Here is a 115,343-nt window from a genome sequence, read left to right on the forward strand (position 1 = left end):
TGGCTGGCTATCGTATTCGCGTTCGTCGGCTCGATGCTGCTCGGCGCGCTCAACGGCTATCTGGTGATGCGCACGCGCCTGCCGTCGTTCATCGTCACGCTCGCGTTCCTGTTCATACTGCGCGGTCTCACGCTCGCGCTATCGGTGATGTTCGCCGATCGCACCATCATCTCCGGCGTCGGCGACGTCGCGCGTCAGGACTGGTTCGCGCACACGTTCTTCCAGGGCGTCGCGTTCAGAGGCCTGTTCGTATGGCTCGGCCACCTCGGCCTCGTGAAGATGCTCGACAACGGCACGCCGCTCGTGCCGGGCATTCCCAAGGTGCTGCTGTGGTGGCTCGTGCTCGCCGTGGTCTGCGCGTTCACGCTCGCCAAGACGCGCTTCGGCAACTGGATTTTCGCGGTCGGCGGCGATGCCAACGCGGCCAAGAACGTCGGCGTGCCGGTGCGTCGCGTGAAGATTTCGCTGTTCGTGCTGACCGCGTTCTGTTCGGCCCTGTATGCGGTACTTCAGGTGTGCGACATCGGTTCGGCCGCGGCCGACCGCGGTTTGCAGGCGGAGTTCGAAGCGATCATCGCCGCGGTGATCGGCGGCACGCTGCTGACAGGCGGCTACGGCTCGGTGATCGGCGCATGCTTCGGTGCGCTGATCTTCGGCGTCGTGCAGATCGGCATCACGTACACCAACGTCGATTCCGACTGGTTCCGCGTGTTCCTCGGCGTGATGCTGCTGTTCGCCGTGCTGTTCAACCACTACGTGCGCGGCCGCGTCGCGGCATCGCGCTAGACGGAGGTTCATGATGAGCACCCCCGAACAGAACACCGACGACATCATTTTGTCGCTGGAAAACGTCAGCCGTTATTTCGGCAACATCATCGCGCTGAACGACATCACGCTGCGCCTCATACGCGGCGAAGTGCATTGCCTGCTCGGCGACAACGGCGCCGGCAAGTCGACGCTGATCAAGACGCTCGCAGGCGTGTATCAGCCGAGCAAAGGCACCTACCGGGTGGACGGCAAACCGGTGCACTTCACGTCGCCGAAAGACGCGCTCGATCTCGGTATCGCAACCGTCTACCAGGATCTCGCGCTGGTGCCGCTGCTATCGGTCGCGCGCAATTTTTTCATGGGCCGCGAGCCGCAGAAAAAGCTGTTCGGCCTTCTGAACGTGATGGACCTCGAAACCTGCGCAACCACCGCGCGCGACAAGCTCGCCGAAATGGGCATCAACGTGCGCGACCCGCATCAGCCGATCGGCACGATGTCGGGCGGCGAGCGTCAATGTCTGGCGATTGCGCGTGCGATCCACTTCGGCGCGCGCGTGCTGATTCTCGACGAACCGACCGCCGCGCTCGGCGTCAAGCAGAGCTTCAACGTGCTGAAGCTGATCCACAAGGCGCGCGCCAAAGGCATCTCCGTGATCTTCATCACGCACAACGTCCACCACGCGTATCCGATCGGCGATTCGTTCACGCTGCTCAATCGCGGCCGCTCGCTCGGCACGTTCACCAAACAGACGATCAGCAAGGACGAAGTGCTCGACATGATGGCCGGCGGTGCCGAGATGCAGAAGATGATCGGCGAACTCGAAGGCGCGACGATCTGACCGATTCGCGCGACACGTCCAGCCTCGGCGCGTTTCGCCCGGCTGGCCGACGCGCACCCACCGCGCACTGTTACTCAGGACTATTCATGGCTCACTCCAGCACCTCCAGCGGTAACGCAGCGGGCAGCCGGTTCGCACCGGGGCGCGCCCGCGACATCGTGTGCCTCGGCCGGCTGGCCGTCGATCTGTACGCGCAGCAGATCGGCGCACGGCTCGAAGACGTGTCGAGCTTCGCGAAGTATCTCGGCGGCTCGTCGGCGAACATCGCGTTCGGCTGCGCCCGGCTCGGGCTTGCCGCAGCCATGCTGGCGCGCGTCGGCAACGATCACATGGGGCGCTTCCTGACGGAGACGCTCACGAAGGAAGGCTGCGACGTCAGTCACGTGCGCATCGATCACGATCGGCTGACCGCGCTCGTGCTGCTCGGCCTGAAGGACCGTGACACCTTTCCGCTGATCTTCTACCGCGAGAACTGCGCGGACATGGCGGTCGACGAGGCCGACTTCGACGAGGCCTTCATCGCGTCGTCGAAAGCGCTGCTGATCACCGGCACGCATTTCTCGACCGAGCAGGTCAATCGCACGAGCCGTCGCGCGCTCGACTACGCGCGTCGCAACGACGTGCGCACCGTGCTCGACATCGACTACCGCCCGGTGCTGTGGGGACTCACGGGCAAGGCCGACGGCGAGACGCGTTTCGTGGCGAGCGAAGGCGTCAGCGCGCATTTGCAGCGGATTCTGCCGCTGTTCGATCTGGTGATCGGCACCGAGGAAGAGTTTCGCATCGCCGGCGGCAAGACCGACCTCGCCGACGCGCTCGCGATGGTGCGCGCGGTGACGCCGGCCACGCTCGTGCTGAAACGCGGGCCGCTCGGCTGTCAGATCATCGACGGCGAGGTGCCTGCATCGCTCGACGATGCGCCGGTTCATGGCGGCGTCGAAGTCGAAGTGCTGAACGTGCTCGGCGCGGGCGACGCGTTCGCTTCCGGCTTCCTGTCCGGCTGGCTGCGCGATCAGCCGCTCGACGCCTGCGCGCACGCCGCGAATGCGAGCGGCGCGCTGGTCGTGTCCCGGCACGGCTGCGCCCCGGCGATGCCGACACCGGCCGAACTCGACTACTTCCTGCGCGAAGCGCAGGCCGATCCGCAACGCATGCGCCGCCCGGATCGCGATGCGAAGCTCGCAAGACTGCATCGCGTGTCGCCGGCGCGCAAAGCGTGGCACGAGGTGCTCGGCTTCGCTTTCGATCATCGCAACTCGTTCTTCGAACTCGCGCAACAGACCGGTGCCGACGAAGCGCGCATTGCCCGGTTGAAGGGCCTGTTCGTCGAAGCGGTCGCGCAAACCGAACGTGCATTGAACTTGCAGGGACGCATCGGCGTACTGATCGACGACCGCTATGGTCAGGACGCGCTGAATGCCGCGACCGGTCGCGGCTGGTGGATCGGCCGCCCGGTCGAACTGCCCGGCTCCGTGCCGCTCGTGTTCGATCATGGTCGTTCGATCGGCACCACGTTGATCGCGTGGCCGCAGGAACACGTCGTGAAATGCCTCGTGCAGTTTCATCCCGACGAGCCGATCGAGCAGCGGCTCGAACAGGAGGCGCAACTGCGCGCGCTGTATGACGCGACCCAGGCAAGCGGCCACGAACTGCTGCTCGAAGTGATTCCTCCGAAGCATGCGTCGCTGCCGCAGGGACCGGACATCGTGTATCGCGCGTTGAAGCGCCTGTACAACCTCGGCATCTACCCCGAGTGGTGGAAGCTCGAACCGATGGACGCCGCGCAATGGCAGGCCATCGACGCGCTGATCGCCGAGCGCGATCCGTATTGCCGTGGCGTCGTGCTGCTCGGTTTATCGGCGGCGGTCGAGCAATTGAGCGAGGGCTTTCGCGCGGCCGCGCAAGCGGCGACGTGCCGCGGCTTCACGGTCGGCCGCACGATCTTTCACGAACCGAGCCATGCGTGGCTCGCCGGTGAAATTGGCGACGACGAACTGATCGCGCGTGTGCGCCTCACGTTCGAAACGCTGATCGCCGCGTGGCGCGGTGCGCGCGGCGAACCGGCGGCGCACGGCACACTTCATCACGCTCATCAGGAGCAGGCCGCATGAACGAGCGCATCATGCATGACGACACCCCATCCGCCAGCGACGCGACGCAAGCGCACGCGCCTGCGCGCACCGGCGGCACGATTCGCCTGACGATGGCGCAGGCGCTCGTGCGCTATCTGGCCGCGCAACGCGTCGCCAGCGAAGACGGCACCAACGTCGAACCGCTGTTCGGCGGCGTGTTCGCGATTTTCGGTCACGGCAACGTCGCGGGCATCGGCGAGGCGCTGTATCAGCATCGCGACGCGCTGCCGACCTTTCGCGCGCACAACGAGCAGGCGATGGCACACAGTGCGATCGCCTACGCGAAGGCGCACTTTCGCCGCCGCATGATGGCCGTGACGACGTCGATCGGCCCAGGTGCCACCAATCTGCTGACCGCGGCCGCGCTCGCGCACGTGAACCGTTTGCCGGTGCTGCTGTTGCCCGGCGACATCTTCGTGTCGCGCGCGCCCGATCCGGTCTTGCAGCAGGTCGAGGATTTCAACGATGGCGGCGTGTCCGCGAATGACGCGTTCAAGCCGCTGTCGCGCTACTTCGACCGCATCGTGCACCCTGCGCAATTGCTGAGCGCGCTGCCGCGCGCGATCCGCGTGCTCACCGATGCCGCGTTGTGCGGCCCCGTCACGCTGGCGCTGCCACAGGACGTGCAGGCGCAGGCGTGGGACTTCCCGGAGGACTTTTTCACGCCGCGTGTCGTGCGCTTTCATGCACCCGCGCCGCGTAGCGACGATATCGACGCCGCGTGCGCGCGCTTGCGGCACGCGAAGCGTCCGTTGATCGTCGCGGGCGGCGGCGTGCTGTACAGCCGCGCGGCAGATGCGCTGAACCGCCTCGCGAGCGCGCATGGCGTGCCGGTCGCGGAAACGCAGGCCGGCAAAAGCTCGCTCGCGTGGAACGATCCGCTGAATGCCGGCGCGCTCGGGGTGACCGGCTCAGCGGCTGCCAACGCGCTTGCGCATGACGCCGACTGCGTGCTCGCGCTCGGCACGCGGCTGCAAGACTTCACGACCGGCTCGAACACGCTGTTCACGCAAGCCGACGTGATCGCGATCAACGCGAACGGATTCGACGCGCTCAAGCATCGCGGTTTCGTCGTCGAAGCCGATGTGAAACTCGCGCTCGATGCGCTAACGGGGCCGCTGCAAGGCTGGCACGCCGAGCGCAGCTGGACCGCGCGCGCACACAAGCTCGCTGCGAGCTGGCGCGACACCGTGCAAACGCTCACCCATGCGCCGCAACGCGACGCGGTACTGCCCTACGAGGGCGACGTGATCGGCGCGGTGCAGCGTTCGAGCGCGCACTCGCCGACCGACGACATCGTCGTCTGCGCGGCCGGCACGCTGCCCGCCGATCTGCACAAGCTATGGCGCGCGGGCCGGCCCGGCGCGTATCACGTCGAATACGGCTATTCGTGCATGGGCTACGAGATCGCGGGCGGCCTCGGCGTCAAGCTCGCGCGGCCCGAGCGCGAGGTGATCGTGATTCTCGGCGACGGCAGCTATCTGATGATGAACAGCGAGATCGCGAGCTCGGTGATGCTCGGCGCGAAGCTGATCGTCGTCGTGCTCGACAATCGCGGCTTCGGCTGCATCAATCGACTGCAACAGGCTTGCGGTGGCGCACCGTTCAATAATCTGCTCGACGATTGCGTGCACGCACCGGAAGGCGCGCCGCGCATCGACTTCGCCGCGCATGCGCGCGCGCTCGGCGCGCAAGCCGAGCATGCGCGCAATCTCGCCGAGCTCGAAGCGGCACTGCAACGCGCGCGCGCGGCGCGAGGCACGTACGTGATCAGCATCGACACCGACCCGGCTCGCACCACCGAAGACGGTGGCTGGTGGTGGGAAGTCGCGGTGCCCGAAGTATCGACGCGCACCGAGGTGCGCGACGCCCGCGCGAAGTACGACACGCAGCTCGCCGCGCGCGCGGCGCCGCCCGCGACGCCTGCGCCGTCACAGGGCGCCGATCACGACTGAGAACCATGAGGACTCCGGCATGACTGCTTTCGACGTACGCATCGGCATCAACCCGCTGTCGTGGATGAACGACGACCTGCCGTCGCTCGGCGGCGAGACGCCGCTCGAAGTCGCGCTGACCGAGGGTCGCCAGATCGGCTATCAGGGCTTCGAACTCGGCAACAAGTTTCCTCGCGAGCCGCAAGCGCTGAAAACGCTGCTCGCGCAATACGACCTCGCGCTCGTGTCCGGCTGGTACTCGGGACAACTGGCCAGGCGCAGCGTCGCCGAAGAAATCGACGCGGTCGGCCCGCATCTGGAGTTGCTCGCGCAGAACGGCGCGACCGTGATGGTGTATGGTGAAGTCGCCGATTCGATCCAGGGCGCGCCGCGCCCGCTGTATCAACGGCCGCGCTTTTTCAGCGACGCGCAATGGGCCGGCTACGCGGCACGCGTCGATGAATTCGCGCGTTATACGCTGAGTCGCGGCGTGCGGCTCGCCTATCATCATCATATGGGCGCGTACGTCGAAACGCCGGCCGACGTCGATCGGTTGATGGCGCGCACAAGCGACGCGGTCGGCCTGCTGTTCGACGCCGGGCACATCACGTTCGCGGGCGGCGATCCGTTGGCCGTGCTCGACCAACACATCGCGCGCGTTTGCCACGTGCACTGCAAGGACGTGCGCCCCGCCGTGATGAAGCTCGCACGCAATCGCAACTGGAGTTTTCTCGATGCGGTGATCGCCGGTGCGTTCACGGTGCCCGGCGACGGCGCGGTCGATTTTCCGGCGCTGATCGACCGGTTGAAGCGGCACGGTTATTGCGGCTGGCTCGTCGTCGAGGCGGAGCAGGACCCGGTGGTCGCGCCGCCGTTCGACTATGCGCAGAAGGGATACGGAACTTTGCGGGCGCTCGTCGATGCGCCCCTCGGCAAGGAGGCAGCATGAGCTTATTGGTGAAGGCAGAGCGCGAAGGCCAGACGATCGCGCGCGTGACGCCGCAGTCGGCCTGCTGGCGCTATGTGGGATTCGCCGCGTACCGGCTCGGCGCGAACGAACTCGTCTACGTGTTCGAGCCGGCGCGCGAAGCGTGCATCGTCGTGCTGAGCGGCGCGGTCGATATCGAAACGCCGGGCACGACGTGGAGCTCGCTCGGTTCACGCGACAGCGTGTTCGAAGACGCGGCGCCGTACGCGGTGTATGTGCCGCCGAATGTGCGCGCGACGGTGCGCGCGTGCCGCGACGCGGAGATCGGTGTCGCGAGCGCACCGGCCAAGGGCGAGTATCCGGCGCGGCTGATCGAGCCGGCGTCGATGAAGCGCTCGACGCGCGGTAAGTCGCTGAATACGCGTTACGTGTGCGACATTCTTCCGCACACCGAGCCGGCGGAATCGCTGCTGGTGGTAGAAGTGAGGACGCCGGGCGGTCACGCGTCGAGCTACCCGCCACACAAGCACGACACCGACAATATCCCTCTCGAAAGCTCGCTCGAAGAAACCTATTACCACCGGCTCGATCCGCCGCAAGGCTTCGCCTTCCAGCGCGTGTACACCGACTCGCGCGATATCGACGAATCGATGGCCGTCGAGGATCACGACGTCGTGATGGTGCCGCGCGGCTATCACCCGGTCATCGTGCCGTACGGCTACGACTCGTATTATCTGAACGTGATGGCGGGCAGCCAGCGAGTCTGGCATTTCCATAACGATCCGGCGCACGAATGGATCATCAACAAGGATGCTTGACTAACTTGTCCATAGTCGCGCGTCAGCCAACTCCGAGCCATTCGCGCATCACGTCGTCGCGCGACATAAACGACGCCAGCGCGCCGTCGAACACGATCTCGCCGTGCCCCATCACCGCGACGCGGCACGCGATGTCCCGCGCGATCACGAGCCGCTGCTCGATCAGCAACATCGCGACGCCACGCTCGCGCAGCGCCTGCAGGCAGGCGGCGACCTGCTGCATCACGAGACTCGCGAGCCCTTCGCCGGGCTCGTCGATCAACAGCAGATCGGGATCTCCGAGCAGCGCCCGCGCGAGCGCGAGCATCTGTTGCTCGCCGCCCGACAGCGCGCCGGCGCGCGTGCGCTTGCGCTCGGCGAGCACCGGGAACAGCGCGTACGCGTCGTCGAGCGTGAAGCGCGGCGCGCGGCCGCGCGCACGCGATGCGGCAGCCGGCGCAATGCCGAGCAGCAGGTTTTCATGCACGCTCAGCGCGGCGAACACATCGCGATGCTCGGCCACATAGCCGAGCCCGAGCCGCGCGATCTCGAACGTGCGCCGACCGGCGAGCGAACGCCCCGCGAAACGCAGTTCGCCCTCGCAGCGCACGAGGCCCATGATCGCGCGTGCGAGCGTCGAGCGGCCCGAGCCGTTGCGGCCGACCAGCGCGACCACTTCGCCGGGCTCGATGCTCAGCGTGACGCCGTGCAGCGCCTGGCTCGCGCCGTACCACGCATTCAGGTCGCAAATGTCGAGCAGCGCGCTCACCGGCCTGCTCCGTGGTCCGGTTCATCACCCGCTCGCGCGCCTGAGCCGACGTCGAAGTGTTCGCCCAGATACGCGGCCCGTACCGCCGCGTCCGCACGAATCGCGGCCGGCGATCCACTTGCGATGATGCGCCCCTGCACCAGCACCGAAATACGATCGGCGATCGCGAACACCGCATCCATGTCGTGCTCGACCATCAGCAGCGTGCGGCCGGCGGTGGTGTCGCGGATCAGCTCGATGGCGCGTGCCGCTTCCGCGCGGTTCATGCCCGCCGTCGGTTCGTCGAGCAGCAGCGTGTGCGCGCCGCCCGCGAGCGCGATGCCGAGGTCGAGCGCGCGCTGCTCCGCGTAGCTGAGCGTGCCGGCCGCGACGTCGCGGCGCGCGCCGAGGCCGACCGCGTCGAGCACGTCGGCGGCGCGCGCATCGACCGCGGCCGTGCCGGTCAGACGCTGCCACCAGCGCGTGCGATCGCGCTCGGCAAGCTGCGCCGCGCAGCGCAGGTTGTCGAACACGGACAGCCGCGCGAACACGCTGGTGCTCTGAAAGCTGCGCGCGAGGCCACGGCGCGCGATCGCGGCCGGCGCGAGCCGCGTGATGTCCGCGCCGAACAGGTGGATACGCCCCGCGCTCGGCCGCGCGCCGCCCCCGATCAGGTTGAACAGCGTGGACTTGCCCGCGCCGTTCGGGCCGATCAGCGCGTGCCGCTCGCCTGGCTCGATCGCGAGATCGACGCCGCGCAGGATTTGCGTCGAGCCGAAACGCTTTTCGATGCCGTAGAGCGCGAGTGCGGGGATCATCGTGCGGCTCCGGGGAATCGTGCCGCGCGTGCATGGGCCGTGACGCGCGCATGCGCGCGCAGCGCGTGGCGCGTGGTCAGCGCAGCCAGAGCGGCGAGCGCAACGAGCGCCAGCGCGAGAAGAAGCGGCGAGGCGGCAAGCGGCGACAGCGCCGGCGGCGCGATGGTGGCATCGGCACCCGCGCCGGCGCCCGCACCTGCACCGGCGCCGAACAATGCGCCGAACAACACACCTGAAGCCGCACCCTCGTCCGCGCCGAACTGCGCCGCATAAGCCCACTGCACCGCGAACACGATGGCCGCGAGCCACAGCAACCCCGCCGCCGCGCTCCACCAATACGCGGCGCGGCAACGTCGCCAGCCGTTGGCGGCAATCCGCGCCGTCTGCCGCGAGGCAAAGCCGGCGAGCCCATCCGGCGCGACCAGCACGACGACGACGAAGAACAGCCCGAGGTAGAACAGCCACGCCCGCGTGACACTGGCGACCACCACGCTGAAAAACGTCAACACGATCGCCCCCGCGACCGGCCCGAAGAACGCCGCCGTGCCGCCGATCACGGTCGCGATCAGCACCGCGCCCGAGCGCATCATGCCGACGCTCTCAGTCGATACGAGCTCGATATTGATCAGCCCGAGCGTGCCCGCGACGCCCGCGAAAAACGCCGACAGCACAACCACGCCATAGCGAACCCGCCGCGGATAGCAGCCGATCGCCGCCGCGCGCGCCGGGTTATCGCGCACGGCGTTCGCGAGCCGCATGAACGGTGTGCGCGACAGCGCGAACATCGCGACACTGGCGACGACGCACCACAGCGCGATCAGCGCATAGGCCTCGCGCGCCGGACCGAAGCTCCAGACGCCGAAGAGTGGCCCGCTCGCGCGATCGATCGCGACGCCCGCCTCGCCGCCGAACCAGTCCGGCAGCGTCCACGCGGACGCGACGACGAGCTCGCCGAGACCGAGCGTGATCATCGCGAATGCGGTGCCGGCACGGCGCGTCGCGATGAAGCCGAACAGCACGCCGCACAGCGCGCCGCCGATGCCGCCGAGCAACGGCAGCAGCACGAGCGGCATGCCGCCCGCGTTGAACACCCGCGCGGCGATCAACGCGCCGAGCCCCGCATAAGCGGCGTGCCCGAACGACAGCAGCCCGGTCCCGCCGAGCAGCAGGTTGTACGACAGCGCGAACACGATCATCGTCGCGCTTTGCGCGAGATACGCGAGCAGCCAGCTGTGCGGCCAGATGAAAGGCGGTACGGCCAGAAAGGCGACGAGCGCGAGCCACGGCGCGAGCGCACGGCCGCCCCCGCGAGGCGGCACCTCGCTTTCCAGCGCGTCTGACGACCCGCCCCGCTTACGCATGATCGTCACGCCCTCCGAACAGCCCGCGCGGCCTCGTCACCAGCACCGCGACGAGCAGCAGGTACGGCAGCAGCGGCGCCAGTTGCGCGAGCGTCAGCGCGTCCCATTCGGGCGGCAGCACCGCGCCGGCGAGCGACACCACGTCGCCCAACGACAGATCGCTCGCGACCGCCAGCGTTTGCAGGCACCCCACCAGCAGCGACGCGACGAGCGCCCCGCTCAGCGACCCGAGCCCGCCGATCACGACCACGACGAACACGATCGAGCCGAGCGACTCGGCCATCGCCGGCTCGATGACGAACAGCGGCGCGCCGATCACGCCGGCCAGCGCGGCGAGCGCGGTGCCGGCCGCGAACACGCCGGTGAACACGCGCGGCACGTCGTGCCCGAGCGCTTCGACGGCCTGCGCATGCGTGAGCGCGGCGCGCACGATCAAGCCCGTCTTCGACACGCGCAGCATCGCGACGAGCGCCGCGAGCATCGCGAGCGACACCGCCATCATGAACGCGCGGTAGCGCGTGAAGACCGCGCCGTACAGCGAGAACAGCGGACCGTCGAGCACCGCCGGAATCTTCGCCGACAGCGAACCGAGCCCCCAGCCGAGCTTGACGAGTTCGCCGAGCAGATAGGCGGCGCCGAACGTCAGCAGCAGTTCGGGCAGATGCCCGTGCCCGCGCACGCGCCGCAGCAGCCAGCGTTCGAGCGCCGCGCCGAGCAGACCGACGAGGAGCGGCGCGACCACCAGCGCGCTCCAGAAGCCGGCGCGCGCCGCCACCGAAAAGCCGACGTACGCGCCGAGCATATAGAAGCTCGCATGCGCGAAGTTGAGCACGCCGAGCATGCTGAAGATCAGCGTCAGCCCGGCCGACAGCATGAACAGCAACAGCCCGTAGCTCAGGCCGTTGAGCAGAGTGATGATGAACGACTGCACGCGTCTAGTCCGCCGGCCCGACGACGCGCAACGGTTCGAGCGCCGCGCGCAGCTCGGCGGGCAGGTTCACGGGACGGCGCGTCGCGCGGTCCACGTAGACGTGCACGAAATGCCCTTGCGCGGCGGGTTCGGCGTCGCCGTCGCGAAATAGCCCCACCTCGTAGCGCACGCTCGACGTGCCGAGCCGCGCGACACGCAAGCCCGCGTCGATGCGATCGGGAAACACGAGCGGCGCGAAGTAGTTGCACTGCGTCTCGACGACCAGCCCGATCGTCGTGCCGTGCTCGAAATCGAGTACGCGCGCGCGGACCAGATACTCGTTCACGACGGTGTCGAAATAGCTGTAGTAGACGACGTTGTTCACGTGGCCGTAGACGTCGTTGTCCATCCAGCGCGTGGTGATCGGCAGGAAGTGCGGATACGCGGCGCGGCCGGCGGGGGCGGGTTTGTTCATCGGACGTGGCGGTTGGTGGATGCGAGGATCACAGCGACTCGGTCAGCATGCGGCGATAGTCGTCGGCGCTCGCCTCGCGCGGATTCGTGCGATGACAATGGTCGACCAGCGCGCCCTGCACGACCTTGTCGAACATGCTTTCGTCGACGCCCATTTGCCTGAGGCCGGTCGGCAGTCCAAGCCGCGCCGTCATGTCGAACAGCGCCTGCGCGAGATCGGCATGCTCGGGCACCCCCATCACGCGACGCATGCGCGCATAGCGACGCTCGGCCACCACGCTCGGCGCGCGCTCGTTGAAGCGCAGCACCGCGGGCAGCACGACCGCGTTCAGCGTGCCGTGATGCAGCGACGTGCGGCCGTTCACCTTCAGGCCGCCCAGCGGATGCGACAGCGAGTGCACACAGCCGAGGCCCTTCTGGAACGCCATCCCGCCCTGCATCGACGCGCTCATCATGTTCAGGCGCGCCTCGCGATCGCGGCCGTCCGCGCACGCGCGCTCGATGCTGTGCCACGCGCGTTCGAGGCCGTCGAGCGCGATACCGTCGGCGGGCGGATTGAAGGCCGGCGCGAGGAAGGTCTCGATGCAATGCGCGATCGCGTCCATGCCGGTAGCGGCGGTCAGCCCCGGCGGCAGGCCGAGCGTGAGACCGGGATCGCACAGCGCCGATTTCGGCAGCAGATTCCACGAGTGAAAGCCGAGCTTGCGGCCGTCGTTCAGGATCACGATCGCGCCGCGCGCGACTTCGCTGCCAGTGCCGGCCGTGGTCGGAATCGCGATCAGCGGCGCGACGGCGTCGGTGATCTTCGCGCTGCCGCCTTCGATCGTCGCGTACTGCGTGAGCAGCCCCGGATGCGTGGCCGCGATCGCGACGCCCTTCGCGAGATCGATCGACGAACCGCCGCCCACCGCGATCAGCCCGTCGCAGCGCTCGTCGCGATACACCTGGGCGGCCGCGAGCACCATTTCCTCGGTCGGGTTCGACGGCGTGTCGTCGAACAGCGGCACGTCGCCGAGCTTCAGCGCGTCGAGTGCCTGCCGCGCGATGCCGGCCGCGACGACGCCCTTGTCGCTGATCACCAGAGGCCGCTCGATGCCGATGCGCGCGCACTCGGGCGACAGTTGCGACAGTGCGTCGTAGCCCAGATGAATATGGGTCAGGTAGTAGATGTAGGCCATGCCGTTTCTCCCTGAGCGTGCGCTCATTGACCGCCGATTGACGTGGATGATCGGTTCGGTGATGCGTCGATGGATGTGCCGGGTCGTGTGGTGTCGCGTGCGTTGTGGGCTGTCTCCATGTTGTCTGTGATTTCTGCGTCGTCTGTGTGCTGGCTAATGTTGCGGCTCGGTGGGCCGAACGCCTCACTGCCCCGGCCGCTCGACGAATTCGAACGGCAACCCGCGTCGCCGCATCCATTCGCCGAGCGCCTGGCCGGTGCCCGCGCGCCACGGCCGCAGCTTCGCGGGCTCGACGAGCCGGTATTCGAGCAGCTCGGGCGACAGCGCGATCGTCCCATGCGCCTTCACGTGATACGCGATGATCAGCTCGTTCTTGCGAATGAATTCGTACACGCCGATCAGCTCGACCGACTCGGCGTGCAGCGACGTCTCCTCCATCACTTCGCGCGCGATGCCCTGCTCCGGCGTCTCGCCGTTTTCGAGGAAGCCGGTGATCAGCGCGAACATGCCCTCGGGCCACGCCGCATTGCGCGCGAGCAGGATCTTGCCCTCGTACTCGACGATCGCCGCGACGACCGGCAGCGGGTTATTCCAATGGACGTAGCCGCACCCGGTATCGGGACAGCTCTGACGGACGCGGCCGCCCTCGTGGTCGGGGTCGGCGCGTTCGGTCAGGGGTTTCGCGCAGCGGGGACAGAATCGGTACTCGGTCATGGCGGGGGACGTCTCTTTGTTTCGTGTTTTCTGGCGGGTCGTAGTTGGGCGGCTTTGCTTGTGTGCCGATGGGTACGTCGAGGCGCCGGGGGCAACTCAGGTTCCAGCGACCTCGCGCGTCTTCCATCACTCGACGCACAGCTCACGCACGTCGGCGGCGAAACGCTCGACCGTGTCGGGCTGCGTGTCCCACGCGCACATCAGCCGGCAACCGCCCGCGCCGATGAACTCGTAGAACTTCCAGCCGCGCGCGCGCATCGCCTTCGCGGCATGCGGCGGCAACTGCGCGAACACCGCGTTCGATTCGCTCGCAAACATGATGCTCACGCCGGGGATTTCCTGCAACCGCGTCTCCAGCAGACGCGCCATCGCGTTCGCGTGACGCGCATTGCGCAGCCAGACGTCGTTGTCGAGCAGGCCGAGCCACGGCGCGGAGATGAAGCGCATCTTCGATGCGAGCTGTCCCGCCTGCTTCAACCGATAGGCGAAATCGTCGGCGAGCGCGCGGTCGAAGAACACCACCGCCTCGCCGACCGGCAAGCCGTTCTTGGTGCCGCCGAAACACAGCACGTCGACGCCCGCGCGCCACGTGATTTCAGATGGATGCACGTCGAGTGCGGCGACCGCGTTCGCGAAGCGCGCGCCGTCCATGTGCACCTTCATATGACGACGCTTCGCGATCGCCGCGATGGCGCGCACTTCCTCGACGCTGTAGACGGTGCCGACCTCGGTCGACTGCGTCAGCGTGACGACCTTGGGCTTCGGATAGTGGATATCGGCGCGCCGCGTGACGATGGACTCGATCGCATCGGGCGTGAGCTTGCCGGCGATGCCCGGCGCCGTGAGCAGTTTAGAGCCACCTGAAAAGAACTCGGGACCGCCGCATTCGTCGGTCTCGATGTGCGCGAGTTCGTGGCAGATCACCGAGTGGTACGACTGGCACAGCGACGCGAGCGCGAGCGAATTGGCCGCCGTGCCGTTGAACACGAAGAACACTTCGCAATCGGTCTGAAACAGGCCGCGCAGACGGTCGCAGACCTGGTTGGTCCAGGAGTCGTCGCCATAGGCCGGCTCGTGGCCGCTGTCGTTGGCGGCGATCAGCGCGTCGAGCGCTTCGGGACAGATGCCGGCGTAGTTGTCGGACGCGAAATGTTGCATGGTCGAGCGACGCGCCCGGCGACAGGCGCGAGGGAATGACGGAAAGCGGTCATTTTAGTGCGATCGTGCGAGATTTGTTTTCGAGTCCTAGCTGCAACCGCAATCCGGCACGCGGCCTCCGCGTGGGCCACGCGGCATGCGCGTCACTGCTATCAGTCCCGCCGCCCCCGCCAGCAGCGCGCCCGCGGCGAGCCACAGCGCTAGCGAAAACGACCCCGTGTGCGCGGCAATCGGCGCGGCCACCAGGGGACCTGCGATCTGACCGATGCCATAGGCGGCCGTCGCATAACCCATCAGCCCGGCCGCGTCGTCGCCGCGCAGACGCCGCGCCTCGCGCATCGCGAATAGCGTGATCGCGGTGAACGGCAGGCCGATCAGGATGCTGCCGAGCGAGAACCCGCCCGCCGTCGGCCATACGATGCCCAGCGCAATGCCGAGCGCCTGCAGCACATACGAGCCCGCGAGCAGCGCGCGGTTGTCCCAATGCACGGGCAAACGCGCGGCGAGCAACGCGCCGACGATCAGCGCCGCACCGAGCATCGGCCAGAACAGGTCCGGCCACGCCGAGCCCGGCAACGCGTGGCGCGCGATGACCGGCAAAAAGGTCGCGGTGATGATGTAGCCGAAGCCCGGGATACCGTAGAGCAGGACCAGCCAGAACGCGTCGGCGCGGTGGACGGCATGGCTCGTCTCAATGCCGGCAGTACGAGGCGGCTGGTTTGCGCTGGCGCGCGATCCGGTGGCGGGCTTTGCGGTTGCGGAGCTTGCAGCGCCAGGCTTCGCTGTTCGCGCACGCCGCGCTTCGCCAAACACCGGCCACACCAGCGCCGACAGCACCGCGCCGATCACTGCGAAGCCGATCCATCCGACCACCGCGCCATAGCCACCCGCGACGCTGACCAGCAAGCCGGTGCCGACGATGCCCACGCCCGGTCCCGCATAGATGACGCCGCTCCACGCCTGCGCGCCGAGTTCGGCGAGCCGCCGCAAGCCCCACTGCGACGCGAACACGAAGGTCCATGCGCTGACCGCGCCGGCGACGAAGCGCACCAGCGCCCACGCCCAGAACTGGCCAGTGACGCCCATCGCGAGCGTCAGCAGCACGGTCGCAGCGAGTCCGACGCGCACCATGCGCGCGGGCTCGATCCGCAGCGCCGCGCACGTCATCGCGCCGGCGAAATAGCCGGCGTAATTGAACGACGCGAGCCAGCTGCCATGCTGGATATCGATCTGCGGCTGGCCGAGCGCGGCGCCGTGCAGCATCAGCGGCAGCAGCGGCGTGAATGCGAAGCGCCCGATACCGAGCGCGACGGCCAGCGTGACCATGCAGGCGAGCGCCGCGCGCCGGGCGGCGTGCGGCTCGTGGAAGCGCGGGTACGCGTGGGAAGCGAGATCGTTCATGATCGGACAGTCAAACGGCGATGGTATGAATCCATACTAGCTTGACCTTTGAATCACAAAAAATGAATAATTAGGATGTTATTCATCGCCAGGAGAGAATCATGGATCTGGCCGCTTTGACCATTTTTCGCGCGGTCGTGCGCGAAAACGGCGTGACGCGCGCCGCGGCGAAGCTCAATCGCGTGCAATCGAACGTGACCACGCGCATCAAGCAGCTCGAGGAGCAGCTCGGCACCGAGCTGTTCATCCGCGACGGCCGCCGCCTCGTGCTGACGCCGGCCGGCGAGACGCTGCTGCCCTACGCGGAACGGCTGCTCGCGCTCGCCGACGAGGCGCGGCACGCGGTGCGCGAGGATCGTCCGAGCGGGCGTCTGCGTCTCGGCACGATGGAAAGCGTCGCGGCGACGCGTCTGCCGGGCCTGCTCGCGCAATATCACCAGCAATGGCCGGCCGTCGAACTGGAACTGGAGACCGGCACGACCGCCAGGCTGATCGAGCGGGTACGCGAGTTCGAGGTCGATGCGGCGCTGGTCGCGACGCCGCTCGATCCGGCCACGCTCGGCGATCTGTTCGAGACCGTGCCGATCTTCCGCGAGGAACTCGTGATGCTGACGCCGCGCGGTCATCGGCCGATCCGCGAAGTGCGCGACATCGCGCTATCGACGCTGATCGCGTTCGAGCGGGGCTGCGCGTATCGCGCGTATATCGAGAAGTGGTATCTGGAGCACGGCACGCGACCGCAACGGGTACTGGAACTCGGCTCGTATCACGCGATCGTCGCGTGCGTGGCGGCCGGCGCTGGCGTCGCGGTCGCTCCGCGCTCGGTGCTCGATCTGGCGACCGACAGGAGCAATATCGCGGTGCACGAATTGCCCGATATCGGCATGATCGACACGCTCTTGGTGTGGCGACGCGGGCATTTTTCGTCGGCGCTCAATGCGTTGCGACGCACGCTGGTGGCACCGCAGGAAGGGGCGGCCGAGGTGGATACGGTGGCGTCCGCGGATGCGAACGTGGTCTGATCATTGAATCCGCCCCGCCGACCAGGTTCGACGCAACCCGGTCGGCTTCAGCAAAAGCGAAGGGGCCACGCAACGCGCCGATCCTGCTGGCGCACCGCGTGGCCCCTTCGTCGAACCCGGCTCGACTTCGGGTCGAGCCGGACTCAACCGACCATCAGAATCAAAGCTGTCCTTCGACCCAGCCCTTGACGCCCGCGAGCGCCGCCGGCAGGTTGGCCGGCTCGGTACCGCCGGCCTGCGCCATGTCCGGACGGCCGCCGCCCTTGCCGCCCACCTGCTGGGCCACGAAGTTGACCAGTTCGCCCGCCTTGACCTTCTTGCTGGCGTCCGCGGTCACACCCGCGATCAGGCTGACCTTGCCGCCTTCCACCGACGCGAGCACGATCGCCGCGCTCTTCAGCTTGTCCTTGAGCTTGTCGACGGTTTCGCGCAGCGTCTTCACGTCCGCGCCTTCGAGCGTCGCCGCGAGCACATGCACGCCGCCGACTTCGATCGCCTGGCCCGCGAGTTCGTCACCCTGGCTCGACGCCATCTTCGACTTCAGCGCGCCCAGTTCCTTCTCGAGCGCCTTCACCTGGTCTTGCACCTGGCCGATGCGCTGCGTGAGTTCCGCCGGTTGTGCCTTCAGCACGGCCGCGGCTGCGTTGACGCGCGCTTCGAGCTCCTGCACGTAGCGCACCGCGTTGTCGCCGGTGATCGCTTCGACGCGACGGATACCGGCCGCGACGCCGCCTTCCATCACGATCTTGAAGAAACCGATGTCGCCCGAGCGATTCACGTGCGTACCGCCGCACAGCTCACGCGAGAAGCCGAGGTCGAGCACGCGCACTTCGTCGCCGTACTTTTCGCCGAACAGCGCCATTGCGCCGCCCTTCACCGCCTCGTCGTACGACATCACACGCACGATGCCGGGCGCGTTCGCCAGCACTTCGGCGTTGACGATTTCCTCGACGCGGCGGATCTGCGTGTCCGTCATCGGCGCGTTGTGCGCGAAGTCGAAGCGGGTCTTGTCGGCGTCGACGAGCGAGCCCTTCTGCTGCACGTGCGAACCGAGCACTTCGCGCAACGCCTTGTGCATCAGGTGCGTGGCCGAGTGGTTGCGCGCCGTGCGGGCGCGGCGCACCGCGTCGATTTCGGCCTTGACGATGTCGCCGAGCTTCAGCGTGCCCTGCTCGAGCGTGCCGTGGTGGCCGACCACGTCGGCCTGAACCTTCAGCGTATCGACGACCGCAAAGCGCGTGCTGGCGTTCGCGAGCACGCCCTGGTCGCCGACCTGGCCGCCCGACTCCGCGTAGAACGGCGTGTGATCGAGCACGACGACCGCCTGCTGGCCGGCCTGCGCCTGCTGCACCGACGCGCCGTCCACATACAGGGCGACGACCTTCGCGTCGTCGAAGACGATTTCTTCGTAGCCGTGGAAGGTGGTCTTCGCACCCGAGTATTCGAGGCCCTGCGCCATCTTGAACTTGCCCGCCGCGCGAGCCTGCTCGCGCTGACGCGCCATCGCGTCGTCGAACGCGGATTCGTCGACCGTCACTTCGCGCTCGCGGCAGACGTCCGCGGTCAGGTCGAGCGGGAAGCCGTAGGTGTCGTGCAGCTTGAACGCGAGTTCGCCGTCGAGCGTCTTGCCGCCCTTCGTGTCGAGATCGGCCAGAGCGGTTTCGAGAATCGACATGCCGTGTTCGATCGTCTCGAAGAAGCGCTCCTCCTCCTGACGCAGCACGTCAGTCACGCGCTGCTCGGCCTGCTTCAGTTCAGGGTAAGCGTCGCCCATCTGCGCCACGAGGTCGGCCACGAGGCGATGGAAGAACGAACCCTTCTTGCCGAGCTTGTAGCCGTGGCGGATCGCGCGGCGCACGATACGGCGCAGCACGTAGCCGCGGCCTTCGTTGCCCGGAATCACGCCGTCGACGATCAGGAACGAGCACGCGCGGATGTGATCGGCGATCACCTTCAGCGAGTTGTTGCCCAGATCGGTCACGCCCGTTTCGCGGCCAGCGGCTTGAATGAGCGCCTGGAACAGGTCGATCTCGTAGTTGCTGTGCACGTGCTGCAGCACCGCGGCGATGCGCTCGAGGCCCATGCCGGTGTCCACGCATTGCTTCGGCAGCGGCGTCATGTTGCCCTGCGCGTCGCGGTTGAACTGCATGAACACGAGGTTCCAGATTTCGATGTAGCGGTCGCCGTCTTCCTCGGGCGATCCCGGCGGGCCGCCCCACACGTCCGGGCCGTGGTCGTAGAAGATTTCCGAGCACGGGCCGCACGGGCCGGTGTCGGCCATCTGCCAGAAGTTGTCCGATGCGTAGCGCGCGCCCTTGTTGTCGCCGATGCGGATGATGCGCTCGACCGGCACGCCCACTTCCTTCGCCCAGATGTCGTGCGCTTCGTCATCTTCCTGGTAGACGGTGACCCACAGCTTGTCTTTGGGCAGCTGGTAGACGCCGGTCAGCAGTTCCCACGCGTAGTGGATCGCGTCGCGCTTGAAGTAGTCGCCGAACGAGAAGTTGCCGAGCATCTCGAAGAACGTGTGGTGACGCGCGGTGTAGCCGACGTTCTCGAGGTCGTTGTGCTTGCCGCCGGCACGCACGCTGCGCTGCGCGGTCGTGGCGCGCGAATACGGACGCGATTCCGCGCCGAGGAACACATCTTTGAACTGCACCATCCCCGAATTGGTGAAGAGCAGTGTCGGGTCGTTGCCGGGCACGAGGCTCGACGAACGGACGATCGTATGGCCCTTCGATTCGAAGAACTTGAGGAATTTCTCGCGGATTTCAGCGGCTTTCATAGCGGGCGGGGGACGGTCCTGACGGTTCCTGACGGAGACTGGCGGTCGGTGGGATGCGCCAACTGTCGGTTTCTTTAAACGACTGATTATACGGGATCGGCAAGCGCGCGCGGCACTGCGCGCCGCCTGGTTGGCGCTCGCGTGTCCGATCTTCCGATCCGCGCTATGACGTTCGGCTGACTGCGCCCGCGAGCGCGAATCGCTTAAGATGACTTCCGCGAAACTACGCGCGAAATAACGCACGGCAACTCGCCGCGCGGCCTGCAACCATCAGGAGACATTCAAGAACATGGGCGCTCTCAGTCACATCCGCGTGCTGGATCTCACCCGCGTGCTCGCCGGTCCGTGGTGCGCGCAGACGCTCGCCGATTTCGGCGCCGACGTCATCAAGATCGAACGCCCCGAGATCGGCGACGACACGCGCCACTGGGGGCCTCCCTATCTGAAAACGCCGGACGGCGCGGACACGCGCGAGGCCGCCTACTATCTCGCGGCGAACCGCAACAAGCGCTCGGTCACGCTCGACATCGCGTCGCCCGAGGGTCAGCGGATCGTGCGCGAACTGGCCGCGCAAAGCGACGTCGTGCTCGAGAACTACAAGGTCGGCCAGTTGAAGAAGTACGGCCTCGACTATGAATCGCTCAAAGAGGTCAAGCCCGACCTGATCTACTGCTCGGTCACGGGCTTCGGGCAGACCGGCCCGTATGCGCAGCGCGCCGGTTACGACTTCATCGTGCAGGGCATCGGCGGCTTCATGAGCATCACCGGCGAGCGCGACGCTCAGCCGGGCGGCGGCCCGCAGAAGGCCGGCGTCGCGATCGCCGACCTGATGACCGGCATGTACTCGACGATCGCGGTGCTAACCGCGCTCACGCACCGCGACCGCACCGGCGTTGGCCAATACATCGACATGGCGCTGCTCGACGTGCAGGTCGCGATGCTCGCCAACATGAACGCGAACTACCTCGCGAGCGGCCAGCCGCCGGTGCGCTGGGGCAATGCGCATCCGAACATCGTGCCCTACCAGACCTTCCAGACCAGCGATGGCTGGATCATCGTCGCGGTCGGCAATGACGGACAGTTCCGCAAGTTCGTCGAAGTGGGCGGCCACCCGGAACTCGCCGACGACGAGCGTTTCGCAACCAACCCCGCGCGCGTGCGCAACCGCGAACTGCTCGTGCCGATGCTCGCGGACATGGTCCGCCTGCAGGGCAAGCAGCAATGGATCGCGGCGCTCGAAGCGGCCGGCGTGCCGTGCGGGCCGATCAACAACCTCGACGAAGTGTTCGACAACGAGCAGGTGGTCGCGCGCGGTCTGCAGGTCGATCTGCCGCATCCGTCGGGCGGCACCGTCAAGCTCGTGCGCAATCCGATCACCATGACCGGCACGCCGCCGCAGGCGCTGAGCCATCCGCCGCTGCTCGGCGAGCATACCGAGCGGGTGCTGAGCGACGTGCTCGGATACGACGCGCAGACGATTGCCGAGTTGAAGCGCAAAGCGGTGATCTGATCGAGAAGGCGGCGAGACTCAGCGCATCACCGTTAGAGAAGCCAGCCAGCCCCGCCCCTCGTCCCAATCGTCGAGACCGCTGTCGGCGTTGATGTGGCCGCGCGCGCCGATCCCGATCCAGCGGCTGCCCCACGCGTTCGCGCAGGTTTGTGAAAACGGCACGTTGCCATAAGGATCGTCGCTGCTCGCCACCACGATCGTCGCAAACGGCAGGCGGGTGAGCGGCACCGGCGCGAAGCCGCCCGCGTCCCTCGGGAAGTGCGCTGCGTCCGGATCGGGCACGGCGACCAGCAGCGCGCCGGCCACCTTCGCGAGCTGCGGCGCGCTTGCGTACTGCGAGGCCCAGAACGCCGTGGTCAGACAGCCGAGGCTGTGAGCGGCGAACACGACCGGCGCGTCCACGGCGTCAAGCGCGGCGGCCAGCGTACGGCACCAGGCGTCGCGCGAAGGGTGGTCCCAGTCCGGCATCTGCACGCGGACGAACGCGGGATCGAGCGCTTCCCAGCGCGTTTGCCAGTGGCTTGGGCCGGAGTCCAGATAGCCCGGCAGTACGAGTGTGGTTGGTTGTTGTTCGCTCATCGTGCTTCCCCGTGTTCGGCTTACCGCCCGCTCGCGGGATAGCGCGGCGGGCCGTCTACCGTATCACGCGTACCACGCCGCCACCACGGGGATCGCTTGCGGGCTCGGGGGTCGTGCCGTACACGCGGATCATCTGCACGTCGCCGTTGAACGACTGCTGCTCGACCGTATAGCCGAACGCCTTCAATTGCGTGGCGAGCTCATCCGGCGCGGGACGGTACGGCTCGAAGTAGATCGTCTTTTGCGGCAGCAGCTGATGATGGAAACGCATCGCGGCGAGCGCGTCCGTCGGTGACATGTCGAAGTCGTACAGATTCGTCATCACCTGGAAGATCGTCGTCAGGATGCGAGAGCCGCCGGGCGTGCCGATCGCTAGCGCGATCTTGCCGTCCTTCAGCAGCAGCGTGGGCGTCATCGACGAAATCGGGCGGCGGCCCGGCGCGATCGCATCCGGCTCGGCATCGGCGGCGCCGGGTGTCGACGCCGCGCCCGTCGCGCCAGCGCCGGCTGGCTTGATCACGAAATCGTCCATCGCATCGTTCAGCAGGAACCCGCCGCCGTCCACCACGACGCCCGAGCCGAAATCGCCGTTCAGCGTGTAGGTGTTCGACACCGCGTTGCCCCATTTGTCGACCACCGAGAAATGCGTGGTTTGCGCCTTCTCTGTCGCCGCGCCGCCGTCGACACCGGGTTTCGCCGTCGCGGCGCCCGGCGCTTCGTCGGTTTTGACTTCGGCCGCGCGCTGCGCGAGGTAGGCGTCGTCGATCAGCTTCGCGACCGGCACCGGCGATGCGTCCGGGTCGCCGATATGGCGCTGCCGGTCCGCGAACACGCGATCCTCGATCTGCGCGATCAGATGGATGTACGGCGCTGAATTCAACGCAAGGCCGTCGAACGCCGGCTGCAGATCGGCCCGCATCTTCAGCATCTGGATCAGCCCGAGGCCGCCCGAGCTCGGCGGCGGCGCGGTGATCACGCGGTAGCCGTGCCAGTCGGCCGCGAGCGGCTCGCGCCACAGAGCCTTGTACTGGCTCAGATCCTGGCTCGTGATCAGGCCGTGGCCGTACATCTGCGCGGCGATCATTTGAGCGGTGCGGCCCTCGTAAAACTCGCGGCCGCCGTCGCTCGCGATCCGCCCCAGCGTCTGCGCGAGTTCCGGTTGGCGCAGCATCGCGCCCGCCTTCAGGTTCGCGAAGTAGGCGTCGAAATTGGTCTTGCCGGCGAAACTCTTCGCGGCCGCGTCGTGTCGCTGCTGCAGCCGCGGGTCGACCTGGAAGCCGTCGGTCGCGTAATGGATCGCGGGCGCGAGCACCTGCTTCCATTTGAGCTTGCCGAAGCGCCGCTGCGCTTCCCACATGCCATCGACAGTGCCCGGCACGGCCGCCGCGCGATGCCCGACCGTGCTCACGCCCGGCGCCACGTTACCCTTGTCGTCGAGGTACATGTCGCGGGTCGCTTGCTGCGGCGCGCGCTCGCGATAGTCGAGAAAATACGGCTTGCCGTCGACCAGCAGCGTCATGAAACCGCCGCCGCCGAGGTTGCCCGCATCGGGCCGCGTGACGGCGAGCGTAAAGGCCATCGCGACCGCGGCATCGACCGCGTTGCCGCCTTCGGCGAAGATCTGCTGCGCGGTGTCAGCGCTGTAGCTATCCGGCGCGGCGACTGCCGACGCATCGAGCGCCGGCTTCGGCGCCGGTGTTTTCGCGGCGGCGGACAGCGGCGCGGCCACGTTCACGGCAAGCGCGGCAAACCAGGCCGAAGCGAGCACACGACGGTTACGGCAAGAAAATCGGGCGCTAGCCAAAGCGCGGGCAAAAGGCGCGCGAAACGCGCCGTGCGTCGGGACAGACATCCGAGAAAACTCCGGCAACGAGGCGAGCATGGCGCACGAGCAGCGGAGCCTCGTGCAGGAAGATGAAGGACAGCGTGGACGGCTCGGGCAAGCCCGCCCGCGCGAAGGCCCGCCACAGGCGAGCGGGCCGCGCGCAGCAGCGCATCCTAAGTCGGCGCGTCGCGCGTCGCCAACCCGTTTTACCTCCTGTTACAGCCCCGCGCGCCGGCGTCCCTGACTCCGGCAGCCGCGCCAAACCCGCCCCGCCGTTGGCTGCGCGCCGCAACCATCTGCCGCGAACGGGCTCGTCAGGTAGAATTGACGGCTAAACGGGCGCATTGCGCGCCCCCACGGACTCTCATCTTCTCGCATGAATACCGAACGCAACGACGCGCCCGCGGCATCCAATTTCATCCGCAACATCATCGACGACGACAACCGCACCGGCAAATGGAGCCAGCGCGTCGAAACGCGCTTCCCGCCGGAGCCGAACGGCTATCTGCACATCGGTCACGCGAAGAGCATCTGCCTGAACTTCGGCGTCGCGCGCAGCTACGGCGGCGTGTGCCATCTGCGCTTCGACGACACCAATCCGGAGAAGGAAAGCGTCGAGTACGTCGAGTCGATCATCGACTCGGTGCGCTGGCTCGGCTTCGAATGGGAAAAGGACCGCACCGAGCATCTGTACTTCGCGAGCGACTACTACGACAAGCTGTACGAGTTCGCGGAGCTGCTGATCCAGCGCGGCCGCGCGTACGTGGATAGCCAGTCGGCCGAGGAAATCCGCGCGAACCGCGGCTCGGCCACCGAAGTCGGCACGCCGTCGCGCTTCCGCGAGCGTCCGGTCGCGGAAAACCTCGACCTGTTCCGCCGCATGAAGGCGGGGGAGTTCAAGGAAGGCGAGCACGTGCTGCGTGCGAAGATCGACATGTCGTCGCCGAACTTCAACATGCGCGACCCGGTCATCTACCGCATCCGCTTCGCGCATCACTACCGTACCGGCGACGCCTGGTGCGTGTACCCGATGTACGACTACACGCACTGCATCTCGGACGCGCTCGAAAACATCACGCATTCGCTGTGCACGCTCGAGTTCGAAGATCACCGCCCACTGTACGACTGGATCCTGAACGAACTCGCCGAGGCCGGCGTCTTCAGGCGTCCGCTGCCGCAGCAAATCGAGTTTTCGCGCCTGAACCTGACCTATGCGATCACCAGCAAGCGCAAGCTGCTGCAACTCGTCAACGAAGGCCATGTGGAAGGCTGGGACGACCCACGCATGCCGACCATCGTCGGCCTGCGCCGGCGTGGCTTCACGCCCGAGTCGATCCAGCTGTTCTGCGAGCGCATCGGCGTGACCAAGGTCGACTCGTGGATCGACATGAGCGTGTTCGAAGGCGCGCTGCGCGACGATCTCGACGAGAAGGCGCCGCGCATCGCCGCCGTGCTCGATCCGCTCAAGCTGATTATCGACAACTTCCCCGAACGCCTCACCGAGCCGTGCCACGCACCGGTGCACCCGCATCATCCTGAACAGGGCCTGCGCGAGTTTCCGATTTCGCGCGAGCTGTGGATCGAGCGCGAGGACTTCACGGAAACGCCGCCGAAGGGCTACTTCCGCCTGTTCCCGGGCAACAAGGTGCGCCTGCGCTACGGCTACGTGATCGAATGCACGCACGCGGACAAGGACGAGAACGGCAATATCGTCGCGGTGCACTGCAACTACTTCCCGGACAGCAAATCGGGCACCGAAGGCGCGAACAATTACAAGGTCAAGGGCAATATCCACTGGGTCAGCGCGGCGGCAGCGTGCCCGGCCGAAGTGCGCATCTACGACCGGCTGTTCAAGGAACCGCAACCGGACGCCGGCGGCCGCGACTTCCTCGAAGCGCTGAATCCGGACTCGAAGCGTGTAGTCCAGGCCTACCTCGAAACCGGCGCGCGCCATGCAATGCCGGAGCAGCGCTACCAGTTCGAGCGCCACGGCTACTTCGTCGCCGACCGCGTCGATTCGAAGCCGGGTAAGCCCGTGTTCAATCGCATCGTCAGTCTGCGCGACAGTTGGGGCAAGCCGGCCTGAGCCGCCGCCAGCGAGGGCCCGGCGTTACGGGCCCGTCCGGGTTGCCGGATGTTTCGATCGACACTCACTGCGCGCTCGCCTGAGCGCGCCGGTCCGGGAGGTCCGATGAAGGTTGCAGACCGCCACGGGGAAGGGTCTGAAGGTAGGGTTCGCGTCGCACGGAGCGCGTGCGGCTCACGCTTCCCGCATCTGCTGCGCGGCATGCACAGCGTGCTGCTTACGCTGGCCGTCTGCGGCGTGGTCGCGTTCGCCGGCCCCGCCCGCGCGGATGAACTGACCGGCACGCTGAGAAAGATCCACGACGACGGCGTCGTCGTGCTCGGCGTGCGAGAGGCGTCGATCCCGTTCTCGTACTTCGACGGCAAGCGCACGGTCGGCTACTCGCAGGCGATCGCGATGCAGATCGTCGATGAAATCAGGAAAACGCTCGGCATGGCGCAACTGCGGGTTCACGAAGTCACGGTCACGTCGTCGAACCGCATGCCGATGCTGCTGAACAACCAGATCGATCTCGAATGCGGCTCGACCACACACACGGTCGAGCGCGAAAACGTCGCCGCGTTTTCAGACAGCTTTTTCCAGTACGCGGTGCGCATGATCACGCGCAGGAACAGCGGCATCACCGATTTCCCCGCTCTGGCCGGCAAGCCGGTCGTGACGACCGCCGGCACGTCCGACGAGCGCCTGCTGCGCAGCCTCAACACCGACAAGCAGCTGAACATGCGCATCACGAGCGCGCGCGACCACCAGGAAGCCTTCAACGCGATGAAGGAAGGCCACGCGGTGGCGTTCGTGATGGACGAGCCGATCGTCTACGGCTTCAAGGCGACCGACCCGCATCCCGACGATTTCATCGTGACGGGCACGCCGCTTGGCTACGAAGTTTATGCGTGCATGTTCCGCAAGGGCGACGAGCCGTTCCGCGCGCTCGTGAATCGCGTGATCGTGCGCTCGCAGACGTCCGGCGACGCCGAGCGTCTGTATCGGCAGTGGTTCACGCAGCCGATTCCGCCGCATGGCATCAACGTCAATTTCCCGCTGTCGGAGCAGAACCGCGCGTTGTTCGCGCATCCGAACGACCACGCGCTCGATTGAAGGCGGCGTGCGCCGTCTATAGCGACCGGTGCAACTCCGCGAGCGACAGCGTCGTCTCGAAGAGCCGCGTCAGACTACGGCTCGCATAGCGCGGCACCTCTTCGATCGACGCCCAGCGGTAGTCATCCATTTCGGGGATCAGCGTGCCGTCCGAGCGGCGCGGAAACAGCGACGTGCAGGTGCACTTGCTCAGATCGAGCTCGCCGGCACCCGCGCGCGCCGCGAACAGATGCAGGTCCTTGTCGCGCCGGTAGACGAACAGGCCGAGATCCTTCAGCCGATCGGCCTCGAGCGCGATGCCGGTTTCCTCGACCATCTCGCGCAGCGCCGTCACGTGCGGCGCCTCGCCGTCCTCGCCCTGGCCTTTCGGGATGTCCCAGTGCGTCGTTTCGGTGGCGTGCGCGAGCAGCACGCGTCCGTCGGGATCAAGCAGCACGATCCCGCACGAGACGATTCGCGGGCTCATCGCGCAGCCTCATTGCATGCACCTCTCGCGCCGCGCTCACGCATGCTCAACGCTTCTGCAGTTGCCAGGCGCCGCCTTCCTTGCAGAAGTTCGGACGCAGGTTCATCGATTGCCCTTTCGCATTGAGTACGACCCCGAGGGTGCGGCAGGTGCGTCCGCCTTCGGTCGAGGTGCTGTCCATCGAGATGGTCGCGTCGATCTTCACGCTATTGCCGGTGCCGTCGTTGACCCACGTGAAGCTCTCGCCGTCCTTCCTGTCATTGAGCGCGCTCATGACCGCATGCTTGATCGAGGCGTTGTCGCGCTGTCTCATATAGGTGATCGGCGTGTCGCTCAGAAAGCCGAGGTTCGCCGCTTGCGCGCCGATCGCCGCGCCGAGCAGGAGGCTCGCGGCACTGAGGTGGAACAGCACACGGGTTCGCGTCGACATGTAGGACTCTCCTCGAAGTGTGTACGGCGCGCACGGCGCACGGCGGCTTTGATCCTGACCTCAAAAGCATAGCATGCACACTTCGGCAGGCAGCGCGCCATCGACGCGGCCATCAACGCGCGGCGGCCGTCCCCTGCAAGCGGAACGTGTTGACGACGTCGCGCAGCATCTGCGCCTGCTCCTGCATCGACTGCGCGGCGGCCGCCGCCTGTTCGACCATCGCCGCGTTCTGCTGCGTGGTCTCGTCCATCTGCGCAATCGCGAGATTGACCTGCTCGATGCCGCGGCTCTGCTCGTCGGACGCGGCGGAAATCTCGCTGATGATGTCGGTCACGCGCTTCACCGCATCGACGAGCGACTCCATCGTGCCGCCCGCCTTCTCGACGAGCGTCTTGCCGCTGCCGACGCGCGCGACCGAATCCTCGATCAACGTCTTGATCTCCTTGGCCGCGTCGGCGCTGCGGCGCGCGAGGTTGCGCACCTCGCCCGCGACGACCGCGAAGCCGCGGCCCTCCTCGCCGGCGCGCGCGGCTTCGACGGCCGCGTTCAGCGCGAGGATGTTGGTCTGAAACGCGATGCTTTCGATCACGCCGATGATATCGACCACCCGCGCCGAGCTCGCCGCGATGCTCTGCATGTTCGCAACGACGTGCTGCACGGCCTCGCCGCCCTCGCCCGCGAGCTGCGACGCCGAGCGCGCCATGCGGTTGGCCTGCAGCGCGTTGTCGGCGTTCTGCTTGACGGTCGCCGTCAGCTGCTCCATGCTCGCGGCCGTTTCGCCGAGCGACGACGCCTGCTGTTCCGTCCGCGCCGACAGATCGAGATTGCCCGCGGCGATCTCTTCGGCCGCGACCGTGATCGTTTCGGTGCCGCCGCGAATGCGCCGGATCGCGTCGGCGAGGCGGCTTTGCATGCGCTGCATCGCGAACAGCATGCTTTCCCGATCGTCGCCGGCCAGCGTGACCGGGCACGAAAGATCGCCGTCGGCGATCGTCTCCGCGACGCTCGCCGCATAGGCGGGCTCGCCGCCGAGACTGCGCTTCACGTTGCGGATGATCAGCACGAGCGCGAGGGTGCTGAAGCTGCCGATCACGAGGATCGTCAGCAGATAGCGCAGCAGGTCGGCGCGGAACGCCGCGTCGATGTCGTTGACGTAGACACCCGAAATCAGATACCAGTCCCACGCGGCAAAGCGCTTGACGAAGCTGATCTTCGGCACGCGCTCGTTGTTGCCGGCGAGGCGGCCCATGTAATCGACGAAGCCCTGCCCGTGCGCCTGCGCGACCTTGACCATTTCGACGAACAGCAGCTTGCCGTCGCTGTCCGCGTAGTGCGACACGTCCTTGTTGCGCAGATCGGCGAGCATCGGATGCATGATCACGACCGGCGTGGCAGTCGACACGATCATGTAGCCGCTGCCGGGATAGCGCATCGCGGACAGCCGCGCCAGCGCCTGCTGCCGCGCCTGTTCGGGCGTCAGCTCATGCTGGTCGGCGCGCTGCGCGTAGTCGGCGACGATGCTGTACGCGCTTTCCACGACGTTCTGCACGGCCGACTTGCGCTCGGCCAGCATCGTCGCGCGCGACTGCCATGCGGCCCAGCCGCCGAGGCCGAGCAGGCCGAGCCACGTAATCAGCAGCGCGAGCCAGAGTTTGGTGTTGAGGCTAAGTCGGTTCACGCTGATTCCTCCATCGCGGCGCGTCATACGGTTCTGTTGAATTAACGGCGCCGCGCGCGATTTCCTGAGTCGGGAAACACCCGAAGCGAGCCGTACGAACACGCGACAGCCCGACAGCCACCGGGCGCGCAACATTTGCACAAAAACAAAAAAGGGTTACAGGCGCGAAACCTGTAACCCTTCGATGATTCTGGTACGGCAGGAGGGGCTCGAACCCCCGACCCTCGGCTTAGAAGGCCGATGCTCTATCCAGCTGAGCTACTGCCGTATGGATCGATATCTGCATGAAACCGACACTCGCGGCGAGCCGCCCGATTTCCCACAAACTGAAATTCTAACTGACCTGCAACCAAACGGGCCCGGATTATAACCGATCGCCCAGCGCGCTCAGGCCGGCTGCGGATGCAGCATGAACCAGCCGAGGAACAGGATCCCCGCGATCGCGCAGTACGCGCCGAACGACGCGAGACGTCCGCGGCCTTCGAAATAGCGCATCAGGAAACGCACGCTCAGGTACGCTGCGATCGCGGTCAGCACGCCGCCGAGCACCGCGTCGGCAAGCTGGCTTGGCGCGTGAAGCAGCTTCGGCAGTTCGAGTACGCCAGCGGCGAAAATGATCGGCGTGCCGAGCAAGAACGAAAACTCGGCCGCTTTCTCGGTGGTGAGGCCGGCCGCATTGCCGGCGATCATCGTCAGGCCGCTGCGCGAGAAGCCCGGTATCAGCGCGCCGATCTGCGCGAGGCCGACGAAGAAGGCCTGGCGGAACGTCAGCTTTTCCGGCGCCTGATGCGCGCGCGCGCGTTGCAGACGATCTCCGAACCACAGCAGCACGCCGTTCACGATCAACGCAATCGCGACGATCCGCAGATCATGAAAAAGCGCCTCGAGGCGCTTTTCCAGCACGAGACCGACGAGGCCCGCCGGAATCGTACCGATGATCAGCGCCCACATCATGTGACCGTCGTCGTTGCGGCGGCCGCCGAGCGACGCGAAGAAACCGCGCACCAGCGCGTACCAGCGCGCGCGGAAGTACCACAGCAGTGCGAACGCGGTGCCGAGATGCAGGGCGACGAGGAATGGCAGCAGTTGCGGCGCATGCTTGTCGATATGCATGTCGAACAGGGCTGGCACGAGCAGCGTGTGGCCAAGGCTGCTCACCGGAAACAGTTCGGTAACGCCTTGCAGCACGCTCAGAAAAATGAGAAACGACAGGTTCACGCGGCGGTCCTTGTAAGGAAAGTGTCGGGGAACTGCGCGCCGCACAAAAGGGGGAGCCGGCGCGTCAAAGGCGCACCGATTATGCCTGGCTACACACCCAGCGCCAAGCGGTTAGGCGACATTCGGAGAGATATTGACGCGCCGCGTCACAACTCGACACCGTTGTTACGCGAGTGCAAGGAAGCGGGCGGCGGATTCGTCGCGCGCGTGCTGTGAAACAGAGAATGAATCCAGCGGGATCAGCGTTCGAGCGAGTGGAAGAAGTAGTACGTGCTGGCCGTGAATATACCGAATAAGGCCACCGCCATTGCCGTTGCGAGATCCATGAAGCCTCCTGAGCCGATTCGCCCGGGAGTCGGATGGACCGGACGCTCAGGCGGATTATCAATAGGATTCGCCCTTTTCCGACACCCGCAATTTCCCGGGAAGGGTTTCCCCGTAGCGCAAAGCAGCGCAAAATCGCGGTTTCGCCGCGCGAGACGCAGTCGCAGCGGATGGCGCAAAACGCCGCTTCGATGCGGTTGCAACGGCCGACGCACGCGGCCGCCTTGTGCGACCCTCAACCTCTATCTGGCTACCTATTGACCATGCCCCTCTCCCCGGAACAGGACATTCTCGAGATCGCCCAGGACGCCTCGGTGCTCCGTTTTTCGCCGCAAGCCGGCGGCCGTCTGCTGTCGTGGACGATCGACGGCGAAGAGGTGATTCACTGGCCCGAGCACGCCGACTGGAGCGTGCCCGCGCGGATTCGCGGCGGCAATCCGCTGCTGTTTCCATTTCTCGGCCGTCATCGCGTCGACGGCAAGATCGGCTATTGGCGTGACGCGCAGGGCACCGTGCGCGAGCTGCCGATGCACGGCTTCGCGCGCGACCTGCCGTTCGAGCCTCACGCCGACGTGCATGGCGCCGGCCTGCGGATGGTTCTGACCGACAGTGAAGCGACCCGCGGCTCCTATCCGTTCGGCTTCCGCTTCGAGGCCGCCTACGAGCTCATCGAACCGCGCACGCTCGACGTGACGCTGACCACCACCAATACCGGCGACGCGCCCCTGCCCTACTACGCCGGCCATCACTTCTACTTCACGCTGCCGCACACGCAGCGCGCGCAGACGACGATCGAACTGCCGCGCACCGAGCGGTGCCGTCAGCTCGAGGACGGCTCGATCAGCCCCGCCGAGCCAGGCGAAGCGAGCTACACGCTCGACGAAGACCGCATCTACGACCGCTTCCATTGCCTGACCGGCACGCCCGAACGACCGGTGAGGGTCGAGGCGCCGGGCATCGATCGCGTGATCACGATCGATCTGCAGCGGCCCGGCTCGGTGCCCTGGTACTCGGTGACGACGTGGACTGAAACGCCGCAGTCGGACTTTTACTGCGTGGAGCCGTGGCTCGGCTTGCCCGATGCGATCCACAACGGCCGAGGTTTGCGCTGGCTCGAGCCGGGACAAACCGAAACGGCGGCACTGCGCATTACCGTCGAGAAGACCAGCTGATACGCCGGCGCCGGCGGCGAGCCGCTCGAAGCGCCCGCCTGCCACCTCGCCCCCCCCTCGCCGGGGGGCGCAACACAAAACCGTTAGAATCGAACGCTTTGTCTGTCTGTGCCGCGTGATCGGGATCAGCGCGGCAGTGCTTTGCGAGGTCCAATGCTGGAAACGACAAGAATCAAACGACTCGGCTGCGCGGCGTTGCTCGCGCTGCTCGCCGCGTGCGGGTCGGCGCCGGTGGGGCCGGGCTACTACCGGGTCGAACGGGGCGACACGCTGTCGAAAATCGCGCGCGGCAACCGGCAATCGGTGCAGAACATCGCACGCTGGAACAACCTGACCAATCCCGACAGCATCGAGGTCGGGCAGGTGCTGCGCGTCGCGCCACCAACCGGCGCGGCGTCGACGAGCGGCGCGATCCGCAGCGGCGGTGGCGGTAGCAGCAGTGGCAGCGCGAGCGCAGCGGCCACGCCGCGCCCTGCGCCCGCGGACACTACGCCGGCGACCGCACCCGCGCCGATCTCGCTGGTATGGCCGGCCGACGGCACGGTGTTCCGCCGTTTCGACGGCGGCAACTCGAAGGGTATCGATATTTCCGCGCCGGCCGGCACGCCCATCGTCGCGGCGGCGCCTGGCACCGTCGTCTATGCGGGCAACGGTCTGCGCGGCTACGGCAATCTGCTGATCCTCAAGCACAACGCCGACTATCTGACGGCTTACGCGCATAACCGCGCGCTGTTGGTGAAGGAAGGCGAATCGGTCAAGCGCGGCCAGAAAATCGCCGAAATGGGCGACACCGATACCGATCGCGTGATGCTGCATTTCGAACTGCGCTACCAGGGCCGCTCGATCGATCCGTCGAAAGAACTGCCACCGCGCTAGGCGGCAGGCGCGGGAATCCGCCGTGCTATAAACGCTCAATTCGAAGCGGCGTGGCTACGCGCCACGCCCTTCCGTTATTTGCAAGGAATCTGAAATGAAAAGCCCATTGGCGCGCGTCGCGACGGCGGCAACGATCAGTCTTGGCCTCCTGACGCTCGGCGGCCTCGGCGGCTGCTCGACCACGACCACGATGACCTATCTGCCAAGCGGCGATACCGGTTTCGCGATCAACTGCAGCGGCAGCGACGCCAGCACGAGCTGGGCCGAGTGCTACAAGCGAGCGGGCGAAACCTGCGGCAACTACGGGTACGAGGTGGTTTCGAAAGACGTCGACAACGGCGCGACGTCGGGCGGCACGATCGGTGGGATTTTCGGTGCGAATGTGAAAAATCGTTCGATGGTCATCCGCTGCAAGCAGTAAAGGCAGCACGCCGTGCGGCACGTGCGGCCGCCGAGCGCCACCGCTTAGCGGCGTCGCCAGCGCCCGGAGCGTGGATCGATGCGCGCGGCGAAGCGCACCAGCAACGCGAGCGCGATTAGCCACACGCCGACAAAAATGATCACTCCGGTCATGAGTCTCGCGCCGAGAAAATAATCCGCCATCATCGGTCGCATATTGTGAATTCGCGGTGAAGATCGCTGCGGCAGGGTTAAACATCCGCGTAAATCCATTCAAAAAAAAAGCCCGGCACGAGGCCGGGCTAACGGGGGTTCGGCGCATATCGGCAAAGGACCGGTTCACCATGCGCCAGAACGAAATCTAACAATCTGCATTTACAAGCGCAATGCATTAATTTTGCGGCCAATGTTACACGGCGTACGGATTCCGCAATCCGTGAATCGGAAATGTCGGAATCAGCCCGGCTTAATGCGCCGCAGCTGGGATACTCCACACGCCAGATCATTCAAACAGGAATGTCGGAGTATCGCATCGGCCAATGTTCCTGGGCTATCAGCGGAAAGTCCCGCCAAAACAGCAGAGGAAAGACCTCTGGCCGAATAACACTAACTCATTCGGCGATAACACCGCTCTGGGTTGCGAATATTAACTTGGTGCGGAAACGCACGTAACGCATCGATTAGTCGCGGCAACTCTTCCGAATAAGCGTCAATACTTCTTCACAATAATTCGCGAATAGTGAAATCTTTAACATTGACAATTCCGCCGACAATATTGAAACCGCATTCAAAGTCGTTTCCGTTTGGAATATTCGGACGATTAATGGCCGGCGCTGATGGGCGGCACGCCTGGTGCGCCGCCGTCGTTGAATCCGCCGCCGTCCAGGTTCAGAATCCGATTCAGTCCGCGCTGCATAAAGACCGCCCGGCGCGTTGCGCAAGGCCGCCACGCAGCCCGCCGGTCATTGCCAATAGTTTATAGTGACGGCCCTGTCCGACCCTGCCCACGATGACTTCCAGCGACGCCTCCCAAAGCCCCCTTTACGCAAAGCTGCTCGGCGAAACCGCCAAGATCGGCTGGAGCGAACTCGAACGTTTCTTTGCGGGCGGCATACTGCTGCACGTCGCGCGCGACCTCGATCTCGTGAGCGTCGCCGAAGCAATCGCCAACGACGACACCACCCAGGTCGCCCAATGGTTGTCCTCCGGCCTCGTCGAGCGCGTGCAGTCGGAGACGGCCGCCGATTTCGCCGCGCGCGACCCCGAGCTGTGGGCGGTCGTCGTCTCGCCCTGGGTGTGTGTGCAGGAGCGCTCTTGAACGACGCGAGGACGCCCGATGCCGGTATACCCGATGCCGGTATGCCCCCCGCCGCGCCATCCGAAACCGCCGCACACCCAGCCAGCGCGCCCGCGCTGCCGGTGCGCTGGCATCGCCGGGTGCTCACGCTCGCATTCCCGATCGTCCTCGCGAATCTGACGCAACCGATCCTCGGCGCGGTCGACACCGCCGTCGCTGGTCATCTGGACAGTGCCTCGTACCTCGGCGGCGTCGCGCTCGGCGGGCTCTTCTTCAACTTCGTGTTCTGGGGCTTCGGCTTCCTGCGCATGGGTACGACCGGCCTCGTCGCGCAGGCGCACGGCGCGGGCCGCAGCGACGAGTTGCGCAACACCGTCGTGCGCGCACTGCTGATGGCGGCCGCGATCGGCGCGCTGGTGCTGCTCGTGCAGCAACCGCTGATCGACTATGCGCTGCGGGCGATCGGCGGCAGCGACGCCGTGCAGCGGCACGCGCAGATTTATTGCCACGCGCGCATCTGGGCCGCGCCGCTCGCGCTCGGCAACTACGTGGTGCTCGGCTGGCTGCTCGGCACGCAGCGGGTGCGGCTCGCGTTGCTGTCGCAGGTCTTCATCAACAGCGTGAACGTCGTCGCGGTGCTGCTGTACGTGTACGCGTTTCATTGGGGTGTGGCCGGCATCGGCGCGGCTACCGCGACCGCCGACGCGCTCGGCTTCGTGCTCGGGCTCGCCCTGCTATGGCACGGCAGGCCGCGCGGCCTACCCGCGCTGAATCGCGCCGCCTTGTTCGACGCCGCCGCGCTAAAGCGGCTCGTCGTGCTCAATCGCGACATCTTCGTGCGCACGCTCTGCCTGCTGTCGTCGTTCGGCTGGTTCGCGCATCTCGGCGCGCGGCAAGGCGACGCGACGCTCGCCGCTAACGCATTGCTACTCAATTTCCAGACCTTCATGGCGTACGGCCTCGACGGCTTCGCGCACGCGGCCGAGGCGCTGGTCGGCGCGGCGATCGGTGCGCGCGATCGTCACGCGTTCGCGCAGGCGGTCAAGGTCACCGCGCTGTGGTCGGCGCTCGGCGCAATCGGCTTCTCGTGTGCGTACTGGGGCGCGGGCGCGTGGATCATCGAGCGGCTGACCGATCAGGCCGCCGTGCGTGCCGCGGCCGAAACCTATCTGCCGTGGGCGGCGCTGTCGCCGCTAATTTCGGTGTGGGGCTTCCTGCTCGACGGCGTGTTCATCGGCGCGACGCGAACGCGCGAGCTGATGATGTCGATGGTGGTGTCGCTTGCGGTGTTCGTGGCGGCGTCATCGGCATTGCTAGCGTGGCACGGCAATCACGGGCTGTGGATCGCGCTGCTGATCTTCATGGCCACGCGTGGCGCAACGCTCGCGCGTTACCTGCCGGGCGTGTCGCGGGGGATTGCGGCCGCCTAGCGCGGTGCGTGGGGCGTCATTGGCTATTCGGCGGGCGACAGACCGTTACGGCTTGAAACAAGCGCATACATATCGCATAACGAGCGCGTCCTAGAATGCTCTCAGCCCGTGCTCTCCGCGCGAACAGTCGGCACGGGTCAGAAGTGCCGGCGTGCCCGCGCCGGTGCTTCGCTTTCCCCACCCTTTCCCGGTCGTTTTCACTTCAACGACGGTTTCGCGCTGCAGGCGCTTTCTCGTTGCACAGCTTCACCACGGGCTGCACTCTTTTCTCTTCGCTGAACGAGCGCTCACTGTGCGACGGGTGCGGGCGCCATCGCGGGCGGCCGATCATCGGTGGGCACGCCGTGGTAGTCGGCGGGATCATGTGGCGGGCTGCCGCGATGCGCGGACGGATTGTCCGCACAGCCGGCGACGCCGGCGCAAAACAGCAAGGCAAGAGTCAGAACGCGGGTCATTTTGCAATCGTCTCCAGGACAAAGCGATGGCGGACGTCCGCCGGCGCGCCGAGAGTCTAACCGCAAAGCGCGTTCCGCCCGTTCCATTTCGTGAGATTTCGCCAGAGCTGCGCTACTATGGGTTCATGGCTGAACCTACCGGGAGACTGCCATGGACGGTGAATCGATCGCGGGCCTGATCGGGCTCGCAATAGGCCTGATCGTGCTGGTGGCGTTGTCGATTTTCGAATCGCGGGCCTACCGGCGTGAACACGATGGCGAGGGCATGCTGCATCACTGGACGCATCAGCATCTACATATGCCGCATTGGAGGCGTCCAAGGCATTGATGCGGGTGATCTTCGACTCGGACCGCATGGCCTCTGGCCGCGGCACCGGCATGTCACGGTGCCTCAGTCGCGCGTCCGCTCGATGACGCGATGACCGCCGTTGCGGCGCCTGCGCGCATCGAGGTCCGCTGGACGTGCGCGAAGCCTTTCCGGTTCTTTGAACATACATACATCGAACGACGACGCTTCCTGCGTCGCTCTCTCCTTCTGCGCCTTCGTCCAGGGCCTCACTGCATCGAGCTTAACGGGTGCTGGGCACATGCCTTGCTGGTTCCGATCCAGCAACAGACGCGCGACACGCGCGTCGATTGTCGCGGCGCGTGCGCCAAACCAGCGTGACGATGCGGCCAGCGATTTCGCGGCCCCCGCAAAAAGGAGAACGTCATGACCGTCGGAACCATCCTGCTAATCGTGCTCATCCTGCTGCTGATCGGCGCGTTGCCAAGCTGGCCGTATAGCAGCGGCTGGGGCTATCGGCCGACTGGACTCGTCGGCGTCGTGCTGATCATCGTGATCATTCTGCTGTTGATGGGGCGTATATAGCCCACCGCGAGGCCGGTGCGAGCCCGCTACGGCGAACGTCGTTGCCCGTGCGGTTGTTGCCGCCAAGGGATTGACGCTCCTGCCCGCACCCCCTATACTCTCGGATTCGTCGGAGCGTAGCGCAGCCTGGTAGCGCATCTGATTTGGGATCAGAGGGTCGTAGGTTCGAATCCTATCGCTCCGACCACGAAAAGCAGGTCGAAACCCGCGAAGCCTCCGGCTTCGCGGGTTTTTGCTTTTTTGGCTCGCGTTCACGTGGACGCAGACAGCCGACCCGTCAGGCACTCGCCTTGCAAATCATCACCCGCGCATGCGACAGTGCTTGGGGCAGGTACCTCGCTGCGAAGACGCGTAAGCCCGCCGCAACGCCATCCCAAGCCGCTCAAAAAGGAGACTCCCATGGACCTGATCCTCTGGCGTCACGCCGAAGCAGAAGATGTCGCCGCGAGCGATCTCTCCCGCGCACTCACCACGCGCGGCCGCAAGCAGGCGCAGAACGCCGCGAAATGGCTGCGCGCCCGTTTGCCCGACGACGCGGTCATACTCGCGAGCCCCGCCGTGCGCACCATCCAGACCGCCGAGACGTTGAGCGACCAGTACCGCGTCGTGCGCGAACTCGCGCCGAATGCGAGCGCGAACGACGTCCTGGAAGCGGCCGGCTGGCCCGGCGGCATCGCGCAAACCGTGGTGATCGTCGGCCATCAACCGACGCTCGGCCACGTCGCCGCGCAACTGCTCGGCGACAGCCGCGCGAGCTGGCCACTGAAAAAAGCCGGCATCTGGTGGATCGAGAGCCGCGAGCGCAACGGCGAAGACGAGGCGGTGTTGCGCGCCGCCATCAGCCCCGATCTGATCTGAGCGCGCGTGTCGCGCGACGCCTCCGACATTACAGGCACCCACGCGAGGGCTTACGGGCAGTCATCCAATCGTCACGGCTTTGCCATGCGAGCGTCACCGCGCGTTACTACATTGGCGAAAAAAGAAATCCTCACTCTTTTCGACTAGGACAGCCAATGCGAGAACTGCCGACGCCCACCCTGCCCTTCGCCTCGCTTTTCGAACCGCGCCGTCTGCCGCGTGCCGAGGAAACGGTCACCGCGCAGCATCGCCTGCAAGTGTCGTGGGCGCGTACCGACGAAGAGCTGCGTGAAGCGCAGCGTCTACGCTATCGCGTCTTCGCCGACGAAATGGGCGCACGCCTCAGCGGCCCCGCGGGCCTCGACGTCGATGCCTTCGATTCGTACTGCGACCATTTGCTGGTACGCGATCTCGACACGTTGAAAGTAGTCGGCACGTATCGCGCCCTGCCGCCGCATCAGGCCACGCGCATCGGCCGTCTATATGCGGAAAGCGAGTTCGACGTGTCGCGTCTCACGCATCTGCGCGCGAAGATGGTCGAGGTCGGCCGCTCGTGCGTGCATCCGGACTATCGCAGCGGCTCGGTGATCATGTCGCTATGGGCTGGGCTCGCCGCGTACATGAAGCACAACGGCTACGAGACGATGCTCGGCTGCGCGAGCGTCGCGATGGCCGACGGCGGCCACTATGCGGCGAACCTGTATTGCTCGCTGCGCGACAACGCGCTGACCGCGCCCGAATATCGCGCGTTCCCGCATACGCCGCTGCCAGTCGACGAACTGCAGACGGGTGCCGCCGTCGCGCCGCCCCCGCTCGTGAAGGGCTACTTGCGTCTCGGCGCGAAGATTTGCGGCGCACCGGCGTGGGACCCCGACTTCAATACCGCGGATTTCCTGACGCTGTTCCGTCTGTCCGATATCAACGCCCGCTATGCGCGGCACTTCCTCGGCGATGCGTTGCCGCGATAAGCTGCGCCGAGATACGAAAAAGCCCTGCATTTGCAGGGCTTTTTTTGTTCATGCACACGCCGCGATTCGACGCGTGCGTCGAATCGCATCGCGTCAATCGTCCGTATAAACGACACGGTACGGAATCCCGACTTTCTCCCACTCCGCCGCCTCCTGGATCAGGCTGTAATCCGTCAACGGATTGTTGGCGACCCACGCGTTCGGCAAACGCACCTCGTAGCCGCCGTTCGCCTGAGCAACCGTGATGCCCGGCAGGCCGACGTCCGCGCGTCGACGGCACAGCAACGCCGCGAGCCGCAGACAGAACAGCAGCGGCCATTCGACGTCGCGCGTCTGCGACAGCTTGCCGAGCTTGCCCGCGTGGCCGAGCACGAGCGCGGCGAGGCGCGCCTGGTCGGTACGCGAAAAGCCCGGCATGTCGGCATTGCTTGCGATATAAGCCGAGTGTTTGTGATACGCGCTATGCGAGATCGACAGCCCGATTTCGTGCAGCGACGCCGCCCAGCCGATGAACATGCGGTTTTCCGCGCGGCGTTCCTCGTCCGGTTCGACGAACTGGTCGTAGAAGCTCGTCGACAGATCGCCGATGCGCCCCGCCTGCGGGCGATCGACGCCATAGCGGCGCATGAAGCCCTCGACCGTCACCGTACGCATGTCCTCGTGCTGCGAACGGCCGAGCAGGTCGTACATGACGCCGAGGCGCAGCGCGCCGTCGGTGGTGTCGACATAGTCGACGCCCAGTTCGTCGAACACCGCGATCATGATCGACAGCCCGCCCGCGAGCACCGGCACGCGGTCGCTCTTCAGCGCAATCAGTTTCAGCCGGTTGACGTTTTCGGCCTTGATCAGCGCACGCTTGAGCCGCTCGAGGCCGCCGCGCGAGATGCCGTGCGTGACACCCGCATCGTTGAAATTGTTCGCCTCGACCAGTTCGGCGAGCGCGCGCGCGGTGCCCGACGAGCCGATCGCCTGCTCCCAGCCAGTCTTCTTGTATTCGGCGGAAATGATCTGGATTTCGCGGCGCGCGGCGAGCTCGGCCTGGCGCATCGTGTACTCGTCGACGTTGCCGGCCGGGAAAAACGCGCGGCTATGGCTCACGCAGCCGATATACAAGCTCTCCATCATGATCGGCGTGTAGTGCGAGCCGATGATGAATTCCGTCGAGCCACCGCCGATATCGACGACGAGCCGCTTGCCCGCGCTCGCCGGCACCGAGTGCGCGGCGCCCGCATAAATCAGGCGCGCTTCCTCGCGACCGGCGATCACTTCGATCGGAAAACCGAGCGCGGCCTGCGCTTCGCCGAGAAATTCGCCCGCATTCTTCGCGATGCGCAGCGTATTGGTCGCGACCGCGCGCACGTGGTCCGGATGAAAATCGCGCAACCGCTCGCCGAAGCGCTTCAGCGCATCCCAGCCACGCACCTGCGACGCGCGATCGAGCATCTTGTCGCTCGATAGCCCGGCCGCGAGCCGCACCGGCTCGCGCAAGGCGTCCACCTGATAGATCTGGCTGCCCGCGTCGGTTTCCTCGACCCGGCCCACGATGAGCCGGAAGCTGTTCGAACCGAGATCGACGGCGGCGAGGAGATGAGGAATATTGACCATCGGGTAAGCGTACTCCATGCGCGCGAGCGCGGCGGATGCGGCCGAGGGCGTGGCGGCGGACTCCGGCAGCGCCACGCGCCTGCCCGGCGCCTTCGGCGCATGATGCGCGTCGCGGCCGGCCGCGCTGTTCAAAGACGCCATTCTAAGCGTAGCAGCCTTCACGGTGTCACCTCGCGGCGCAGGGAGTTCGGTATCGTCGCATAGGTAGCGCGTCATATTGACGACAGACGACGATTGCGGCATAAAATCTTAAAAACATCACCGATGTCATCAGGACGTCACCAAACCGTGAGAATTTCCGAGCGTCTTTCTGTCTCCATTTCAGACATTTCAATCTCGCCGCCGATGTCCGTCCGCTATCCCTTATTGAATCGCGAGCTGGGCATTCTGGGTTTCAACGAGCGTGTGTTGGCGCAAGCCGCCGATCCCGCCGTCCCCCTGCTCGAACGTCTCCGCTTTATCTGCATCACCAGTAGCAACCTCGACGAATTCTTCGAAGTCCGCATGGCCGGGCTTCAGGAACAGATGGGCGACAACCCCGGCGCATTGTCGCCCGACGGCATGTCGCTGCTTCACATGTACGACCTCGTGGTCGAACGTGCGCAGAAGCTCGTGCATCGCCAGTACACGATGCTGCACGACACGGTGCTCACCGCGCTCGAACAGGAAGGCATTTATTTCCACGGCAACGAAGCCTGGAGCGACGCGCAGACCGAATGGGCGCGCAACTACTTCTTCAACGAACTGCTGCCGGTGCTCACGCCGATCGGTCTCGACCCCGCGCATCCGTTTCCGCGCGTGCTGAACAAGAGCCTGAACTTCGTCGTCGAGCTCGAGGGCAAGGACGCGTTCGGCCGTCAGGCGATGATGGGCATCGTGCAGGCGCCGCGCGCGCTGCCGCGACTCGTGCGCATGCCGCAGGAGCTGTCGGGTTATCCGCATGGCTTCGTGCTGCTGAGCTCGCTGCTCCAACACTTTGTCGGCGAGCTGTTTCCGAATCTCGTCGTGCGCAGCTGCAATCAGTTTCGCATCACGCGCAATAGCGAGCTGTTCGTCGACGAAGACGAAATCACCAATCTGCGCGTCGCGTTGCAGGGCGAACTGCCGGCGCGGCATCTGGGCAATGCGGTGCGGCTCGAAGTGTCGGCGGAAACGCCCACGCATGTGGTGCGGCGCCTGCTCGACGAAAGCGGTCTGTCGAACAAGGACTGCTACTACGTGAACGGCCCCGTCAATCTGGTGCGGCTGATGCAGCTGCCCGAGATGGTCGACCGGCCGGATCTGAAGTTCGTGCCGCACATTCCGTCGACGCCGAGGCAGATCGCCAACAGCGCGAGCATGTTTGACGTGATCGATCAGGGCGACGTGCTGCTGCATCATCCGTACGAGAGCTTCCAGCCGGTGCTCGAGCTGCTGTTGCAGGCGGCCAAGGACCCGAACGTGGTCGCAATCAAGCAGACCATCTATCGGACCGGCACCGACTCGCCGCTGATGGATGCGCTGATGCAGGCCGCGCGCAACGGCAAGGAAGTCACGGTGGTCGTCGAGCTGCTCGCGCGCTTCGACGAGGAAACCAACATCAACTGGGCCTCGCAACTCGAAGCGGTCGGCGCGCACGTGGTCTACGGTGTAGTCGGCCACAAGTGTCACGCGAAGATGATGCTGATCGTGCGACGCGTGTCGGCGGGCGGCAAGGCGATCCTGAAGCGCTACGTGCACCTCGGCACGGGCAACTATCACCCGCGCACCGCGCGCCTCTATACCGATTTCGGTCTGATGACCGCCGATCAGAAGATCTGCGAGGACGTGCACCATGTGTTCCAGCAACTCACCGGCATCGGCGGCGAGCTGAAGCTGCACGAGCTGTGGCAGTCGCCGTTCACGCTGCATCCGAAGCTCGTCGACGCGATCCGCCAGGAAGCCGAGCATGCGCGCGCGGGCAAAAAGGCGCGCATCGTCGCGAAGATGAACGCGCTGCTCGAGCCGACGGTGATCGCCGAGCTGTACGAAGCATCGCAGGCCGGCGTGAAGATCGATCTGATCGTGCGCGGCGTGTGCTCGCTGCAGCCGGGCGTGCAAGGGCTCTCCGAGAACATCACGGTGCGCTCGATCGTCGGGCGCTTTCTCGAACACCATCGCATCTACTACTTCTACGACGGCGGCAAGGAACAGGTTTATCTGTCGAGCGCCGACTGGATGGATCGCAATCTGTTCCGGCGCGTCGAAGTCGCATTCCCGGTCAACAACCGGCGGCTGAAGCGGCGCGTGATCGCGGAAGGGCTGTCGGCGTTTCTCGGCGACAACCAGTCGGCCTGGTTGATGCAGAGCGACGGTCACTATCGTCGACGCCGGCCGGGCAAGGCGTCGCGCAATGCGCAGATGAGCCTGCTCGGCAAGTTCTGTTCGTAGTCGCCCGCGTTTCAGTCGACTGCCGCGTTCAAACCTGTGCGGTTTGAACGTGCGCCGTCCGATACACCGGAAAGCGCACCGTGAACGTGCTGCCGCGCCCTTCTTCGCTCTTCACGTCGAGTTGCGCATCGTGCCGTTGCAGTACGTGCTTGACGATCGCGAGACCGAGCCCGGTGCCGCCCGTATCGCGCGAACGGCTGCGATCGACGCGATAGAAGCGCTCGGTGAGCCGCGGGATATCGGCGGCCGGAATGCCGAGGCCGCTATCGGTGACCGAGAACACCGCATGGCCACCCTGCGCACGCCAGTTAACCTTGATCGAGCCGCCGTCCGGCGTGTAGCGGATCGCGTTCGTCACCAGATTGCCGAATGCGCTGAAAATCTCGGTTTCGACGCCGGTGACGGTCAGCGCTTCGTCGGCATCGAAGACGATCTTGTGATGATCGCTGGACAGGCTCTGCGCGTCGTCGCGCAGATGCCGCAACACCGCGCGCATGTCGATCATCTGATCGCTCGGCGGCTTGTTGTCGCCTTCGAGCCTCGCTAACACGAGCAGATCGCTGACGATATGACGCATGCGCGACGCCTGCTGCTCCATCAGCTCGAGATAACGCGCACGCTCGGCTTCGCCCAACGGCAGCTCGCGCATCGTCTCGAGAAAGCCAGACAACACGGTGAGCGGCGTTTTCAATTCGTGCGACACGTTGGCGACGAAGTCACGCCGCATCGCATCGGTGCGCTCGAGCTCGGTGATGTCCTGCGACAGCACGAGCTTGCGATTGTCGCCGTAAGGAAACACCTGCACCGACAGCACGTTCTGGCGCTTGTCGCCCATGCCGCGCATGATCAGCATTTCCTCGTACCGATGCGAATTCAGATAGCGCACGAAATCCGGATGACGCACCAGATGCGTAATGTGCTGACGCAGATCGCGCTTCGCATCGAGCCCAAAGTGGCTTTCGGAAATCGCGTTGCACCACTCGATCTGATCATGATCGTCGAGCATCGCGACACCGTTAGGCGACGCCTGGATCGCCTGGATGAAACGCGAATGCTGCTGCTCGACCTGGCGCACCTGGGCGTGCCAGCGCTTCGCGAGCTTGTGCAGACGATAGTAGATTTCGCCCCAGATGCCGGGGGCGCTCGGCACTTCGCCGTACACCGGCGCGTCGAGCAGACGCCACAGACGCTGCTTGTGAAAGGTACTGAAGACGCTCTGTGCGAGCAGCAGGACGATGGCGAGAGCGAGCCCTGCCTTGACGTTCACCAGTGCGCCGACCACCGCGCACAGAACAGCAAGCAGCACGACCGACACGATGGAGCGCGCCCAGATGATGTTCATGGTCTAGCGATCGAAGAGAAAATACAGCGCAGGAGGGAGGTACGGCGGCACAGCGCCATGCAATGCCGCGCGCCGCCGATGGCTATCAGGCGCTCTTCGCCAGCCGGTAACCGCTGCCGCGTACCGTTTCAATCATAGCATCGCACCCTGCCGGCTTGAGCGCCGCGCGCAGACGCTTGATATGCACGTCGACGGTCCGCTCTTCGACGAACACGTGATCGCCCCACACCTGATCGAGCAGTTGCGTGCGGCTGTGCACGCGCTCCGGGTGAGTCATGAAGAAGTGCAGCAGACGGAATTCGGTCGGGCCGAGATCGAGCTTGATCTCGCTGCCTTCCGCATGCGCGGCGACGCGGTGCGTGGCCGGATCGAGCTTCAGGCCGTTGATCGCGACCACGTCTTCGGTCAGCTGCGGCGCGCGGCGGCGCAGCACCGCCTTGATGCGCGCCATCAGCTCCTTCGGCGAGAACGGCTTCGTCACGTAGTCGTCGGCGCCGATCTCGAGGCCGAGCACCTTGTCCTGCTCGTCGCCTCGCGCGGTCAGCATGATGATCGGGATATGCTTCGTACGCTCGTTGTTGCGCAGATCGCGCGCGAACGAAATACCCGATTTGCCCGGCAACATCCAGTCGAGCAGCACGAGATCAGGCAGCACGTCGCTGATCAGGTTTTGCGCCTGCTCCGCGTTGTACGCGCGAATCGGGCAGTGCCCGGCGTGTTGAAGATTGACCGAAATCAGTTCGGAAATGGCGGGCTCATCTTCAATGACGAGAATGCTGCTGGGCATCGGCACCTCTGTTCCTTATCTCTGGATTAGCTGAGCGCTTCGCGTTCGAGCGCGTCGCGCGATTGGTGCCGCACGTCGGTACCCTTGACGATGTAGATGATGAATTCCGCGATGTTCTTCGCGTGGTCGCCGATCCGCTCGATCGCCTTGGCGATGAACAGGAAGTCGAGGCCCACGGAGATCGAACGCGGATCTTCGGTCATATACGAAATCAGCTTGCGCACGAACGCGCGGAATTCCTCGTCGATCGCCTTGTCGTCGCGCACGATCTGCGCGGCGGCGACCGTGTCCAGACGCGCGAACGCGTCCAGCGCACGGCGCAGGATCGACACAGCCATTTCGCCGGACAGCTTGATCTCGGCGATGTTGATGGTGCGCGATGCGCCGTCTTCCATCAGACGCTTGGTACGCTTCGCGATCTTTTCGGCTTCGTCGCCGGCGCGCTCGAGGTTCGTGATGGTCTTCGAGATCGCGATCAGCAGGCGCAGATCGCGCGCGGCCGGCTGACGGCGCGCGATGATGTTGCTGCACTCCTCGTCGATCTCGACTTCCATCTTGTTCAGACGGTCTTCGGCGACGATTACCTGCTCGGCGATGTCGAGGTCAAATTCGTTGAGCGCCTGCATCGCGTTGACGATCTGCGATTCGACGAGGCCGCCCATTTCTAGCACCTTCGACGAAACGAGGTTGAGGTCGGCGTCGAACTGGCTGGACAGATGTTTATCGGACATGTCGTACTCCGTGGTATTGCCCGGCGGATCAGCCGAAGCGGCCAGTGATGTAGTCCTCGGTTTCCTTGCGGACCGGCTTGATGAAGATCTTTTCGGTGTCGCCGAATTCGATCAGTTCACCGAGGTACATATAGGCAGTGTAGTCCGAACAGCGGGCCGCCTGCTGCATGTTGTGCGTGACGATCACCACCGTGTAGTCGCTCTTGAGTTCAGCGATCAGCTCTTCGATGCGGCCCGTCGAGATCGGGTCGAGCGCCGAGCACGGCTCGTCGAGCAGCAGCACTTCGGGGCGAATCGCAATGCCGCGCGCGATGCACAGACGCTGCTGCTGGCCACCCGACAAACCGTAGCCACTCTGGCCGAGCTTGTCCTTCACCTCGTTCCACAGCGCCGCCTTGGTCAGCGCCCATTCGACGCGGTCGTCCATTTCCGAGCGCGACAGCTTCTCGAACATCTTCACGCCGAAAGCGATGTTGTCGTAGATCGACATCGGGAACGGCGTCGGCTTCTGGAACACCATGCCGATGCGCGCGCGCAGCAGCGAAATGTCCTGGCGCGTAGTCAGCAGGTTTTCGCCGTCCATCACGATCTCGCCTTCCGCGCGCTGCTCCGGATAGAGCGCGTACATCTTGTTGAAGGTACGCAGCAGCGTGGACTTGCCGCAGCCGGACGGGCCGATGAACGCGGTCACCTTGCCTTCGGGAATCTCCAGATTGATGTTCTTCAGCGCGTGATACTTGCCGTAGAAGAAGTTGAGGTCCTTGACCTCGATCTTCGGGCGCGACGGCGTTTGTGCGTGAGCGCTGCTTTCGGGGTCGGAGCCCGCGGGCGCGGCTGCGTGCCCGATCGGATTGAGTTGGGTTTCTGCCATGTTCATCGGATTCACTCCGCCCTTACTTGTTCGAGAAGATCGTGCGCGCGAGGATGTTAAGTCCCAGCACCGCGAGCGTGATCAGAAAGACGCCGGCCCACGCGAGCGATTGCCACTGCGCGAACGGGCTCATCGCAAACTTGTAGATCGTGACCGGCAGGTTCGCGACCGGCTGGCCCATATCGACCGAGAAGAACTGGTTCGACAACGCGGTGAAGAGGAGCGGCGCGGTTTCGCCGGCAATCCGCGCGACACCGAGCAGCACACCGGTGACGATGCCCGCGATCGACGCCTTCAGCGTGATCGACAGCACCATCTTCCACTTCGGCGTGCCGAGCGCGAACGCGGCTTCACGCATCGCGCTAGGCACGAGTTTCAGCATGTTTTCGGTCGTGCGGATCACGATCGGAATCTGCAGCAACGCGAGGGAGAGCACGCCGGCCCAGCCGCTGAAGTGCCCCATCTTCGCGACGACGAGCGCGTAGACGAACAGACCGATCACGATCGACGGCGCTGACAGCAGGATGTCGTTGATGAAGCGCGTGAGGTTCGCGAGCCAGCCCTTCTGGCCGTATTCGGCGAGATAGACGCCCGCCATGATGCCGATCGGCGTGCCGACGAACGTTGCGAGCCCTACCAGCATCACGCTGCCGACGATCGCGTTGGCGAGACCGCCGCCATCGGTGTTCGGCGGCGGCGTCGACTGCGTGAACAGGTCGACCGACAGACCGCCGATACCAAGACGCAGCGTCGTATAGAGAATCCACACGAGCCACAGCAGGCCGAACGCCATCGCCGCGAGCGACAGCGTCAGCGCAAGCGCGTTGGTCATGCGACGGCGTCCTTGCAGACGCACGCGCATCCTTTCGAGCGTCGCGGCGTCCTTCAGACCTGGCATGTTCAGGGACGGCCCGCTCATTTCGCGCCCTCCCCTTTCTCGAGACGCAGCAGCATGATTTTCGAAATCGCCAGCACGATGAATGTAATCACGAACAGGATCAGGCCGAGTTCCATCAGCGCCGACGTATGCAGGCCCGGGTCCGCTTCCGCGAACTCGTTGGCGAGCGCCGACGTGATGCTGTTGCCCGGCGAAAACAGCGAAATATTGTCGAGCAGATTGGTGTTGCCGATCACGAACGTGACCGCCATCGTCTCACCCAGCGCGCGGCCGAGACCGAGCATGACGCCGCCGATCACACCGCTCTTCGTGAACGGCAGCACGATCTTCCACATCACTTCCCACGTCGTGCAGCCGATACCGTACGCGGATTCCTTCAGCAGCACCGGCGTGACTTCGAACACGTCGCGCATCACCGCTGCGATGTACGGGATGATCATGATCGCAAGGATCACGCCCGCGCACAGAATGCCGATCCCGATCGGCGGACCGGCGAACAGCGCGCCGACGATAGGAATACTGCCGAGCACCGCGCCTAGCGGCTTCTGGAACCATACCGCGAAGATCGGCGCGAACACGAGCAGACCCCACATGCCGTACACGATCGACGGAATCGCGGCGAGCAGCTCGATCGCGATGCCGAGCGGCCGGCGCAGCCACGCGGGCGACAGCTCGGTCAGAAACAGCGCGATACCGAAGCTGACGGGCACCGCGATAAGGAGAGCGATGATCGACGTCGCGAGGGTGCCGTAGATCGGCACGAGCGCGCCAAATTGTTTGCTGGGTGGATCCCACACCGCCGTCCACAGGAACGCGAGACCGAACTCGCGAATCGACGGCATCGAGGCGATGATCAGCGACACGATGATGCCGCCGAGCAGCAGCAGCGTGACGATGGCGGAAAGGCGTGCGAGGCCGCCGAAGATCACATCGCCCGAGCGACCAGGCGCTTTCTGCTGCGACGCGCTGCCAGGCGGAGTGGCCCGGCTCGTGCCGGACGCAAAATCAATATCGGACATGAGAGCCTGAGGGACCTGTTTCCAGTTGCCGGACGACACATGTCGGGCGGTCGGTGATGCATGCGGCGCATGCCGCGTGAAAGTCGCAGGCCGTCCTCGCACGAGGACGGCCGGGGTGCTACAGGGCGCGGCCAGATCGACCGCGCCAGCTTACGCCTGTTACTCGGCGAGCGTCTTGCCTGCCGAATCCTTGACCTTCTGCTTCCACTGCGTGCGGATTTCCGAGACGACCGACTGCGGCAGCGAGATGTAGTCCAGATCGTTCGCAGCCTGGCCGCCGTTCTTGAATGCCCAGTCGAAGAACTTCAGCGTTTCCGCGCCTTGCGGTGCCTTGTCCTGCGTCGTGTGCAGCAGCACGAACGTCGCGCCGACGATCGGCCATGCGTTCTTGCCCGGCTCGTTCGTCAGGATCTGGTAGAACGACTTCGACCAGTCGGCGCCAGCAGCCGCTGCCTTGAACGTGTCGGTCTCCGGCTGAACCACCGCGCCGGATTCGTTCTTCATCGCGACATAGTTCATGTGGTTCTGTTTAGCGTACGCCCATTCGACGTAACCGATCGCGCCCGGCAGACGCTGCACGAAAGCCGCGACGCCGTCGTTGCCCTTGCCACCCGTGCCGGTCGGCCAGTTGACCGTCGCACCTTCACCGACCTTCGTCTTCCATTCCGGGTTGACCTTCGACAGGTAGTTCGTCCAGATGAAGCTGGTGCCCGAACCGTCGGCGCGGCGCACCACGGCGATGTCCAGATCCGGCAGCTTGACCTTCGGGTTCAGCGCGACGATTGCCGGGTCGTTCCACTTCTTGATCTTGCCCAGGTAGATGTCGCCGAGCACTTCACCCGACAGCACCAGTTCGCCCGGCTTCACGCCCGGCACGTTGACTGCCGGCACCACGCCGCCGACCACCGTCGGGAACTGGAACAGGCCTGCCTTCGCGAGTTCGTCGTCCTTCAGCGGAGCGTCCGACCCTGCGAAATCGACGGTCTTCGCCTCGATCTGCTTGATGCCGCCTGACGAACCGATGCCTTGGTAGTTAACCTTGCCGCCGCCGGTCTTCTGATAAGCGTCGGCCCACTTCGTGTAAATCGGTGCCGCGAACGTGCTGCCCGCGCCGGTGATGTCTGCGGCTTGCGCTGCGATTGCGAAGAGCGCGCCAGCGACGCCAGCGAACACGGTTTGCATCAATTTCATGAGACCTCCAGGTGGGTGTGAGCGTGTGGTGTGAGCGTGAAACTCGAACACCGCGAAGCTTAGGGTCTCTTTATGACAAAAACGTGACTGATAATGAATCAGATGTGACAGTAATATTACCCGGTGAAAGGTGCCAAAGTCGCCGAATTGCCGCTGTGCCGATGCCCGTTGCATCGAATTTTTCGAGGTAGACGAAAAAGATGGGGCGCGAACGTTTGCGCTTCGCGCGGAGGTCGGTTTTGTGCGGGATGTGCCGTCCCTTTTGGCGGCTGCGGATTGGGGATTTGATGGGGTGAGGAATGAGCCTTCGTTGGGTGTGAAAGCCCGCCCACCCAGTTTATGGAGTCCGCTGAATCTTCTGCTTGCGACGCTCAGGCAGGCGGCAAGCGGCCGCCACCGCCCGCCGCCGACTCGGGAATCGATCAGGCCGTCGCTACCCGCACGGCTTCGGCAATCGCTTCAGAATGCTCGAGCGCGTCCGCGAAGTTCTGCGCCTCCACCATCACGCGCAGTACCGGCTCGGTGCCCGACGCGCGGATCAGTACGCGACCGCGGCCGTCGAGCGCGCCTTCGGCCACCTTGATCGCGCTGCGGATCGTCTCGCTGCCCTTCCAGTCCGCGCCGGGCTTCATGCGCACGTTGATCAGCTTCTGCGGGAACAGGGTGACACCGTCGAGCAGATCCGCGAGCGATTTGCCGCTGCGCTGCATCGCCGCCAGCACGAGCAGAGCGGACACGATGCCGTCGCCGGTCGAATGGCGATCGAGTGAAAGAATGTGGCCCGAGCCTTCGGCGCCGAGCTGCCAGCCGTGCTCGCGAAGCTGTTCGAGCACATAGCGGTCGCCGACCGCGGCGCGAACGAACTTGACGCCGGCATTCTGCAGTGCGACCTCCACGGCCATGTTGGTCATCAGCGTGCCGACCGCTCCTTCCACGTGGCCGGCGGTCGCGATACGGTCCTTGACCAGCACGTACAACAGCTCGTCGCCGTTGAAAAGGCGGCCGGACTCGTCGACGACCTGCAGACGGTCGGCATCGCCATCGAGCGCGATACCGAGGTCCGCGTGGTTCGCGCGCACCGCGCGAACCAGCGCATCCGGCGCGGTCGCGCCGACGCCGTCGTTGATATTGAAGCCGTTCGGCGAGACGCCGATCGGGATCACTTCCGCGCCGAGCTCATGGAACACGTGCGGCGCGACGTCGTACGCGGCGCCATGCGCGCAATCGACGACGAGCTTCATGCCGCGCAGGTCGTACGCGGCCGGGAACGTGCTCTTGCAGAACTCGATGTAGCGGCCAGCTGCATCATCGAGACGGCGCGCTTTGCCCAGTTGCTCGGAGGCCGCGCACGCGAGCGGCAGCTCGAGCTGCTCCTCGATCTGCGCCTCGACGTCGTCCGGCAGCTTGTTGCCGTCGGCCGAGAAGAACTTGATGCCGTTGTCGTAGTACGGGTTGTGCGAGGCGCTGATCACGACACCCGCGGCAAGCCGCAGTGCGCGCGTCAGATAGGCGATGCCGGGCGTCGGCATCGGGCCGGCCAGCATCACGTCGACGCCGGCCGCCGAGAAGCCCGATTCGAGCGCGGCTTCGAGCATGTAGCCCGACACCCGCGTGTCTTTGCCGATCAGCACGGTCGGACGGGTGCCTGTTTTCGCCCATTGATCGGCGCCCGCGAGCACCTTGCCGGCCGCATAGCCGAGCCGCAACACGAATTCCGGCGTGATCGGGCCTTCGCCGACCTTGCCTCGAATGCCGTCCGTTCCGAAGTAACGACGTGCCATGTTTGTTCTCCCTTTCCGTGGCTGCGGGTTCAACCGTGCGCGCGGCTGTGCTTGTCCGCGTCGCGCAGGGTTGCCCATACTTTCAATGCATCGACTGTTTGCGCGACGTCGTGTACGCGCAGAATCGCGGCGCCCCGTTCGGCCGCGCACACCGCCGCGGCGATGCTGCCGGCCACGCGCTCCGGCGCCGGCCGCCCCGTTATCGCGCCAACCATCGACTTGCGCGACATGCCCGCAAGAATCGGATACGGCGAAGCGGCGCGCGGGGCCGTGTCGCGCAGATGGGCGAGCAGCGCGTAGTTATGCTCGACGACGACCTTGCCGAAGCCGAAACCCGGATCGACGCTGATACGCTCGCGCGCAATCCCCGCCTGCTGCAACGTCGCGACACGCTCCTCGAGGAAGTGGCGCACTTCGCCGACGACGTCGTCATAGTGAGGCTCGCCCAGCTGCATGGTCTGCGGCTCACCCAGCATATGCATGACACAAAGGCCGCAGTCGCTGTCGCGCACCGCGTCGATCGCGCCAGGCATGCGGAAGCCCCAGATGTCGTTGATCAGGTCGGCGCCCGCGTTCAACGCATGACGCATCACTTCCGGCTTGTACGTATCAACCGACAAAGGCACGTTCGCGCCACGCAGTTGCTCGACGAGCGGCAACACGCGCTCCAACTCTTCGTCGAGCGGCACCGGCGGCGCGCCAGGACGCGTCGATTCCCCGCCGATATCGATGATGTCCGCGCCCTCGAGCATCATGCGCTCGGCCTGGCGCAGCGCATCGCCGCGCGTCGCGAACTTGCCGCCATCGGAAAAGGAATCGGGAGTGACGTTCAGGATGCCCATGACCAACGGGCGTTCGAACGTCAGCTTGAAGCGGCCACACTGCAGCGGCTCTGGAAGGGGTGCGGAAGAGGAATCGACTTTCGACACGTAGCAATGCTTCACTTGGAACGGATAAATGCAAAACGGGCCGGTGTGTAGCACACCGGCCCGCACTTTCTACTGGCTGCCGATCAGGCCGGCGCGGTTGCGCTGCCCGGCTTGACTTCGGTGCCCGGGCTGCCGCCCGACGAGGCGTCGCTTGCCGACGGAGGCGAGCTCTTCGGCGAACGCGGCGGACGGCCTGCCATGATGTCGTTGATCTGATCGGCGTCGATCGTCTCCCACTCCATCAGTGCGGCGGTCATCGCTTCGACCTTGTCGCGGTTCTCTTCGAGCAGGCGCCGTGCGAGATTGTACTGCTCGTCCAGCACATGACGGATTTCCGCGTCGACCTTCTGCTGCGTCGCTTCCGAAATGGTCCGCGTGAAGCCACGGCCGAACGGCGAAGCGTCGTTCTCGTCATCGACATAGACCATCGGTCCGAGCGCATCCGTCATGCCGAAGCGGGCAACCATTGCGCGAGCCGTCTGCGTCGCCTTGTTGAAGTCGTCCGACGCACCGGTGCTGATCAGGTTCAGGAACAGCTCTTCCGCGACGCGGCCACCGAACAGGATGGCAAGGCGGTCGAGCAGATATTCCTTCGAGTACGTTTCGTTGTCGTGCTCCGGCAACTGCCATGTGACGCCCAGCGCACGGCCGCGCGGAATGATCGTGACCTTGTGCACCGGATCGGCCTTCGGCAACAGCTTCGCGATCACCGCATGACCCGATTCGTGATACGCGGTAGCACGCTTCGATTCTTCGCGGATCACAGCCGACTTGCGCTCTGGACCCATGAAGATCTTGTCCTTCGCGTCCTCGAAGTCCGTCATTTCTACGATGCGCTTGCCGCGGCGCGCCGCGAACAGTGCTGCTTCGTTGACGAGGTTTGCGAGATCTGCGCCCGAGAAACCCGGCGTGCCGCGCGCGATCACTGCCGCATCGACGTCGTTCGAGATCGGCACCTTGCGCAGGTGCACCTTCATGATGTGCTCGCGGCCGCGAATATCGGGCAGACCCACGTACACCTGACGGTCGAAACGGCCCGGACGCAACAGCGCCTTGTCGAGCACATCCGAACGGTTCGTTGCGGCGATCACGATGACGCCCGAGTTCGCCTCGAAGCCGTCCATTTCGACGAGCATCTGGTTCAGCGTCTGTTCGCGCTCGTCGTTACCGCCGCCCATGCCGGCGCCTCGATGACGGCCGACCGCGTCGATTTCGTCGATGAACACGATACACGGCGCGTGCTTCTTGGCCTGCTCGAACATGTCGCGCACGCGAGCCGCGCCGACGCCGACGAACATTTCCACGAAATCTGAACCTGAAATGCTGAAGAACGGCACCTTTGCCTCGCCGGCGATGGCGCGCGCGAGCAGCGTCTTACCGGTTCCCGGCGGGCCAACGAGCAGCACGCCGCGCGGAATACGACCACCGAGCTTCTGGAATTTCTGCGGATCGCGCAGGAAGTCGACGAGTTCCGACACCTCTTCCTTGGCTTCGTCGCAACCGGCGACGTCGGTGAAATTGATTGCGTTGTTGTTCTCGTCGATCAGCCGCGCGCGCGACTTGCCAAACGAGAACGCCCCGCCTTTGCCGCCCCCCTGCATCTGTCGCATCATGTAAAACCAGAAACCGATGATCAGGATCGTCGGACCGAGGTAGTACAGCACGGACATCAGTGCATTGGGTTCGTCGTCAGCCTTGCCGCTCACCTGTACGCCATACTTCATCAGATCGCCGACCATCCAGATGTCGCCGGGCGACACGATCTGGTACTTCTGGCCGTCTGCTGGAGTGACCGTGAGGTTCCGCCCCTGGACAATGACGTTCTTGACTTTGCCGTTCTTCGCGTCGTCCATGAACTGCGAATAGGAAACGCCTTCCTGGACACGGGGCTTGTCGAACTGCTTGAACACCGTAAACAGCACCAGTGCGATTACCAGCCACACTGCTGCTTTCGAAAACATATTGTTGTTCAAAGCACCACTCCTTCACTTAGACGGGCGCCTACACTTGCCTTGCGGCACCACGAAAGCATTCTAATCCAGTCCGCAGACCCCTGCCATAACGTTTCACTACCACGGAAATAGGATAGCGGGCCGGCTTGACGCCCGTCTCCGGACGCATCGGGCTCATTATTGGCAGGGATGGAACCGGCTCGCCGCATCCCTATGCGGGACGCTTCAGATGCTTACCCAAAATAAATGTTTCTGACGATTTGTCCCGCGACGCCTTCGGCTTGCGGGCCGCCACCACCTTGAATTGGCGTTTGAACTTTTCGACAATCTGACTATATCCGCTGCCGTGAAAGCACTTGACTAAAAGGGCACCATCCGGCTTCAGGTGATTTTGCGCGAATTCGAGCGCGAGATCGCATAAATGCTCGATCCGCGCCGCATCCGCGATCGCCACGCCCGACAGGTTGGGCGCCATATCCGAAATTACAAGGTCTACCTGGCGCGCACCGACCAATTCTTCGAGCTGGATCAGCACCGAGTCTTCGCGGAAATCGCCCTGGATGAAGTGCACGTCGGCCACCGGCTCCATCGGCAGAAGGTCCAAAGCGATGATCGTGCCGTCGATGCCACCTTCGCGCTCCGCGTTGCGCTGCGAGCCGCCCGCGAGTTTGTTGCGCACGTACTGGCTCCAGCTGCCCGGCGAGGAACCGAGATCGACGATCACCTGCCCGGGACGGATCAGCTTGTCCTGCTCGTCGATTTCCTTGAGCTTGTAGGCCGCGCGGGCGCGATAACCTTCCCGCTGCGCCATTTTGACGTACGGATCGTTGATGTGGTCGTGCAGCCACGCGGTATTGAATTTGTTTTTTGCCATTAAAGATTGAACTATTGCTGCGTCGGGTCGCGCTTTAGGGGATAATACGCGGTTATTTCGCGCGGCCCCCCGCCAGACTGGCGGCGATCCGCGATTCTGTTGTTCTGACGCGCGCCCTGCTGAATCGAGTCGCCCGAATCGCTCGGCGATCGGACGAAACCGCAGGAGCCGCCATTTTAGTCGAGTCTCCCACTTTCCATGCCAGCCCTCAAAGTCTCTTCCGACCAACGCGCCGAGTTGCGCTCCCAGGCACATGCGCTCAAACCGGTCGTGCTCGTCGGGGCCGAAGGCTTGACCGACGCTGTGCTCGCCGAAATCAAGGTGCACCTCGCCGCACATCAACTGATCAAAATTCGCGTGTTCGGCGATGAGCGCGAGGAGCGCATCGCTATCTACGAAGAAATCTGCGACGCGCTGAACGCGGCACCGATCCAGCATATCGGCAAGCTGCTCGTGATCTGGAAGCCAGAATCGGCACAGCCGGCGGCAAAAGCGAAGCGCGGCGCGTTGCCGAGCGCCCGCGAAGCGGCAGCCGAAGAAACCCGGCCGGCCAAGGGACGCGCACCCCGCATCGTCAAGGTCGCCAAGCCGACCGACGTGCCGATGCGCAAGCCGCGAGCGAAAGCGGTGCTGGTGCGCGGCAATGAACGCGTGACGCAGGGCGGCAACATCAAGCGCGCGAAGAAGCGTCAAACCAGCGCAAAGCGTTCGCATCAGTCGAAGTAGAGAATACGCGCCCAAGGTGCGGACCGACTCCGCACTGCGCATTGGCGGCCTTGAGCGCGAGGCCCGAAGCAGCGCGAATGAACCGTAGTTGGCCACCGGAATCGCGACGATTCGTCGCAATGTGAGAATCATCGCGGGCATCGGCATCGACCCGGCGGCCATGGTACGCGCACCGTCGCACCATCAGCCACCCGCCAGCTTCAGCCCGCCACCTTGCCCGTGACGCCGCGCGCGCCCTCTTCCGTGGCCGCGGCACCAACAGGCGCCGGCAGCAGCCAAACGAGCGCAACCCCTAGCAGGCTCTCGATCAGGTAGAACAGACTCGACACGCCATGCAGGATGCCGAAGCGCGTCGCATAAACGGAATGCCCGATGTCCATGCCCGCCTCGAGCGCCGCCACGCGCATCGCGTTCATGAACGGCTGCAACGCGAAATAGCCAACCAGCACGCATACGAGCATACCGGCGAGCAGCCAGCGCAAGCGGCGATATGCGCCATTCCCGCGCCGCACGAGCAAATTGGCGAGACCGAGCAGCAAAATGCCGCACACGACGCCAATCACACCCTGAATACGAAACAGCCGCGCAGCGACGGCGCCCGCCGTCATCCGGTCGAGCGTCGTGAACAGCACGGGCGCAACCGCATAGCCGATAGTCAACAGACTACCGACCCACACCACCGTCAACAGGCGGAAAAAACGATGAGGCATCAAAGACACCGGCGCCACCCTCAGATGTAGCTGACCGCGATGATTTCGTATTCGCGCACGCCGCCCGGCGCTTGCACCGACGCGACATCGCCTTCCGACTTGCCGATCAGCGCCCGCGCGATCGGCGAGCTGATCGAGATCAGGCCGTGGTCGATGTCCGCCTCGTCGTCGCCGACGATCTGGTATTTAACCGACGCGCCCGACTCGAGATCTTCGAGTTCGAGCGTCGCGCCGAACACCACGCGGCCGTCCGCTTCCACTTGCGACGGATCGATCACCTGCGCGCCCGCGAGCTTCGACTCGATTTCGGCGATACGGCCTTCGATGAAGCCCTGCTTTTCCTTCGCAGCGTCGTATTCCGCGTTTTCCGACAGATCGCCCTGGGCGCGCGCTTCCGCGATCGAGTTGATCACGGCCGGACGTTCAACCGATTTCAGGCGCTGCAATTCATCGCGCAGCATGTCTGCGCCGCGCTTCGTCAATGGAATAGTGCTCATAAACAACTCTGGAGGCAAAAAACGGCCATAAAAAAAATCACCGCGGTTAAGTGCATTCCGCGAAAGCCGCCGCCCGTGGACAAACCCGGGCCGCAGCACCTGCGGAACGCCGCTTAACCGCGGCACTTACATCTTGGACAGGTAGTCGAAGCCTTAGTTTAGGCGAGCATGGAGTCCTTGTAAATCATAGACTTCCAGGTCCTTCAGATAACGAAGACCCTCCACCGCCGCGCGTGCGCCCGACATCGTCGTGTAGTAGGTGACCTTGTTCGCCTGCGCGCTCATGCGGATCGAACGCGAATCGGCGATCGCCGCGCGCGTTTCGTCGACGGTCGTGAAGACGAGCGCGATCTCGCCGTTCTTGATCATGTCGACGATGTGCGGACGGCCATCCTTCACCTTGTTGACGACCTTGACTGGCACGCCGGCCGCTTCGATGGCGGCAGCCGTGCCCTTGGTCGCGACGATCGGGTAGCCGAGCTCGTGCAGCATGCGCGCGACTTCGACTGCCTTCGGTTTGTCGGCGTCCATCACGGTCAGCAGCACCGTGCCCGATTCGGGCAGACGCGAACCCGCCGCGAGCTGCGACTTGAACAGAGCCTCGCCGAACGTCTGGCCGACGCCCATCACTTCGCCGGTCGAACGCATTTCTGGTCCGAGCACCGGGTCGACAGCCGGGAACTTGACGAACGGGAACACCGCTTCCTTCACGCTGAAGTACGGCGGCTCGACTTCCTTCGTCACGCCTTGCGCGGCAAGCTTCTGGCCGACCATCGCGCGCGCTGCGATCTTCGCGAGCGGCAGGCTGGTCGCCTTCGACACGTACGGCACCGTGCGCGACGCGCGGGGGTTCACTTCGAGCACGTAGATGATGTCGTCCTTCGAGCCGTCAGCCTGCGGTACCTGCTGGATCGCGAACTGCACGTTCATCAGGCCGACCACGTTCAGCGCCTTCGCCATCGCGGCGGTCTGGCGCTTCAGTTCGGCGACGGTGGCCTTCGATAGCGAATACGGCGGCAGCGAGCAGGCTGAGTCGCCCGAGTGCACGCCCGCCTGTTCGATGTGCTCCATCACGCCGCCGATGAACACGGCATCGCCATCGGAAATGCAATCCACGTCGCATTCGATCGCGTCGTTCAGGAAGCGGTCGAGCAGCACCGGCGAGTCGTTCGACACCTTCACCGCCTCGCGCATATAGCGCTCGAGATCTCGCGGCTCGTGGACGATTTCCATCGCGCGGCCGCCCAGCACGTACGACGGACGCACGACGAGCGGATAGCCGATTTCGTCGGCGAGCTTCAGTGCTTCGTCTTCGGCGCGCGCGGTGCGGTTCGGCGGCTGGCGCAGACCGAGGTCCTGCAGCAGCTTCTGGAAGCGCTCGCGGTCTTCGGCCGCGTCGATCATGTCCGGCGACGTACCGATGATCGGCACACCGTTCGCCTCGAGGTCGAGCGCGAGCTTCAGCGGCGTCTGGCCGCCGTACTGCACGATCACGCCGACCGGCTTTTCCTTGTCGACGATTTCGAGCACGTCTTCGAGCGTCAGCGATTCGAAGTACAGACGGTCGGAGGTGTCGTAGTCGGTCGACACGGTTTCCGGGTTGCAGTTGACCATGATCGTTTCATAGCCGTCCTCGCGCATCGCGAGCGCGGCATGCACGCAGCAGTAGTCGAATTCGATACCCTGGCCGATCCGGTTCGGGCCGCCGCCCAGCACCATGATCTTCTTGTTGCTGGTCGGATTCGCTTCGCACTCTTCCTCGTAGGTCGAGTACATGTACGCGGTCCTGGTTGCGAACTCGGCCGCGCAGGTGTCGACGCGCTTATACACCGGACGCACGTTCAACTCGATACGACGCGCCCGCACGTCCGCCGGCTTCGCGCCGAGCAGCCCGGCCAGACGACGATCCGAGAAGCCGCTCTGTTTCAGATACTTCAGCTCCTCCTTCGTCAGGCTCGCCAGCGTGCGGCCTGCCAGCGCCTTTTCCTTCAGCACGATCTGTTCGATCTGCGCGAGGAACCACGGGTCGATCGCTGTCTCCTCGAAGATCTCTTGCGCGCTCATGCCCACACGGAACGCGTCGCCAACATACCAGATGCGATCCGGACCGGCTTCGCCGATCTCGCGGATGATCTCGTCGCGACTGGCGGTCTTTTCGTCGAGACCATCGACGCCGACTTCGAGGCCGCGCAGCGCTTTCTGGAACGACTCCTGGAACGTGCGGCCGATCGCCATCACTTCGCCGACCGATTTCATCTGCGTGGTCAGGCGCGAATCGGCTTCGCGGAACTTCTCGAACGCGAAACGCGGGATCTTCGTGACGACGTAGTCGATCGTCGGTTCAAACGACGCCGGGGTCTGGCCGCCGGTGATTTCGTTCTTGAGTTCATCCAGCGTGTAGCCGACCGCCAGCTTCGCCGCGACCTTCGCGATCGGGAAGCCGGTTGCCTTCGACGCCAGCGCCGACGAACGCGACACGCGCGGGTTCATTTCGATCACGATCATGCGGCCATCTTTCGGATTGGTCGAGAACTGCACGTTCGAGCCGCCGGTGTCGACGCCGATCTCGCGCAGCACCGCGAGCGACGCGTTACGCAGGATCTGGTATTCCTTGTCGGTCAGCGTCTGCGCCGGCGCGACCGTAATCGAGTCGCCGGTGTGGATGCCCATCGGGTCGAGGTTTTCGATCGAGCAGACGATGATGCAGTTGTCCGCCTTGTCGCGGACCACTTCCATTTCGTACTCTTTCCAGCCGAGCAGCGACTCTTCGATCAGCAGCTCGCGCGTCGGCGACAGGTCGAGACCGCGCTTGCAGATCTCTTCGAACTCGTCGCGGTTGTACGCGATGCCGCCGCCCGAGCCGCCCAGCGTGAACGACGGACGGATCACGACCGGATAGCCGCCGCTGCCGGTTTCCGCGCCGATCTTCGCCTGCACCTGCAGCGCTTCTTCCATCGAATGCGCGGTGCCCGACTTGGCCGAACCGAGGCCGATCTTCGTCATCGCGTCCTTGAACTTCTGACGGTCTTCCGCCTTGTCGATCGCTTCCGGCGATGCGCCGATCAGCTCGACCTCGTACTTCGCCAGCACGCCGTGCGCGTGCAGGTCGAGCGCGCAGTTCAGCGCGGTCTGGCCGCCCATCGTCGGCAGGATAGCGTCCGGGCGCTCCTTCGCGATGATGCGCTCGACCACTTCCCACGTGATCGGCTCGATATAGGTCACGTCGGCCGTGTTCGGGTCGGTCATGATCGTCGCCGGATTGCTGTTGACGAGAATGACCTTGTAGCCTTCCTCACGCAGCGCCTTGCATGCCTGCGCGCCCGAATAATCGAACTCGCACGCCTGACCGATGATGATCGGACCCGCGCCGATGATGAGGATGCTCTTGATGTCTGTCCGCTTGGGCATAACGCTCTCGCTAATGTATTGCTGAATTCTTTCCGTCGGCGCGCGCCATTTTCACGTTGCGCGCGCTGTTTCGCGGCATGTCCGCCGCGTAGCGCCGCGGGCTGCGGCGGCCGCCGCGAGCGGTTTCCGGCTGGCCTCTGCGGCAGGCCTGTACTACTTCAAGCCGCGGCGCTCTTGCCGTTCTTGTGCGCGTCCATCAACGCGGTGAAGCGGTCGAACAGGTACGCGATGTCGTTCGGACCGGGCGACGCTTCCGGGTGGCCCTGGAAGCAGAACGCCGGCTTGTCGGTCAGCGCGAAGCCCTGCAGCGTGCCGTCGAACAGCGACACGTGGGTGACGCGAGCGTTGGCGGGCAGCGTATCGGTATCGACCGCGAAACCATGGTTCTGCGACGTGATCACCACGCGGCCGTCTTCGAGATCCTTGACCGGATGGTTCGCGCCGTGATGGCCGGTCTTCATCTTCATCGTCTTCGCGCCGACCGCGAGGCCCATGATCTGGTGGCCCAGGCAGATGCCGAAGGTCGGAATGCCGCGCTCGATGAACTCCTTGGTCGCCGCGATCGCGTAGTCGCATGGCTCAGGGTCGCCCGGGCCGTTCGACAGGAACACGCCGTCGGGGTTGAGCGCGAGCGCGTCAGCGGCGCTCGCTTGCGCCGGCAGCACGGTGACATGGCAGCCGCGCTCGGCCAGCATGCGCAGGATGTTCTGCTTGACGCCGTAGTCGAATGCGACCACGCGGTACGTCGGCGCTTTCTGCTCGCCGTAGCCCGTGCCCAGACGCCATTCGGTTTTGGTCCACTCGTAGGTTTCCTGGGTCGACACGACCTTCGCGAGGTCCATGCCGGCGAGGCCCGGGAACGAGCGCGCGAGTTCGATGGCCTTCGCTTCGTCGTCGGAACCAGCGAGGATCGCGCCGCTTTGCGCGCCCTTGTCGCGCAGGAGGCGGGTCAGCTTGCGGGTGTCGACGCCGGCGATGGCGACCACGCCTTCGTCCTGCAGATATTGCGGGAGCGTGCGCTCCATGCGGAAGTTCGACGCGAGAACCGGCAGATCACGGATGATTAGGCCGGCGGCATGGACTTTCGTCGCTTCGACGTCTTCGGCGTTCACGCCGACGTTGCCGATATGCGGGTACGTGAGGGTCACGATCTGGCGCGCGTAGCTCGGGTCAGTCAGGATTTCCTGATAGCCGGTGATAGCGGTGTTGAACACGACTTCACCGATGGTATGCCCTGGGGCGCCGATCGAATAACCACGAAAGACCGTGCCGTCGGCGAGCGCGAGTAGAGCGGGAGAAAATGACGGCAACACGGGAGACTCCTTGGGGGAACACCCTGTTGCCACCTGTCTATCCGATTGCAAGCCGCAGCGAAGCACATCGTGGATGCGCGCGCAGACTCGCTCGCGAGCTGCCGGAGACGCTGCAAGGGGCGCGATGGGTCCATTGTGCGGACGACTCGGCTGGGTGTGGGCCCTTCTTGCTACGCCAATGGCGCGCGGCGGATGAACGGTATGAGGGAGGTAGGCGCTAGGGTGCGGGTGGATAAGCTCAAACCTTGAAATTATAGCCTGAATCCACTGTTCCCTCCAAATCTGAGATAGGACGAGGCGTTGAGGCGGCGTGCCGGGGCGGACCTTCAAAGCCTTGCCGGGCCGCGTCGCCAGGTACTTGCCGCGCCTGTCCATGTGGTTCTGTCGAGACACCAATATTGACGGGACCGAACCGCCGTGGCGGCCCCTCCGGGTCCGACGCAAGGCCTGGCGCGGCCGTTCAGGCCTCCTGCTCCGAGCGCATCTCGCCCGAACGGGCAAGCTGCCGACCCGGCAACACGTACCAGATCGCACTTAGCACCTGCAGCGCGACGAGGATTTTCCACGCGCTCAGATGCGCGAGCGCCGGGTAATGCCCGCCGCTCGCCGGCCAGTGCGACAGCACCGCGCCAACGCCGATCTGGAAACCGAAGATCAGCAGAAAAATAATTAGCGTCAGCGTCGTGTTGACCCGGCCGATCATCTGCGGCGGGAAATGCCGCGCCATCACCGCGTAGCTCAGGATCCCGGTGCCGCCGAAGATGCCGTAGGCGGCCCACAACAGGCTCGCCGGCAACGGCGCGTTAAACATGATGAGCATCTGCGTCAGCACATACAGCGCCATGCCGATGCCGCAGAACGCGTACAGCGAGAGGCCGCGCCGCTCGAGACTACGCGCCGCCGCGCCGAAACCGACGCAGCCGGCCATCATCGCGAAGCCGAGAATCGACACGAGCGCCGCCGCCTGGTGCGGCTCGAAGCCTTGTACGTCGCGCAGCCATGCTCCGACCCACAACGACTGCATTGCGTAGAAGACGCCTTGCGTAACGACCGAGAACGACGCGATTTTCCAGAACGCCGCGCTGCGCAGGATGTGCCATGTACCCTTGAACTGCGCGACGATGCTCGCCTGGCGATGCGTTTCGCGCGCGTCCGGAGCGAGCGTCCATTGCGCGAGCGCAACCGCTACCGTCAGCACACCGAGTCCGACGCAAACCGGGCGCCAGCTGGAAAAACCGAGCACCCACGTGAGCGGCGAACCGACCATCACGCCGCCGAAACCGCCGATCGCCATCACAAGCCCGTTCATCAATGGCAAACGCGCCACCGGAAAATGCTGCGCGAGCGCCTTGAACGCGGCGCCGAGGCACACCGACACGCCAACGCCGATCAGCAGCCGCCCGACCATCATCATGGCGAGACTGTGCGCGGCGCCGAATACCCAGATGCCGAGCGCGGCAAAAAGCAGCGTGACGGACGTCACGCGACGCGCGCCGAAGTGATCGAGCAGCACGCCAGCGGGGATCTGCGCGCCCGCGAAACCGAGGAAATACAGACTCGTCAGCACACCCAGATCGGCGGCTGACAGACCGAGATCGTGCGTGATGAACGGCGCGAAACCAAGATTGACGCCGCGAAACACGTAAGAGACGAAGTAGCCGGCGGAAAAAAGCAGAAAGACGCGCAGTTGGGTCGACGACATAAATCAGGAAGTAAACCTGGAAATGACCTCAAGAACCTCTCCCGAGGTTCGGACGGATCAGGGCGGACCGGCACCCCGCGGGCCGAAGCACGAACAATAAAGTAAATACCGCGAACGCGCAGGAATCGTCCGCGCAATGAAAAACGCCGTCACCCTGAGGTGACGGCGTTGGATGAACACGATACGTGATCGGAGCGCAATCCATGCGCTGCCCCCGCAACGCATGTGGTCACTACCGTGAGAGCCGCTATTGGTCTATTTACCCTTCTTCTTCGCGTTGGCCACGGTCTTCGGGCGGCTCTCAGCCGCGGCCTTCGACGCCTTGCCGGGCTCCGAGGCCGAGACCTTCTCGATCTTGCCTTTGCTGGCAACGGGCGCCGCCGGCTTGTTACCCTTGCCGCCCGGCTCGGAGACTTTGACGACGGCGGAGTGGCCGCGCCCTTTCTTCTTATCGTAGCGCGAATCGCCGTGTGTGTCTGCGACGTGGACACCAATCTTCTGCACACTGCCGCCTTGCACGTCGGCGGCGATCTTTTCCGGACCCGGCTCGCTGGGTACCGGCTTGCCGACCGGCACGTGCAGCACGATCACCTGGCCACGCGAAACCTGATCGCGATGCGTCCTGTTCCACGCCTTCAGCTGACCGACCGACACGCCGTAGCGCAATGCGATGGCCGCCATCGACTGATTGCGACGCACGCGGATCAGCATCTTGCGCGTGTCGGGTACATCGGGTTCCATCGCGAGCACCGCGCTTTCGGCGACGTCGGCGCTGATGTCTTCATCGTCGTCCGAGCCGCGCGGCACGACGATCGTCGAGCCCGGCTTCAGGCGCATACCGACCGGAATCTTGTTCACTTCCATCAGCGTGTCGGGGTCGACGCCGATCTTCTGTGCGATCGCCGCGGGCGTCGCGCGTGCATCGACCGTGTAGGTGGTCCAGGACGACAGCGAGCCCGAGTACGTTTTCAGATTGCGCTCGAATGCGGACGCGTTGTCGAAAGGCAACAGAATCTGCGGCTGCGTCGCGCCGAGAATCACCGGCTTCCTGAACGACGGGTTCAGCGAACGGAACTCGTCCGTCGACATGTTGGCGAGCCGCGCGGCGACGTCGACGTCGATGTCGTGCGAGGTCGTGACCGTCACGAAGTACGGGTGGTTCGGAATAGACGGCAGGGTGAGCCCGTACATCTGCGGGTTCATCACGAGGTTCTTGACCGCTTGCAGCTTCGGCACGTAGTTGCGCGTTTCGTTCGGCAGACGCAGGCTCATGTAGTCGGTCGGCAGACCCGCCGCCTCGTTGCGCGCGATCGCGCGCTGCACGTTGCCCTCGCCCCAGTTATACGCAGCGAGCGCGAGTTGCCAGTCGCCGAACATGTCGTGCAGGTTCGACAGGTAGTCGAGCGCGGCACTGGTCGACGCAAGCACGTCGCGGCGCTCGTCCTGCCACATGTTCTGCTTCAGGTTGTAGGTCCGGCCCGTGCCCGGCATGAACTGCCACATACCTGCAGCCTTGGCGACCGACAAAGCCTGCGGGCTATATGCAGACTCGATGAACGGCAAGAGCGCGAGCTCGGTCGGCATATGGCGCGACTCAAGTTCCTCGACGATGTGATACAGGTATTTCTGCGAACGCTCGGTCATGCGCTGCACGTAATCGGGACGCTGCAGATACCAGTTGAGCTGCATGTCGACGAGGTCGCTCTGCAGGTCCGGCATCTGGAAGCCACGGCGAATGCGGCCCCACAGATCGGCGTCCTGGCTCGTCAACTGATTGACGGAGCTCTGGTCGACATTGATTGTTTCTTTAGCGGTGGCGTTCTTGCGAAGGGCGTCGGCTACGGCCTGCTGGCTGGCGGGGTTGTTGGCGGTATTCGTCGTCGGTCCCTGACTCGCGCACGCGGCGAGTGTCAGGACCAATAACGCACTTAAGATAAATCGCATGAACGTCTCGGTTTCCACAAGGGCTGGAATTTGCAGCCGATAGTACGAAACGTCAACGTTTCCGTCAATTGGAAAATCAAGAAAAAAATCAACCAAATCTGGGGCTTGGCGAATTTTTCCGATTCATCGCGTGAAGAACCTCCGAATGCGCTCCGGATCAACGGAAGCGGTTCTTCCATTCGCGCATCAATGTGAAGGCCTTGAGCCGGTCAGACACCGTTTCGTGCAATCGTGCTTCGAGGTTCGACTGGATCGCCGGCTCGCCTGCGCGCAGGAACGGATTGACCGCGCGCTCGTGCGCGATCGTGGTCGGTAACGTCGGCTGGTGGCGGGCGCGCAACTCGTTCGCCTTGTCGCGCCACGCCTGTAGTTCGGCATTGTGCGGCTCGCAAGCGAGCGCGAAGCGAATGTTCGACAGCGTGTATTCGTGTGCGCAATGCACTTCGGTTGCGCCGGGCAGCGCGGCGAGCGAATCGAGCGAGTTCAGCATCTGCTGCGGCGTGCCTTCGAAGAGGCGCCCGCAACCGCACGCGAACAGTGTGTCGCCGCAAAACACGTGCGGCGTGCCGCGCGTATCGGCCGCCTGGAAATAGGCGATGTGTCCGCTCGTGTGACCGGGCACGTCGAGCACGCTGAATTCAAGTGCGGGTGCGGCGATCGTCACGTGATCGCCACTTTTGAGACGATGTGTCAGGTGCGCGATCGCTTCGCCGGCGGGGCCGTAGACCGGGACGTCCTGGCCGCTCAGCAGATCGGCCACCCCGCCGACGTGGTCTTGATGATGGTGCGTGAGTAAAATAGCGCTCAGCCGCCAGCCTCGTTGCGCCAGACAGGCGCGCACAGGAGCGGCTTCGCCCGGATCGACGACGACCGCGTGGTGTCCGTCGGCAACGACCCAGATGTAATTGTCTTCAAACGCCGGGACCGGTACGTACTCGAGCGCATTCATAGGCGACGCATTTTTAATATGACTGACCGAGCGATTATAGACTGGCCCGCCTGGACCGATTCGCCGCCAGGCCGCTACGTGCTCGACTGGGAGCAAACCCAGCTCGATCGCGTGGTGTCGGACGTGTTCGGCTATCATGCGCTACAACTCGGCCTGCCGCAGCTCGACGCGTTGCGCGAGAACCGCATGCCGTGCCGCGGCCTCGTGCTCGACGCGGCGAGCGGCGCGAGCGCGCCGTACACGTATCCGCGCTCGGCACGTCGTGGTAGCGTGAGCGGCATCAGCAGCGCGGGCAACGCTGGCGACGACAATCCCGCGAACGCCGCGCCAGACGCCCCTGGTCTGCACGCGCCGGCCGGGCGCAGCGCGGTCTGGTGCGACCTGCTCGATCTGCCGTTCGAAGCGCAAAGCGTCGACCTGCTCGTGATGCCCCATACGCTCGAATTCACCAGCGACCCGCATCGGCTGCTGCGCGAAGCCGAACGCGTGCTGGTGCCTGAGGGCCAACTGATCATCCTCGGCTTCAACTCGTTGTCGCTGTGGGGCGTACGGCAGTCTATCGGCAAGATGACAGGCCGCCCGTTCGTGCCCTCCGCCGTCGATCTGATCGCGTTCACGCGCCTGAAGGACTGGATCAAGCTGCTCGGCTTCGATCTTGAACGCGGGCGCTTCGGCTGCTATCGTCCGCCGCTCGCGAGCGATCATTGGCTCGCGCGTTACGGCTTCATGGAAGCCGCCGGCGACCGCTGGTGGCCGATTTTCGGCGCCACCTACATGATCAAGGCGATCAAGCGCGTGCGCGGCATGCGTCTCGTCGGGCCGCTCAAAGTGAAAAAGACCGTGCTTGCGGCAGGCCTCGCGCCCGCCGCCACCCCGAACACACGAAACCACACCGAATGACTCCAGATCACATCGACATCTATACCGACGGCGCTTGCAAGGGCAATCCCGGCCCTGGCGGCTGGGGCGCGTTGCTGCGCTTCGGCAGCCAGGAAAAAGAACTGTTCGGCGGCGAGGCCAACACGACCAACAATCGCATGGAGCTGATGGGCGTAATTTCCGCGCTCGAGGCGTTGAAGCGCCCTTGCAAAGCGATCGTGCACACCGATTCGCAATACGTACAGAAAGGCATCAGCGAGTGGATTCACGGCTGGAAGAAAAAAGGCTGGATCACCGCGGCGAAGCAGCCGGTCAAGAACGCCGATCTGTGGAAGCGGCTCGATACGCTCGTCGCGCAACACGAGATTGAATGGCGCTGGGTGCGCGGCCACAATGGCCATCCGGAAAACGAGCGCGCCGATCAGTTGGCCAATCGCGGCGTCGCATCGCTCGCCGAGATGTAAAGAGCGTGCGTGCGCGCATCGGCAACGACGCGCGCCGCCCTCCCCGCTTTTTTTTCCGCAATTTTTTCGAAGCAGGCTAATCCGACATGCGCCAACTGATCCTCGATACCGAAACTACCGGCCTGAACGCCCGCGGCGGCGACCGGATTCTCGAACTCGGTTGCGTCGAGCTCGTGAATCGCCGGCTGACCGGCAACAACCTGCACTTCTATATCAACCCCGAGCGCGACAGCGATCCGGGCGCGCTCGCGGTGCACGGCCTCACCACGGAATTTTTGAGCGACAAGCCGAAGTTCGCGGAGATCATCGACCAGGTCCGCGATTTCATCCAGGACGCAGACCTGATCATCCACAACGCGCCATTCGACATCGGTTTTCTCGACGCCGAGTTCGCGCTGCTCGGTCTGCCGCCAGTGAGCACGCACTGCGGCGAGATCATCGACACGCTCGCGCAAGCCAAGCAGATGTTTCCCGGCAAGCGCAATTCGCTCGATGCGCTGTGCGACCGCTTCGGCATCAGCAATGCGCACCGTACGCTGCACGGCGCGCTGCTCGACTCGGAACTGCTCGCCGAGGTCTACCTGGCGATGACGCGCGGTCAGGAAAGCCTCGTCATTGACATGCTCGGCGAAGCGCAGGTCGGCGGCGATACGCATGCGCCGCGTGTCGCGCTCGACTCGCTGGAGCTGGTCGTGATCGCTGCGAGCGACGACGAAAGCGCCGCGCACGAAGCCGTACTCGACGATCTCGACAAGGCACTCAAAGGCGCGAGCGTATGGCGTCTTGAACCCGCGCCAGCAACTGATGAGCAAACCGCTTAAAAAAGACTGGACGAACCCTAAACTCCCTGACATAATTTCGATCTCTTCGGGTGGTTAGCTCAGCGGTAGAGCACTGCCTTCACACGGCAGGGGTCACTGGTTCGATCCCAGTACTACCCACCAGATTCTTGGTGTGTCGATCACCGGAGACAAAAGGGCTTACGCAGCAATGCGTAAGCCCTTTTTCTATTGTCGGCAAATACGTCGCGTGCGTCATACGAGATACCGTTGGCTATAGAACCACGTCGTTCCGTAGGTTGGCGAGCGCCCCGCACTGTTGCTATATTCGGCAAACGGGCATTCGCCCCGTCCGGCTCCGTCCGGTTTCTCCATCTTGAACCATCTCAGGGAGGCGCCACATGTTTGCAGTGCATCGCGTGCTCCCCAGCATGGTTCCACGACCGTCGGCCCGTCCGCCACGACCGATGCGACCTTGAAGCCGCAGCGTGGTCGCTGATGCGCCTCTGCCTCGGTAGGCGCCGCGTTCATTCCAGACAGTCCGCTGTTCCATTGCCGTTGTTTGCCGTCGTATTTTTTCGCGCGTTCCCGCGCGCATTCCGGCATCCGCTGGCTGTCTACCCTTTTTTTCGCTTCTGACTGGAATCTCGGCGCGCACGTGCTTCGCCGGGTCCAAAGCAAATGGCCAACAGAAAACTCGCCTTTCGCGGACAAGCCTTCAAGGATGTCCTCGGCTTCACCTTTAGTCACTGGGCGCAACAGCCGTGGCGCATCGTCGTGATCGCGGCGCTCGCGCTGTTCACGGCGGGCGCGGACATCCTGACGCCGGTCTTCGCCGGACGTCTCGTCGACGCGATCGCGGCCGGTCCGGCGTCGTCGGCGCCCGTCTGGCATCACGCGCTCGCGGCCTTCGGCGCGCTCGCCGCGCTCGGCCTCGCCGCGACGCTGCTGCGCCAGGGCGTGTACTTCAACATCATCCGCTTCACGCTGAAGATGATGAGCGAGATCGCCGCGCGCGCGTTTCATCGCGTACAGCGCTTTTCGACCGACTGGCACGCGAACAGCTTCGCCGGCTCCACCGTGCGCAAGATCACGCGCGGCATGTGGGCGCTCGACCTGCTGAATGACACACTGCTGATCGCGCTGCTGCCATCGCTGGCGATGCTGATCGGCGCGACCCTGCTGCTCGGCTCGCGCTGGCCCATGATGGGCATCGTCGTCGGCATCGGCTCGCTGCTGTACATCGGCGCGACCGTGACGGTGTCGCTGGGCTTCGTCGCGCCGTCCGCGCGTCTCGCGAACGCGTGGGACACACGCATGGGCGGCGCGCTCGCCGATGCGGTCAGTTGCAACGGCGTCGTCAAGGCATTCGGCGCGGAAGCGCGCGAGGAAGCGCGCCTCGCGCACGTGATCGGCAAATGGCGGCAACGCACACGCCGCACGTGGGTGCGCGGCACGCTCAACGGCGGCCTCCAGGGCGGCATGCTGGCCGCGATCCAGGCGGCGATTCTCGGCGTGGCGGTACTGCTGTGGGCACGCGGCGAAGCGAGCGTCGGCGACATCACGTTCGCGCTGACGATGTTCTTCATGCTGCAAGGCTATCTGCGTGACATCGGCATGCACATCCGTAACCTGCAGCGCTCGGTCAACGACATGGAGGAGCTGGTGTCGCTCGAGAGTCAGCCGCTCGGCGTTGAGGATCGTCCCGGCGCCGGCCCCATCGCGATTCGCGACGGCGAGATCCGCTTCGAGCACGTGTCGTTTCACTATGGCGCGCACAGCCGGCCGCTCTACGACGACTTTTCCATCCGAATCGCGCCGGGCGAGCGCGTCGGGCTGGTCGGCCATTCCGGCTCGGGCAAGACGACCTTCATCAAGCTGATCCAGCGCCTTCACGACATTTCGGGCGGGCGGATCACGATCGACGGCCAGGACATCGCGCAGGTCCAGCAAGCGTCGCTGCGCAGCCAGATCGCGATCGTCCAGCAGGAGCCGGTACTGTTTCACCGCTCGCTTGCCGAGAACATCGCGTATGGACGGCCCGGCGCGAGCCGCGCCGACATCGAGCGGGCCGCGCGGCTCGCGAGCGCGCACGACTTCATCGCCGCGCTGCCGAACGGCTACGACACGCTGGTCGGCGAACGCGGCATCAAGCTATCGGGCGGCGAGCGTCAACGCGTCGCGATCGCGCGGGCATTTATCGCCGACGCGCCGATCCTGATCCTCGACGAAGCCACGTCGAGCCTCGACAGCGAAAGCGAAGTGCTGATCCAGCGCGCGATGGACCGGCTGATGCAGGGGCGCACGACGCTGGTGGTCGCGCATCGGCTGTCGACGGTGCGCGCGCTCGACCGGCTCCTCGTGCTCGACAAGGGCAAGGTGATCGAGGAAGGCAGCCACGACGCGCTGATCAAACGCGACAGCGGCTTGTACCGTCGCTTGTTCGAGCGTCAGGCGCTGGAGCTGATCAAGGGTCTCGGCGAGCCGGAGCTCGTGCGCGAGTCGGCAAAGGTCAAAGCCGACCGGGTCGACGATTCTGGCTTGCTGGTCGGCTAGCGCGACGCAGGCATGCACCAGGCTTCACGGCAAACGATGCCACGCCTGGCGCCACCAGCCCCTGGCAATAGATGGCCCGCCGCGCTATACCGCGCCGGCGGGCAACCCGATGCCGCGCGCCATTCCGGTCGCGGCAAACACCATCAGAACCAGCAGCACGGTCTGGATCACGCTGAAATGCGCGTAGGATCGCGCCTTCTTCAGATTCGGCGCCGCGCCGCTGCGGATCGACGCGCGCCAGCGCATCAGACCGAGCATCGTGGGCACTTCGAGGATCAGGATCAGCACCAGCAACGTCATCTTCACGTGAAAGAGCGGCTGGTGCAGGTAGTAGTCGGCGCCCTTCTCATAGCTACCGAACATGCGCATCAGGCCGGTCACGATCAGCACCAGCGCGGCGATGCCCCAGCGTGAATCGGCGCGGAACACCGAACGCAACGCGGCGGGCACCGACGCGCGACGCAGCGACCACGTGCGTCTGAGAATCGACGCGAGCGCAAAACCATAAGCGAGCAGATGAAGGGCGGCAAGCAACCAGCGAACCAGCATGGCGACTCCTGCGAAAGACGCAATACGATCGATGAGTGTCCCACTCGCCCGCCTGCAGGCCGGGCGCCTTGATTGCATTATCGACGAAGCTTCGCTTCGGGATGCGTGCATCGGCCACGCGATGTGACCGATAGCACAAAACATGCAGCGTCAGACCTGGCGCAGCGTCGTGTCGAGCGCGCGGGCGGCGACGCGATCGCCTTCGGTCGTCAGCGCGGCGCGGAAAACGGTCTGCCGGTTATGACCCGCGGCGGCCGGCGAATCCCACAGCAACTCGACCTTCGGACGTACGCCGAACGCGCTGCGCGCAAGCGAGGGCGCCGCGACCGACCCTATCGGCGCCGCTGACGCGCCGGCCTCGCCCGCCGCGCCGAACGCGACCGCGGGCGCCGGCGTCGCGCGCGCATTGGAACCGCTCGCCCAGCGCACCGACAATTCGCGCGCATCGTATTGCCCCACCTTGCGCCGCTCGGCCCACACGACGACGGTGCGGGTCAGCGGATCGAGCGACACCGCATAGCGGTCGATCGCAAAGCGCCGCGCGGCCACATTGGTGCGCCACAACGGCAACGGCCGGCAGATCCACAAGACGATCGCGTACAGCACCGGCGCCGCGACGAGCCAACCGTTGGTGGCCGCGACCGCCTGCATCGCGCGACGCCAGCCTGCGCTCGCGACGAACGCGCCGACCGACCACAGCGCAAACAGGAACCCGAGGAACGCGAACAGGCGCAGCGCCTGACGCAGCCATTGCGGCAACGGATGGAACGGACGCTCCGCGACGGCGCGCGCGCCCGGCAGGAAGATCAGCAGGAATAGAAAGACAAGGTTGATACATGCCCACGGCGAAGACGCCATCGCGGTCAGCGCGGTGCTCAGATTCATCTCGGACATCGAGAAAAGCCAGCGGGCGGCGAGCACGAGACCGATGGCGCGCAACGTAAAAATCGTTCCGGCGCCGGGCGCGGCGTTCGCACGCGTCTCTTTCGTTCTCGCCAAGGCATCCTCCTGTCGTAGGCGGCACCGCAGCCCAATTTGCGGCACGGCAATTATAGGGATATTACCGAGACTGGCTCGTTCGCGCCGCGCGGAAACCCGTATTTTCAGTTGCGCCTATGAAAAACGCGGCGCACATGCAACAACGCCCCGCCGGCGACGTGCCGGCGGGGCGTTCAGAGCAGCGAGGCAAGCGTGCAACGGATCCCTGCCGCCAGCGTTTTATCTACCGCGAAACAATCGCGGCGAATCAACCGCCAATCAGCCCGCGTTGACTTCGCGCAGCACCGTGCGATGCTTGCGGCGCAGCAGCTCTTCATAGGTGGCGACGTAGTTCTGCGCCATCACTTTCGACGAGAAGCGTGCCTCGAACGCCTTGCGCACGCCAGCGCGGGGCAGCGTGTGCAGACGTTTGACGGCGGCGACCGCGCTGATTTCGTCTTCGACGACGAAACCCGACACGCCGTTTTCGATCACTTCCGGCACCGAACCGCGATTGAACGCGATCACCGGCGTGCCGCAAGCCATCGCCTCGATCATCACGAGACCGAAGGGCTCCGGCCAGTCGATCGGGAACACCAATGCGTGCGCATTGCCGAGAAACTCGCGCTTTTCAGCTTCGCCGATTTCGCCGATGTACTCGACGTGCGACAACGACATCAGCGGCTTGATGACTTCTTCGTAGTAGGCACGGTCGGCCTTGTCGATCTTGGCGGCGACCTTGAGCTTCATGCCTGCCTGCCCGGCGATGCGAATCGCCCTGTCAAGCCCCTTCTCCGGCGAGACGCGGCCCAGGAATGCGAGGTAGCCGGGCTCGACGTTGGGAATCGGCTTGAGCACGTCTTCCGGCAGACCGTGATAGACGGTTTGCAGCCAGTGCGCCTGCGGCAGCGGAATGCGCTGGTTGTCCGAGATCGACACGACCGGCACGTCATTGAACGTGTTGAAGATCGGCTGCAGTTCAGGCAGATCGAGACGGCCGTGCAGCGTCGTGACGAACGGCACAGGTTGACGCGCGAACAGCGAGAACGGGTAGTAGTCGATGTGGAAATGCAGCACGTCGAATTCGTCCGCGCGGCGGCGCACTTCTTCAAGCAGCAGCATGTGCGGCGCCATCACGTCGCGGATCGTCGGGTCGAGGCGCAGCGCCTGCGGCCAGAAGGCTTCGAGCTTCGCCGAGGTTTGCGAATCGCCGCTGGCAAACAGCGTGACGTCGTGGCCCTGCTCGACCAGCGCCTCGGTCAGATAGGACACCACGCGTTCGGTACCACCGTACAGCTTGGGAGGCACCGCCTCGTGCAGCGGAGCGATTTGGGCGATTCGCATATTGACGAACTCCTAGTAAAAAATCAGGCAAAGGTACTGCATTTGGAAAAAGCGACTCGCTTGCTCGCCAGGGCAGTCTGGCCGGAAATGCCGGCGCGGGCCTGATTCTTTTGAGAAATCCTGCGATGGATCGCTTGGTAAGGAGCCCGGACGAGTGGATCAGCGCCTGGGCATGTGCGAGTAAACGCGCACGTTGCACCTACGTTGACAAACTGTCAGAAAAATTGCCGGACTAACGAGCACGCATTATCGATGCCCGGATTGCTGCAGCACCACAACATTTCAAAGTCTTTACGTTGTTACAAACGTGAAACACTTTGCAAACCCTTGTTTTCAAAGACAGTTCTACAGTATCAGTGGTTTCAGGAGGCACAACGGTACGGTGTCTGTGATTTCTCGCCCACCAACGTTGCCGGTAGGAATTGCAAAATTGCCGCAGCGCGGTCGAATGCAGTCTGTAATCGTTGAATGCAATCCGTAATTATATCTCGAAATTTTCCGCAATCTGCCTGAATGGCCTGTCGGCTGGTGGTGTCGGGACGGCGCAGATCGCGGAGGTCCATCGCGAAATCAATCGCGTCAAAGCCCGGATACACAGGGCGCAATCGCCTTTGCATGTTTACAATGCGAAGCATCGGCTTCACGGACAGCCATGCTTGTCCGTGTGGTCCGCGCGCATTGCATGCACAACCCGCAACATATCGATCTCAGCTCAATTGGAACACTTGACCATTGCCCAGCGTAACGCCCAGAACGCAAAGCTCGCGAGCTATGCGCACCGGCCGCTGGCGTTTCTCTTCCGCTTTATCCGCCGTCATCCGCTCGCGCATGCGATCGTGTTGTGCAGCGTGTTTGCGGCCGTGGGCTGTGCACTCGCTTCGCAATACGCGATCAAGCATCTGATCGACGTGCTCGGCGGCGGCCGGCATCATCCGGGGCCGCTGTGGGGCGCGTTCGCGATCCTCGTCGGGCTGATCGCCGCCGACAACCTGTTGTGGCGGATCGGCGGCTGGTTCGCAGCGCACACGTTCGTCGCCGTGACGGGCGATCTGCGGCGCGACCTGTTCCAGTACCTGAGCGGCCACTCGCCGACCTACTATGCCGAGAAGCAGCCCGGCATGCTGGCAAGCCGGATCACCGCGACCTCGAACGCCGTCTACACCGCCGAAAACACCACCGCGTGGAACGTGCTGCCGCCGTGTATCGCGGTGCTCGGCGCGATCGTCATGATCATCGCGGTGAACCCGCTGATGGCCGCCGGCCTGTTGCTGTGCTCGGCGATCCTGTCGGTGGTGCTGTACAAGCTCGCGGGCCGCGGCTCCGCGCGCCACCATAACTTCGCGACCAAGGCGGCATCGGTCGACGGCGAACTCGTCGACGTGATCAGCAATATGGGCCTCGTGCGTGCGTTCGGCATGACGTTTCGCGAGCAGCGCCGCTTTGCCTCGACGGTCAAGTCGGAGATGGACGCGCGCCAGCAGAGCCTGCTGTATCTGGAAAAGCTGCGTCTGCTGCACGCCGTGATCACCGCGCTGCTGTCGGCCGGCCTGCTCGGCTGGGCGCTGTGGCTGTGGGACCAGGGCCGCGCGACCTCGGGCGACATCGTGCTCGTCAGTTCGCTCGGCTTCACGATTCTGCACGGCACGCGCGACCTCGCCGTCGCGCTCGTCGACGTCACCCAACACGTCGCGCGACTCGCAGAGGCCGTGCGCACGCTGCTCGAACCGCACGGCATGCCCGATCGCGACGACGCGACCGAACTCGTGCCGCAGGGCGGCCGCGTCACGTTCGACGGCGTCACCTTCGCCTATCCGCGGCGCCGGGCGATTCTCGATCACTTCGACCTCAATATCGAACCGGGTCAGCGCGTCGGCCTGATCGGCAAGTCGGGCGCGGGCAAATCGACGGTACTCGCGCTGTTGCAGCGTTTCTACGAAACCCAGGGCGGCGCGATCAGGATCGACGGCCAGGACATCGCGTCGATCACCCAGGACAGCCTGCGCCACGCGATGGCGCTGGTGCCCCAGGACATCTCGCTGTTCCATCGCTCGGTGTACGAGAACATCGCGTATGGCCGCCCGGATGCGAGCCGTGAAGAAGTGCTCGCCGCCGCGCGCGAGGCGCGTTGCTCTGAGTTTATCGAAGCGATGCCGGAAGGCTACGACACGATCGTCGGCGACCGCGGCGTGAAGCTGTCGGGCGGCCAGCGCCAGCGCATCGCGATCGCGCGCGCGATTCTGAAAAACGCGCCGATCCTGCTGCTCGACGAAGCCACGTCCGCGCTCGACAGCGCGTCCGAGGAAGCGATCCAGAAGGCGCTCGACCGCCTGATGGTCGGCCGCACCGTGATCGCGATCGCGCACCGTCTGTCGACGCTGAACAACTTCGACCGGATCATCGTGATGAGCGCCGGCAAGGTCATCGACGACGGCACGCCGGAAGAACTGCGCCAGCGTCCGGGCCTCTATCGCGACCTGCTCTCGAAGCAGTATGGCAAGGGCCAGACGCTGCATATCGGCGGCAAGAAGGTCGACGAACAGCACGTAGCCTGACGGACGCTGGGTCCACGAGTGCGCATCGCTTGAAAAAAAGCCGCTCCCTGGAGCGGCTTTTTGCTGTCTGGCTCGCGGCCCGGCTTGGCTTAGCCGGTCACGCTCTCGCGCGCCGCCCTCTTGCGCGCGGCGCCCGCCGCACCCGTGGCCGCGCGCGCTTTCCCGCTTCTGGCGCGCTTCGCGCCCTCGACGCTCTGCAGATTGCGCATGAAGTTATCGCGCCACACCGACACGTTGTTCTCGCGCAGCTGCGCCATCATGTCGCGATAGCGCGCCTGCCGCTCGGCGAGCGGCATGTCGAGCGCCCGCGCGAGCGCTTCGGCCATGCCGTCGATATCGACCGGATTGACGATCAGCGCGCCGTCGAGCTCCTGCGCCGCGCCCGCGAAGCGCGACAGCACCAGCACGCCGGGATTCTCCGGATCCTGCGCCGACACGTATTCCTTCGCGACGAGGTTCATGCCGTCGCGCAACGGCGTCACATAGCCGACGTGCGCGGTACGGAACAGCGCCGCCAGCACCGAGCGCTCATACTGCTTGTGGATGTATAGGATCGGCGTCCAGTCCAGCTCGGCGAAACGTCCGTTGATCCGTCCCGACTCGCCTTCGAGCTGTAGCCGGATGTCTTGATACGCGTGCAGGTCGGCGCGCGTCGGCGGGGCGATCTGCAGGAACGACACCTTGTTGCGCTGCGCGGCCGTATGCTCGAGCAGGCGCTCGAACGCGCGGAATCGCTCGACCAGCCCCTTCGAATAATCGAGCCGGTCGACACTCATGATCAACTTGCGCGAATGCAGCGTCGCCTTCATCGTGCGCACCGGCTTGCCGCGTTCGCCTGCCTTCGCGAGCTCGGCGATCTCATCCGGATAGACGCCGATCGGATACGCAGAGGCGCGCAACGTGCGGCCGAACGCATGCACACTCAGCGGTCCTTTCGCCGACGCGTCGATCGAGCCGCCCGCCTCGTTGATCACGTAGTCGCAGAACGCGCGCAGATCGGGACCGGTCTGGAAGCCGAGCAGGTCGAACGAACACAGCGCCTCGACGAGTTCGCGATGCGGCGGCACCGTCAGCAGGACCTGCGCGGCCGGAAACGGAATGTGCAGAAAAAAACCGATGCGGTTCTTCACGCCAGCCGAGCGCAGCGCCTGAGCGAACGGAATCAGGTGATAGTCGTGCACCCAGACCACGTCGTCTTCGCGCAGGAGCGGCACGAGTTGCTGCGCAAGCCACGCGTTGACGCGGCAGTAGCCTTCGAAGTCGTGCCGGTCGTAATGCAGCAGGTCGGATCGATAGTGGAACGCGGGCCACAGCGTCGCGTTCGAGAAACCGCGGTAGTACTGGTCGTAATCGCGGCGCATCAGCGGAACGGTCGCGAAGGTCACCGGACCGCGCTCCTCGAGCTTGATCTGCGGCTGGCCGGAGGTAAGCACGTCGCCGCTCCAGCCGAACCACATGCCGCCGGTCTCCTTCAGCGCGTCGTACACGCCGACCGCCAGACCGCCCGCGGCCGGGCCGCCCTCCGAAATAGGCGCCACCCGGTTCGAAACAATGATCAGTCGGCTCATGAAGCGCGATTCCCGATGCAGTATGTTGTTTTCGTTGAACGGGGCCGCCGGCGTCATGCGCCGCGCGCCGCCGCGACAATCGTTTCGAGCCAGTCGAGCAGTGACGACACCGACTCGACGCGCGTGCGCGCCATCGTTTCGCCCGCGCCAACCTTGATCGACAGACCACCACGCTCGTTGACGACCGCGAAGCCCTTCTCGTCGGTCAGATCGTCGCCGGCGAAGATCGGCGTGCGGCCGGTGAACGGCAGCTCGTCGAGGAACGCGCGTGTCGCGCGGCCCTTGTCGACGTCCTTCGGCTTGATCTCGTAGACCATCTTGCCGGGCTGCAGCACGTAAGAAGCGGGGTAGTCGGCGACGAGCCGCTCGGTCGCCTCGCGCGCGACCGGCTCGCGGTCCGGCGCGTTGCGGTAGTGCAGCGCGAGCGCCGCGCCCTTGATCTCGAGCAGCATGCCTGGATGTTCGTTGACGACCTGCGCGAGCACCTGCTCCATGCGCAACAGGCGCTCGTCGTGAAAGCCGATGCGCTGCGTGTCGCCATTCGCATCGCGCCGCTCGGCGCCGTGCAGACCCGCGACCGGCAGATCGGGCATGCCGAGAAAACTGTCGATGCTGTCGATGCCGCGCCCCGACACCACCGCGACCGCGCCATTCGTCAGACTGCGCAGTTCGCGCAGCAGGTCGATCACGCGCGGCTGCACCAGCACGCCGTCCGGCGTGGGGGCGAGTTCGACGAGCGTGCCATCGAAGTCGAAGAAAAATGCCGTCTCGCTCGGAGACAGAACAGCCGGAAGTGCTTGCATCGCCTGGGTTCGCCTTTCAGCCATCTATGGCCGGAAAAGTGTGCGCATCTTACCGCGCATCCGTCAATTTTTCGAGAAAGTAAGCTGGAACTCAAGCCCGATGGGCGATCTATCCATCCGCCTCCATCGATTGCGTTCAAAAGCGCAACGATCGGGCTTCAACCGGCTTTCAGCAAGCTGCGTCAAATTGACCCGCAATTCGTGCGCCCGGCGCGTCGCGCGACGCTGGCGCCAATTTTGCGCTACAGTCGCTGCCACGCGGACCGTCGGCGTGATGGACATCGTTGCACGCTCTCAATCAATCGCGTGTCGCGCGCGAATCTTGCGCGGCATGATCGGGAGACGGTGCGGCCTGCCTGCTCCATCGATTCGTGTTGCCTGCTCTTCAATCGAGTCTTTGAACCCTGCTTTGTTCCCGATCCTGCCACCCCAGCGCCCGCGGCCGAACCTGTCCCGCTCACGACCCAAACGACTCACGCACCGCTTGATGCACGGGTTGGCACGCCGGTTTGCGGCGGCAACTGCGCTGGGCACGCTGGTCGCGCTCGGCGCGCTGACCGGTTGCACACAGCGCGCCGAGCCGTGGCAGTTGACCAACGTGACCGGCCACCTGCCGGATCTGGAATTCACCTTGACCGACGACACCGGCCGTCCCGTCAACGCCGCGTCGTTCAGGGGCCGCACGTCGCTGGTTTACTTCGGCTACACGCATTGCCCGGACGTCTGTCCCGAAACGATGGGCCGTCTGATGCAGGTGCTCGGCAAGCTCGGTCCCGATGCGGAGAAAGTGCGCATCCTGTTCATCACCGTCGATCCCGCGCGCGACACGCCGCGGGCCTTGCACGACTATGTCGGCGCGTTCGACGCACAGCACGCCGAAGGGCTGACCGGCACCGACTGGCAGATCGAGTCGCTGGCCAAGCGCTATCGTGTCGCTTATCAGATGGAAAAGCGCGACCCGAACGGCAACTACGAGGTCACGCACAGCTCCGCCGTCTATGTGTTCGACAGCCGGGGCCGCGCGCGGCTGCTCGCCACCGATCACGACACGCCCGATGCGATCGCGCAGGACCTGCGCCGCATCATCGATGACCAATCCTGATTCTTCTTTGATCCCACTCCATTCCATCATGACGATCAAGCTCAAACCATTCGCTTCCCTTGCCTGCGCGCTCGCGCTGTCATTCGGCGCCGCGTCGGCCGCGCAAGCGGCCGATGCTCACGCGATCAGCATCAAGGACGCGTGGGTGCGCTGGTTGCCGAACAACCTGCCCGCGGCCGGCTATGCGACGCTCGTCAACGCGAGCGACAAGCCGATCGACCTCGTCGATGTATCGAGCGACGACTACGGCGACGCGATGCTGCATCAAACCGTATCGAACGGTTCGACGCAGAAGATGGTGATGGTCGATAAGCTGACGGTGCCCGCGCATGGCCAGGTCGCGATCGCGCCGGGCGGCTATCACGTGATGCTCGAGGACGCGAAGCACAAGGTCGTGCCGGGCGACACCGTGCGTCTGACGCTGAAGTTCTCGGACGGCGAAACAGTGAGCGCGCCGTTCGCGGTCAAGTCGCCGGGCCAGACCAAGTAAGCGGCACCACGGGCCGCCGCCACAGCACGCGCCATCGCCATGAACCTGCTCTACTGGCTCGATCCCTGGGAGTTTTCGCCGACCGTCGTGATCGCGTTGCTGATCCCCGCGATCCTGTTCGTGCGCGGCGCGCGCAAGGCGCGGCTGTCGTTCGCGCGGCGTCTGTCATTCTGGTTCGGGCTGGTCGCGCTGTATGTCGTGCTGCATACGCGGCTCGATTATTTCTTCGAGCATGAGTTCTTCATGCATCGCTTGCAGCATCTGGTGCTGCATCATCTCGGGCCGTTCTTCATTGCGCTCTCGTATCCGGGCGCGGCGTTGCGCGCGGGAATTCCGTTGCGCTGGCGACAGCGCTTCGTGCGGCCCGCGCTGCAAACACCGCTCGTGCGCAGGGCGCTCGACGTCGTCATGCACCCGGTCGTCGCGGTCACGCTGTTCGTCGGGCTGATCTATTTCTGGCTGCTGTCGCCGATCCATTTCGTCGCGATGCTCGACTGGCGGCTCTATCGCGTGATGAACTGGAGCATGGCGATCGACGGCCTGCTGTTCTGGTGGCTCGTACTCGATCCGCGTCCGGCGCCGCCCGCGCGTCTGTCTCCGGGCAAGCGCGTGCTCGTCGTGATCGCGGCGATTCCGCCGCAGATCATCCTCGGCGCGTTCATCTTCTTTACGCCGCACGAGCTGTATCCGATCTATTCGATCTGCGGCCGCGCGTTCACGTGGCTGAGCCCGATGCGCGATCAGCAGATCGGCGGGCTCCTGCTATGGATTCCGGGTTCAATGATGAGCGTGGTCGGCGCGCTGATCGCGCTTCGTCACTGGATGCGGCTGTCGTCACGCGGACGCCTGCGCGCCGAGCGGCGTGCAAAAGTGGCGCGCGGGCTCACGCATGCGGCGTCGACGACGGCAAACGGGCATCGCTGACCCGCTCGCGCTCAGAGCGAGCGCATCCACACATGCGGGATGCCGTCTTCGTCGTGAACCTCCGAGACCGGCTCGAAGCCGAACGCACCGTAAAAGCCTTGCAGATGCGCCTGCGCGTGCAGACGGATCGGCGTATCGGGCCACTGCGCACGGATCTGCGCGAGCGAGCGTTCGAGCATCGCATTGCCGAGGCCGATGCCGCGAAACGACGCGGTCGTCAACACCCGGCCGATGCGCACGTCGGCATCCGCCGCATCGGGCAACAACACGCGCAGATAGCCGGCCAACGGCGGCAGCGCCGCACCGTCGCCGGTGCCATAGGCGAGCAGATGCCAGGCTTCGACGTCGAGCCCATCGATGTCGCCATACACGCAGTTCTGTTCGACGACGAACACCGCGCTGCGGGCGGCCAGCATCTCATAGACTTCGACGCTCGTGAGGTTCCCGAACGGCTTCCAGCGCCATTCGAATTCGGCGAGCCGCGCGGCGGCGGTGTGTTGCGGTTCAGTCATCGGTAGCTTTCAGGGTCAATGCGCGGCAGCGCGGGCAACGATCCGCAATTATGCCGCGCGCCTCGTCATCGAGCATGCGCAGGCCTGGCATCCGGGCGGTCGACACGACTGTATTCAGTCGCGAATGCCGCGCACGCGTTCAGAACACCGCTTGCACGGGTCGCGCGAGACGGTCGGGGAGATTGCCGGGGCCGCACAGATGCAGCGCGCCGACGACCACCAGCGTACGCTCGCGCACGTCCAGCAATTCGCTCAGCCGCGCGGACCACGCGCGATTGCGCACGTCGAGAATCGCCTGACGGATGCCGGCCAGATTGAACATCGGCGATTCGACGGCGATTTGCTGTATCGCGTGCAGATCGCCCTCCAGCCACGCCGCGTGCATCCGTTCGAGCGTGCGCTGCGGTTCGCCGCGGTCGGCCATCAGCATGTCGAGCGCGGCGGCAATGGCTTCGAGCGGAATCGATTCGAGCGCGACTGCGACGTCCCGCGCGGACTCGAGATAACGATACGGCTTCGCCTGCGCGAGCGCCGAGCGCAACATGCGCGGCTCGACACCCTCGACGACCTGCTGCAGCAGCGTCGGCGCGACGATCAGCGCGGCCCACGGACGCAGTGTTTCAAGCGGCGCGAGCAGGCCATCGGTCGGCCACAGCGCCCGCAGTTGCGTCCAGGCTTCGTCGCGCATCAGGGGCCGCAGTTGCGCGGCGTCGGGGTGCGCGTCGGCTTTGAGAAACGGCAGGATCGTTGCTGGGTCGGACTCGAATACGAGCGCGTCGGCCCAGTCATAGGCTTCGGCGACCCATCGCGGCGTTCGACGGCTCGTCGCGGGAAAAAGATGCATCGAGCCGAGCAGGCGGACCTGAGTGCCGATGAGTTGGAAATACATGCGGCCTCAATGAAAACGGGCGATGACGATGGTGCGATTCTATCGCCCGGCCTGGATGAGACGCGCCGGCGTGCGTTGCCCTTCCCGTGCGCGTGCCGGACACGCCGTTAATCGGAATGCGGCGCTCGCGCGTGAGCCAAAAAATCAAACGCGATATTTGCGATCCCCCAATGAATGCGAGAACGCATCAAACGCCTGAACCCGATTATTGCCCGCCTTTTTTAAACGACTCGAGTTCGGTCGTATAGCGCTCGTTTCTCACGCCATTGCTGCCGTAATACTCTTCAACCGATTTCACCCAACGGCCGACTTCCGGCACATACCAGAACGCTTTATACGTACGTCCCGTCGCCTGAACAGGACCGATTTTCTGCGCATGCGTGATCATCGCGGTGTCGCCCTGCTCGACCTGGGTGGCTTGCGTGACCGTCTGCCGCGGCTCGAGTTGCACGACCCAGTCGCCTTCGGCTTCGATCTTGATCGCCTGAAATTTGCCGGCGGGCACTTCGACGCTTTCCGTTCCGACCACCCGATACTGCGAGTTCCACTTCCGCGAAGCGAATACCCGGCTGGGATGTTGCTCGGCGTATTCGACCGTCCAGCTCTTGCCCGGCGACAACGGAAACACGAACGGCCGGTTCACGACTGTATCGGTGCCGTTCACGCTGCGCTCGCGGCTCCAGTCCGCTCCGGCGATCACTTCGCGTGGCGCCTGCGTCGAACCCGAGATCTTCGATTCGAAATAGATATGCGATGACGTCGCCCGCAGCACCGTTACCTGCTCGTGCGTCTGGTTCCAGCCCGACGGCCCTCTCTCGCTCGTCGACGTGTATGTCCAGGTGTCCCCGGGTTTGACGTCGGGGGCCGACGCCGATTGCGCAATCGCCGACAGCGGCAAAGCGAGGCTCAGCATAAGGGCAGCGGTTCTTATTTTTTTCATAGGTCGAATGTAGGTTTTATGTGCAACGAATAAGCAGCCGCGAATATCCGGTCGAATACTCGACGACGGACTTTAAAAAGCAAAAAAACCGCTGTGCACTTTACATGAATGTCGCTAGGATGGTGCCGCCCCGCGCTGAATCGACGACATTAATAGTCACGATATAAATTAGAAAGGAAACAAAATACAAATGAAAGACCGCAAAAAAACGACCGGTAAGCTTTGCACTAACGTCTAACGGTGGACTGCATTATGTCGATTGCAGCCTTTCGCTCAGCGCGAATTCGGCGGGCGGCTATCGGTCGGCTCGAGTAGCACGCTTTTCACCATCGACTCCAGCATCGCTCAACGCCCCTCCACGGGCACTCAGTCGCTGATCGCCGGGACGGCTTCGCTCTCGTCGGCGCTCAAGCCCCCCACGTTGACCAATGGACGCCAGATCGTCAATGGCGCTGTGTATGTCGGCGCAGTTCCCGCGCAGGCGCGGGTCAGCTACGGGGGACCCAACTTGCAGGAAGACTATCTGGCGGCGGACGGTAGTACCGTGATCCGCACCTTGCTCGGCACCCGCTACACCGTTGTTTCGCTGAGCGGCCCGCGTTGGGCCTGATCACGAATACGATCAACGGGCAATCGCTGTATAGCCCGCGAACAAACTGACAAGCAGGCGCTGCCTACATTAAGGTGGTGCGGCAAACGGTCGGAGACGAGTTGTACACCTACGACTGCATCTCACCGGGTACGATAGGCGGTAGTCCGACGCCCTGCTCGGCAACGGTATCGACGCTGGAAAGTTTCTTTCCCTACGCCAGCACGACGGACGATAAGACCTATCAGCTTTCCGATGGCCAGCTCGATCGACTATCGCGTGTATTACCAGTACAACGCCGGCATCTACGCGGGTTACATGATCAGGAGCGGCACAACGATGCAGATAGCACCGCTCGGAGGCGGTACGCCGCAAGAGAACTACTACTTCCTGAACAATGCTGCCGTGCAGTCAATCAAATCCGCGCACAATTTCTGATCGATTCGGAGGAACGTCTGCGGCACGCGGTCGGATCGACCGGTCCGCTCACATTGATGACGACGGTCGACAAGGCTGGCGAAGAGAGAAGCAGAAAAAGAAAAGCCCCGACAAGTCGGGGCTTTCGCTTTACATCAAAGACTGGAGGCGCGAGCCGGAGTCGAACCGGCCTAAACGGCTTTGCAGGCCGCTGCATAACCGCTTTGCTATCGCGCCGCAAGCAGACTGGAACCTGGACACGGGTTCGCAGATTTACCTGGTGATTACCAGAAGAACCGAAGCTCTGAAAAATTCAGAACGAGCGGCCTTCCAAACAAAAAGGGAAGCGTTGCTTCCCCTGATGTATGGAGCGGGAGACGAGGCTCGAACTCGCGACCTCAACCTTGGCAAGGTTGCGCTCTACCAACTGAGCTACTCCCGCATTGAACTACTTCACATCGCGCTGCGTTTTTTACTTCGCCAAACAACGCGATGCTTCGAATACTGGAGCGGGAAACGAGGCTCGAACTCGCGACCTCAACCTTGGCAAGGTTGCGCTCTACCAACTGAGCTATTCCCGCATTGTGCTGCATTTACTGCTTTCCGGTGTTTCGCGTTGCGTGCATCGGAGAAGCGAAATTATGGAGAATCGACTGAAACGTGTCAACCCCCTTGCCCAGCTGTTTTAAAGAAAATATTTCGCTCGTAGTAGCGCGGGGTTCGAACACACTTTTGCGCCCACCGCGCTCCTCTATCCACACCGTCACGCAATGCCGCCGCGCTCGCGAATCTGCGGCCACGCGAGCTTCATGTAGTACAACATCGACCAGATCGTCAGGAACGCGGCCAGATAGATCAGCCACAGGCCCCACACGCGCGTGTCGACCGTCACGCCGCCACCGAGCGGCAGCGGGCCATAGAACAGCAGCATCGGAATCGCGACCATCTGGCAAGCGGTCTTGAACTTGCCGAGCGAGTTCACCGCGACGCTCTTCGACGCACCGATCTGCGCCATCCATTCGCGCAGCGCCGATATCGCGATTTCACGTCCGACGATCACGAGCGCGATCGCGGAATCGATCCGCGTGAGTTGCAAGAGCACGAGCAGCGCCGCGGTCACCATCAGCTTGTCGGCGACCGGATCGAGAAACGCGCCGAATGCCGAGGTCTGATTCCATTTGCGGGCCAGAAAGCCGTCGAACCAGTCGGTGAGCGCCGCCAGGATGAAGATCGTCGCGGCCGCGAGATTGCGGTGCGCGGGGCTCATCATCATGTCGGGCAAATAGAACACGCCGACGACGAGCGGAATCAGCACGATCCGCAGCCAGGTCAGGAATATCGGGAAATTAAACGGCATGGGGGCAGGCGCAGCGTCTGACGAGTGAGTTGCAATTGTGCCGTGTCACAGGGCCTGCCACAAGCAAGCGCGCCCAGGCATGGCCGCGCGGGGGCGGCAAGCGAGCCGCCCTCGGCGCGTGGTTCGCAGCCAGCGCATCCGCAGCGCGACGCCTCGGGTCCGACGAACCGTCGTTCCGATCACAGCGCGGCGCGGCCCGCCAATTCAATGCAGTTGCCGGTAGATCTGCTCGGCGAGCGCCTGCGAAATGCCTTCGACGCTCGCGAGATCCTCGACGCTCGCGGCCACCACGCCGCGCAAGCCGCCAAAGCGCGCCAGCAGGCGCTGACGCCGCTTCGCCCCTACGCCTTCGAGTTCTTCGAGCCGCGAGGTCTGGCGCGTCTTGCCGCGTTTGGCGCGCATGCCGGTGATGGCGAAACGGTGCGCTTCGTCGCGGATCTGCGCGACCAGCATCAGCGCGGCGCTTTCCTTGCCGAGTTCGAGCGGCGTGCGGCCGTCCGCGAAAATCAGCGTCTCGAGACCGACCTTGCGCCCCTCGCCCTTCGCGACGCCGACGAGCATGCCAGTATCGAGCCCCAACTCCGTGAACACCTGCCGCGCGATCTCCACCTGCCCCTTGCCGCCGTCGATCAGCACGATGGTCGGCAGCACGCCGCCGGCCGCGGCCGGCTCGGCGGCACCGGCAGCGAGCGCGGGATCGGCGGCCGCGTCACTTTGCGATTCGGCGGCTTCGTCGCTCGCATTCGCGGCGGCCTGCGCGACCATCTTTTCGTAGCGGCGCGTGAGCACCTGGCGCATCGCCGCGTAATCGTCACCGGGCGTGATGCCGGCGATGTTGTAGCGGCGATACTCGGACGACTGCATCTTGTGGTGGTGAAAGACGACGCATGACGCTTGCGTCGCCTCGCCCATCGTGTGACTGATGTCGAAGCATTCGATGCGCAGATGCGCGAGGTCGTCGCACTCCATGCCGAGCGTGTCGGTCAACGCGCGCGTGCGCGCCTGCTGCGAGCCCTGCTCGGAGAGCAGGCGCGCGAGCGCGAGCCGCGCGTTCTGCTCGGCCATCGCGAGCCACGCGCGCCGCTGTCCTTGCGGTTGACGCAGTACGGTCACCTTGTGGCCCGCCTGCTCGGTCAGCACGTCGACGAGTTCGCGCGCCGGCGCGTGGCTGACCACCAGCACCGGCGGCACGCGATTGCCGAGGTAATGCTGCGCGATGAACGCTTCGAGCACTTCGGATTCGATGCCGTCTGTTGCGCGGCCTTGGCGGCGCTTCGCCGCGGGGCCGGATTCGGCGTTCCCGTCGGCGCCTTCGTCGCTGACCACGTCCGGGGTCGCTTCGGCAGCCTCGTCGATCGCGTCTTCTTCACTACCATCGGCGTCCTCGTCTTCCGACGGCATGTCCTGAGCGATCGCGAGCGCATCGGCCGAGGCGCTCGCCGCCGCGGCCGATGGCACGACCGCTCGCGCGTCCGCCAATGCATCGCGCTGATCGCCGTCTTCTTCGAGCCCGCCTTCCTCCGCCGTCAACGCGCTCTCCACGTGCGTGGGAAAGTACGCCTTGTCGCCGAGATGTCGTCCGCCGCGCACCATCGCGAGATTCACGCACACGCGGCCGCCCAGCGCGACTACCGCGAGAATGTCGACGTCGCTGTCGCTGCCGACTTCGATTGCCTGCTGATGCAGCACCGTCGACAGCGAACTCATCTGGTTGCGCACCGCCGCGGCCTGCTCGAACTTCAGTTCGCTCGCGAACGCATGCATCTTCTGCTCGAGCTCCTTCATCACCTCGCCCTGGCGGCCGAGCAGAAAGCGCGACGCGTTGGCGACGTCGCGCGCGTAATCCTCCTCGCTGATGTTCGCGACGCACGGCGCCGTGCAACGGCCGATCTGATGCAGCAGACACGGCCGCGTGCGGTTGTTGAACACCGAGTCTTCGCAGGTACGCAGCTGGAACACGCGCTGCAGGATCTGGATGCTCTCGCGCACCGCCCACGCGCTCGGGAACGGGCCGAAGTACTGGTTCTTGCGATCGACCGAGCCGCGGTAATAGGCCATGCGCGGAAACTTGTGGCCGGTCAGCTTCAGATAGGGATACGACTTGTCGTCGCGAAACAGGATGTTGTAACGCGGCGTGAGCGCCTTGATCAGGTTATTTTCGAGCAGCAGCGCCTCGGCCTCGGAACGCGTGACCGTGGTCTCGATGCGCGCGATGCGCATGACCATCATCGCGATACGCGGCGACAGCTGCGTCTTCGTGAAGTAGCTCGATACGCGCTTCTTCAGATCGCGCGCCTTGCCGACGTAGAGCACCGCGCCACTCGTGTCGTAATAGCGGTAGACGCCGGGCAGATGCGGCAGTTGGGCGAGCACTGTTTTCGGCTCGAAGGTGTCGGGGGCGTCGCTGGCTTCGGGTTCGGTCATGCGGGATCGATTGGGGTGGGACTGTCTCGCGCTGCCTCGCCGCTTGCACCGATTGCACCGATTGCACCGATTGCGCCACCGGGTGCCCGGCATCGTGCGCCGGGGGTCATGTCGCGTGTCGCCGATGCGGCCCGCATGGCGGACAAAGGGCGCGCGCGATCGCGAGCGAGGCTTTAGAATCGCCAGTTTAGAACATTCCGCGTTCGTTCGAACCCGCTCCGTTCGCCGGAGTCACCGAGCCAGCCGAGCCGCCATGTCCTCCATCGCGCCCGATTCCGGATCACCCGCCGCCGCTGCCAACCCGATCGCCTGCGATATCTTCTGCGCGGTGATCGACAACTTCGGCGACATCGGCGTGTGCTGGCGCCTTGCGCGCCAACTCGCGCGCGAGCACGGCTGGCAGGTGCGCGTGTTCGTCGACGATCTGCATGCGTTCAGGAGGCTGTGCCCGTCGCTCGAGCTGGAGCGTGCGCGGCAGACGCTCGACGGCATCGTCGTCGAGCATTGGCACGAGCCGTCCCATGCTGGCGATAGGCTCGAAGTCGCCGACGTCGTGATCGAGGCGTTCGCCTGCGAACTGCCGCCCGTCTATATCGCGGCGATGGCAGAGCGGGCGCGCGCGCCGCTCTGGTTCAACCTCGAATATCTGAGCGCCGAGGACTGGATCGCCGATTTTCATCTGCGGCCATCGCCGCATCCGCGCTACGCACTCGGCAAGACCTTCTTTTTCCCAGGACTCGGCCCCGGCACCGGTGGCGTCCTGAAGGAGCGCGATCTCGACGCGGCGCGCGCCGCGTTCGAAGCATCGCCCGCCGCGCGCACCGACTGGTGGCGCAACGTCACGGGCCACGCGCCGCCGCCCGCCGACGCGACGGTCGTGTCGCTGTTCGCCTACGAAAACCCGGCCATCGACAGCCTGCTCGAACAATGGCGCGACAACGCAAGCCCGATCGTGCTGCTGGTGCCCGAAGGACGCATTTCCGGCGCGCTGGCGCGCTTTTTCGGCCTACCGTCGTTTGCAGCGGGCACCCATGCGACACTCGGCAACCTCAGCGCACACGCGCTCGCGTTCACCGAACAGCCTGGCTACGACGCGCTGCTCTGGGCGAGCGACGTCAATTTCGTACGCGGCGAGGACTCGTTCGTGCGCGCGCAGTGGGCCGCCAAGCCGTTCGTCTGGCACATCTACCCGCAGGCCGACGACGCCCATCTGCCAAAGCTCGACGCCGCACTTGCGCACTACACCCGCACGCTCCCAGCTGACGCGCGCGCCGCGCTCGAGCGCTTCTGGCACGCGTGGAACGGCGCTGGTCAGCCGGACTGGGCGGAATTCCAGCGCCACTATCCGGCCCTGAAACGGCGCGCCGCTGGCTGGGCGGTCGAACTCGCGCAAGTCGGCGATCTCGCCGGAAATCTGACCTCGTTCGCAAAAACTCAGTTAAAATAAGCGGTTATCCAACGGCCGACGACGCAAGCTCGGCCCGATTAGACCAACAACCCCATGGTCAGCCCGTCTGACCGTCCCCTCGAAAAACACGGCACGCGTCCCAATCTTCCGGTCGGGCACGCGAATGTCAAAAAAGGGACGTATGTTTGGGCGTGTTGCAGATCGGCGCCACTCGTGTACACGCCCGAACAGGGTAAAAATCAGGTAACGGACAGGTGGAACGCCGAGGCATCACGCCCCCGGGTTTTCGCCACGAGCCGGTCCCGTTTCACGCATCCGGGCTGCGGCCGCATCACGCGGCGCGCGGCAGGCGGTGGGCGAAACGCCGAAGCCGCTTGCGCCGTATGCCGTTGAGCAACAGTTAAGCTATTTATCTCGTACAGGACAGTTTTATGAAGACCGCACAGGAACTCCGCACCGGCAACGTCGTGATGATCGGCGCAGACGCAATGGTCGTGCAAAAGGCCGAATACAACAAATCGGGCCGTAACTCCGCCGTCGTCAAGATGAAGTTCAAGAACCTGCTGACCGGCGCAGGCATGGAAACCGTCTACAAGGCGGACGACAAGTTCGACGTCGTCGTGCTCGAGCGCAAGGAAGTGACGTACTCGTACTTCGCCGACCCGATGTACGTGTTCATGGACGCCGACTACAACCAGTACGAAGTCGAAGCCGAAATGATGAGCGACGCGATGCACTACCTCGAAGACGGCATGGCTTGCGAAGTCGTGTTCTACAACGAGAAGGCGATCTCGGTCGAACTGCCGACCACGCTGGTTCGCGAAATCATCTACACGGAACCGGCCGTCAAGGGCGATACGTCTTCGGGCAAGGTGCTCAAGAACGCCAAGCTGAACACCGGCTTTGAACTGCAAGTGCCGCTCTTCTGCAACATCGGCGACAAGATCGAAATCGACACGCGTACGCACGAGTACCGCAGCCGCGCCTAAGCGCCCGCCTGCGTCACCCAGCCAGCGCCGGCGCCCTGCCGGCCTGCACAAAAGCGCTCAGTTTTGGGCGCTTTTTCTTTTCTGTCGCGCCGTGTATTGTTTAGGAAAACTTTACCGGCAAATTTCTCAAAATTACCATCGCGACATCCGGATTTCGCGCTGGGCGCGCGGCAAGCCCTTGATCGATTTCATCCACACCCTTTGGCACGATCTCTGCTAGGTGGAGAGAGTCACGCGAGTACGCTCATTTTCCACTCTTGGGAGAGGCACCATGAACAACGACATCGCTGAAGGTAAATGGAGACAGATGATCGGCAAGGCGAAGACCGCGTGGGGCGAACTGACGGACGACGAGTTGACCAAGGCCGAAGGTCGGGCCGACAAGCTCGCTGGTCTGATTCAGGAACGCTATGGCAAAACCCGTGAACAGGCGGAACTCGAAGTACGCCGGTTTTTCGATAGCAATCGGGATTTCTGACAGGACAAGTGAAGGAACTACAGGCGCCGGCCCGCGCGACTCAAGGCGCAGTGCCGGCGGCTGTCGTTTTTTTCACCGCCCAAGGACCGTTGGTTTAGCCCTGTCATCGAGCCCTCAGAGCCCGGAGTGCGCGCCATCAGCGTTGGCGGCGCGCCGGGCATTCGACCCATTCATAAAATTGCGCTCGCCATGCCACACGCCCTGATTGTTGAAGACGATCCCAATAGCCTGTCCGGTCTGTCGGCAATCCTCGCCGCCGACGGCTTTTCAGTCGACACTGCGACCACGCTCGCCGAGGCCCGCGGCGCATTGACGCGCTTCATTCCCGACGTCGTGCTCGTCGACCTGAATCTGCCGGACGGCAGCGGCCTCGATCTGTTGCAGCATCTGCCCGCGCATCCGCCGGGCGGCGCGCTTCCGGTGATCGTGATGACCGGCAATGCGACCGTCGAGAGTGCGATCGAGGGCTTGCGGCACGGTATCTGGGACTATCTGCTGAAGCCGGTCAACATTCCGCGCCTGCGCAGCCTGCTCGCGCGCATTCCGCGGCCTTATGAGCTGACCGAGGAGGTCCAGGCGCTGCGCGCGGCGCTGCGTCAGCTTGGGCGCTTCGGCTCGATGCTCGGTCGCAGCGGCGCAATTCAGCACGTGTACGACACGATCGAGCGTCTCGCGCCGACAGAAGCCGCGGTGCTGATCTCCGGCGAGGCCGGCACCGGCAAGCAGATCGCCGCGCGCACGCTGCACGACATGAGCCGCCGCCGCAAAGGCCCGTTCGTCACGTTCGATTGCCGCGGCGCGACCGCGGGCGGTCTCAATCGCTCGCTCGACAGCATGCTGTTCGGTCACGAACGCGGAGCGTTCGGCGGCGCCGAGCAGCGCGAGCCGGGCCTCTTCGAACAGGCGAGCGGCGGCACGTTGTTCATCGACGAAATCACCGAGTTGCCGCGCGCGCAGCAGGAAGCGCTGTTGCGCGCGCTCGATTCGCAGACCTTCATGCGCGTGGGCGGTACCAATCGGATCGTGACCGACTTCCGGCTCATCGCGTCGACGCGCAAGCCGCCGCGCGCGGCGGTCGCGGACGGCTCGCTGCATCAGGACCTCGCGCTGCGCCTCGAAGCCGCCGCGGTCACGCTGCCGCCGCTGCGCGAGCGTGGTGAAGATCCGGTGCTGATTGCGCAGGCAGCCGTCGACGAACTGAATGTGGAAGCGACCGCGAGCGGTACGGCCGAGGTCGCGAAGCAGGGGGGGCCGAATTTCCTGCGCGAATGCCTCGCATACGACTGGCCGGGCAACGTGCGCGAACTGCAGGAGCGCGTGCGGCGCGCTTATCAGGCATCGGGCGACGTGATCGAGTCGTTGCGCGCCGACGAAGCCGGCTTGGCGAACGGCCGCGATCTGAACGGCAGCCGCGTGCAGGTGACCGTCGGTACGCCGCTCGCGGACGTCGAAGAAATGCTGATTCGCGCGACGCTCGACGCGGTCGGCGGCACGCGGCATCGCGCGGCGTCCTTGCTGGGAATCAGCCCGAAGACGCTGTACAACAAGTTGCAGCGCATGCGTTTGAACTGAGCGATCGGATCGCGCGTGCTGCGGTTGTCTACCAAAGCTCGACGGCGGCTCGCACGGTTCGAAGCTGATAAAAAATGGCGCCTTGAATTGCTTCAAGGCGCCATTTCCGTTTATGCAAACGTACTGCGCAGCAGCCTCTGCGCTTCGGCGTACCGTGGCTCGGCCATCAGCTTGCTCCACGTGAGCGCATTACCGCGCGGCCTCATGCGCTTCAGCCGCCGCTGCGATTCCCTCGACGGCGTGACGCGCAGCGCGTCGAGCACCTTCTCCGCTTCGTCCGGCTGGTTGCAGATCAGCACCATGTCGCAGCCGGCCTCAAGGGCCGCTTGCGCACCTTCGGTCAGCGTGCCGCCCTGGCGCGCGGCTTCCATCGACAGATCGTCACTGAAGATCGCGCCTTCGAAGCCAAGCTTGCCGCGCAGGATGTCCTGCAACCAGATGCGCGAGAAGCCAGCCGGCTTCGCATCGACCCGCGGATAGACGACGTGCGCGGGCAGCACCGCGCCAAGCGACAGACCGAGCCAGTCGTACGGCGCGACGTCGTTGCCGAGGATTTCGTCGATCGGGCGTTCGTCGACGGGCATCGCGACGTGCGAATCTGCCTGCGCGAAACCGTGCCCTGGAAAATGCTTGCCGCAGTTGCTCATGCCGGCGAGCGCGAGGCCGTGGTTCAAACTCTTCGCGAGCAGCGCGACCACGCGCGCATCGCGATGGAACGCGCGATCGCCGATCACCTGCGAGTGCCCATAGTCGAGGTCGAGCACCGGCGTGAAGCTCATGTCGATACCGCACGCGCGCAGTTCCGCGGCGAGGATATAGCCGACCGCGGTCGTCACCTTGGTCGCGTGCAGCACGTCCTGGTCCCACAGCGCGCCGAGCTTACCCATCGACGGCAGCACCGTGAAGCCGTCGGTGCGGAAACGCTGCACGCGGCCGCCTTCGTGATCGACGGCGATCAGCAGATCCGGACGAATCGCGCGGATGGCATCGGTCAGCCCGACCAGTTGCGCGCGGCTCTCGTAGTGGCGCGCGAACAGGATCACGCCACCGGTCATCGGGTGAGCGAGACGCCTTTTGTCATCGCGGTTCAGCGTTTTGCCGACCACGTCGAGCATCACCGGTCCGGGTGTGGTTTTCATCGAATTCCGCTGGAAAGGACTGTGAGACAACACAAACGCGACCGCCAGCGGCCGCGCTCAACCTTTTCATTCTGTGGCGGAACGCGCGGACGAAGCCCGCGACGCCGACGCCGACGCCGCCAACGAACCTTCCATATCGCCCGGCCGCGGCGTCTCCGCGATCACGAACGACACCGCGTAGTCGCGCTCGTCGCTGATCGTCACGCGCGCCGTGATGCCGCGCGCGTCGAGCCAGTCGGCCAACTCGCCGGAGGCGACCACCATCGGCTCGCCGCTCGGCCGGTTCAGCGTTTGCAGTGCGCGCCAGCTCATCGGCCAGTGCATGCCGAGGCCGATTGCCTTCGAGAACGCCTCTTTCGCCGAGAAGCGCGTCGCGAGAAACGCGAGACCGCGCGCCGCCGAACGGGCGTGGCGCGCGTGATAGACGCGTAATTCGTCGGGACCGAGCACCTTCTCGGCGAAACGGCCATTGGTGCGAGTCATCACCGCTGCTACGCGGCTGACCTGAACGATATCGGTGCCGATCCCGTAGATTGCCATGCGTGCGTCCGTCGCGAGATTGCGTTACGCGCGCGCGCCGAGACGCGCGGCGACCATGATCGCCTTCATCTCGCGTACGGCGTTGTCCCAGCCGGCGAAGATCGCGTGCGCGACGATCGCATGGCCGATGTTGAGTTCGACGATGCCGTCGATCGCCGCGATCTGCTGCACGTTCGTGTAGTGCAGGCCGTGGCCCGCGTTCACTTTGAGGCCGAGCGTCGCGCCGAATTCGACTGCTCGCACGATGCGCTCGTATTCTCGCTGCTGTTCCGCGGGATCATGAGCTTGCGCGTAACGGCCTGTGTGCAGCTCGATCACCGGCGCGCCGGCTTCGTGCGCGGCGCGAATCTGCGTCTCCTCGGGGTCGATGAAGAGCGACACGCGCGAGCTCGCGTCCGCCAGTTGCTTGCATGCGGCGCGCACCGCCTCGAACTGTCCGGCGACGTCGAGACCGCCTTCGGTCGTCAGCTCCTCACGCTTTTCCGGCACGAGGCACACGTCGTGCGGTTGCACTTCGCACGCGATGTCGAGCATTTCCGGTGTGACCGCGCATTCGAGATTCATGCGCGTTTTCAGCAGCGGACGCAGCTTGTGTACGTCGGCGTCGACGATATGCCGGCGGTCTTCGCGTAGATGCAGCGTGATCGCGTCGGCGCCGGCTTCTTCGGCCATCAGCGCGGCGCGGATCGGATCCGGATAGGACGTGCCACGCGCGTTGCGCAGCGTGGCGACGTGGTCGATATTCACGCCGAGGTCGATCGCGGTCGGCGAAGTCAGGAAGAAGCTCATAGGTTCTGCAGGTCGATCAGGATCTGGCGGGTAGCAAGCGGCGCGCCGCCGAGATAGGTGTTGAGCAGGAAGCGCATCAGCGTTTTGCTTTGCGCGACGGTCTGCGCTCGATGGTAATCGTCCTTTTTCATATCGAGCAAGGTTTGTCCCGTCACTACCGGCCACTGCGCGGGCCATTCGTCCGATGCCTCGCGTACCCCGCGCTCGGGATCGAACACGTAGCGGCCGTCGGCGAGCACCGCTTTGCGGGCGACCGTGCGGTCGAGCGCCATCGCGTAACCGGTCTCGCGTAGCAGCACGCGTTCGAACGAGCGCAGCACCTGCACCGGCGGCTCATCGTGCGCGAGCCGCGTCAGCGTGACAACGTAGTGATGGAACAACTGAGGATGCGGGTCTTCGCGCGCGCAGAAGCGCACCAGCAGTTCGTTGACGTAGAAACCGCACAGCAGCGCGTCGCCGGTCAGCGGCAGCATGCCGCCGACCCATTCGGCGCCGGTCAGCGTGCGCATTTCGGACTTGCCCGACCACGCGAGCGACAGCGGCTGGAACGTTTGCAGCACGCCGCGCAGCGCGGAGTGCGGGCGCTTTGCGCCCTTCGCGACGAGCGCGAGACGGCCGTGATCGCGCGACAGCACGTCGATGATCAGGCTGGTCTCGCGATACGGGTAGCTATGCAGCACGAATGCGGGCTGTTCGGTGATCCGGTATTCGGATGCGGGGGTGCGCGGCGCGCGACGCGCGGGCGTTTTACGCGGCTCGCCATCGTCGGCGGGCGAGCTTTTCGCGCTTTTTGGGCTTTTTGCGTCGGCCGACGATTTCCTTGCGCTACGCGCGGGCCGAGACGGTTCGTGCTCCGGCTGATCCGAAGCCTCGTCTGAATTGAGCGTCATCCACGCGTCATTCGTACCCATACGCACGAAGCCCGGCTTCGTTGTCGGCCCAGCCGCTCTTCACCTTGACGAAGGTTTCGAGGTACACGGGCCCGTCGAACAGCTTTGCCATGTCGAGGCGAGCCTCCGTGCTGATCTGCTTCAGCTTCGCGCCCTTCTGGCCGATGATCATCGCCTTGTGCATGTCGCGATCGACGAGGATCGTCGCGAAAATACGGCGCAGCCGCCCTTCGGTTTCGAACTTCTCGATCAGCACGGTGCTCGTGTACGGCAGCTCGTCGCCGGTCCAGCGGAAGACTTTCTCGCGCAGGATTTCGGCGGCAAGGAAGCGCTCGCTGCGATCGGTCAGGTCGTCCTCGCCGTAGATCGGCTCGCCTTCCGGCAGGAACGGCTTGACGGTGGCCATCAGACGTTTGATGTCGTCGGGATTTTTCGCCGACAGTGGCACGATCTCGTTGAACTCGCGCAGCGTACTCATCTGCTGCATGAACGGGAACAACGAGTCTTTATCCGACACGCGATCGAGCTTGTTCGCGATCAGCAGCGTCGGGACCTTCGCCGGGATCAGGTCGAGTACCTTCTGGTCGTCAGGGCCGAAGCGGCCTGCTTCGATGACGAACAGGATCGCGTCGACCGAGGTCAGCGTCGACGTAACGGCGCGATTCAGCGAGCGGTTCAGGGCGCCGCTGTGTTTGGTCTGAAAACCGGGCGTGTCGACGAAGATGTACTGGGCGTCTTCGAGCGTATTAATGCCGGTAATGCGATGGCGCGTGGTCTGCGCCTTGCGCGACGTGATGCTGACTTTCTGGCCGACCAGCGCGTTCATCAGCGTGGACTTGCCGACATTCGGGCGGCCGACGATCGCGACCATGCCGCAGCGAAAACCAGTGGGAGTGGGAGCGTTCATATTCGGACTACGGCAGGTTCAGTTCGGCGCGCGCGACGCGCACGCCGATGGCAATCAATGGCCCGCATCGGCGACGCGCGTTTGCACCGCGTCGGCGACGCCGGGTTCGTGTTCGGCAGGTGCCGGCGGCACCGAGACAACCGACGCGGGCGCGGCGGTCACGCTCGACGCAGCAGTCCCAGGCGCGGCTTCGCGGCTGCGCTGACGGTCTGCGCTGCGAGCGTGTGACGGCGTATCGGCTTTGAGGTCGGGGGTTTTGTCCGCTGCGGGTTTTTCGGCCGGCTTGTCGACAGGTTTCTCGCCCGCGTGGATCGAAACCTTGTCGACCCTCTCCGTCTTCTCGGACTTCTCGGCGCGCTCCGGCTTGTCCTGTCCGCTGTACTCCACATGCGCGGCACGAATTACAGCCAACGGCGCACCGGCGGCACCCGGCGCGGCACGCTCGGCCGCCGGTCTTTCAGCGGCTGATTTTTCCACGACAGGCTTGTCGGCATCAGCTTCCAGCGCGGCAGCGACGCGCCCTTCACCGCGCGCGCTCTTGCGATCCGGTGTGCGCAGATCCAGTGCGGCCTGCACGCCGGTCACGCCCGGCACGATTTCCTGCTCGGCATTTTTCGCGGCACGCGCGCCCTTCGAGCGCTTCGGCTTCGCGACCACGGCAGGCGCCGCGGCCATCACTTCGTCGAGCGCCTTCTTTGCGGCCGCCTGCTCCGCCGCGCGACGACTCGCGCCGGAGCCCGACACCTTGACGTCGAGCTTCGGCACCGTACATTCCACTTCGAACTGCTGATTGTGCGCAGCACCATGGGTGGCGACCACTGTATAGGTGGGCAATGCAATCTTGTGGCCTTGCAGATACTCCTGCAGCAGCGTCTTCGCGTCCTTGCCAAGCGTACGCGGGTCGATATGGTCGAGAATCGGTACGTAAAGGCGCTTGATGACCGTTTGCGCAGCCTCGAATCCGCTGTCCAGAAATATCGCACCGAGCACGGCCTCGAGCGTATCCGCGAGGATCGACGGGCGGCGGAAGCCGCCGCTGCGCAACTCGCCCTCGCCGAGGCGCAGGCCCTCCGAAATATTCAGTGCCTGAGCAATCTCGTAGAGGGACTGCTGTTTGACCAGATTGGCGCGCACCCGAGACAGGTCGCCTTCGTCGAGTTTGCCGAAACGTTGGAACAAAAGCGCAGCCACCGCGCAATTCAGAACGGAGTCGCCGAGAAATTCGAGCCGTTCGTTATGCGTGGAGCTATGACTGCGGTGTGTTAAAGCCTGACGCAGTAATTCCGCATTGCGAAATTCGTAGCGCAAACGGCTTTCCAACGGAGATAGGGGCATGGGCAGAGTATAACGCGGGCGCCTGACCCGGCGGAAACACGGGGCGCCAGCGGAAAAAGCGTGGTGAAACGACGTTACCGCGAGTTCTTAAAGGAGCATGACAACACACCGCGACCGAGATAACCGGGTGCCGGTTAGTGGCGCGGCGTGTGAGAAGCGCTCATGAAGCGATCGATGCACGCGACTCACTGGAAAGAGCCGATGCGCCGCAGATCGCTGAAGTTCATCCAGATGAAAAATGCGCGGCCGACGATATTGCGTTCAGGCGCAAAACCCCAGTACCGGCTATCCGCGCTGTTGTCGCGGTTATCGCCCATCATGAAGAAATTGCCCGGCGGCACTTTGCAGATCACGCCACGCGCGTTGTACTGGCAGTTGTCGCGATACGGATAATCTTCCGCACCGACGATGAACGGCGGCACCGCCGGATTATTCAGAATCGCGTTCTTGCGGCCGTCGATATCTTCCTGGAACTGCTTCGCATAACCAAGACGCTCTTCGTCGAGATAATCGGGCAGCGGCGTTTCAGGCACCGGCTTGCCGTTGATCGTGAGTTTCTTGTCCTGATACTCGATCACGTCGCCGGGCAGGCCAATGACGCGCTTGATGTAGTCGACCGATTCGTCTTTCGGATAACGGAACACCACCACGTCGCCGCGATGGACCGGACTGCCCTGCGTGATCCTCGTGTTGGTAATCGGCAAACGTAGACCATATTCGAATTTATTGACGAGGATGAAGTCGCCCACCAGCAGCGTCGGCACCATGGAGCCCGATGGGATCTTGAACGGCTCGACCACGAACGAGCGCACGACGAACACCACCAGAATCACCGGAAAAAAGCTCGCCGTATATTCGAGCCACCACGGCTGACGCAGCTTGTCGTCGCGCAGACGCGCGCGCGTTTGCGCGGCGTTTTCATCGGCGAAACGCTCGCCGACGCGTGCCTGCTGACGATCGAATTCGGCGACTGCGGCTTCCGCCTCGCGGCGCCGTTTCGGCAGGAAAACCAGTTTGTCCGCGACCCATGCGACACCCGTCAAAACGACGAGCACAAAAAGAATCAACGCAAAATTCATAGGGTTCCGTTATTCAACTTATTTGTCTTCGACACGCAGAATAGCGAGGAAAGCCTCTTGCGGGATTTCAACCGAGCCCACCTGCTTCATTCGCTTCTTGCCCGCCTTCTGCTTTTCAAGCAGCTTCTTCTTACGCGTGATATCACCGCCGTAGCATTTTGCCAGCACGTTCTTACGCAACGCTTTAATGTTTTCGCGCGCAATTATGTTCGAACCGATCGTGGCTTGAACCGCTACGTCGTACATCTGACGCGGAATCAGCTCGCGCATTTTCGCCGCCACTTCGCGGCCGCGGTACTGGCTTTGCGAACGGTGCACGATAACCGACAGCGCATCGACCTTGTCGCCGTTGATCAGCATGTCGACCTTCACGACGTCCGACGCGCGGTATTCCTTGAACTCGTAATCCATTGACGCATAACCGCGCGAAATCGACTTCAGACGGTCGAAGAAATCGAGCACGACTTCGCCCATCGGAATTTCGTACGTAAGCTGAACCTGACGACCGTGATACTGCATGTTGATCTGGTTGCCGCGCTTCTGCGTACACAACGTGATCACCGCGCCGACGTAGTCTTGCGGCATGTACAGGTTCACGGTGACGATCGGCTCGCGCACTTCCTCGATCTTCGACGGCTCCGGCATCTTGGCCGGATTCTCGACCATCAGGATCGTGCCGTCGCGCTGCAGGACTTCGTAGACCACGGTCGGCGCCGTCGTGATCAGGTCCATGTCGAACTCACGTTCGAGACGTTCCTGCACGATTTCCATGTGCAACAAACCGAGGAAGCCGCAGCGGAAACCGAACCCGAGCGCCTGCGACACTTCCGGTTCGTACTGCAGCGACGCGTCGTTCAGCTTCAGCTTTTCGAGCGAATCGCGCAGCGCGTCGTACTGATTCGCTTCGACCGGATAGAGACCCGCGAACACCTGCGGCTTCACTTCCTTGAAACCCGGCAGCGGCTCGGCCGCCGGCTGGTTCAAGAGCGTAACCGTGTCGCCGACCTTCGCCGCCGCGAGCTCCTTGATGCCGGCGATAATGAAGCCCACCTGCCCCGCCGACAGTGATTCGAGATCCTTCGACTTCGGCGTGAAGACGCCGATATGTTCAACCGGATACTGCGCGCCGGTTGCCATCAGCCGGATCTTGTCCTTCGGACGCAGCGTGCCGTTGACGATGCGCACCAGCATCACGACGCCGACGTAGTTGTCGAACCACGAGTCGATGATGAGAGCCTGCAGCGGCGCTTGCGGATCGCCCTTCGGCGGCGGCACTTTCGCGATCAGCGCTTCGAGCACGTCTTCGACGCCGAGGCCCGTTTTCGCGCTGCAACGCGTCGCGTCGGTCGCGTCGATGCCGATCACGTCCTCGATCTCGGCGATCGCGTTTTCGGGGTTCGCCGCCGGCAGATCGATCTTGTTCAACACCGGCACCACTTCGACGCCAAGTTCGATGGCCGTGTAGCAATTGGCGACGGTTTGCGCCTCCACACCTTGGCTCGCGTCGACGACGAGCAGCGCGCCTTCGCACGCGGACAGCGAGCGGCTGACTTCGTACGAGAAGTCGACGTGCCCCGGGGTGTCGATCATGTTCAGGTTGTAGAGCTGCCCATCGCGCGCGCGATACGACAACGCGGCGGTTTGCGCCTTGATGGTAATGCCGCGCTCGCGCTCGAGATCCATCGAGTCGAGCACCTGAGCTTCCATCTCGCGGTCCGACAAACCGCCACAAATCTGGATGATGCGATCGGCGAGCGTCGACTTGCCATGGTCGATGTGCGCGATGATCGAGAAGTTACGAATATGATCCATTCAGTGCCGATCAAGCGAAAAGGCGCGCCCGGACAATAGCGGAGCACGCCTTGTAAGTAGGTGAAAATCTTATCTATTTTAGCCGAAAAGCCCATCGGCCGGCGCATCTTGCGAAGCGCGGGCCTCAAGACGGCGTAGAGGATGCGAGAAACTTACCGCGCGCATCGCAGTGAGCCGCAGCAAAAATGCGCATGGATCGAGCGAAACCAGATGCCACGCGGGTGCGTATCAGGATGCCGCCGCGACACGCGATGCATGTGCAGCCAATGCTGCCCGCACGGGCGCTTCGTCGAGATGATAGTGGCACAGTTCGACGCCATCGCAAACCAGCACCGGCACCAACTCGTTGTAACGCGCTTCGAGCAACGGATCGCTGTCGACGTCGATCACCGCCAGCTGCGCTCCGAACTCGGCCAGCAATGGCTCGAGCGCAGCGCGCATGTCCTCGCACAGATGGCACCACGCGCGCCCATAGAGCGTGAGCGATGCCGTCTTCGTCATTTCTGTGCGCTGCGCGGACGAATCGGCACGAACTGCGTGTTGTCGCCGCGACGAACCAGCAACGCGACCATCTTCTGCGAATCGAGGTGTGAGGTCAGCTCGTCGAACTGTTTCGTGCTCGTCACATCCGTATCGCCAACCCGCAGGATGATGTCGCCCTTTTGGAGCCCGACACGCGCGGCCGGACCGTCGACCGCGTCGATCTGCACGCCGTTCTGAATCTTCAGCGCTTTCTGCTGATCGACGGGAATGTCGCTGACCGCGATGCCGAGCGCGTTGGTCGCGCGCTGCTTCGGCGCTTGCGGCTTCTTCTGATCCGCCTTCGCGACCTTGTCCGGCTGCATTTCTGCGATCGTGACCGGCAGTTCGCGCGTTTGACCCTTGCGCCAGATCGTGATCGACGTCTTCGTGCCCGGCTTCGTATCGCCGACCATGCGCGGCAGGTCCGTCGCCGTGTCGACCGAATGACCGTTGAACTTCAGGATGATGTCGCCCGGCTGCACGCCGGCCTTATCGGCGGGTCCGCCCGGCTCCACGCTGCTCACAAGCGCGCCCTGCGCCTTCGGCAAACCGAGCGAATCGGCGACGTCCTTCGTCACTTCACCGATCGCCACCGCGATGCGGCCGCGCACCACCTTGCCCGAACTCTTCAGCTGATCGGCCACGCGCATCGCCTCGTCGATCGGAATCGCGAACGAAATGCCCATGAACCCGCCGGTGCGGCTATAGATCTGCGAATTGATGCCGATCACCTCGCCCTGCATGTTGATCAACGGACCGCCCGAATTGCCCGGATTGACGGCCACGTCAGTCTGGATGAACGGCAGGTAGTCGCCGGTGTCGCGTCCCTTCGCGCTGACGATACCGGCAGTCACCGTGTTTTCGAGACCAAACGGCGAACCGATCGCGACGACCCATTCGCCGACGCGCACCTTGTTCGAGTCGCCGATCGTGATGGTCGGCAGATTCAATGCGTTGATCTTCACGACCGCGACGTCGGTACGGTCGTCGACGCCGATCAGCTTCGCCTTGAATTCGCGCTTGTCGGTCAGCGTCACGTAGATCGTGTCCGCGTCGTCGATGACGTGCGCGTTGGTCATCACGTAGCCGTCCGCCGACAGGATGAAGCCCGAGCCTACCCCGCTGTTCTGTTCGGCGTCCGAGTTGTCCGGTGAATCCGGGCTGCCGCCACTACCGCCGCCACCGCCGCCACCGTTATCACCCCCGTGCGGCGATTGCGGTGACTGCGGCAACGGAATCCCGAAGAAGCGCCGGAAGAACTCCGACATGTCGCCGTCGTCCATACCCGGCGGCAGGCCGCCGCGGGAACTACCGTTCGACACGCGCGTTGTCGTGCGAATGTTGACGACCGCCGGGCCGACCTTGTCGACGAGGTCGGTGAAGTCGGGCAGGTTGGCAGCGGGAGCCGCCGATGCCACATGCGGCACAAGCGGCAAGCACGCCGCCACCACTACGGCCGCGAGGAATTTGCGCACCGAGAAAGTCGTCATATCGTAGCAAGCCGAGGGATTTCAGGATTCGGAAGGGTTACTTCGGAGCTTTGTATTCTATGGCAGACGCGAACTGCTGCAATGTGGTTTGGGGCACCTCACCGAGCAGGGTAATCCAGAAGTCGCCCTGACGCTTGACCAGTACGTGCGTCGCGCCGCTATCGCCCGTGCCTTCCTTACGCGTATTTTTCTCGACGGGCTCGACGAACACCGAAATCGCCGCGAGGCCGTCGGAAAACACGGCCTGGTCGACCGGGATCGGAGGCTGCCCCGCCTCGCGCGACGCCATCGGACGACGCAACTGGCGGATCATATGGAAGCCCGGTACCGACGGCGTGATTTGCCAACCCTGCGCGGCGATGTCGACCGGCTCGAGTGGCGGACGCACTAGCGTCCAGCCCGTGAGATTGCGGATGCCGTTGACGATGCCCGTCTTGTCGACCGGCACGCCGATGCGGACCTGCGAAAACGACAACTGCTCGAGCACCTGACCGCTCGGATCGAGCGTCTGCGCGCGCAACAGCAGACCGGTCTTTTTGTCGGCCCACAGCTTGTACGCGAAGCGGTACGCGTCTTTCGGATCGAGTTCCATCACGAGGCTGTCGACGCCCGCGACGCGGTCGTCGCCAAGCATCTTCGGCTCGTAGACGGACAGCACCTGCTCGCCGTTCACCGACAGCAGCGCAGGGAATGAGTCCTTGTTCTGCCGTTTTTCGAAGACCACGATACGCCGCTCCGGCAAGAACGTGTACATATCGTCGTCGTGGCGCAGCATTTTGCGCGGCTTGCCGTCGAGGCTTTCGAGCTGCTCGAACTCGCCGTCCGTACGCGTGGAGTAATGTGCGATGCGCGACGTCTGCACGAAACTGCCGCGCTGATAGACGAACGCGCCCTCGTAGTTCTGCTGCTGGGCGGCCTGATGGATGCGATCGAGCAGTTCCGCGGCCGTGCGACGGGCGACGGCAGGATCGTCTTGTGCGAAGACCCGCGGTGTTGCGGACAACAACACGGCTGCACAGAACAGAAATGCTGGCAACCGCCCCCAGATAGTCGTTTTATTGAACCGCGGAGTCTGCATCAAACTATTGGCCCTGCGTGGAGACTGAGGCAGCGCGAATCACCGGCATCGAGCCTGCCATCGCCGGTTGTTGCGCGAATTGCTGATGAGCTTCGAGGTATTGATCGAGGCTCGCGTCGCGAATGATGTTGGAGTCCTGCCCGGGCACCGAGGCCATGGCGACACGCTGCACCGCGTCGCCGTGCGATTGGACCGAAGCGAGCTGGGCACCCGAACCACCCGGCACGCCCTGCAGTTGCGGCACGACGATCCAGGTCAACGTAGCGGCCGCGGCAGCGACGGCAAAAGCCGGCACGACTCGCCGGCGCAGCCCGAGCAGGCGGCGCGCGACCGATGCGGATGCGGCGGCGGGCGCCAGCACATGCGGCTCGCTTTCAAGACGCGCGGCAAAGCCGCTCAGAAAGGCACTGCTCCGTGCGGGGCTGACTGCCAGATCGTCGGAACGTAGCGCGTCGCCGATCAGGTGGTAGCTCGACCAGGCAGCGCGATTGTCGCCGTCCAGCTCCGCAAGAAACTTGTCCAGATTCAGATGCTCTTCGCCGAACAACTCACCGTCGACGAAAGCTGACAGACGCTCGCCGTGCGAGCCCGCTTGCGATTGCATCGAGACCGACCCCATGATGCTCCCCATCTTCCAAATACCCCGTAGTGACACCACTAATCCAGATATTGCACCGCTGCCCCGCCAAGCCGGCTGGACGTTCGGAAACGTCTACCAGCGCTTGCCTTCGGGTGTGTCAAGCAACGGTCGCAATTTTGCCGCAATGGCTTCGCGAGCGCGGAAAATTCGTGATCTGACTGTGCCGATCGGGCAACCCATCATCTCGGCGATTTCCTCGTAACTCAAACCCTCAATTTCTCGGAGAGTAATGGCGGTGCGCAATTCTTCCGGCAAAACCGCCATCGCAGCATTGACCGTCTCAGCGATCTGCTTGCTCATCAACATCGACTCAGGCGTGTTGATATCCCTTAGTTGGTCGGCATCGGAGAAAGTTTCAGCTTCTTCAGCATCCGCTTCGGTCGAGGTCGGCGCGCGCCGGCCTTGGGTGGCAAGGTAGTTCTTCGCGGTATTGACCGCAATCCGGTACAACCACGTATAAAACGCCGATTCACCGCGAAACTGCGGCAACGCGCGATACGCCTTGATAAAAGCGTCTTGCGCGACGTCTTCGACTTCGGCGGGGTCCCGCACGAGACGCGAGATCAGCCGGAGAATCTTGCGGTGGTATTTGGAGACCAGAAGCTCGAACGCGGCCTTGTCGCCCTTCTGGACGCGCTCGACCAGCACCTGATCAATTTCTTTTTCGCTCACCTGATAAATCCGTTAACTATAGGGCGCATGGCGGGGGACCATTGTAGCGTCCCCCTCGTGAGGGCACGTTACTACGGTAACAGCGGTTACAGTCGTTACAGTCAGGCGCCCGCCGCACGCCGGCCCAGCACGGAAAGTTCGCGGAAAACAGGGGACGGCAGCGCGTCCGCGGCGAGCAGCAGGGAGCGCGTGCGACCCGTCGTTACACGCATGAGGCCGCGCCTTCGACCACCCTCGGGCTCGAGCTCAAGCACCAGCAAACGGCCGCTCCACTGCGCGCAACCGACCACGCGGCCCCGCGCGAGCAACTCACCCGCGTGGTTCCAGGCGGAAATCTCGCTCATCGCGACATGCAGCGCGATGGCCTGTGCCGCATCATGCCTCGCCGCGCAGAGCATGAGCAGTGCTGCGACGGCGAGCGTCAACGGAGCGGCCTGCCAAGCGCCCACTCGCGGCGCAAGACAGGTATAAACGGCTAACGTCGCAATCAGCACGAACGCTCCCACCGCGGCACGCATTGCGATAGAGCGACGCAGCGTGATCCGCTGCGCTGCCCTACTCAACGTTGCCGGCGCGGGGGAAAGCGCCGGCGAAGCCGGCGTCGTGAACTGACGCGTCACCCGAGATCAGGCGCGCTTGAACACCAGCGTGCCGTTCGTGCCGCCGAACCCGAACGAGTTCTTCAGCGCGACGTCGATCTTCATTTTCCGCGCGGTGTTCGCGCAGTAATCGAGATCACAGGCCGGGTCCTGGTTGAAAATATTGATGGTCGGAGGCGACACCTGGTGATGCACGGCGAGCACCGTGAACACCGACTCCAGACCGCCAGCGCCGCCCAGCAGGTGACCCGTCATCGACTTGGTCGAGTTGACGACCATGTTCTTCGCGTGGTCGCCGAACGCCCGCTTGATGCCGGTCGTTTCCGCCAGATCGCCGAGCGGCGTGGACGTGCCGTGCGCGTTCAGGTAGCTCACCTGATCGCCGTTGATGCCCGCGTTCTTCAGCGCTGCGAGCATGCAGCGGCGTGCGCCGTCACCGTCTTCGAGCGGCGCGGTCATGTGATACGCATCGCCGCTCATGCCGTAGCCGCCGATTTCCGCGTAGATCTTCGCACCGCGCGCCTTTGCGTGCTCGTATTCTTCGAGCACCATTACGCCGGCGCCTTCGCCCAGCACGAAGCCGTCGCGGTCCTTGTCCCACGGACGGCTCGCGGTAGCCGGATCGTCATTGCGTTGCGACAGCGCGCGCGCCGCCGCAAAGCCGCCGACACCGAGCGGCGACACGGTCGATTCCGCGCCGCCCGCGATCATCACGTCGGCGTCGCCATATTCGATCAGGCGCGAAGCCTCGCCGATGCAGTGCAGACCGGTCGTACACGCGGTAACGATCGACAGATTCGGACCCTTGATGCCGAACTTGATCGACAGGTGGCCGGAAATCATGTTGATGATCGAAGCCGGCACGAAGAATGGCGAAATGCGACGCGGGCCGCGATTGAGCAATTCGGTTTGGGTGATTTCGATCATCGGCAGACCGCCGATGCCCGAACCGACCACCACGCCAATGCGCTCCGAATTCTCGTCGGTGACTTCGAGGCCGCTGTCCCGCATCGCCTGGATGCCCGCAGCCACGCCGTAATGGATGAACGTATCCATGTGGCGCGCTTCCTTACCGGGAATGTAGTCCTCGATATTGAAGCCCTTCACCTCGCCGGCGAAACGAGTCGAGAAGTTCGACGCATCGAACTTCGTGATATTGGCAATCCCAGACTTGCCGGCGACCAGATTGGCCCAGCCATCGGCAACATTATTGCCAACAGGCGAAATCAGCCCCAGGCCTGTAACAACAACACGACGGCGGCTCACGGTAACCCCTTTTTCATAAATGACAAAAAGCAAAAGCCACAGCGGCCACAGGAATCGCCCTGTGTGCCCTGTGGCTGTTTAAGTCGGCAATCGCGCGGAAAGTTGCGCTGTCAACATCGCTGGCTCCTGCGTGGCAAGCGGCGCGACGTATGGTGTGCCATGGACACGCCCGATAGCGTCGACCGTGCTGGCGCCGGCAAGCGGCACGGCAGGGCGTCATGCGCGGCCCGTGCAGAAACGCAGGCGCGAATGACCTTAGGCCTTGACGTTCGCGCGAGCGTAGTCGATCGCTTGCTGAACGGTGGTGATCTTCTCGGCTTCTTCATCTGGAATTTCCATGCCGAATTCGTCTTCGAGGGCCATCACGAGCTCAACGGTGTCGAGCGAGTCGGCGCCGAGATCGTTCACGAACGACGCTTCGTTCTTGATTTCCGCTTCCGCAACGCCAAGTTGTTCCGCGACGATCTTCTTGACGCGCTGTTCGATATTGTCCATTACCCCTCCAAGGGAAAAGAAGTTCAAAAATACAGGTGCGCGCATTTTATCAGGTTTGACCCGGCAAAAAAGCGGCGCATCGGGTTCCTGTCAACGCATGCGCCTCGTGCTTTCCGCAAACGCATCAAGGCGCGGATAGTAACCGAAATTGGTTACTGCATATACATGCCGCCGTTCACGTGCAGCGTCGTGCCGGTGATGTAGCCCGCTTGCGGCGACGCGAGGAACGCGACCGCGTGCGCGATGTCTTCCGGGCTGCCGAGACGGCCGAGCGGAATCTGCGTTTTCAGCGCGGTCTGCTGCTCTTCGGGCAGCGCCTTCGTCATGTCGGTATCGATGAAACCAGGTGCCACGCAATTGACCGTGATGCCGCGGCTGCCGATCTCGCGCGCAAGCGCGCGCGTCATGCCCGCGACGCCGGCCTTCGCGGCCGCGTAGTTGATCTGCCCCGGGTTGCCGGCCGAGCCGACCACCGACGTGATGTTGATGATCCGACCGCCCTTCGCTTTCATCATCGGACGCAGCACCGCACGCGACAGACGAAACACCGACTTCAAGTTGGTGTCGACCACGGCGTCCCAGTCGTCGTCCTTCATGCGCATCGCCAGTTGATCCTGCGTGATGCCTGCGTTGTTCACCAGCACGTTCAGCGCGCCGAATTCCTTGAGCGTGCCGTCGATCAGCGCTTCGGCCGCAGCCGCGTCGTTGACGTCGAGCACCGCGCCGCGGCCGTTCACGCCCGCCGCCTTGAACGCTTCGGTGATCGCCGTCGCGCCGCTTTCGCTCGTCGCGGTGCCGATGACCGTCGCGCCCTGACGCGCGAGTTCCATCGCGATCGCACGGCCGATGCCGCGCGACGCACCCGTCACGATTGCGATCTGCTTGTCGAGAGTATTTTCCATCTGTCAGTCCGGATGCCCTTCAAATAGGGCCGATTGATTCTTGTTGATTCGTCTGTCGAGGGATGCCGCGGCAGCGCGGCATTGCTCTGTCGATACCCGTTCGCGAATGCGCGCTCAGTCTGCCGTCACGAGCTTCAGCGTTTCTTCGAGCGACGCCGGATCGAACACCGACGCGCCGACGAGATTGCCGTCGATGCGCCTGGTCAAACCCGCAAGGACCTTGCCCGGGCCGCATTCGATCACGTGCGTGACGCCCTGCGCTGCCATTGCCTGTACGCATTCGACCCAGCGCACCGCACCAGCCGCCTGGCGCACGAGCGCGTCCTTGATTTTGGCCGGCTCGTTGACCACGGCGACATCGACGTTGTTGATGACGGGAATCGACGGCACCTGCACGTCGATGCTCGCGAGGTATTCGCGCAATTGATCCGACGCCGGCTTGAGCAGCGACGAGTGGAACGGCGCCGACACCGGCAGCGGCAGCGCGCGCTTCGCGCCCTTCGCCTTCGCGACTTCGCAGGCTTTCTCGACCGCGGCTTTGTGGCCCGCGATCACGACTTGCGCCGGCGCGTTGAAATTGACCGCTTCGACGACGCCCGCCGCCGACGCTTCCGCGCAGACCGCGCGCACCGTGTCGTCGTCGAGGCCGAGAATCGCGGCCATGCCGCCTTCGCCCACCGGTACCGCGGTTTGCATCGCCTGCGCACGGAAACGCACGAGCGGCACCGCGTCGCGGAACGCAAGCGCGCCGGCCGCGACGAGCGCCGTGTATTCACCAAGGCTATGGCCGGCGACGAGCGCTGGCGCCGGGCCGCCCGCCTGCTGCCACGCGCGATAGATAGCGTAGCCCGCAGTCAGCATGACCGGCTGAGTATTGGTGGTGAGATTGAGATCTTCGGCGGGGCCTTCGGCGATCAGCTTGCCGAGGTCCTGGTTGAGTGCGTCGGAGGCTTCCTGAACCGTCTCACGCACGATTGCGTAATCGGCGAATGCGTTGAGCATGCCGACCGCCTGCGAACCCTGCCCAGGAAAAACGAACGCGAATTTCATATCGTCCCCAAAAATCTGTTTAATCGGATGTGGCAGCCGGCCGCGGCTGCCAGATGGCGCGCGGTGTTATTCCGGCCGCACGGGCGCCTCCAGCAACACCACGGAATGCGTCGTCCCGCTCAGTAGCGAATGACCGACGCGCCCCACGTGAAGCCGCCGCCGACGCCTTCGATCAGCACGTTATGGCCGCGCTTGATGCGGCCGTCGCGCACCGCGACGTCGAGTGCAAGCGGAATGGACGCCGCCGACGTATTGCCGTGCTCGCCCACCGTGACGACCATGCGCTCCTGCAGCAGGCCAAGCTTGCGGCAGGTGCTTTGCATGATGCGGATGTTGGCCTGATGCGGAATCAGCCAGTCGATCTGCTCGGGCTTCAGATCGGCTTTTTCCAATGCTTCGATCGCGACCTTCTCGAGCACGTTGACGGCAAGCTTGAACACCGCCTGACCGTCCATGTGCAGGAACGCGCTGCCGGCGACCACGCCGCCATTCACGTTGCCCGGCGTGCACAGAATGTTCGAATGGCTGCCGTCCGCGTGCAGCGCGCTCGAAAGCACGCCCGGTTCGTCGGACGCTTGCAGGATCACTGCGCCGGCCCCGTCGCCGAACAGCACGCAGGTGGTGCGGTCGTTGAAATCGAGAATGCGCGAGAAAGTTTCCGCGCCGACCACGAGCGCCGTGCGATGCTGGCCGCTGCGAATCAGGGCGTCCACCGTCGCCACCGCATAGGCGAAGCCGGAGCAGACCGCCTGTACGTCGAACGCGGCACCGTGATTCTTGATCCCGAGCTTGTTCTGCAGCAGGCAGGCGGTGCTCGGGAACACGAAGTCCGGCGTGGAGGTGGCGACGACGATCAGGTCGATGGACTGCGGATCGATGTCCGCCGCTTCGATCGCTCGCTGCGAGGCGATCAACGCGAGGTCGCTGGTCATGACGTCCGGCTCGGCGAAGTGACGCGCATGGATGCCCGTGCGCGCAACGATCCATTCGTCGCTCGTTTCGACGCCTTGCCTGGCGAGACGCTCAGCCAGATCCTGATTGGTGACGCGGTTGGGCGGCAGACAGCTGCCGGTGCCCAGCACGCGGGAGTAGATTGTGGATTGAGCCATTATGCCTTCGAGGATTGCGCAGCGTAGGGCTCGGCCGGCTGGCCTGCGATCGGGCTTGCGTGACCCGCACCGCTTGCGTCGCGCGCCGCCTGTTCGAGAGAACCTGCGTTCTCTTCCATCGCTCGCGCAAGGCGCTCCAGCACGCCGTTTTTGACGGCATCATACCCGCGTTTGATAGCCCACTCAAACGCGTACGCATCGGCTGAACCGTGGCTTTTGATCACGAGACCGCGCAAGCCGAGCAGCGCGGCGCCATTGTATTGCCGATGATCGACGCGTTTCTTGAAGCGCATCAATACCGGCAGCGCGAGCACCGCCATCACCTTGGTCAGCCACGAACGGCCGAACTCTTCCTTGATGATGTTGGACAGCATCTGCGCGAGACCTTCCGACGTCTTCAGCGCGACATTGCCGACAAAGCCATCGCAGACGATCACGTCGACGGTGCCCTTGTAGATGTCGTCGCCTTCGACATTGCCGTGAAAGTTCAGTGTACTCGCACGCAACAGTTCGCCGGCGCGTTTGATGATGTCGTTGCCCTTGATGACTTCTTCACCGATGTTGAGCAGACCGATGGTGGGTCGCTCCTTTCCTTCGAGCGCGGACACGAGCGCGTGCCCCATCTCGGCGAACTGCAGCAGATGCTGCGGCTCGCAGTCGACGTTGGCGCCCAGGTCGAGCATCATCGTATAGCCGGTGGGATTAGGGAGGGCAAACGCGATGGCCGGGCGTTCGATGCCCGACAGCGTTTTCAGCACATAGCGCGAGACCGCCATCAACGCGCCGGTATTGCCGGCGGAAATGCAGGCTTGCGCCTCGCCTTCCTTGACGCGGTTCAGCGCCACGCGCATCGACGAATCTTTTTTCTTGCGCAGCGCAACCTCGACCGGGTCGTCCATCGCGACGACCTCGGTAGCAGGTACGACGGTCAGCGCCGGCAGATCCTGAGCCTTGAGCTTCTTCAACTGCGCACGAATCGCACTTTCAATGCCGACGAGCAGCAACTGCGCATCAGGATGCGAACGAACGAAATTGACGGCAGCGGGAACGGTCACGGACGGGCCGTGGTCGCCTCCCATGCAATCTATCGTGAGCTTTACTGTCATGGAGTGCGACGAATTTCAGACACAAAAAAGCGGCAGTTGAATGCCGCCTTTTTGCCGAACCGAGAAAATGTCAAGCGAGCCGATCGCTACGCGAAACGCCACAGGGCGCATCGCAGTCAACGATTAGTCGTTCTTCGTCTTGACGACTTTCTTGCCGCGATAGTAGCCGTTCGGGCTAATGTGGTGACGCAGATGCACTTCGCCCGTGCTCGGCTCGACGGCCAGCGGCGCTGTCGTCAGGAAATCGTGCGAACGGTGCATGCCGCGCTTCGACGGCGACTTCTTGTTTTGTTGAACTGCCATGACTAAAACTCCAAAAAATTTTCCGAATTCTAACACAGCCCGACACGGACTTAACCACAGGCCGAATGGCCAATGCGCCCGCATCGCGCCCCCTGCAACTGTTTAGTGCTTCTTGCCGCCCGGTTCGTCGCGTTTCAGACTTTCCAGCGCCGCGAACGGATTGCGCCGCTCGCTGGACTGGTCCGGCTTGCTGGGATCGCCAGCTTCTTTCTGCGCGGCTTCGTCGCCCTCGCCTTCGCTACCGTCCGCGCCCGAGACAAGGCTCTCATGCACTTCGGGACAGACCTCGTGTTTGGGCACGAGCGGCAAGGAAAGCAGCAACTCTTCTTCGATCAAGTCGATGAGATCGAACTGGCGCGAGCCGACGATCACCTCGACTTCATCCTCGTCGAGCGGAAACTCTTCGGCTTCCGCCTCCGTATTGACGATCCGGTAAGTTGCATCGACGTTGAACGCCTGCGAATACGGCGTCAAGCACCGCTGGCATTCGAGCCACGCGGCACCGTGAATCGCCAGCCGCAGATAAGGCTGGGAACCTTCGGTGCCATCGTCCTGCAATTCCGGCTGCGTCGTCCCTTCGGCCTGCCATGTGAACGCGGTGTCGCGATCTGGCGCTTCCGCCGGGACTTCGTTTAACATGCGCGGCAGTTGCGAGACGCGCACGACACCCGCGGCCTGACGCCCGCTCCGCGTAAATTCGAACAGATCGAGTTCATGCGGGTCGGACAGACCTGCAGGTTTGCCAGGATGTTGAGTCATGTGCGCTCCTGCGTCGGCAAGCATGTTGCGGGGGTGATTCGCGAAGGATGATCAGATCCGCCGCGAAGATAATCCGGTATGCAGGTAGCCAGTGGAGTCCGCGGCCGTTGCGTTCAACCCGGCCGTGCTTTCTTCAACCTGCGCCGAGCCCCTTCAAGTGCAAGCATACCGTGAAAAGCCCAAAATCATATCCGTTTTGTCTTTTCGAGTCAAACACTTAAGCCCGTACGTACAGGAGCCTCGCGCGATCCCGTACGACCCGCCTCTCCCGTTGCCCGCAAACCATGCCTGAATCCTCCAAACGCCCGCCACGCCTGATTCTAGCGTCGAGTTCGCGGTATCGCCGCGAGTTGCTCGAACGCCTGCGCGTGCCGTTCGACGTCGTCGTGCCCGCGATCGACGAAACCCCGCTCGCCGCCGAAACGCCCGAAGCCACTGCGCTGCGCCTCGCCGAAGCCAAAGCGCGTGCGGTCGCCCAAGGCTTCGCCGCCGACGAACACGCGCTCGTGATCGGCTCCGATCAGGTCGCCACCTACGACGGCCTGCAGATCGGCAAACCCGGCACGCACGACAGGGCGCTCGCGCAATTGCAGGCGATGCGCGGCCGCGACGTGTTGTTCCACAGCGCGCTGTGTCTGTTCGACAGCGCGACGGACAGCGCGCAAACGATCGACGTGATCACCCGCGTGCGCTTTCGCGATCTGCCGGACGCGGCGCTCGACGCCTACCTGCACGCTGAAAAACCGTACGACGTGGCCGGCAGCGCCAAATCCGAAGGGCTTGGCATCGCGCTGCTGCAGGCCATCCATTCCGACGACCCGACCGCGCTCGTCGGCCTGCCGCTTATCGCGCTGTCGCACATGCTGCTCGCGGCCAACTACCCGCTTTTTGGGGCCCTATGACCGGTACGCTCTATCTCATTCCCAACACGCTCGGCGAAGGCGACGCAAGCGCGCTCGATCTGGTGCTGCCCGCGCCCGTACGCGCCCGCGCCGCGTTGCTGCACTATTACATTGGTGAAAACGCCAAAAGCACGCGCGCGTTCCTGAAGAAAGTCGGCCCCGATCGGCCGATTCAAGAAATCGAGATTCGCGAACTGAACGTCAATACGCCGGCCGGCGAAATCGACAAACTGCTCGCGCCGCTGCTGTCGGGCA

The 115,343-nt window shown here is 64.3% G+C and carries 106 protein-coding genes and 6 tRNA genes (2 of these 112 only partly in view); 39 read left to right on the forward strand and 73 right to left on the reverse strand.

Annotated features, from left to right (window positions below):
• The 6 genes from HDG39_RS12245 to iolB form a co-directional block, all read left to right on the forward strand.
• On the forward strand, positions 1-786 hold the 3' portion of the coding sequence (locus HDG39_RS12245) for an ABC transporter permease (RefSeq protein WP_184006204.1). It extends 405 nt beyond the left edge of the window; the window shows 786 of its 1,191 coding nt (coding positions 406-1,191); the start codon falls outside the window, past its left edge; its stop codon occupies positions 784-786.
• Between the two features lie 13 nt (positions 787-799).
• Positions 800-1,606, forward strand: coding sequence for an ATP-binding cassette domain-containing protein (locus HDG39_RS12250; RefSeq protein ID WP_184006205.1), 807 nt, complete (start codon positions 800-802; stop codon positions 1,604-1,606).
• Between the two features lie 86 nt (positions 1,607-1,692).
• Complete coding sequence (locus tag HDG39_RS12255; RefSeq protein WP_184006206.1) at positions 1,693-3,717, forward strand: bifunctional 5-dehydro-2-deoxygluconokinase/5-dehydro-2-deoxyphosphogluconate aldolase; 2,025 nt, start codon at positions 1,693-1,695, stop codon at positions 3,715-3,717.
• Positions 3,714-5,693, forward strand: a complete 1,980-nt coding sequence (gene iolD, locus HDG39_RS12260; RefSeq protein ID WP_184006207.1) for a 3D-(3,5/4)-trihydroxycyclohexane-1,2-dione acylhydrolase (decyclizing) — start codon at positions 3,714-3,716, stop codon at positions 5,691-5,693. Before HDG39_RS12255 ends, iolD begins: the two co-directional genes overlap by 4 nt.
• 19 nt (positions 5,694-5,712) lie before the next feature.
• Positions 5,713-6,621 carry a myo-inosose-2 dehydratase gene (gene iolE, locus HDG39_RS12265; protein ID WP_184006208.1) on the forward strand — a complete coding sequence of 303 codons (909 nt, stop codon included), beginning with the start codon at positions 5,713-5,715 and terminating at the stop codon, positions 6,619-6,621.
• Positions 6,618-7,418, forward strand: coding sequence for a 5-deoxy-glucuronate isomerase (gene iolB, locus HDG39_RS12270; protein WP_184006209.1), 801 nt, complete (start codon positions 6,618-6,620; stop codon positions 7,416-7,418). Before iolE ends, iolB begins: the two co-directional genes overlap by 4 nt.
• A 22-nt stretch (positions 7,419-7,440) precedes the next feature.
• On the opposite strand, the gene HDG39_RS12275 is transcribed toward iolB, so the two are convergent.
• The 9 genes from HDG39_RS12275 to HDG39_RS12315 all read right to left on the reverse strand — a co-directional run bounded on the left by HDG39_RS12275 (position 7,441) and on the right by HDG39_RS12315 (position 16,159).
• The gene (locus HDG39_RS12275; protein ID WP_184006210.1) at positions 7,441-8,166 is read right to left on the reverse strand and encodes an ABC transporter ATP-binding protein; all 726 of its coding nucleotides are present in this window, start codon (positions 8,164-8,166) and stop codon (positions 7,441-7,443) included.
• On the reverse strand, positions 8,163-8,963 hold the full coding sequence (locus HDG39_RS12280) for an ABC transporter ATP-binding protein (RefSeq protein ID WP_184006211.1): 801 nt from the start codon (positions 8,961-8,963) through the stop codon (positions 8,163-8,165). Before HDG39_RS12280 ends, HDG39_RS12275 begins: the two co-directional genes overlap by 4 nt.
• Positions 8,960-10,324, reverse strand: a complete 1,365-nt coding sequence (locus HDG39_RS12285) for a branched-chain amino acid ABC transporter permease (protein WP_260327772.1) — start codon at positions 10,322-10,324, stop codon at positions 8,960-8,962. Before HDG39_RS12285 ends, HDG39_RS12280 begins: the two co-directional genes overlap by 4 nt.
• Complete coding sequence (locus HDG39_RS12290; RefSeq protein WP_184006212.1) at positions 10,317-11,255, reverse strand: branched-chain amino acid ABC transporter permease; 939 nt, start codon at positions 11,253-11,255, stop codon at positions 10,317-10,319. Before HDG39_RS12290 ends, HDG39_RS12285 begins: the two co-directional genes overlap by 8 nt.
• Before the next feature lie 4 nt (positions 11,256-11,259).
• Positions 11,260-11,709 (reverse strand): acyl-CoA thioesterase, encoded by a 450-nt coding sequence (locus tag HDG39_RS12295; protein ID WP_184006213.1) that lies wholly within the window; start codon positions 11,707-11,709, stop codon positions 11,260-11,262.
• Between the two features lie 28 nt (positions 11,710-11,737).
• On the reverse strand, positions 11,738-12,886 hold the full coding sequence (gene gbd / locus HDG39_RS12300) for a 4-hydroxybutyrate dehydrogenase (protein ID WP_184006214.1): 1,149 nt from the start codon (positions 12,884-12,886) through the stop codon (positions 11,738-11,740).
• A gap of 183 nt (positions 12,887-13,069) precedes the next feature.
• Positions 13,070-13,600: an NUDIX domain-containing protein gene (locus HDG39_RS12305; protein ID WP_018421202.1), complete on the reverse strand. Its 531-nt coding sequence runs from the start codon at positions 13,598-13,600 to the stop codon at positions 13,070-13,072.
• Between the two features lie 126 nt (positions 13,601-13,726).
• Positions 13,727-14,758 carry a threonine aldolase family protein gene (locus HDG39_RS12310; RefSeq protein WP_184006215.1) on the reverse strand — a complete coding sequence of 344 codons (1,032 nt, stop codon included), beginning with the start codon at positions 14,756-14,758 and terminating at the stop codon, positions 13,727-13,729.
• A gap of 87 nt (positions 14,759-14,845) precedes the next feature.
• The gene (locus HDG39_RS12315; protein WP_184006216.1) at positions 14,846-16,159 is read right to left on the reverse strand and encodes a YbfB/YjiJ family MFS transporter; all 1,314 of its coding nucleotides are present in this window, start codon (positions 16,157-16,159) and stop codon (positions 14,846-14,848) included.
• Positions 16,160-16,260: 101 nt separating this feature from the next.
• On the opposite strand from HDG39_RS12315, the gene HDG39_RS12320 reads away from it, so the two are divergent.
• Positions 16,261-17,181 (forward strand): LysR family transcriptional regulator, encoded by a 921-nt coding sequence (locus tag HDG39_RS12320; RefSeq protein WP_184006217.1) that lies wholly within the window; start codon positions 16,261-16,263, stop codon positions 17,179-17,181.
• Between the two features lie 160 nt (positions 17,182-17,341).
• Here the strand turns inward: HDG39_RS12320 and alaS are convergent, their stop codons facing one another.
• Entirely contained in the window at positions 17,342-19,966 is a 2,625-nt protein-coding gene (gene alaS, locus HDG39_RS12325; protein ID WP_184006218.1) for an alanine--tRNA ligase, read from the reverse strand.
• A gap of 289 nt (positions 19,967-20,255) precedes the next feature.
• Between alaS and HDG39_RS12330 the strand changes: the two genes are divergently transcribed.
• A complete protein-coding gene (locus HDG39_RS12330; protein WP_184006219.1) occupies positions 20,256-21,476 on the forward strand; it encodes a CaiB/BaiF CoA transferase family protein in 1,221 nt (406 codons plus the stop codon).
• A gap of 18 nt (positions 21,477-21,494) precedes the next feature.
• On the opposite strand, the gene HDG39_RS12335 is transcribed toward HDG39_RS12330, so the two are convergent.
• Together HDG39_RS12335 and ggt are read right to left on the reverse strand one after the other, a co-directional pair.
• On the reverse strand, positions 21,495-22,055 hold the full coding sequence (locus HDG39_RS12335; RefSeq protein WP_184006220.1) for an RBBP9/YdeN family alpha/beta hydrolase: 561 nt from the start codon (positions 22,053-22,055) through the stop codon (positions 21,495-21,497).
• A 55-nt stretch (positions 22,056-22,110) separates the two neighbouring features.
• Positions 22,111-23,907, reverse strand: coding sequence for a gamma-glutamyltransferase (gene ggt, locus HDG39_RS12340; protein ID WP_184006221.1), 1,797 nt, complete (start codon positions 23,905-23,907; stop codon positions 22,111-22,113).
• A gap of 349 nt (positions 23,908-24,256) precedes the next feature.
• Here ggt and HDG39_RS12345 point away from each other — a divergent pair, with 349 nt between their 5' ends.
• Positions 24,257-25,966 (forward strand): glutamine--tRNA ligase/YqeY domain fusion protein, encoded by a 1,710-nt coding sequence (locus HDG39_RS12345; protein WP_184006222.1) that lies wholly within the window; start codon positions 24,257-24,259, stop codon positions 25,964-25,966.
• 105 nt (positions 25,967-26,071) lie between these two features.
• Positions 26,072-27,061, forward strand: coding sequence for a transporter substrate-binding domain-containing protein (locus HDG39_RS12350; protein ID WP_409259163.1), 990 nt, complete (start codon positions 26,072-26,074; stop codon positions 27,059-27,061).
• Positions 27,062-27,077: 16 nt separating this feature from the next.
• Here the strand turns inward: HDG39_RS12350 and HDG39_RS12355 are convergent, their stop codons facing one another.
• The 5 genes from HDG39_RS12355 to HDG39_RS12375 form a co-directional block, all read right to left on the reverse strand.
• Positions 27,078-27,527: an NUDIX hydrolase gene (locus HDG39_RS12355; protein WP_184006223.1), complete on the reverse strand. Its 450-nt coding sequence runs from the start codon at positions 27,525-27,527 to the stop codon at positions 27,078-27,080.
• A gap of 46 nt (positions 27,528-27,573) precedes the next feature.
• Positions 27,574-27,957, reverse strand: a complete 384-nt coding sequence (locus tag HDG39_RS12360; protein ID WP_018421213.1) for an RT0821/Lpp0805 family surface protein — start codon at positions 27,955-27,957, stop codon at positions 27,574-27,576.
• Positions 27,958-28,069: 112 nt separating this feature from the next.
• Positions 28,070-29,635 carry a methyl-accepting chemotaxis protein gene (locus tag HDG39_RS12365; protein ID WP_184006224.1) on the reverse strand — a complete coding sequence of 522 codons (1,566 nt, stop codon included), beginning with the start codon at positions 29,633-29,635 and terminating at the stop codon, positions 28,070-28,072.
• Between the two features lie 191 nt (positions 29,636-29,826).
• A tRNA-Arg gene (locus HDG39_RS12370) sits at positions 29,827-29,903 on the reverse strand.
• A 119-nt stretch (positions 29,904-30,022) separates the two neighbouring features.
• On the reverse strand, positions 30,023-30,853 hold the full coding sequence (locus HDG39_RS12375; RefSeq protein ID WP_184006225.1) for an undecaprenyl-diphosphate phosphatase: 831 nt from the start codon (positions 30,851-30,853) through the stop codon (positions 30,023-30,025).
• A 587-nt stretch (positions 30,854-31,440) separates the two neighbouring features.
• On the opposite strand from HDG39_RS12375, the gene HDG39_RS12380 reads away from it, so the two are divergent.
• The 5 genes from HDG39_RS12380 to HDG39_RS12400 all read left to right on the forward strand — a co-directional run bounded on the left by HDG39_RS12380 (position 31,441) and on the right by HDG39_RS12400 (position 36,351).
• Complete coding sequence (locus HDG39_RS12380) at positions 31,441-32,349, forward strand: aldose epimerase family protein (RefSeq protein WP_184006226.1); 909 nt, start codon at positions 31,441-31,443, stop codon at positions 32,347-32,349.
• A gap of 153 nt (positions 32,350-32,502) precedes the next feature.
• Positions 32,503-33,225, forward strand: coding sequence for a peptidoglycan DD-metalloendopeptidase family protein (locus tag HDG39_RS12385; protein ID WP_184006227.1), 723 nt, complete (start codon positions 32,503-32,505; stop codon positions 33,223-33,225).
• A gap of 94 nt (positions 33,226-33,319) precedes the next feature.
• Positions 33,320-33,646, forward strand: a complete 327-nt coding sequence (locus HDG39_RS12390; protein WP_184006228.1) for a hypothetical protein — start codon at positions 33,320-33,322, stop codon at positions 33,644-33,646.
• Between the two features lie 987 nt (positions 33,647-34,633).
• A complete protein-coding gene (locus HDG39_RS12395; RefSeq protein ID WP_184006229.1) occupies positions 34,634-34,942 on the forward strand; it encodes a DUF2288 domain-containing protein in 309 nt (102 codons plus the stop codon).
• Positions 34,943-34,983: 41 nt separating this feature from the next.
• Positions 34,984-36,351 (forward strand): MATE family efflux transporter, encoded by a 1,368-nt coding sequence (locus HDG39_RS12400; protein ID WP_184006342.1) that lies wholly within the window; start codon positions 34,984-34,986, stop codon positions 36,349-36,351.
• Positions 36,352-36,638: 287 nt separating this feature from the next.
• Here the strand turns inward: HDG39_RS12400 and HDG39_RS12405 are convergent, their stop codons facing one another.
• Positions 36,639-36,806, reverse strand: a complete 168-nt coding sequence (locus HDG39_RS12405; protein WP_184006230.1) for a hypothetical protein — start codon at positions 36,804-36,806, stop codon at positions 36,639-36,641.
• A 151-nt stretch (positions 36,807-36,957) separates the two neighbouring features.
• Between HDG39_RS12405 and HDG39_RS12410 the strand changes: the two genes are divergently transcribed.
• From HDG39_RS12410 to HDG39_RS12430, 5 genes are all read left to right on the forward strand, one after another.
• Positions 36,958-37,134, forward strand: a complete 177-nt coding sequence (locus HDG39_RS12410) for a hypothetical protein (protein ID WP_018421224.1) — start codon at positions 36,958-36,960, stop codon at positions 37,132-37,134.
• A 384-nt stretch (positions 37,135-37,518) separates the two neighbouring features.
• A complete protein-coding gene (locus HDG39_RS12415) occupies positions 37,519-37,677 on the forward strand; it encodes a DUF3309 family protein (RefSeq protein ID WP_018421226.1) in 159 nt (52 codons plus the stop codon).
• Between the two features lie 110 nt (positions 37,678-37,787).
• A tRNA-Pro gene (locus HDG39_RS12420) sits at positions 37,788-37,864 on the forward strand.
• Positions 37,865-38,076: 212 nt separating this feature from the next.
• The gene (locus tag HDG39_RS12425) at positions 38,077-38,535 is read left to right on the forward strand and encodes a SixA phosphatase family protein (RefSeq protein WP_018421227.1); all 459 of its coding nucleotides are present in this window, start codon (positions 38,077-38,079) and stop codon (positions 38,533-38,535) included.
• Between the two features lie 155 nt (positions 38,536-38,690).
• Positions 38,691-39,503 carry a GNAT family N-acetyltransferase gene (locus HDG39_RS12430; RefSeq protein ID WP_184006231.1) on the forward strand — a complete coding sequence of 271 codons (813 nt, stop codon included), beginning with the start codon at positions 38,691-38,693 and terminating at the stop codon, positions 39,501-39,503.
• Positions 39,504-39,596: 93 nt separating this feature from the next.
• Here the strand turns inward: HDG39_RS12430 and ppx are convergent, their stop codons facing one another.
• The gene (gene ppx, locus HDG39_RS12435) at positions 39,597-41,249 is read right to left on the reverse strand and encodes an exopolyphosphatase (RefSeq protein WP_184006232.1); all 1,653 of its coding nucleotides are present in this window, start codon (positions 41,247-41,249) and stop codon (positions 39,597-39,599) included.
• A gap of 204 nt (positions 41,250-41,453) precedes the next feature.
• On the opposite strand from ppx, the gene ppk1 reads away from it, so the two are divergent.
• The gene (gene ppk1, locus HDG39_RS12440) at positions 41,454-43,517 is read left to right on the forward strand and encodes a polyphosphate kinase 1 (RefSeq protein WP_018421230.1); all 2,064 of its coding nucleotides are present in this window, start codon (positions 41,454-41,456) and stop codon (positions 43,515-43,517) included.
• Positions 43,518-43,545: 28 nt separating this feature from the next.
• Here the strand turns inward: ppk1 and phoR are convergent, their stop codons facing one another.
• The 11 genes from phoR to HDG39_RS12495 form a co-directional block, all read right to left on the reverse strand.
• Entirely contained in the window at positions 43,546-44,859 is a 1,314-nt protein-coding gene (gene phoR / locus HDG39_RS12445) for a phosphate regulon sensor histidine kinase PhoR (RefSeq protein ID WP_184006233.1), read from the reverse strand.
• A gap of 85 nt (positions 44,860-44,944) precedes the next feature.
• Positions 44,945-45,646 (reverse strand): phosphate regulon transcriptional regulator PhoB, encoded by a 702-nt coding sequence (phoB, locus tag HDG39_RS12450; protein ID WP_085480866.1) that lies wholly within the window; start codon positions 45,644-45,646, stop codon positions 44,945-44,947.
• A 26-nt stretch (positions 45,647-45,672) separates the two neighbouring features.
• A complete protein-coding gene (phoU, locus tag HDG39_RS12455) occupies positions 45,673-46,377 on the reverse strand; it encodes a phosphate signaling complex protein PhoU (RefSeq protein ID WP_027198295.1) in 705 nt (234 codons plus the stop codon).
• A gap of 28 nt (positions 46,378-46,405) precedes the next feature.
• Positions 46,406-47,248, reverse strand: coding sequence for a phosphate ABC transporter ATP-binding protein PstB (pstB, locus tag HDG39_RS12460; protein WP_409259166.1), 843 nt, complete (start codon positions 47,246-47,248; stop codon positions 46,406-46,408).
• Between the two features lie 22 nt (positions 47,249-47,270).
• Positions 47,271-48,167, reverse strand: coding sequence for a phosphate ABC transporter permease PstA (pstA, locus tag HDG39_RS12465; RefSeq protein ID WP_026225943.1), 897 nt, complete (start codon positions 48,165-48,167; stop codon positions 47,271-47,273).
• A complete protein-coding gene (gene pstC, locus HDG39_RS12470; protein ID WP_184006234.1) occupies positions 48,164-49,165 on the reverse strand; it encodes a phosphate ABC transporter permease PstC in 1,002 nt (333 codons plus the stop codon). Before pstC ends, pstA begins: the two co-directional genes overlap by 4 nt.
• Positions 49,166-49,324: 159 nt before the next feature.
• Entirely contained in the window at positions 49,325-50,356 is a 1,032-nt protein-coding gene (gene pstS, locus HDG39_RS12475; RefSeq protein ID WP_184006235.1) for a phosphate ABC transporter substrate-binding protein PstS, read from the reverse strand.
• Positions 50,357-50,778: 422 nt separating this feature from the next.
• Positions 50,779-52,137, reverse strand: coding sequence for a phosphoglucosamine mutase (glmM, locus tag HDG39_RS12480; RefSeq protein ID WP_018421237.1), 1,359 nt, complete (start codon positions 52,135-52,137; stop codon positions 50,779-50,781).
• Positions 52,138-52,166: 29 nt separating this feature from the next.
• On the reverse strand, positions 52,167-53,066 hold the full coding sequence (folP, locus tag HDG39_RS12485) for a dihydropteroate synthase (RefSeq protein WP_503125000.1): 900 nt from the start codon (positions 53,064-53,066) through the stop codon (positions 52,167-52,169).
• 83 nt (positions 53,067-53,149) lie between these two features.
• Positions 53,150-55,039 carry an ATP-dependent zinc metalloprotease FtsH gene (gene ftsH / locus HDG39_RS12490; protein WP_018421239.1) on the reverse strand — a complete coding sequence of 630 codons (1,890 nt, stop codon included), beginning with the start codon at positions 55,037-55,039 and terminating at the stop codon, positions 53,150-53,152.
• Between the two features lie 190 nt (positions 55,040-55,229).
• On the reverse strand, positions 55,230-55,892 hold the full coding sequence (locus tag HDG39_RS12495; protein ID WP_018421240.1) for an RlmE family RNA methyltransferase: 663 nt from the start codon (positions 55,890-55,892) through the stop codon (positions 55,230-55,232).
• A 198-nt stretch (positions 55,893-56,090) separates the two neighbouring features.
• On the opposite strand from HDG39_RS12495, the gene HDG39_RS12500 reads away from it, so the two are divergent.
• A complete protein-coding gene (locus tag HDG39_RS12500; protein ID WP_026225945.1) occupies positions 56,091-56,618 on the forward strand; it encodes a YhbY family RNA-binding protein in 528 nt (175 codons plus the stop codon).
• Positions 56,619-56,818: 200 nt separating this feature from the next.
• Here the strand turns inward: HDG39_RS12500 and HDG39_RS12505 are convergent, their stop codons facing one another.
• From HDG39_RS12505 to gloB, 7 genes are all read right to left on the reverse strand, one after another.
• Entirely contained in the window at positions 56,819-57,328 is a 510-nt protein-coding gene (locus HDG39_RS12505) for a DUF4149 domain-containing protein (RefSeq protein ID WP_184006236.1), read from the reverse strand.
• 20 nt (positions 57,329-57,348) lie between these two features.
• Entirely contained in the window at positions 57,349-57,825 is a 477-nt protein-coding gene (gene greA, locus HDG39_RS12510; protein WP_026225947.1) for a transcription elongation factor GreA, read from the reverse strand.
• Positions 57,826-57,978: 153 nt separating this feature from the next.
• Positions 57,979-61,233 carry a carbamoyl-phosphate synthase large subunit gene (gene carB, locus HDG39_RS12515; RefSeq protein ID WP_184006237.1) on the reverse strand — a complete coding sequence of 1,085 codons (3,255 nt, stop codon included), beginning with the start codon at positions 61,231-61,233 and terminating at the stop codon, positions 57,979-57,981.
• Positions 61,234-61,391: 158 nt separating this feature from the next.
• Positions 61,392-62,546, reverse strand: a complete 1,155-nt coding sequence (gene carA, locus HDG39_RS12520; RefSeq protein WP_184006238.1) for a glutamine-hydrolyzing carbamoyl-phosphate synthase small subunit — start codon at positions 62,544-62,546, stop codon at positions 61,392-61,394.
• Positions 62,547-63,006: 460 nt separating this feature from the next.
• Entirely contained in the window at positions 63,007-64,248 is a 1,242-nt protein-coding gene (locus HDG39_RS12525; protein ID WP_184006239.1) for an MFS transporter, read from the reverse strand.
• Positions 64,249-64,503: 255 nt separating this feature from the next.
• A complete protein-coding gene (locus HDG39_RS12530) occupies positions 64,504-66,192 on the reverse strand; it encodes a transglycosylase SLT domain-containing protein (protein ID WP_184006240.1) in 1,689 nt (562 codons plus the stop codon).
• A 157-nt stretch (positions 66,193-66,349) separates the two neighbouring features.
• Positions 66,350-67,141 (reverse strand): hydroxyacylglutathione hydrolase, encoded by a 792-nt coding sequence (gene gloB / locus HDG39_RS12535; protein ID WP_184006241.1) that lies wholly within the window; start codon positions 67,139-67,141, stop codon positions 66,350-66,352.
• A gap of 18 nt (positions 67,142-67,159) precedes the next feature.
• On the opposite strand from gloB, the gene HDG39_RS12540 reads away from it, so the two are divergent.
• The 5 genes from HDG39_RS12540 (at position 67,160) to HDG39_RS12560 (ending at position 71,819) form a co-directional block, all read left to right on the forward strand.
• Entirely contained in the window at positions 67,160-68,041 is an 882-nt protein-coding gene (locus tag HDG39_RS12540; RefSeq protein ID WP_184006242.1) for a class I SAM-dependent methyltransferase, read from the forward strand.
• Positions 68,038-68,484, forward strand: a complete 447-nt coding sequence (rnhA, locus tag HDG39_RS12545) for a ribonuclease HI (protein WP_018421250.1) — start codon at positions 68,038-68,040, stop codon at positions 68,482-68,484. The genes HDG39_RS12540 and rnhA overlap by 4 nt, the downstream gene beginning before the upstream one ends.
• Before the next feature lie 86 nt (positions 68,485-68,570).
• Positions 68,571-69,305: a DNA polymerase III subunit epsilon gene (dnaQ, locus tag HDG39_RS12550; RefSeq protein WP_018421251.1), complete on the forward strand. Its 735-nt coding sequence runs from the start codon at positions 68,571-68,573 to the stop codon at positions 69,303-69,305.
• A gap of 48 nt (positions 69,306-69,353) precedes the next feature.
• Positions 69,354-69,428 (forward strand) — tRNA-Val (locus tag HDG39_RS12555).
• A 516-nt stretch (positions 69,429-69,944) separates the two neighbouring features.
• On the forward strand, positions 69,945-71,819 hold the full coding sequence (locus tag HDG39_RS12560) for an ABC transporter ATP-binding protein (protein ID WP_184006243.1): 1,875 nt from the start codon (positions 69,945-69,947) through the stop codon (positions 71,817-71,819).
• Positions 71,820-71,903: 84 nt separating this feature from the next.
• On the opposite strand, the gene HDG39_RS12565 is transcribed toward HDG39_RS12560, so the two are convergent.
• The 4 genes from HDG39_RS12565 to HDG39_RS12580 all read right to left on the reverse strand — a co-directional run bounded on the left by HDG39_RS12565 (position 71,904) and on the right by HDG39_RS12580 (position 75,334).
• Entirely contained in the window at positions 71,904-72,368 is a 465-nt protein-coding gene (locus HDG39_RS12565) for a DUF2214 family protein (RefSeq protein ID WP_184006244.1), read from the reverse strand.
• 150 nt (positions 72,369-72,518) lie between these two features.
• Positions 72,519-73,367 (reverse strand): hypothetical protein, encoded by an 849-nt coding sequence (locus HDG39_RS12570; RefSeq protein ID WP_184006245.1) that lies wholly within the window; start codon positions 73,365-73,367, stop codon positions 72,519-72,521.
• 258 nt (positions 73,368-73,625) lie between these two features.
• Positions 73,626-74,690, reverse strand: a complete 1,065-nt coding sequence (locus tag HDG39_RS12575) for a glycosyltransferase family 4 protein (RefSeq protein WP_090801132.1) — start codon at positions 74,688-74,690, stop codon at positions 73,626-73,628.
• A gap of 362 nt (positions 74,691-75,052) precedes the next feature.
• A complete protein-coding gene (locus HDG39_RS12580; protein ID WP_184006246.1) occupies positions 75,053-75,334 on the reverse strand; it encodes a hypothetical protein in 282 nt (93 codons plus the stop codon).
• A 72-nt stretch (positions 75,335-75,406) separates the two neighbouring features.
• Between HDG39_RS12580 and HDG39_RS12585 the strand changes: the two genes are divergently transcribed.
• Entirely contained in the window at positions 75,407-77,242 is a 1,836-nt protein-coding gene (locus HDG39_RS12585; RefSeq protein WP_184006247.1) for an ABC transporter ATP-binding protein, read from the forward strand.
• Between the two features lie 89 nt (positions 77,243-77,331).
• On the opposite strand, the gene otsA is transcribed toward HDG39_RS12585, so the two are convergent.
• Together otsA and otsB are read right to left on the reverse strand one after the other, a co-directional pair.
• Positions 77,332-78,810, reverse strand: a complete 1,479-nt coding sequence (otsA, locus tag HDG39_RS12590; protein WP_184006248.1) for an alpha,alpha-trehalose-phosphate synthase (UDP-forming) — start codon at positions 78,808-78,810, stop codon at positions 77,332-77,334.
• A 53-nt stretch (positions 78,811-78,863) separates the two neighbouring features.
• Complete coding sequence (gene otsB / locus HDG39_RS12595) at positions 78,864-79,613, reverse strand: trehalose-phosphatase (protein ID WP_184006249.1); 750 nt, start codon at positions 79,611-79,613, stop codon at positions 78,864-78,866.
• Positions 79,614-80,100: 487 nt separating this feature from the next.
• On the opposite strand from otsB, the gene HDG39_RS12600 reads away from it, so the two are divergent.
• From HDG39_RS12600 to HDG39_RS12610, 3 genes are read left to right on the forward strand one after another with little or no spacing between them, the layout of a single operon-like run.
• Positions 80,101-80,715, forward strand: coding sequence for an SCO family protein (locus tag HDG39_RS12600; RefSeq protein ID WP_184006250.1), 615 nt, complete (start codon positions 80,101-80,103; stop codon positions 80,713-80,715).
• 28 nt (positions 80,716-80,743) lie between these two features.
• A complete protein-coding gene (locus HDG39_RS12605; RefSeq protein WP_184006251.1) occupies positions 80,744-81,205 on the forward strand; it encodes a copper chaperone PCu(A)C in 462 nt (153 codons plus the stop codon).
• A 39-nt stretch (positions 81,206-81,244) separates the two neighbouring features.
• Positions 81,245-82,129 carry a cytochrome c oxidase assembly protein gene (locus tag HDG39_RS12610; protein WP_184006252.1) on the forward strand — a complete coding sequence of 295 codons (885 nt, stop codon included), beginning with the start codon at positions 81,245-81,247 and terminating at the stop codon, positions 82,127-82,129.
• A gap of 11 nt (positions 82,130-82,140) precedes the next feature.
• On the opposite strand, the gene HDG39_RS12615 is transcribed toward HDG39_RS12610, so the two are convergent.
• The 3 genes from HDG39_RS12615 to HDG39_RS12625 form a co-directional block, all read right to left on the reverse strand.
• Positions 82,141-82,641, reverse strand: coding sequence for a GNAT family N-acetyltransferase (locus HDG39_RS12615; protein WP_184006253.1), 501 nt, complete (start codon positions 82,639-82,641; stop codon positions 82,141-82,143).
• A gap of 139 nt (positions 82,642-82,780) precedes the next feature.
• Positions 82,781-83,530: a TraB/GumN family protein gene (locus tag HDG39_RS12620; protein WP_184006254.1), complete on the reverse strand. Its 750-nt coding sequence runs from the start codon at positions 83,528-83,530 to the stop codon at positions 82,781-82,783.
• Positions 83,531-83,735: 205 nt separating this feature from the next.
• On the reverse strand, positions 83,736-84,443 hold the full coding sequence (locus tag HDG39_RS12625; protein WP_260327786.1) for a hypothetical protein: 708 nt from the start codon (positions 84,441-84,443) through the stop codon (positions 83,736-83,738).
• A gap of 286 nt (positions 84,444-84,729) precedes the next feature.
• On the opposite strand from HDG39_RS12625, the gene HDG39_RS12630 reads away from it, so the two are divergent.
• Positions 84,730-85,080: a hypothetical protein gene (locus HDG39_RS12630; RefSeq protein WP_184006256.1), complete on the forward strand. Its 351-nt coding sequence runs from the start codon at positions 84,730-84,732 to the stop codon at positions 85,078-85,080.
• A 234-nt stretch (positions 85,081-85,314) separates the two neighbouring features.
• On the forward strand, positions 85,315-85,497 hold the full coding sequence (locus tag HDG39_RS12635) for a hypothetical protein (protein ID WP_184006257.1): 183 nt from the start codon (positions 85,315-85,317) through the stop codon (positions 85,495-85,497).
• Positions 85,498-85,639: 142 nt separating this feature from the next.
• On the opposite strand, the gene HDG39_RS12640 is transcribed toward HDG39_RS12635, so the two are convergent.
• The 5 genes from HDG39_RS12640 to uvrC all read right to left on the reverse strand — a co-directional run bounded on the left by HDG39_RS12640 (position 85,640) and on the right by uvrC (position 89,257).
• Positions 85,640-85,713 (reverse strand) — tRNA-Cys (locus tag HDG39_RS12640).
• Between the two features lie 129 nt (positions 85,714-85,842).
• Positions 85,843-85,918 (reverse strand) — tRNA-Gly (locus HDG39_RS12645).
• A gap of 63 nt (positions 85,919-85,981) precedes the next feature.
• Positions 85,982-86,057: transfer RNA gene (locus tag HDG39_RS12650), tRNA-Gly, on the reverse strand.
• A gap of 182 nt (positions 86,058-86,239) precedes the next feature.
• On the reverse strand, positions 86,240-86,833 hold the full coding sequence (gene pgsA / locus HDG39_RS12655; protein ID WP_018421265.1) for a CDP-diacylglycerol--glycerol-3-phosphate 3-phosphatidyltransferase: 594 nt from the start codon (positions 86,831-86,833) through the stop codon (positions 86,240-86,242).
• A 204-nt stretch (positions 86,834-87,037) separates the two neighbouring features.
• Positions 87,038-89,257 carry an excinuclease ABC subunit UvrC gene (gene uvrC / locus HDG39_RS12660; protein ID WP_184006258.1) on the reverse strand — a complete coding sequence of 740 codons (2,220 nt, stop codon included), beginning with the start codon at positions 89,255-89,257 and terminating at the stop codon, positions 87,038-87,040.
• A 253-nt stretch (positions 89,258-89,510) separates the two neighbouring features.
• Here uvrC and earP point away from each other — a divergent pair, with 253 nt between their 5' ends.
• The 4 genes from earP to HDG39_RS12680 all read left to right on the forward strand — a co-directional run bounded on the left by earP (position 89,511) and on the right by HDG39_RS12680 (position 93,704).
• Entirely contained in the window at positions 89,511-90,704 is a 1,194-nt protein-coding gene (earP, locus tag HDG39_RS12665) for an elongation factor P maturation arginine rhamnosyltransferase EarP (RefSeq protein WP_184006259.1), read from the forward strand.
• A gap of 392 nt (positions 90,705-91,096) precedes the next feature.
• Positions 91,097-91,654: an elongation factor P gene (gene efp / locus HDG39_RS12670; RefSeq protein ID WP_184006260.1), complete on the forward strand. Its 558-nt coding sequence runs from the start codon at positions 91,097-91,099 to the stop codon at positions 91,652-91,654.
• 271 nt (positions 91,655-91,925) lie between these two features.
• Complete coding sequence (locus tag HDG39_RS12675; protein ID WP_090801149.1) at positions 91,926-92,132, forward strand: CsbD family protein; 207 nt, start codon at positions 91,926-91,928, stop codon at positions 92,130-92,132.
• Positions 92,133-92,321: 189 nt separating this feature from the next.
• Complete coding sequence (locus HDG39_RS12680; protein ID WP_184006261.1) at positions 92,322-93,704, forward strand: sigma-54-dependent transcriptional regulator; 1,383 nt, start codon at positions 92,322-92,324, stop codon at positions 93,702-93,704.
• A 110-nt stretch (positions 93,705-93,814) separates the two neighbouring features.
• Here HDG39_RS12680 and nagZ read toward each other — a convergent pair whose 3' ends face one another.
• From nagZ to HDG39_RS12790, 22 genes are all read right to left on the reverse strand, one after another.
• Positions 93,815-94,843, reverse strand: coding sequence for a beta-N-acetylhexosaminidase (gene nagZ / locus HDG39_RS12685; protein WP_184006262.1), 1,029 nt, complete (start codon positions 94,841-94,843; stop codon positions 93,815-93,817).
• Positions 94,844-94,909: 66 nt separating this feature from the next.
• Positions 94,910-95,383 (reverse strand): holo-ACP synthase, encoded by a 474-nt coding sequence (gene acpS / locus HDG39_RS12690; RefSeq protein WP_184006263.1) that lies wholly within the window; start codon positions 95,381-95,383, stop codon positions 94,910-94,912.
• Between the two features lie 24 nt (positions 95,384-95,407).
• On the reverse strand, positions 95,408-96,172 hold the full coding sequence (gene pdxJ, locus HDG39_RS12695; protein WP_184006264.1) for a pyridoxine 5'-phosphate synthase: 765 nt from the start codon (positions 96,170-96,172) through the stop codon (positions 95,408-95,410).
• A complete protein-coding gene (gene recO, locus HDG39_RS12700; protein WP_184006265.1) occupies positions 96,169-97,083 on the reverse strand; it encodes a DNA repair protein RecO in 915 nt (304 codons plus the stop codon). Before recO ends, pdxJ begins: the two co-directional genes overlap by 4 nt.
• On the reverse strand, positions 97,070-97,969 hold the full coding sequence (era, locus tag HDG39_RS12705; RefSeq protein ID WP_184006266.1) for a GTPase Era: 900 nt from the start codon (positions 97,967-97,969) through the stop codon (positions 97,070-97,072). The genes recO and era overlap by 14 nt, the downstream gene beginning before the upstream one ends.
• 54 nt (positions 97,970-98,023) lie before the next feature.
• On the reverse strand, positions 98,024-99,304 hold the full coding sequence (rnc, locus tag HDG39_RS12710) for a ribonuclease III (RefSeq protein ID WP_184006267.1): 1,281 nt from the start codon (positions 99,302-99,304) through the stop codon (positions 98,024-98,026).
• Positions 99,305-99,489: 185 nt separating this feature from the next.
• A complete protein-coding gene (gene lepB / locus HDG39_RS12715) occupies positions 99,490-100,383 on the reverse strand; it encodes a signal peptidase I (protein WP_184006268.1) in 894 nt (297 codons plus the stop codon).
• Between the two features lie 18 nt (positions 100,384-100,401).
• Positions 100,402-102,195, reverse strand: a complete 1,794-nt coding sequence (lepA, locus tag HDG39_RS12720; RefSeq protein WP_184006269.1) for a translation elongation factor 4 — start codon at positions 102,193-102,195, stop codon at positions 100,402-100,404.
• 228 nt (positions 102,196-102,423) lie between these two features.
• Positions 102,424-102,696, reverse strand: coding sequence for a glutaredoxin family protein (locus HDG39_RS12725; protein ID WP_018421278.1), 273 nt, complete (start codon positions 102,694-102,696; stop codon positions 102,424-102,426).
• Positions 102,693-104,207 carry a DegQ family serine endoprotease gene (locus HDG39_RS12730; RefSeq protein ID WP_184006270.1) on the reverse strand — a complete coding sequence of 505 codons (1,515 nt, stop codon included), beginning with the start codon at positions 104,205-104,207 and terminating at the stop codon, positions 102,693-102,695. Before HDG39_RS12730 ends, HDG39_RS12725 begins: the two co-directional genes overlap by 4 nt.
• Positions 104,208-104,244: 37 nt before the next feature.
• On the reverse strand, positions 104,245-105,285 hold the full coding sequence (locus tag HDG39_RS12735) for a MucB/RseB C-terminal domain-containing protein (RefSeq protein ID WP_184006271.1): 1,041 nt from the start codon (positions 105,283-105,285) through the stop codon (positions 104,245-104,247).
• 4 nt (positions 105,286-105,289) lie between these two features.
• Entirely contained in the window at positions 105,290-105,904 is a 615-nt protein-coding gene (locus HDG39_RS12740; protein ID WP_018421281.1) for a sigma-E factor negative regulatory protein, read from the reverse strand.
• A gap of 93 nt (positions 105,905-105,997) precedes the next feature.
• A complete protein-coding gene (gene rpoE, locus HDG39_RS12745; RefSeq protein WP_006051939.1) occupies positions 105,998-106,597 on the reverse strand; it encodes an RNA polymerase sigma factor RpoE in 600 nt (199 codons plus the stop codon).
• 101 nt (positions 106,598-106,698) lie between these two features.
• Complete coding sequence (locus tag HDG39_RS12750) at positions 106,699-107,022, reverse strand: hypothetical protein (RefSeq protein WP_409339019.1); 324 nt, start codon at positions 107,020-107,022, stop codon at positions 106,699-106,701.
• Between the two features lie 201 nt (positions 107,023-107,223).
• On the reverse strand, positions 107,224-108,462 hold the full coding sequence (gene fabF, locus HDG39_RS12755) for a beta-ketoacyl-ACP synthase II (RefSeq protein ID WP_184006272.1): 1,239 nt from the start codon (positions 108,460-108,462) through the stop codon (positions 107,224-107,226).
• Positions 108,463-108,717: 255 nt separating this feature from the next.
• Positions 108,718-108,957 (reverse strand): acyl carrier protein, encoded by a 240-nt coding sequence (gene acpP / locus HDG39_RS12760; protein ID WP_004197638.1) that lies wholly within the window; start codon positions 108,955-108,957, stop codon positions 108,718-108,720.
• A gap of 152 nt (positions 108,958-109,109) precedes the next feature.
• Positions 109,110-109,859 carry a 3-oxoacyl-ACP reductase FabG gene (gene fabG, locus HDG39_RS12765; protein WP_184006273.1) on the reverse strand — a complete coding sequence of 250 codons (750 nt, stop codon included), beginning with the start codon at positions 109,857-109,859 and terminating at the stop codon, positions 109,110-109,112.
• A 114-nt stretch (positions 109,860-109,973) separates the two neighbouring features.
• Entirely contained in the window at positions 109,974-110,909 is a 936-nt protein-coding gene (gene fabD, locus HDG39_RS12770) for an ACP S-malonyltransferase (protein ID WP_184006274.1), read from the reverse strand.
• 119 nt (positions 110,910-111,028) lie between these two features.
• Complete coding sequence (locus HDG39_RS12775) at positions 111,029-112,018, reverse strand: beta-ketoacyl-ACP synthase III (RefSeq protein ID WP_018421286.1); 990 nt, start codon at positions 112,016-112,018, stop codon at positions 111,029-111,031.
• Positions 112,018-113,124: a phosphate acyltransferase PlsX gene (gene plsX / locus HDG39_RS12780; protein ID WP_013090058.1), complete on the reverse strand. Its 1,107-nt coding sequence runs from the start codon at positions 113,122-113,124 to the stop codon at positions 112,018-112,020. The genes HDG39_RS12775 and plsX overlap by 1 nt, the downstream gene beginning before the upstream one ends.
• Before the next feature lie 123 nt (positions 113,125-113,247).
• Positions 113,248-113,427 (reverse strand): 50S ribosomal protein L32, encoded by a 180-nt coding sequence (gene rpmF, locus HDG39_RS12785; RefSeq protein WP_018421288.1) that lies wholly within the window; start codon positions 113,425-113,427, stop codon positions 113,248-113,250.
• Between the two features lie 102 nt (positions 113,428-113,529).
• Positions 113,530-114,186 (reverse strand): DUF177 domain-containing protein, encoded by a 657-nt coding sequence (locus HDG39_RS12790; RefSeq protein WP_184006275.1) that lies wholly within the window; start codon positions 114,184-114,186, stop codon positions 113,530-113,532.
• A gap of 284 nt (positions 114,187-114,470) precedes the next feature.
• On the opposite strand from HDG39_RS12790, the gene HDG39_RS12795 reads away from it, so the two are divergent.
• Both HDG39_RS12795 and HDG39_RS12800 read left to right on the forward strand, forming a co-directional pair.
• Entirely contained in the window at positions 114,471-115,088 is a 618-nt protein-coding gene (locus HDG39_RS12795) for a Maf-like protein (RefSeq protein WP_184006276.1), read from the forward strand.
• Positions 115,085-115,343: the 5' end (the start) of an SAM-dependent methyltransferase gene (locus HDG39_RS12800; protein ID WP_018421291.1), read on the forward strand. 461 nt of this gene lie beyond the right edge of the window; only the first 259 of its 720 coding nucleotides appear in the window; the start codon lies at positions 115,085-115,087; the stop codon falls past the right edge of the window. The genes HDG39_RS12795 and HDG39_RS12800 overlap by 4 nt, the downstream gene beginning before the upstream one ends.

Origin of the sequence: Paraburkholderia lebeckiae, from assembly GCF_014201005.1 — a bacterium.
GTDB classification, from domain to species: Bacteria; Pseudomonadota; Gammaproteobacteria; order Burkholderiales; family Burkholderiaceae; genus Paraburkholderia; species Paraburkholderia tuberum.

Bases quoted from the DNA above. Each gene is read 5' to 3' on its own strand.
- HDG39_RS12250 (WP_184006205.1), top strand. From the start codon at position 800: ATGAGCACCCCCGAACAGAACACCGACGACATCATTTTGTCGCTGGAA.
- HDG39_RS12255 (WP_184006206.1), top strand. From the start codon at position 1,693: ATGGCTCACTCCAGCACCTCCAGCGGTAACGCAGCGGGCAGCCGGTTC.
- iolD (WP_184006207.1), top strand. From the start codon at position 3,714: ATGAACGAGCGCATCATGCATGACGACACCCCATCCGCCAGCGACGCG.
- iolE (WP_184006208.1), top strand. From the start codon at position 5,713: ATGACTGCTTTCGACGTACGCATCGGCATCAACCCGCTGTCGTGGATG.
- iolB (WP_184006209.1), top strand. From the start codon at position 6,618: ATGAGCTTATTGGTGAAGGCAGAGCGCGAAGGCCAGACGATCGCGCGC.
- HDG39_RS12280 (WP_184006211.1), bottom strand. From the start codon at position 8,963: ATGATCCCCGCACTCGCGCTCTACGGCATCGAAAAGCGTTTCGGCTCG.
- HDG39_RS12285 (WP_260327772.1), bottom strand. From the start codon at position 10,324: ATGCGTAAGCGGGGCGGGTCGTCAGACGCGCTGGAAAGCGAGGTGCCG.
- HDG39_RS12295 (WP_184006213.1), bottom strand. From the start codon at position 11,709: ATGAACAAACCCGCCCCCGCCGGCCGCGCCGCGTATCCGCACTTCCTG.
- gbd (WP_184006214.1), bottom strand. From the start codon at position 12,886: ATGGCCTACATCTACTACCTGACCCATATTCATCTGGGCTACGACGCA.
- HDG39_RS12305 (WP_018421202.1), bottom strand. From the start codon at position 13,600: ATGACCGAGTACCGATTCTGTCCCCGCTGCGCGAAACCCCTGACCGAA.
- HDG39_RS12310 (WP_184006215.1), bottom strand. From the start codon at position 14,758: ATGCAACATTTCGCGTCCGACAACTACGCCGGCATCTGTCCCGAAGCG.
- HDG39_RS12315 (WP_184006216.1), bottom strand. From the start codon at position 16,159: ATGAACGATCTCGCTTCCCACGCGTACCCGCGCTTCCACGAGCCGCAC.
- HDG39_RS12320 (WP_184006217.1), top strand. From the start codon at position 16,261: ATGGATCTGGCCGCTTTGACCATTTTTCGCGCGGTCGTGCGCGAAAAC.
- alaS (WP_184006218.1), bottom strand. From the start codon at position 19,966: ATGAAAGCCGCTGAAATCCGCGAGAAATTCCTCAAGTTCTTCGAATCG.
- HDG39_RS12330 (WP_184006219.1), top strand. From the start codon at position 20,256: ATGGGCGCTCTCAGTCACATCCGCGTGCTGGATCTCACCCGCGTGCTC.
- HDG39_RS12335 (WP_184006220.1), bottom strand. From the start codon at position 22,055: ATGAGCGAACAACAACCAACCACACTCGTACTGCCGGGCTATCTGGAC.
- ggt (WP_184006221.1), bottom strand. From the start codon at position 23,907: ATGTCTGTCCCGACGCACGGCGCGTTTCGCGCGCCTTTTGCCCGCGCT.
- HDG39_RS12345 (WP_184006222.1), top strand. From the start codon at position 24,257: ATGAATACCGAACGCAACGACGCGCCCGCGGCATCCAATTTCATCCGC.
- HDG39_RS12350 (WP_409259163.1), top strand. From the start codon at position 26,072: ATGAAGGTTGCAGACCGCCACGGGGAAGGGTCTGAAGGTAGGGTTCGC.
- HDG39_RS12355 (WP_184006223.1), bottom strand. From the start codon at position 27,527: ATGAGCCCGCGAATCGTCTCGTGCGGGATCGTGCTGCTTGATCCCGAC.
- HDG39_RS12360 (WP_018421213.1), bottom strand. From the start codon at position 27,957: ATGTCGACGCGAACCCGTGTGCTGTTCCACCTCAGTGCCGCGAGCCTC.
- HDG39_RS12380 (WP_184006226.1), top strand. From the start codon at position 31,441: ATGCCCCTCTCCCCGGAACAGGACATTCTCGAGATCGCCCAGGACGCC.
- HDG39_RS12385 (WP_184006227.1), top strand. From the start codon at position 32,503: ATGCTGGAAACGACAAGAATCAAACGACTCGGCTGCGCGGCGTTGCTC.
- HDG39_RS12390 (WP_184006228.1), top strand. From the start codon at position 33,320: ATGAAAAGCCCATTGGCGCGCGTCGCGACGGCGGCAACGATCAGTCTT.
- HDG39_RS12395 (WP_184006229.1), top strand. From the start codon at position 34,634: ATGACTTCCAGCGACGCCTCCCAAAGCCCCCTTTACGCAAAGCTGCTC.
- HDG39_RS12400 (WP_184006342.1), top strand. From the start codon at position 34,984: ATGCCCCCCGCCGCGCCATCCGAAACCGCCGCACACCCAGCCAGCGCG.
- HDG39_RS12405 (WP_184006230.1), bottom strand. From the start codon at position 36,806: ATGACCCGCGTTCTGACTCTTGCCTTGCTGTTTTGCGCCGGCGTCGCC.
- HDG39_RS12410 (WP_018421224.1), top strand. From the start codon at position 36,958: ATGGACGGTGAATCGATCGCGGGCCTGATCGGGCTCGCAATAGGCCTG.
- HDG39_RS12415 (WP_018421226.1), top strand. From the start codon at position 37,519: ATGACCGTCGGAACCATCCTGCTAATCGTGCTCATCCTGCTGCTGATC.
- HDG39_RS12425 (WP_018421227.1), top strand. From the start codon at position 38,077: ATGGACCTGATCCTCTGGCGTCACGCCGAAGCAGAAGATGTCGCCGCG.
- HDG39_RS12430 (WP_184006231.1), top strand. From the start codon at position 38,691: ATGCGAGAACTGCCGACGCCCACCCTGCCCTTCGCCTCGCTTTTCGAA.
- ppx (WP_184006232.1), bottom strand. From the start codon at position 41,249: ATGGCGTCTTTGAACAGCGCGGCCGGCCGCGACGCGCATCATGCGCCG.
- ppk1 (WP_018421230.1), top strand. From the start codon at position 41,454: ATGTCCGTCCGCTATCCCTTATTGAATCGCGAGCTGGGCATTCTGGGT.
- phoR (WP_184006233.1), bottom strand. From the start codon at position 44,859: ATGAACATCATCTGGGCGCGCTCCATCGTGTCGGTCGTGCTGCTTGCT.
- phoB (WP_085480866.1), bottom strand. From the start codon at position 45,646: ATGCCCAGCAGCATTCTCGTCATTGAAGATGAGCCCGCCATTTCCGAA.
- phoU (WP_027198295.1), bottom strand. From the start codon at position 46,377: ATGTCCGATAAACATCTGTCCAGCCAGTTCGACGCCGACCTCAACCTC.
- pstB (WP_409259166.1), bottom strand. From the start codon at position 47,248: ATGGCAGAAACCCAACTCAATCCGATCGGGCACGCAGCCGCGCCCGCG.
- pstA (WP_026225943.1), bottom strand. From the start codon at position 48,167: ATGAGCGGGCCGTCCCTGAACATGCCAGGTCTGAAGGACGCCGCGACG.
- pstC (WP_184006234.1), bottom strand. From the start codon at position 49,165: ATGTCCGATATTGATTTTGCGTCCGGCACGAGCCGGGCCACTCCGCCT.
- pstS (WP_184006235.1), bottom strand. From the start codon at position 50,356: ATGAAATTGATGCAAACCGTGTTCGCTGGCGTCGCTGGCGCGCTCTTC.
- glmM (WP_018421237.1), bottom strand. From the start codon at position 52,137: ATGGCACGTCGTTACTTCGGAACGGACGGCATTCGAGGCAAGGTCGGC.
- HDG39_RS12495 (WP_018421240.1), bottom strand. From the start codon at position 55,892: ATGGCAAAAAACAAATTCAATACCGCGTGGCTGCACGACCACATCAAC.
- HDG39_RS12500 (WP_026225945.1), top strand. From the start codon at position 56,091: ATGCCAGCCCTCAAAGTCTCTTCCGACCAACGCGCCGAGTTGCGCTCC.
- HDG39_RS12505 (WP_184006236.1), bottom strand. From the start codon at position 57,328: ATGCCTCATCGTTTTTTCCGCCTGTTGACGGTGGTGTGGGTCGGTAGT.
- greA (WP_026225947.1), bottom strand. From the start codon at position 57,825: ATGAGCACTATTCCATTGACGAAGCGCGGCGCAGACATGCTGCGCGAT.
- carB (WP_184006237.1), bottom strand. From the start codon at position 61,233: ATGCCCAAGCGGACAGACATCAAGAGCATCCTCATCATCGGCGCGGGT.
- HDG39_RS12525 (WP_184006239.1), bottom strand. From the start codon at position 64,248: ATGTCGTCGACCCAACTGCGCGTCTTTCTGCTTTTTTCCGCCGGCTAC.
- HDG39_RS12530 (WP_184006240.1), bottom strand. From the start codon at position 66,192: ATGCGATTTATCTTAAGTGCGTTATTGGTCCTGACACTCGCCGCGTGC.
- gloB (WP_184006241.1), bottom strand. From the start codon at position 67,141: ATGAATGCGCTCGAGTACGTACCGGTCCCGGCGTTTGAAGACAATTAC.
- HDG39_RS12540 (WP_184006242.1), top strand. From the start codon at position 67,160: ATGACTGACCGAGCGATTATAGACTGGCCCGCCTGGACCGATTCGCCG.
- rnhA (WP_018421250.1), top strand. From the start codon at position 68,038: ATGACTCCAGATCACATCGACATCTATACCGACGGCGCTTGCAAGGGC.
- dnaQ (WP_018421251.1), top strand. From the start codon at position 68,571: ATGCGCCAACTGATCCTCGATACCGAAACTACCGGCCTGAACGCCCGC.
- HDG39_RS12560 (WP_184006243.1), top strand. From the start codon at position 69,945: ATGGCCAACAGAAAACTCGCCTTTCGCGGACAAGCCTTCAAGGATGTC.
- HDG39_RS12565 (WP_184006244.1), bottom strand. From the start codon at position 72,368: ATGCTGGTTCGCTGGTTGCTTGCCGCCCTTCATCTGCTCGCTTATGGT.
- HDG39_RS12575 (WP_090801132.1), bottom strand. From the start codon at position 74,690: ATGCGAATCGCCCAAATCGCTCCGCTGCACGAGGCGGTGCCTCCCAAG.
- otsA (WP_184006248.1), bottom strand. From the start codon at position 78,810: ATGAGCCGACTGATCATTGTTTCGAACCGGGTGGCGCCTATTTCGGAG.
- otsB (WP_184006249.1), bottom strand. From the start codon at position 79,613: ATGCAAGCACTTCCGGCTGTTCTGTCTCCGAGCGAGACGGCATTTTTC.
- HDG39_RS12600 (WP_184006250.1), top strand. From the start codon at position 80,101: ATGCACGGGTTGGCACGCCGGTTTGCGGCGGCAACTGCGCTGGGCACG.
- HDG39_RS12605 (WP_184006251.1), top strand. From the start codon at position 80,744: ATGACGATCAAGCTCAAACCATTCGCTTCCCTTGCCTGCGCGCTCGCG.
- HDG39_RS12610 (WP_184006252.1), top strand. From the start codon at position 81,245: ATGAACCTGCTCTACTGGCTCGATCCCTGGGAGTTTTCGCCGACCGTC.
- HDG39_RS12615 (WP_184006253.1), bottom strand. From the start codon at position 82,641: ATGACTGAACCGCAACACACCGCCGCCGCGCGGCTCGCCGAATTCGAA.
- HDG39_RS12620 (WP_184006254.1), bottom strand. From the start codon at position 83,530: ATGTATTTCCAACTCATCGGCACTCAGGTCCGCCTGCTCGGCTCGATG.
- HDG39_RS12625 (WP_260327786.1), bottom strand. From the start codon at position 84,443: ATGCTGAGCCTCGCTTTGCCGCTGTCGGCGATTGCGCAATCGGCGTCG.
- HDG39_RS12635 (WP_184006257.1), top strand. From the start codon at position 85,315: ATGGCCAGCTCGATCGACTATCGCGTGTATTACCAGTACAACGCCGGC.
- pgsA (WP_018421265.1), bottom strand. From the start codon at position 86,833: ATGCCGTTTAATTTCCCGATATTCCTGACCTGGCTGCGGATCGTGCTG.
- uvrC (WP_184006258.1), bottom strand. From the start codon at position 89,257: ATGACCGAACCCGAAGCCAGCGACGCCCCCGACACCTTCGAGCCGAAA.
- earP (WP_184006259.1), top strand. From the start codon at position 89,511: ATGTCCTCCATCGCGCCCGATTCCGGATCACCCGCCGCCGCTGCCAAC.
- efp (WP_184006260.1), top strand. From the start codon at position 91,097: ATGAAGACCGCACAGGAACTCCGCACCGGCAACGTCGTGATGATCGGC.
- HDG39_RS12675 (WP_090801149.1), top strand. From the start codon at position 91,926: ATGAACAACGACATCGCTGAAGGTAAATGGAGACAGATGATCGGCAAG.
- HDG39_RS12680 (WP_184006261.1), top strand. From the start codon at position 92,322: ATGCCACACGCCCTGATTGTTGAAGACGATCCCAATAGCCTGTCCGGT.
- nagZ (WP_184006262.1), bottom strand. From the start codon at position 94,843: ATGAAAACCACACCCGGACCGGTGATGCTCGACGTGGTCGGCAAAACG.
- acpS (WP_184006263.1), bottom strand. From the start codon at position 95,383: ATGGCAATCTACGGGATCGGCACCGATATCGTTCAGGTCAGCCGCGTA.
- pdxJ (WP_184006264.1), bottom strand. From the start codon at position 96,172: ATGAGCTTCTTCCTGACTTCGCCGACCGCGATCGACCTCGGCGTGAAT.
- recO (WP_184006265.1), bottom strand. From the start codon at position 97,083: ATGGGTACGAATGACGCGTGGATGACGCTCAATTCAGACGAGGCTTCG.
- era (WP_184006266.1), bottom strand. From the start codon at position 97,969: ATGAACGCTCCCACTCCCACTGGTTTTCGCTGCGGCATGGTCGCGATC.
- rnc (WP_184006267.1), bottom strand. From the start codon at position 99,304: ATGCCCCTATCTCCGTTGGAAAGCCGTTTGCGCTACGAATTTCGCAAT.
- lepB (WP_184006268.1), bottom strand. From the start codon at position 100,383: ATGAATTTTGCGTTGATTCTTTTTGTGCTCGTCGTTTTGACGGGTGTC.
- lepA (WP_184006269.1), bottom strand. From the start codon at position 102,195: ATGGATCATATTCGTAACTTCTCGATCATCGCGCACATCGACCATGGC.
- HDG39_RS12725 (WP_018421278.1), bottom strand. From the start codon at position 102,696: ATGACGAAGACGGCATCGCTCACGCTCTATGGGCGCGCGTGGTGCCAT.
- HDG39_RS12730 (WP_184006270.1), bottom strand. From the start codon at position 104,207: ATGACGACTTTCTCGGTGCGCAAATTCCTCGCGGCCGTAGTGGTGGCG.
- HDG39_RS12735 (WP_184006271.1), bottom strand. From the start codon at position 105,285: ATGCAGACTCCGCGGTTCAATAAAACGACTATCTGGGGGCGGTTGCCA.
- HDG39_RS12740 (WP_018421281.1), bottom strand. From the start codon at position 105,904: ATGGGGTCGGTCTCGATGCAATCGCAAGCGGGCTCGCACGGCGAGCGT.
- acpP (WP_004197638.1), bottom strand. From the start codon at position 108,957: ATGGACAATATCGAACAGCGCGTCAAGAAGATCGTCGCGGAACAACTT.
- fabG (WP_184006273.1), bottom strand. From the start codon at position 109,859: ATGGAAAATACTCTCGACAAGCAGATCGCAATCGTGACGGGTGCGTCG.
- fabD (WP_184006274.1), bottom strand. From the start codon at position 110,909: ATGAAATTCGCGTTCGTTTTTCCTGGGCAGGGTTCGCAGGCGGTCGGC.
- HDG39_RS12775 (WP_018421286.1), bottom strand. From the start codon at position 112,018: ATGGCTCAATCCACAATCTACTCCCGCGTGCTGGGCACCGGCAGCTGT.
- plsX (WP_013090058.1), bottom strand. From the start codon at position 113,124: ATGACAGTAAAGCTCACGATAGATTGCATGGGAGGCGACCACGGCCCG.
- rpmF (WP_018421288.1), bottom strand. From the start codon at position 113,427: ATGGCAGTTCAACAAAACAAGAAGTCGCCGTCGAAGCGCGGCATGCAC.
- HDG39_RS12790 (WP_184006275.1), bottom strand. From the start codon at position 114,186: ATGACTCAACATCCTGGCAAACCTGCAGGTCTGTCCGACCCGCATGAA.
- HDG39_RS12795 (WP_184006276.1), top strand. From the start codon at position 114,471: ATGCCTGAATCCTCCAAACGCCCGCCACGCCTGATTCTAGCGTCGAGT.